General features: G+C 38.7%; 98 protein-coding genes, 6 pseudogenes and 2 riboswitches. Of the genes and pseudogenes, 32 read left to right on the top strand and 72 right to left on the bottom strand.

The window, feature by feature from the left end; genetic code table 11:
- Positions 1 to 632: 632 nt before the first annotated feature.
- The 4 genes from M3221_RS16885 to M3221_RS16870 form a co-directional block, all read right to left on the bottom strand.
- Complete coding sequence (locus tag M3221_RS16885) at positions 633 to 1,583, bottom strand: DUF3221 domain-containing protein (RefSeq protein WP_251272893.1); 951 nt, start codon at positions 1,581 to 1,583, stop codon at positions 633 to 635.
- 167 nt (positions 1,584 to 1,750) lie between these two features.
- Complete coding sequence (locus tag M3221_RS16880) at positions 1,751 to 2,062, bottom strand: hypothetical protein (protein ID WP_251272892.1); 312 nt, start codon at positions 2,060 to 2,062, stop codon at positions 1,751 to 1,753.
- 52 nt (positions 2,063 to 2,114) lie between these two features.
- Positions 2,115 to 2,630: a hypothetical protein gene (locus M3221_RS16875; RefSeq protein WP_251272891.1), complete on the bottom strand. Its 516-nt coding sequence runs from the start codon at positions 2,628 to 2,630 to the stop codon at positions 2,115 to 2,117.
- Between the two features lie 133 nt (positions 2,631 to 2,763).
- A complete protein-coding gene (locus tag M3221_RS16870) occupies positions 2,764 to 3,198 on the bottom strand; it encodes an SMI1/KNR4 family protein (protein WP_251272890.1) in 435 nt (144 codons plus the stop codon).
- A gap of 142 nt (positions 3,199 to 3,340) precedes the next feature.
- On the opposite strand from M3221_RS16870, the gene M3221_RS16865 reads away from it, so the two are divergent.
- Positions 3,341 to 3,508, top strand: a complete 168-nt coding sequence (locus tag M3221_RS16865) for a hypothetical protein (protein ID WP_251272889.1) — start codon at positions 3,341 to 3,343, stop codon at positions 3,506 to 3,508.
- Positions 3,509 to 3,558: 50 nt separating this feature from the next.
- Entirely contained in the window at positions 3,559 to 3,969 is a 411-nt protein-coding gene (locus tag M3221_RS16860) for a hypothetical protein (RefSeq protein WP_251272888.1), read from the top strand.
- Between the two features lie 746 nt (positions 3,970 to 4,715).
- On the opposite strand, the gene M3221_RS16855 is transcribed toward M3221_RS16860, so the two are convergent.
- Entirely contained in the window at positions 4,716 to 4,976 is a 261-nt protein-coding gene (locus M3221_RS16855) for a hypothetical protein (protein WP_251272887.1), read from the bottom strand.
- A gap of 184 nt (positions 4,977 to 5,160) precedes the next feature.
- On the opposite strand from M3221_RS16855, the gene M3221_RS16850 reads away from it, so the two are divergent.
- On the top strand, positions 5,161 to 5,784 hold the full coding sequence (locus M3221_RS16850; protein WP_251272886.1) for a hypothetical protein: 624 nt from the start codon (positions 5,161 to 5,163) through the stop codon (positions 5,782 to 5,784).
- 500 nt (positions 5,785 to 6,284) lie between these two features.
- On the opposite strand, the gene M3221_RS16845 is transcribed toward M3221_RS16850, so the two are convergent.
- From M3221_RS16845 to pdxR, 3 genes are all read right to left on the bottom strand, one after another.
- The gene (locus M3221_RS16845; protein WP_251272885.1) at positions 6,285 to 6,851 is read right to left on the bottom strand and encodes a hypothetical protein; all 567 of its coding nucleotides are present in this window, start codon (positions 6,849 to 6,851) and stop codon (positions 6,285 to 6,287) included.
- Positions 6,852 to 7,281: 430 nt separating this feature from the next.
- On the bottom strand, positions 7,282 to 7,593 hold the full coding sequence (locus tag M3221_RS16840; protein ID WP_251272884.1) for a hypothetical protein: 312 nt from the start codon (positions 7,591 to 7,593) through the stop codon (positions 7,282 to 7,284).
- Positions 7,594 to 7,942: 349 nt separating this feature from the next.
- Complete coding sequence (gene pdxR, locus M3221_RS16835) at positions 7,943 to 9,334, bottom strand: MocR-like pyridoxine biosynthesis transcription factor PdxR (RefSeq protein ID WP_251272883.1); 1,392 nt, start codon at positions 9,332 to 9,334, stop codon at positions 7,943 to 7,945.
- A 172-nt stretch (positions 9,335 to 9,506) separates the two neighbouring features.
- Here pdxR and M3221_RS16830 point away from each other — a divergent pair, with 172 nt between their 5' ends.
- Positions 9,507 to 10,370 carry a DMT family transporter gene (locus M3221_RS16830; protein ID WP_251272882.1) on the top strand — a complete coding sequence of 288 codons (864 nt, stop codon included), beginning with the start codon at positions 9,507 to 9,509 and terminating at the stop codon, positions 10,368 to 10,370.
- A 450-nt stretch (positions 10,371 to 10,820) separates the two neighbouring features.
- Here the strand turns inward: M3221_RS16830 and M3221_RS16825 are convergent, their stop codons facing one another.
- From M3221_RS16825 to M3221_RS26870, 7 genes are all read right to left on the bottom strand, one after another.
- Positions 10,821 to 11,816: a type II asparaginase gene (locus M3221_RS16825; protein WP_251272881.1), complete on the bottom strand. Its 996-nt coding sequence runs from the start codon at positions 11,814 to 11,816 to the stop codon at positions 10,821 to 10,823.
- A 44-nt stretch (positions 11,817 to 11,860) separates the two neighbouring features.
- Positions 11,861 to 12,964, bottom strand: coding sequence for a threonine synthase (locus tag M3221_RS16820; protein WP_251272900.1), 1,104 nt, complete (start codon positions 12,962 to 12,964; stop codon positions 11,861 to 11,863).
- A gap of 73 nt (positions 12,965 to 13,037) precedes the next feature.
- Positions 13,038 to 13,412: a RidA family protein gene (locus tag M3221_RS16815; protein ID WP_251272880.1), complete on the bottom strand. Its 375-nt coding sequence runs from the start codon at positions 13,410 to 13,412 to the stop codon at positions 13,038 to 13,040.
- A gap of 10 nt (positions 13,413 to 13,422) precedes the next feature.
- The gene (locus M3221_RS16810; RefSeq protein ID WP_251272879.1) at positions 13,423 to 14,073 is read right to left on the bottom strand and encodes a helix-turn-helix transcriptional regulator; all 651 of its coding nucleotides are present in this window, start codon (positions 14,071 to 14,073) and stop codon (positions 13,423 to 13,425) included.
- A gap of 325 nt (positions 14,074 to 14,398) precedes the next feature.
- Positions 14,399 to 14,749 carry a hypothetical protein gene (locus M3221_RS16805; RefSeq protein WP_251272878.1) on the bottom strand — a complete coding sequence of 117 codons (351 nt, stop codon included), beginning with the start codon at positions 14,747 to 14,749 and terminating at the stop codon, positions 14,399 to 14,401.
- Positions 14,712 to 14,963 carry a Y-family DNA polymerase gene (locus M3221_RS16800; protein WP_251272877.1) on the bottom strand — a complete coding sequence of 84 codons (252 nt, stop codon included), beginning with the start codon at positions 14,961 to 14,963 and terminating at the stop codon, positions 14,712 to 14,714. The genes M3221_RS16805 and M3221_RS16800 overlap by 38 nt, the downstream gene beginning before the upstream one ends.
- Before the next feature lie 35 nt (positions 14,964 to 14,998).
- Positions 14,999 to 15,259 carry a Y-family DNA polymerase gene (locus tag M3221_RS26870; RefSeq protein ID WP_396120297.1) on the bottom strand — a complete coding sequence of 87 codons (261 nt, stop codon included), beginning with the start codon at positions 15,257 to 15,259 and terminating at the stop codon, positions 14,999 to 15,001.
- On the opposite strand from M3221_RS26870, the gene M3221_RS16795 reads away from it, so the two are divergent.
- From M3221_RS16795 to M3221_RS16785, 3 genes are all read left to right on the top strand, one after another.
- Complete coding sequence (locus M3221_RS16795) at positions 15,246 to 15,683, top strand: TetR/AcrR family transcriptional regulator (protein WP_251272876.1); 438 nt, start codon at positions 15,246 to 15,248, stop codon at positions 15,681 to 15,683. The two genes, M3221_RS26870 and M3221_RS16795, sit on opposite strands and share 14 nt — an antisense overlap.
- 272 nt (positions 15,684 to 15,955) lie before the next feature.
- The gene (locus M3221_RS16790; RefSeq protein WP_251272875.1) at positions 15,956 to 16,624 is read left to right on the top strand and encodes a hypothetical protein; all 669 of its coding nucleotides are present in this window, start codon (positions 15,956 to 15,958) and stop codon (positions 16,622 to 16,624) included.
- A gap of 49 nt (positions 16,625 to 16,673) precedes the next feature.
- The gene (locus M3221_RS16785; protein WP_251272874.1) at positions 16,674 to 18,179 is read left to right on the top strand and encodes a glycine betaine uptake BCCT transporter; all 1,506 of its coding nucleotides are present in this window, start codon (positions 16,674 to 16,676) and stop codon (positions 18,177 to 18,179) included.
- 83 nt (positions 18,180 to 18,262) lie between these two features.
- On the opposite strand, the gene M3221_RS16780 is transcribed toward M3221_RS16785, so the two are convergent.
- Together M3221_RS16780 and M3221_RS16775 are read right to left on the bottom strand one after the other, a co-directional pair.
- Positions 18,263 to 18,424: a hypothetical protein gene (locus tag M3221_RS16780; protein ID WP_251272873.1), complete on the bottom strand. Its 162-nt coding sequence runs from the start codon at positions 18,422 to 18,424 to the stop codon at positions 18,263 to 18,265.
- Positions 18,425 to 18,576: 152 nt separating this feature from the next.
- Positions 18,577 to 18,888 (bottom strand): hypothetical protein, encoded by a 312-nt coding sequence (locus M3221_RS16775; RefSeq protein WP_251272872.1) that lies wholly within the window; start codon positions 18,886 to 18,888, stop codon positions 18,577 to 18,579.
- A 492-nt stretch (positions 18,889 to 19,380) separates the two neighbouring features.
- On the opposite strand from M3221_RS16775, the pseudogene M3221_RS16770 reads away from it, so the two are divergent.
- Positions 19,381 to 19,473: pseudogene (locus tag M3221_RS16770) on the top strand (DUF2179 domain-containing protein); the annotation flags it as partial.
- 422 nt (positions 19,474 to 19,895) lie between these two features.
- Here M3221_RS16770 and M3221_RS16765 read toward each other — a convergent pair.
- Positions 19,896 to 19,991 (bottom strand): annotated as a pseudogene (locus tag M3221_RS16765) (YjcZ family sporulation protein); the annotation flags it as partial.
- A gap of 917 nt (positions 19,992 to 20,908) precedes the next feature.
- Here M3221_RS16765 and M3221_RS16760 point away from each other — a divergent pair.
- The gene (locus tag M3221_RS16760) at positions 20,909 to 21,781 is read left to right on the top strand and encodes a DUF1259 domain-containing protein (protein ID WP_251272898.1); all 873 of its coding nucleotides are present in this window, start codon (positions 20,909 to 20,911) and stop codon (positions 21,779 to 21,781) included.
- 202 nt (positions 21,782 to 21,983) lie between these two features.
- Here M3221_RS16760 and M3221_RS16755 read toward each other — a convergent pair whose 3' ends face one another.
- The 4 genes from M3221_RS16755 to M3221_RS16740 all read right to left on the bottom strand — a co-directional run bounded on the left by M3221_RS16755 (position 21,984) and on the right by M3221_RS16740 (position 28,415).
- Positions 21,984 to 23,885, bottom strand: coding sequence for a putative bifunctional diguanylate cyclase/phosphodiesterase (locus M3221_RS16755; RefSeq protein WP_251272871.1), 1,902 nt, complete (start codon positions 23,883 to 23,885; stop codon positions 21,984 to 21,986).
- A 259-nt stretch (positions 23,886 to 24,144) separates the two neighbouring features.
- A complete protein-coding gene (locus M3221_RS16750; protein WP_251272870.1) occupies positions 24,145 to 26,184 on the bottom strand; it encodes a PAS domain S-box protein in 2,040 nt (679 codons plus the stop codon).
- A gap of 592 nt (positions 26,185 to 26,776) precedes the next feature.
- A complete protein-coding gene (locus M3221_RS16745; protein ID WP_251272869.1) occupies positions 26,777 to 28,060 on the bottom strand; it encodes a Y-family DNA polymerase in 1,284 nt (427 codons plus the stop codon).
- The gene (locus tag M3221_RS16740; protein ID WP_251272868.1) at positions 28,044 to 28,415 is read right to left on the bottom strand and encodes a YolD-like family protein; all 372 of its coding nucleotides are present in this window, start codon (positions 28,413 to 28,415) and stop codon (positions 28,044 to 28,046) included. Before M3221_RS16740 ends, M3221_RS16745 begins: the two co-directional genes overlap by 17 nt.
- 403 nt (positions 28,416 to 28,818) lie before the next feature.
- Between M3221_RS16740 and M3221_RS16735 the strand changes: the two genes are divergently transcribed.
- Positions 28,819 to 29,067: a LexA family protein gene (locus tag M3221_RS16735; RefSeq protein ID WP_251272867.1), complete on the top strand. Its 249-nt coding sequence runs from the start codon at positions 28,819 to 28,821 to the stop codon at positions 29,065 to 29,067.
- A 736-nt stretch (positions 29,068 to 29,803) separates the two neighbouring features.
- Here the strand turns inward: M3221_RS16735 and M3221_RS16730 are convergent.
- The 18 genes from M3221_RS16730 to M3221_RS16645 all read right to left on the bottom strand — a co-directional run bounded on the left by M3221_RS16730 (position 29,804) and on the right by M3221_RS16645 (position 51,731).
- On the bottom strand, positions 29,804 to 31,108 hold the full coding sequence (locus M3221_RS16730; RefSeq protein ID WP_251272866.1) for a CitMHS family transporter: 1,305 nt from the start codon (positions 31,106 to 31,108) through the stop codon (positions 29,804 to 29,806).
- 66 nt (positions 31,109 to 31,174) lie between these two features.
- On the bottom strand, positions 31,175 to 32,128 hold the full coding sequence (locus M3221_RS16725) for a hydroxymethylglutaryl-CoA lyase (RefSeq protein ID WP_251272865.1): 954 nt from the start codon (positions 32,126 to 32,128) through the stop codon (positions 31,175 to 31,177).
- A gap of 1 nt (position 32,129) precedes the next feature.
- Positions 32,130 to 33,335, bottom strand: coding sequence for a CaiB/BaiF CoA transferase family protein (locus M3221_RS16720; RefSeq protein ID WP_251272864.1), 1,206 nt, complete (start codon positions 33,333 to 33,335; stop codon positions 32,130 to 32,132).
- 145 nt (positions 33,336 to 33,480) lie between these two features.
- Positions 33,481 to 34,185, bottom strand: coding sequence for a FadR/GntR family transcriptional regulator (locus M3221_RS16715; protein WP_251272863.1), 705 nt, complete (start codon positions 34,183 to 34,185; stop codon positions 33,481 to 33,483).
- 402 nt (positions 34,186 to 34,587) lie between these two features.
- The gene (locus M3221_RS16710; protein ID WP_251272862.1) at positions 34,588 to 35,322 is read right to left on the bottom strand and encodes a restriction endonuclease; all 735 of its coding nucleotides are present in this window, start codon (positions 35,320 to 35,322) and stop codon (positions 34,588 to 34,590) included.
- The gene (locus M3221_RS16705; protein WP_251272861.1) at positions 35,280 to 35,606 is read right to left on the bottom strand and encodes a hypothetical protein; all 327 of its coding nucleotides are present in this window, start codon (positions 35,604 to 35,606) and stop codon (positions 35,280 to 35,282) included. Before M3221_RS16705 ends, M3221_RS16710 begins: the two co-directional genes overlap by 43 nt.
- 119 nt (positions 35,607 to 35,725) lie before the next feature.
- Positions 35,726 to 36,349, bottom strand: a complete 624-nt coding sequence (locus M3221_RS16700; RefSeq protein WP_251272860.1) for a HutD/Ves family protein — start codon at positions 36,347 to 36,349, stop codon at positions 35,726 to 35,728.
- A 54-nt stretch (positions 36,350 to 36,403) separates the two neighbouring features.
- Positions 36,404 to 37,621 carry a M20 family metallo-hydrolase gene (locus tag M3221_RS16695; RefSeq protein ID WP_251272859.1) on the bottom strand — a complete coding sequence of 406 codons (1,218 nt, stop codon included), beginning with the start codon at positions 37,619 to 37,621 and terminating at the stop codon, positions 36,404 to 36,406.
- Positions 37,622 to 37,673: 52 nt separating this feature from the next.
- Positions 37,674 to 38,999 carry an amidohydrolase family protein gene (locus tag M3221_RS16690; protein ID WP_251272858.1) on the bottom strand — a complete coding sequence of 442 codons (1,326 nt, stop codon included), beginning with the start codon at positions 38,997 to 38,999 and terminating at the stop codon, positions 37,674 to 37,676.
- A 14-nt stretch (positions 39,000 to 39,013) separates the two neighbouring features.
- Positions 39,014 to 40,270, bottom strand: coding sequence for a Zn-dependent hydrolase (locus M3221_RS16685; protein ID WP_251272897.1), 1,257 nt, complete (start codon positions 40,268 to 40,270; stop codon positions 39,014 to 39,016).
- Positions 40,224 to 41,546 carry an imidazolonepropionase gene (gene hutI / locus M3221_RS16680; RefSeq protein ID WP_251272857.1) on the bottom strand — a complete coding sequence of 441 codons (1,323 nt, stop codon included), beginning with the start codon at positions 41,544 to 41,546 and terminating at the stop codon, positions 40,224 to 40,226. Before hutI ends, M3221_RS16685 begins: the two co-directional genes overlap by 47 nt.
- 14 nt (positions 41,547 to 41,560) lie before the next feature.
- Positions 41,561 to 43,222 carry a urocanate hydratase gene (hutU, locus tag M3221_RS16675; protein ID WP_251272856.1) on the bottom strand — a complete coding sequence of 554 codons (1,662 nt, stop codon included), beginning with the start codon at positions 43,220 to 43,222 and terminating at the stop codon, positions 41,561 to 41,563.
- 151 nt (positions 43,223 to 43,373) lie between these two features.
- Positions 43,374 to 44,843, bottom strand: a complete 1,470-nt coding sequence (locus M3221_RS16670; RefSeq protein ID WP_251272855.1) for a response regulator transcription factor — start codon at positions 44,841 to 44,843, stop codon at positions 43,374 to 43,376.
- A gap of 147 nt (positions 44,844 to 44,990) precedes the next feature.
- Positions 44,991 to 46,529 carry an HAL/PAL/TAL family ammonia-lyase gene (locus tag M3221_RS16665; RefSeq protein ID WP_251272854.1) on the bottom strand — a complete coding sequence of 513 codons (1,539 nt, stop codon included), beginning with the start codon at positions 46,527 to 46,529 and terminating at the stop codon, positions 44,991 to 44,993.
- Positions 46,530 to 46,541: 12 nt separating this feature from the next.
- Positions 46,542 to 48,134, bottom strand: a complete 1,593-nt coding sequence (locus M3221_RS16660) for a BCCT family transporter (protein WP_251272853.1) — start codon at positions 48,132 to 48,134, stop codon at positions 46,542 to 46,544.
- Positions 48,135 to 48,457: 323 nt separating this feature from the next.
- Complete coding sequence (locus tag M3221_RS16655; RefSeq protein WP_251272852.1) at positions 48,458 to 49,942, bottom strand: helix-turn-helix domain-containing protein; 1,485 nt, start codon at positions 49,940 to 49,942, stop codon at positions 48,458 to 48,460.
- A gap of 256 nt (positions 49,943 to 50,198) precedes the next feature.
- A complete protein-coding gene (locus tag M3221_RS16650; RefSeq protein ID WP_251272896.1) occupies positions 50,199 to 50,546 on the bottom strand; it encodes a hypothetical protein in 348 nt (115 codons plus the stop codon).
- A gap of 57 nt (positions 50,547 to 50,603) precedes the next feature.
- Positions 50,604 to 51,731 (bottom strand): tyrosine-type recombinase/integrase, encoded by a 1,128-nt coding sequence (locus tag M3221_RS16645; RefSeq protein ID WP_251272851.1) that lies wholly within the window; start codon positions 51,729 to 51,731, stop codon positions 50,604 to 50,606.
- A gap of 684 nt (positions 51,732 to 52,415) precedes the next feature.
- Here M3221_RS16645 and M3221_RS16640 point away from each other — a divergent pair.
- Positions 52,416 to 52,994, top strand: coding sequence for a hypothetical protein (locus M3221_RS16640; RefSeq protein ID WP_251272850.1), 579 nt, complete (start codon positions 52,416 to 52,418; stop codon positions 52,992 to 52,994).
- Positions 52,995 to 53,404: 410 nt separating this feature from the next.
- Here M3221_RS16640 and M3221_RS16635 read toward each other — a convergent pair whose 3' ends face one another.
- Entirely contained in the window at positions 53,405 to 53,824 is a 420-nt protein-coding gene (locus M3221_RS16635; protein WP_251272849.1) for a YxiG family protein, read from the bottom strand.
- 139 nt (positions 53,825 to 53,963) lie between these two features.
- Between M3221_RS16635 and M3221_RS16630 the strand changes: the two genes are divergently transcribed.
- Together M3221_RS16630 and M3221_RS16625 are read left to right on the top strand one after the other, a co-directional pair.
- A complete protein-coding gene (locus tag M3221_RS16630) occupies positions 53,964 to 54,398 on the top strand; it encodes a hypothetical protein (protein WP_251272848.1) in 435 nt (144 codons plus the stop codon).
- Positions 54,399 to 54,435: 37 nt separating this feature from the next.
- A complete protein-coding gene (locus M3221_RS16625) occupies positions 54,436 to 55,428 on the top strand; it encodes a helix-turn-helix domain-containing protein (protein ID WP_251272847.1) in 993 nt (330 codons plus the stop codon).
- Between the two features lie 161 nt (positions 55,429 to 55,589).
- Here M3221_RS16625 and M3221_RS16620 read toward each other — a convergent pair whose 3' ends face one another.
- A complete protein-coding gene (locus M3221_RS16620; RefSeq protein WP_251272846.1) occupies positions 55,590 to 56,426 on the bottom strand; it encodes an aldo/keto reductase in 837 nt (278 codons plus the stop codon).
- A gap of 368 nt (positions 56,427 to 56,794) precedes the next feature.
- Here M3221_RS16620 and M3221_RS16615 point away from each other — a divergent pair, with 368 nt between their 5' ends.
- Entirely contained in the window at positions 56,795 to 57,559 is a 765-nt protein-coding gene (locus tag M3221_RS16615; RefSeq protein ID WP_251272845.1) for an IclR family transcriptional regulator, read from the top strand.
- 337 nt (positions 57,560 to 57,896) lie between these two features.
- Here the strand turns inward: M3221_RS16615 and kdgT are convergent, their stop codons facing one another.
- From kdgT to M3221_RS16600, 4 genes and pseudogenes are all read right to left on the bottom strand, one after another.
- Entirely contained in the window at positions 57,897 to 58,904 is a 1,008-nt protein-coding gene (gene kdgT, locus M3221_RS16610) for a 2-keto-3-deoxygluconate transporter (RefSeq protein WP_251272844.1), read from the bottom strand.
- 86 nt (positions 58,905 to 58,990) lie between these two features.
- Positions 58,991 to 59,116 (bottom strand): annotated as a pseudogene (locus tag M3221_RS26350) (2-deoxy-D-gluconate 3-dehydrogenase); the annotation flags it as partial.
- Between the two features lie 45 nt (positions 59,117 to 59,161).
- A pseudogene (locus tag M3221_RS16605) lies at positions 59,162 to 59,942 on the bottom strand (5-dehydro-4-deoxy-D-glucuronate isomerase).
- 835 nt (positions 59,943 to 60,777) lie between these two features.
- Complete coding sequence (locus M3221_RS16600) at positions 60,778 to 61,188, bottom strand: YndM family protein (protein ID WP_251272843.1); 411 nt, start codon at positions 61,186 to 61,188, stop codon at positions 60,778 to 60,780.
- A 1,104-nt stretch (positions 61,189 to 62,292) separates the two neighbouring features.
- Between M3221_RS16600 and M3221_RS16595 the strand changes: the two genes are divergently transcribed.
- Positions 62,293 to 62,472 carry a hypothetical protein gene (locus tag M3221_RS16595; RefSeq protein ID WP_251272842.1) on the top strand — a complete coding sequence of 60 codons (180 nt, stop codon included), beginning with the start codon at positions 62,293 to 62,295 and terminating at the stop codon, positions 62,470 to 62,472.
- Positions 62,473 to 62,839: 367 nt separating this feature from the next.
- Here M3221_RS16595 and M3221_RS16590 read toward each other — a convergent pair whose 3' ends face one another.
- From M3221_RS16590 to xylE, 4 genes are all read right to left on the bottom strand, one after another.
- Entirely contained in the window at positions 62,840 to 63,370 is a 531-nt protein-coding gene (locus tag M3221_RS16590; RefSeq protein ID WP_251272841.1) for a histidine phosphatase family protein, read from the bottom strand.
- 464 nt (positions 63,371 to 63,834) lie between these two features.
- Positions 63,835 to 63,960 carry a hypothetical protein gene (locus M3221_RS26865; protein ID WP_396120300.1) on the bottom strand — a complete coding sequence of 42 codons (126 nt, stop codon included), beginning with the start codon at positions 63,958 to 63,960 and terminating at the stop codon, positions 63,835 to 63,837.
- Positions 63,961 to 64,054: 94 nt separating this feature from the next.
- Positions 64,055 to 64,294 (bottom strand): helix-turn-helix domain-containing protein, encoded by a 240-nt coding sequence (locus M3221_RS16585; protein WP_251272840.1) that lies wholly within the window; start codon positions 64,292 to 64,294, stop codon positions 64,055 to 64,057.
- A 130-nt stretch (positions 64,295 to 64,424) separates the two neighbouring features.
- Positions 64,425 to 65,831 (bottom strand): D-xylose transporter XylE, encoded by a 1,407-nt coding sequence (gene xylE / locus M3221_RS16580; protein WP_251272839.1) that lies wholly within the window; start codon positions 65,829 to 65,831, stop codon positions 64,425 to 64,427.
- 363 nt (positions 65,832 to 66,194) lie between these two features.
- Between xylE and M3221_RS16575 the strand changes: the two genes are divergently transcribed.
- The 3 genes from M3221_RS16575 (at position 66,195) to M3221_RS26860 (ending at position 67,430) form a co-directional block, all read left to right on the top strand.
- A complete protein-coding gene (locus M3221_RS16575) occupies positions 66,195 to 66,428 on the top strand; it encodes a hypothetical protein (RefSeq protein ID WP_251272838.1) in 234 nt (77 codons plus the stop codon).
- Between the two features lie 466 nt (positions 66,429 to 66,894).
- A complete protein-coding gene (locus M3221_RS16570; protein WP_396120296.1) occupies positions 66,895 to 67,251 on the top strand; it encodes an IS200/IS605 family accessory protein TnpB-related protein in 357 nt (118 codons plus the stop codon).
- Between the two features lie 20 nt (positions 67,252 to 67,271).
- A complete protein-coding gene (locus M3221_RS26860) occupies positions 67,272 to 67,430 on the top strand; it encodes a zinc ribbon domain-containing protein (RefSeq protein WP_396120299.1) in 159 nt (52 codons plus the stop codon).
- 240 nt (positions 67,431 to 67,670) lie between these two features.
- Here the strand turns inward: M3221_RS26860 and M3221_RS16565 are convergent, their stop codons facing one another.
- Positions 67,671 to 68,555 carry an SMP-30/gluconolactonase/LRE family protein gene (locus M3221_RS16565; RefSeq protein ID WP_251272837.1) on the bottom strand — a complete coding sequence of 295 codons (885 nt, stop codon included), beginning with the start codon at positions 68,553 to 68,555 and terminating at the stop codon, positions 67,671 to 67,673.
- A 186-nt stretch (positions 68,556 to 68,741) separates the two neighbouring features.
- Between M3221_RS16565 and M3221_RS16560 the strand changes: the two genes are divergently transcribed.
- From M3221_RS16560 to M3221_RS16550, 3 genes are all read left to right on the top strand, one after another.
- Positions 68,742 to 69,308, top strand: a complete 567-nt coding sequence (locus tag M3221_RS16560) for a helix-turn-helix domain-containing protein (RefSeq protein WP_251272836.1) — start codon at positions 68,742 to 68,744, stop codon at positions 69,306 to 69,308.
- Positions 69,309 to 69,595: 287 nt separating this feature from the next.
- Positions 69,596 to 71,029: a carbon starvation CstA family protein gene (locus M3221_RS16555; protein WP_251272835.1), complete on the top strand. Its 1,434-nt coding sequence runs from the start codon at positions 69,596 to 69,598 to the stop codon at positions 71,027 to 71,029.
- 181 nt (positions 71,030 to 71,210) lie between these two features.
- Positions 71,211 to 71,582, top strand: coding sequence for a hypothetical protein (locus M3221_RS16550; protein ID WP_251272834.1), 372 nt, complete (start codon positions 71,211 to 71,213; stop codon positions 71,580 to 71,582).
- Positions 71,583 to 71,840: 258 nt separating this feature from the next.
- Here M3221_RS16550 and M3221_RS16545 read toward each other — a convergent pair whose 3' ends face one another.
- From M3221_RS16545 to M3221_RS16520, 6 genes are all read right to left on the bottom strand, one after another.
- A complete protein-coding gene (locus M3221_RS16545; RefSeq protein WP_251272833.1) occupies positions 71,841 to 72,695 on the bottom strand; it encodes a MurR/RpiR family transcriptional regulator in 855 nt (284 codons plus the stop codon).
- A 70-nt stretch (positions 72,696 to 72,765) separates the two neighbouring features.
- On the bottom strand, positions 72,766 to 73,923 hold the full coding sequence (locus tag M3221_RS16540; protein ID WP_251272832.1) for an MFS transporter: 1,158 nt from the start codon (positions 73,921 to 73,923) through the stop codon (positions 72,766 to 72,768).
- Between the two features lie 80 nt (positions 73,924 to 74,003).
- The gene (locus tag M3221_RS16535; protein WP_251272831.1) at positions 74,004 to 74,279 is read right to left on the bottom strand and encodes a hypothetical protein; all 276 of its coding nucleotides are present in this window, start codon (positions 74,277 to 74,279) and stop codon (positions 74,004 to 74,006) included.
- Between the two features lie 19 nt (positions 74,280 to 74,298).
- Positions 74,299 to 75,651: a TRAP transporter large permease subunit gene (locus M3221_RS16530; protein ID WP_251272830.1), complete on the bottom strand. Its 1,353-nt coding sequence runs from the start codon at positions 75,649 to 75,651 to the stop codon at positions 74,299 to 74,301.
- Positions 75,652 to 75,731: 80 nt separating this feature from the next.
- Positions 75,732 to 76,610, bottom strand: coding sequence for a prephenate dehydrogenase/arogenate dehydrogenase family protein (locus M3221_RS16525; RefSeq protein ID WP_251272829.1), 879 nt, complete (start codon positions 76,608 to 76,610; stop codon positions 75,732 to 75,734).
- Between the two features lie 18 nt (positions 76,611 to 76,628).
- Positions 76,629 to 77,312 carry an RraA family protein gene (locus M3221_RS16520; protein ID WP_251272828.1) on the bottom strand — a complete coding sequence of 228 codons (684 nt, stop codon included), beginning with the start codon at positions 77,310 to 77,312 and terminating at the stop codon, positions 76,629 to 76,631.
- Between the two features lie 690 nt (positions 77,313 to 78,002).
- On the opposite strand from M3221_RS16520, the gene M3221_RS16515 reads away from it, so the two are divergent.
- From M3221_RS16515 to M3221_RS16505, 3 genes are all read left to right on the top strand, one after another.
- Positions 78,003 to 78,623, top strand: coding sequence for a hypothetical protein (locus M3221_RS16515; RefSeq protein ID WP_251272827.1), 621 nt, complete (start codon positions 78,003 to 78,005; stop codon positions 78,621 to 78,623).
- 120 nt (positions 78,624 to 78,743) lie between these two features.
- Positions 78,744 to 79,238 (top strand): hypothetical protein, encoded by a 495-nt coding sequence (locus tag M3221_RS16510; protein ID WP_251272826.1) that lies wholly within the window; start codon positions 78,744 to 78,746, stop codon positions 79,236 to 79,238.
- 147 nt (positions 79,239 to 79,385) lie between these two features.
- Entirely contained in the window at positions 79,386 to 79,574 is a 189-nt protein-coding gene (locus M3221_RS16505; RefSeq protein WP_251272825.1) for a hypothetical protein, read from the top strand.
- 533 nt (positions 79,575 to 80,107) lie between these two features.
- Here the strand turns inward: M3221_RS16505 and M3221_RS26855 are convergent.
- The 7 genes from M3221_RS26855 to M3221_RS16475 form a co-directional block, all read right to left on the bottom strand.
- Positions 80,108 to 80,236, bottom strand: coding sequence for an HPr family phosphocarrier protein (locus M3221_RS26855; RefSeq protein WP_396120298.1), 129 nt, complete (start codon positions 80,234 to 80,236; stop codon positions 80,108 to 80,110).
- Positions 80,237 to 80,296: 60 nt separating this feature from the next.
- On the bottom strand, positions 80,297 to 80,575 hold the full coding sequence (locus M3221_RS16500; RefSeq protein WP_251272824.1) for a YciI family protein: 279 nt from the start codon (positions 80,573 to 80,575) through the stop codon (positions 80,297 to 80,299).
- Positions 80,576 to 80,769: 194 nt separating this feature from the next.
- Positions 80,770 to 81,567 carry a fumarylacetoacetate hydrolase family protein gene (locus M3221_RS16495; RefSeq protein ID WP_251272823.1) on the bottom strand — a complete coding sequence of 266 codons (798 nt, stop codon included), beginning with the start codon at positions 81,565 to 81,567 and terminating at the stop codon, positions 80,770 to 80,772.
- Between the two features lie 100 nt (positions 81,568 to 81,667).
- Complete coding sequence (locus tag M3221_RS16490; protein WP_251272822.1) at positions 81,668 to 82,933, bottom strand: cation:dicarboxylate symporter family transporter; 1,266 nt, start codon at positions 82,931 to 82,933, stop codon at positions 81,668 to 81,670.
- 420 nt (positions 82,934 to 83,353) lie between these two features.
- A complete protein-coding gene (locus M3221_RS16485; RefSeq protein WP_251272821.1) occupies positions 83,354 to 83,914 on the bottom strand; it encodes a FumA C-terminus/TtdB family hydratase beta subunit in 561 nt (186 codons plus the stop codon).
- A gap of 24 nt (positions 83,915 to 83,938) precedes the next feature.
- A complete protein-coding gene (locus tag M3221_RS16480) occupies positions 83,939 to 84,817 on the bottom strand; it encodes a fumarate hydratase (RefSeq protein ID WP_285880945.1) in 879 nt (292 codons plus the stop codon).
- 244 nt (positions 84,818 to 85,061) lie between these two features.
- Positions 85,062 to 86,963: a sigma 54-interacting transcriptional regulator gene (locus tag M3221_RS16475; RefSeq protein ID WP_251272820.1), complete on the bottom strand. Its 1,902-nt coding sequence runs from the start codon at positions 86,961 to 86,963 to the stop codon at positions 85,062 to 85,064.
- An 843-nt stretch (positions 86,964 to 87,806) separates the two neighbouring features.
- On the opposite strand from M3221_RS16475, the gene M3221_RS16470 reads away from it, so the two are divergent.
- On the top strand, positions 87,807 to 87,974 hold the full coding sequence (locus tag M3221_RS16470; protein WP_251272819.1) for a hypothetical protein: 168 nt from the start codon (positions 87,807 to 87,809) through the stop codon (positions 87,972 to 87,974).
- 215 nt (positions 87,975 to 88,189) lie between these two features.
- Here M3221_RS16470 and ptsG read toward each other — a convergent pair whose 3' ends face one another.
- Positions 88,190 to 90,160, bottom strand: coding sequence for a glucose-specific PTS transporter subunit IIBC (gene ptsG, locus M3221_RS16465; RefSeq protein ID WP_251272818.1), 1,971 nt, complete (start codon positions 90,158 to 90,160; stop codon positions 88,190 to 88,192).
- A gap of 87 nt (positions 90,161 to 90,247) precedes the next feature.
- Positions 90,248 to 91,003, bottom strand: a complete 756-nt coding sequence (gene nagB, locus M3221_RS16460; RefSeq protein ID WP_251272817.1) for a glucosamine-6-phosphate deaminase — start codon at positions 91,001 to 91,003, stop codon at positions 90,248 to 90,250.
- A gap of 382 nt (positions 91,004 to 91,385) precedes the next feature.
- On the opposite strand from nagB, the gene M3221_RS16455 reads away from it, so the two are divergent.
- From M3221_RS16455 to M3221_RS16440, 4 genes are all read left to right on the top strand, one after another.
- The gene (locus tag M3221_RS16455; protein ID WP_251272816.1) at positions 91,386 to 92,111 is read left to right on the top strand and encodes a GntR family transcriptional regulator; all 726 of its coding nucleotides are present in this window, start codon (positions 91,386 to 91,388) and stop codon (positions 92,109 to 92,111) included.
- Between the two features lie 276 nt (positions 92,112 to 92,387).
- On the top strand, positions 92,388 to 92,558 hold the full coding sequence (locus M3221_RS16450; RefSeq protein WP_251272815.1) for a hypothetical protein: 171 nt from the start codon (positions 92,388 to 92,390) through the stop codon (positions 92,556 to 92,558).
- 30 nt (positions 92,559 to 92,588) lie between these two features.
- Complete coding sequence (locus M3221_RS16445; RefSeq protein ID WP_251272814.1) at positions 92,589 to 92,780, top strand: hypothetical protein; 192 nt, start codon at positions 92,589 to 92,591, stop codon at positions 92,778 to 92,780.
- 626 nt (positions 92,781 to 93,406) lie between these two features.
- A complete protein-coding gene (locus tag M3221_RS16440; protein WP_251272813.1) occupies positions 93,407 to 93,745 on the top strand; it encodes a hypothetical protein in 339 nt (112 codons plus the stop codon).
- A 220-nt stretch (positions 93,746 to 93,965) separates the two neighbouring features.
- Here the strand turns inward: M3221_RS16440 and M3221_RS16435 are convergent, their stop codons facing one another.
- A complete protein-coding gene (locus M3221_RS16435; RefSeq protein ID WP_251272812.1) occupies positions 93,966 to 94,199 on the bottom strand; it encodes a topoisomerase C-terminal repeat-containing protein in 234 nt (77 codons plus the stop codon).
- Between the two features lie 39 nt (positions 94,200 to 94,238).
- A pseudogene (locus M3221_RS16430) lies at positions 94,239 to 94,853 on the bottom strand (DNA topoisomerase); the annotation flags it as partial.
- 251 nt (positions 94,854 to 95,104) lie between these two features.
- On the opposite strand from M3221_RS16430, the gene M3221_RS16425 reads away from it, so the two are divergent.
- Complete coding sequence (locus M3221_RS16425) at positions 95,105 to 95,266, top strand: helix-turn-helix transcriptional regulator (protein WP_251272811.1); 162 nt, start codon at positions 95,105 to 95,107, stop codon at positions 95,264 to 95,266.
- A 46-nt stretch (positions 95,267 to 95,312) separates the two neighbouring features.
- Here the strand turns inward: M3221_RS16425 and M3221_RS16420 are convergent, their stop codons facing one another.
- The 3 genes from M3221_RS16420 to M3221_RS16410 all read right to left on the bottom strand — a co-directional run bounded on the left by M3221_RS16420 (position 95,313) and on the right by M3221_RS16410 (position 97,193).
- A complete protein-coding gene (locus M3221_RS16420; RefSeq protein ID WP_251272810.1) occupies positions 95,313 to 95,861 on the bottom strand; it encodes an MEDS domain-containing protein in 549 nt (182 codons plus the stop codon).
- Positions 95,862 to 96,160: 299 nt separating this feature from the next.
- Positions 96,161 to 96,307, bottom strand: coding sequence for a hypothetical protein (locus tag M3221_RS16415; RefSeq protein WP_251272809.1), 147 nt, complete (start codon positions 96,305 to 96,307; stop codon positions 96,161 to 96,163).
- 18 nt (positions 96,308 to 96,325) lie between these two features.
- Positions 96,326 to 96,411: riboswitch (cyclic di-GMP riboswitch) on the bottom strand.
- Between the two features lie 545 nt (positions 96,412 to 96,956).
- Entirely contained in the window at positions 96,957 to 97,193 is a 237-nt protein-coding gene (locus tag M3221_RS16410; protein WP_251272808.1) for a hypothetical protein, read from the bottom strand.
- 233 nt (positions 97,194 to 97,426) lie between these two features.
- On the opposite strand from M3221_RS16410, the gene M3221_RS16405 reads away from it, so the two are divergent.
- Positions 97,427 to 97,789 (top strand): hypothetical protein, encoded by a 363-nt coding sequence (locus tag M3221_RS16405; protein ID WP_251272807.1) that lies wholly within the window; start codon positions 97,427 to 97,429, stop codon positions 97,787 to 97,789.
- A gap of 501 nt (positions 97,790 to 98,290) precedes the next feature.
- A riboswitch (cyclic di-GMP riboswitch) is annotated at positions 98,291 to 98,373 on the top strand.
- 13 nt (positions 98,374 to 98,386) lie between these two features.
- Positions 98,387 to 98,878 (top strand): GGDEF domain-containing protein, encoded by a 492-nt coding sequence (locus tag M3221_RS16400; protein WP_251272806.1) that lies wholly within the window; start codon positions 98,387 to 98,389, stop codon positions 98,876 to 98,878.
- Between the two features lie 55 nt (positions 98,879 to 98,933).
- On the opposite strand, the pseudogene M3221_RS16395 reads toward M3221_RS16400, so the two are convergent.
- Positions 98,934 to 99,368, bottom strand: a pseudogene (locus M3221_RS16395) (RNA-guided endonuclease TnpB family protein); the annotation flags it as partial.

Here is a 99,368-nt window from a genome sequence, read left to right as displayed (position 1 = left end):
ATTTGCTTTTTAAACTCAGGCGTGAATGTGCGGCGTTCTCGCTTTGTCATAGTTGGAGCTCCTCATCTGTTTTAGGTCAAGTGTACGTGACCTTAATTTTTCTGTCCAGATAAGTGTAGACGCTCCACCTTTCTCGTCAGAATCGTAACACCCATATCAATAAATGAGAACTCAGTTATGAGAGAGATTTCTTTTTTAAATAACTATCACAAAAGCCGTATATTAATCCTGCCAAAGCAAACAAAATGATTGAGGTGCTTATATTTAAATGATATCCCTTTATAAAATAATCATTTTGGTAATCGTACAATTTGTTAAATGCCCAGATTCCACTGCCCCCCCCTGCAACAGCATAAATAATAATTCTGGTTATGAAGGAGCTTAGAAACCTGTTAAGAAAAATAGTTAAAAGCAAAAATGAGACAGGATAAAGAATAAAGACAAATAATACGGTAGAAATGACAAAAGCCAATCCTAAATTACGCAGCCCATAGTATTCTGTTGTGGTTATTTTATTTCCCTTGAATAACTCCAGAAAAAAAGCTGCAAGCGTGAATAAAAACGTAAAATATAACCACGTCATTAAGTATCGTCTGAAGATATTCAAAATGACACCCTCTTTTTGTTTTCAGTTACTCTTCTTCAATTTTTATCTCTAAGGCAGTGCCACTTAGCGGCGATGTAAGAAATATCCAGTCCATTGTTACCGTCACTTTTTGTCCAATGTGGAGTAATGATTTTGTTTTTTTATCGATTTTAACCAGGCTAATACTATACCCTTCGCTGTCATAATGTTTTCTTAAATATGCTTCTAGCCCTTCATGGTTTTTCCCTACGACTTCTTCTTTTGTAATTTTGTCCATAACCCTTATTGTATCTTCATCTTTCCTAACGATATAACCCTGCACCACAGCATTTCCTTCTTCGAAAAGCTCAATTTCAACTGCTGTTCCCTGCGCAGGATTAGAATACATTAAATCAGAATGATGGGTAACTTGTACTTTTTGTCCCGTTTTTAATGCAGAGGTTTTGTTTTTATCAATTGCTGTTATATCAAATACTGTGCCATTCTTCTTATCATCTGGCTCTGAAGAAATCCAGATAGACGTGGGGTTTTTACTTTGAATATATCCGGTGGTTTTAAATAAATCTTCATTTGATTCAGCTTCTTCTTTTAAAGCAGCTTGCTCTAATTTTTGTACTACCTCTGCTTTTTCAGCCTCTAAGGTAAGAATAGAAGGCAAAGTGGCAGCTTTTTCGGTATTCCACCAAACATTTACCTTCTCCCCTTTTTTTATTTCTTGAAAATAATTTTTATCATTGACGAACCAGACAATATTTTCATGGTTTTCATTTTTAGCTACGCTGTCATAACTTGCTTTTAAGGCATCCTCTTGTGTAATACCTTTTACAACTAAGACTTTTTCTCTTCCATCGTCCTGGGTCCCTTTTTCTACAACATAACCTTGAAATTGTCTTAATGATTCCTTAGCCGAATCGGTTAAGCGGATCACTTTTCCATCTGCACAACCTATCAATATTGAAATAATTGCTAGTATAGTGACAAGAAATTTACTTTTCAAATTACAGGCCTCTTTTCTAATGTTAAACAACATACCAAGTAACCCAAAAGGACTAAGCTTACAATTAATATGTTAACACTCAATGTAAAAAAAGGACCATTTAATTTTTGGTCCCTTGCTTTTTTCCTTATTAAATTAATACCTATTATTAATGTAACAGGCTTATTTTATTTAGTTTTGTCTCGGTATGTATACAATAACATATTAACCCAATCACGAAACAATTCATAGGCTTCTTTATCTGTTTTGACATTACCCAGGAATACTCCCATAAAGTCGTCATAATAGTATTCCTTATCCCCATATAACGCTTTTAATTCCTTATCATCCTTAAAGTCATCAAAAAATACATCCATTGTTTTATCTTGTCTTTCCCAAGCAATTGCTTCAATGAAAGGGGTAAACTGGTCTTTATAATTGTCTATATGTAGGTGCCTGCCAGTATAATTTACATTGTCAAAATATCCAGCTTCGTTCATTCTTGTGCCTCCTATAGTCTGTAGGCTTGTCTTATTGTATACATATGATTTATCAAGTAAGGAGTAATTTTTGAACGTGCTCTTTTGTGGAGAGTTTATCTGAATTGGTAGCTAATAAAAACTCATAGCCATGATTAATTGCTTCAATAAGTGTTTCATTATTACCTAATTCAAATAAAGGTTTTTGTGCTGTTATTTTTTTCTTTTCTAGATTAAATTCATAAGTTGTAAAGGTAATAGGATTGATTGAATCCGTAATAAAAAACTTGCCATTGATTAATTTCCATCCAACTTCATCAAGAATATGATTTAGTTCTTCTATTGAATGAATCGATTCGATTTTAAATTTATGCGCTTTATTATCATAATCTGAGTCGCTCATATCTTTTACAAGGGTGTGAACGACTTTCATTGGAAAATGATTATAATTTCTCAGAAAATCCGTTATATGACTTATAAAAAGATTTCCCTCAATGTCATACATATACTTTGATGTGTTTATACAACTACATTCCTCAAAATCAAGTCGATTATCGACAAATTCATTTCGTTCAGAAATTTGAATCATAACATTTCATTCTCCGTGCTTTTATTTTTTATGCCTCTATATTTTACTTATTATTTAACGCTTGTCTTCCTTAAAGAAAACAGCTATGTTCATTAAGAAAATCAACACCAATTTTTTTAACAGACCCTTTTATTTAAATGGTGATTTCTCCAGTAATCCAGCCTTTGATAAACTCTTCTAATGAAGCAGCAATCCATGTCCGGCTATCGTCCTTATGGCCCCACACATATATATCGCCTTTTTGGATATTTCCGTTTAATATTGCAAAGCCAAATAAATCACCATTCCCTGCACCAGAGAAAAATAATAAATGGTCAAATGGCATGTAAATATCCCTGTAATCCTCAAAATTTCTAAAAAACAAGTTATCTTCTACTATTTGTCCGGTTGACCAAATTAGAGGATAGCCATGCTCATCAAATACTCCATTCGTTTCGTTGTATAGGTTTAATAAATTTGGAGGCAACTCAACATTTAATTTTTCTTTAATCAGGGTTATTTCGGCATTAGTCGCTGGAGCTGTGAAATGGTATTCTTTTGATATTGTCTTTATATAATTTTTCCACATAATTAAATTCCAGTCCTTTATAAAGTTATCCGTAAATAATTCGCTGCTAGTCGTTTTTATCCTTTTTTATCCTTTTTATTTATATTAAACGGTTACTTTAGCGGAAATCTTTATCCAGCTACATAAAAAGGAGTTATCAATTTTGAAAGAGAAAATTACGTTTTTAACTGCTCTAGGTATCATCCTTCTCTGTAAATTTGTCTTTAAAGAATTTACAGATTATCTTGATTTAGCTTTTATTATCGTTTTGCTGCTGATGGCAAATTACTCATACCGCAGGAAGAAACGGAACAAAAACTATTTAAAGTAGCTAATCAACGAGAAATGGCCAGGCTATTAAAAACTGGGAGTGAAACAATAATGAAATTTGAAGAGGCAGAAAGTTATCTAAAAAACAAAATAGGTGAAAGTTCTACGGATATTGTACAGGTATGGGAAGAATTTAAAGCTTTTGGAAAAGAAGAAATAGATGAAGAAGATGAAGCGGCACTACTGTTCCAATGTGGTGTTCATAATTTTACAGGAGAAAAATTGTTTTACTATGACTTTGTTAGGCAGTTCACGAATGAAGAGGGTGAGGTGAAACATCTACATTGTGAATTTGTTCTTGAACCAACAAAAGAGCTAAAGAAGTTAAAGGCTGAAGAGTGGTACTTTGATTCTGAAGGTGACGTAGAAGATTTTTATAAAAAAGTTGAAAACCTCAAGGAATTCAAAATCCCATTAACACATAAAGTCCTGCGTTTTGAGTTATATCAAGAAGCAATATAATTCCTTTATACAATGGAGGGGATTGATATCCTGCTTAAGATAAGATTAAGAAATTATTTGATAGTTTCAATTGTTTATTCGGTGGCAACGCTTTTCTTTTTTGATGCTGATAAGGTTGACTATATTGAAGGATTGAGCATTTTCACCCTTGTCTACTGGATAGTCACTTACCGTGAGATAAAAAAGAGAAGAAGTGATAAAGTATGATTGATAGTACGGTTCTGACCATAATGGCTGTCTTTATTTATGGCATTTCTTGTTTCCTTTGGACTTCTCGAAGCAAAGAAGCAGCTAGAAAAAGAATCAAGAAATAAAAAAGGAATTTAAAGGTGAAGGAAAATACGGCATACTGATAATCTTTCTTTTATTTGTGCCAGTCCTCCTTTTTGTAGCAGTTTTTTGGTTGATAACAGAATAAATCACGTATAAAAGAAAAAACAATATTGTTACTTAACAGAGCCAATTTAAAAAAGGAATTATAAGCTTATGAAAAAGAAAAAAGTCTTACTTCGATGGGTTATTTTTTTATCAGCACTGTACACTTTAGGACATTTGTTATTTGGTTTTGATGAAACTCGATTGATGAGGGTCATTACCAGTTCAATTGAAGGAGCACTCTTTTTAAGTATCCTTCTTTATATGAATTTAAAAGAACAGAAAACAACGGAACAAAAGGATGTCAGAAAAAAGCTATTCATATTCATTAGATGGTTCCTTTATCTAACTGTTGGGATATTCCTTTGCGATTATTTGCTAGGGGTTCCGAAACTCGGCTTCTCTAATATCATCGTTTTTTGTTTAGGTGTATCGCTTATTTTTGCTTTTACTGACTTAGGAGGACCTGATTTAACAAGAAGCAAGAAATAAAAAAGATTTAATGTGATCTGCACCCCAAAAGTGAGGGGCAGATTATTTATTGAAGGGTCTAATGTATCTAATTCTTCATCGACAATTAAATAATTAGGGGCATTATCCCAAAGTGAAAAATCTGCATTAGTATACAGCAACTCTTGCCCCCTATAGTTTAAGTACTTTCCTTCACAAACTTAAAAGATTTTAGACAGAGCATAACTACAATTCAATTTTTTGTTTTTTAAAAAATGTCGAAATTATCATAAATACTTTTCATTCTCAATAAAATACAATTGATGTGTGTGGTTTAGGTTTCCATTATTTTTGGGGGTGTATTTATTGAAGCGATTCAGAGTAATGATGTTGACTGTTGTATTCATCCTGACTATGGCTCTGCCAGCAATGGCACAAGGTAATCAAAGAGATTCCCAAGTATCAAAAAGTTCAATTGAGAGTGCGATGTTTGATGGCATTCAAGGATCAGTAGAAACTTATACAACTCTTACTGCTGATCCAGAGAATAAAGACCAATATATTTTGTATTTAGAAAAGTACAATTTTGAGGCTGGTTTATATTATTATGGTAGTGCTGTTGTTCCAGCATCCGATGTGGTATTCAACACTACAAAAGGAACGGTAAAAGTAAATAAAACGGTCGCTTTAACTAAAGTAGAAGATGTGTATGATAAGAAAAACGATGTTTTTTACACTATAGAGACACCTGCTGGTGATGAATCTGTCGACCTTACTTGGACATTCAATCCTAGAAATTACTCAACTCATAAATACGTGGACAGAAATATAGAGATTGATTTTAATCAATATCTTCAATTATCCACGGCCACCATTATAGATTACAGTACCGTTACAGTTTCTGGAAAAATAGGCAATACAGGAACTGAAGAATTTGATCACTCTGGTGCGAGTGTTTTTACAGGAACTTCTTTTACATTAATTAAATAAAAATAAAATTTTTTAATCTATAAGCCTAAACCGCAACCCGTATATAAAAGGTCGCTTCTTTTTGCCGACCTTTTATTTTTCATTTGAAATGAACCTATTATTTACTGCTTATACCTGGTAGCAAGCATGCTACACTAACTTCAACAAACCTGCTTCGTTAGTTGAAGAAGAAAACCAACATTGCTCTTTAACAGAGCCATTATAAAAGAAAATAAAAAGCATCAAACCCTGATAAATCAAAGTTTGATGCTTTTTCGGGGAATGATACTACATCATGCCGCCTAACAAATAGAGGAAAACTAATTTAAAGTATGGCTTTAAATCAAGGTTTTCTGATTTTGTATTAAATAAAATTAAGCGGAAATAAAAAACTATGAGAAAAAGTATGAGTTTTTAAATAACAATAAGAAGGTTCATTGCTATTGAACTAATCTAAAACAACTGCAGCTCACACAAATTCGAAGTTGTCATACGGTATGAAATCTGCCTTGCACAGCAGGTTAATTAAATGCTGTTTTTAACAGATCAAGTATGTTTTGCTGATCTTTCTCCGATGAAAGCTGTTTCTTAATATCATTAGTCATCGGGATGGGTAATTCTTTTATATACACTGCTATTCCTTTTTGCTCAATCGGCTCAGCTAATTCTTTTGCCGCTTCTATTGTTGAAGCGGCTCCTAACACCAAGAGAAACTGTCCTTCTGAGGGAACGACTGTCGTTGGAACATTTTTAGGTTTGGCTTTTTCTGCAGCCTCTGCCGTTGAGAAAACACCTCCTTGAATGAGGGCGACTGTCACATCTTTTACATCGGTTGGCTTATTTTCCTGCACAGGTCTTTCATTCCCGTTAACGGCCTGTTGTTTTTGTGCCTTCTCTATATCCACAGCATTGATCATTATTACACTAAAAAACGTACCGATACCAATCGCTAAAGTCACAATACCCGTTACAATTGCTGGATGAATAAACGCTGTTTTTTTCTTTGCTGCAGGGATCGGCATTTCTTCTCCCGGTATTTGCCAATGGAGCACATTACTGTTTTTCTCATGCCATTTTGTAGCCCCCATTACATCACCTCAACTTTGTCTTTATATATAGATAAGATTCTTTTAACAAAAAAGAACTGGCTTATTTGATGGTGATCAACGTAAACGCCGTTAATGCTAAAAAGGGAATCATGACAAATCCAAACCAGTAAGTGTACCTTAACGAATAATTACTTTGTAAAATTCACGTTTAAACCGCATTTTACGCAAAGTTTGACTAAATTTGACTAATAAAAAAAGCACAGCTCATATACTGTGCTTTCTACTCTGCTATTTCTAAATCTTCATTGCTCTCTAGCTGTATGGGAGGTTTTTGAGCCGCTTCATCCCCAAACACGACCATCTTTCTGGTCCGTCCCATAATCTTTCTTAGAACCTTATAGTCATGATTAGTGTTAGCGGAAAGGTTGTAGCCATGCAAGAGAAATATGGGAGCCTGCCTTTTTATGTATTATGCTTTTTCGCTACTTGATTCCGCATTTTGACGCAAAGCTTTATTAACAGAGCCACGGTTCTTCCAGACAAACTGAACCATTTCTGTTAGTTCCAGCAGCTGTTCATCTGCATCGCAATAGGTACTGCCTTTGCCATGAATGGTCCACGCCTTTGTATCTTCACTTAACATCAGCGTCCACTGCCCATTTCTCTTCTTGTCTTCAAAAACAAAATAATGCTTGTTTCCCTGTTCATCATAAAAGGTAATATGAGGGAAATCAATAGAAAATTGTTCAATATCTTTTTTTGATTTTAACACTCTAGCCATAATTCAACTCTCCTTCACAGAAAACTTGAGAAATGCAAAAATATCTCGTTTTTTAGACAGCTATTTCCATTATTATATATAATTCGAGAAAGTAATGCACACAGCTCTTTTATTTTACGTTCTTCCTTCTTTGACTTTAACGCTACATCCTTGAACTACCGCCCACTTAGCAAGCTTGAAATGGGGGTGTTCTCGCCGAAGATGGTAAAACGAGCGAGAACCAAAAGATCTGGCTCCCCGATCTTTTGGTGTCCACTCTTAATTTTTTCAGTAGTTTTGTTTGATCGTACAACCGTCTTTTCCAAAAGAAAAGCAGATCATTTGCGTCTTATCAAAACTGAAAGCTGTCTTATATTTTCCAAGCAGTTTTCAGTTTTTTTATACCTTCTCGTATGTTATCTTCAGAAACCCCTGCGAATCCAATTAAGACAGTGGCTGTAGGAGGTTGTTTTTTATAAAAAAGAGATGCAGGATAAATTTTCACTCCCTGCTCTTTTGCTTTCTCAATGAGCTCTTTTTCACTAAGTGGCGAGTAAACGTCAAGCAGGATATGCAGTCCAGAGTTTTCTCCTCGAATCTTTACTTGTTTTCCTAATTCGTTTTGTAAGGCCTCTAACAAAATTGCTCTTTTCTTTTGATACAGCTTTCTCATTCTGTTGATATGTTTTTGCCAGTTGCCCTTTTTTATAAATTCAGCCAGCGCCAGTTGATTATGGGAGGACACCGTTTGCTTATACAAAGAAGTGATTTCACTGCCCTTTTCTAAAAGAGGCGAAGGAAGAATCATATAGCTGATACGCAGCGAAGGGAGCAGTGATTTTGAAAAAGTGCCCATATAAATAACGCGGTCATGGTGATCAAGCCCTTGCAAGGATGGGATGGGCTGTCCGCTGTATCTAAATTCACCATCATAATCATCCTCAATAATAAATGACTGATTTTCCGCTGCCCATTTAAGCAGCTGTATTCTTCTATTAATTGTCATAATGGTTCCTAGTGGAAATTGATGAGAAGGTGTTACATATAAAAGGCTTGGCCGCTCTTTTTGGATATTCTGTATACAGATTCCTTCATCATCGACTGGTATAGGAAGAATCTTCATATGATTGATTTCAAAAATCTTTCTAGACCTCGAAGAACCCGGATCCTCATACCCTATGGAAATGTTCGGGCCGAAGACTTGGCACAAGATATGCATTAGAACAGGGCTCCCAGCCCCTATGATGACCTGTTCAGGCTGACAATGGACGCCTCGCGATTGATACAGATATTCTGCAATGAGTGTTCTCAGCTCAAATTCTCCTAAAATATCTCCCGGACGATAAAGCTGTTGGCCATATTGATCTAAGCTACTGACCATGCTTTTTCGCCAAGCGGAAAAAGGGAAGTGGCCAGAATCCACATTGCCATAATGAAAATCAATCCATTGTTCACTATCTTGTGCTTTTGGCTTATTGGATGATGTGCCTGGCATTTTAACATGGACAAAATCAGAATCATTATAAGCAGCAAACCAGCCGCTTCTTGGCTTGCTCACAATATAGCCTTCAGCAGCAAGCTGATCATAAGCCCGTTCGACAGTCGTTTGGCTAATAGAAAGCTGTGTCGCGAGCAGCCTTTTTGAAGGGAGTTTCATTTCTTTTCGAATACGGCCTTCATGCATATTTTCCTTGAAAAACTGATAGAGCTGCTGATAAAGCGGAATATCTAGATCTCGATTTAAAAAAGGCATGATATCCATTTGTGGGATTTCTCCTAACTGGCCTGGTTTTATTTAAGAAAACTGGCTATTTATGAAAGGCCAATTCCAGTTTATAGTCATTGTATTCCAGGATGAAAGGTTTGATAAGACCGACCCATAAAAAATGGTTTAGTAACTTAATCAAGAGGAAAGGTGATTTGAAGTGATTGTAATGAATAAAGCAACAAATGGTTGGATAAATGGTTTTTTGGGCGTACTTATCTTTAGCGGCTCACTGCCTGCGACACGCTTGGCTGTAGCAGATTTCGATCCGTTATTTCTCACCGTCTGCCGTGCTGCGATTGCTGGCGTATTAGCGGGCGCTCTCCTTCTCATCTTCCGGCAGCAACGTCCTGTCAGAAGCGATATCGTTCCCCTATTGGTGGTGGCGTTTGGCGTGGTGGTTGGGTTCCCGCTGCTGACTGCATTGGCTCTTCAATATGTCACGTCCGCGCATGCCATTATCTTTATTGGGCTTCTTCCGCTCTCGACAGCGATCTTTGGGGTACTCCGGGGTGGTGAACGGCCTCGATCTGCCTTTTGGATCTTTTCAGCGGCAGGCAGCTTCCTGGTCGCAGGATTTGCTCTACTCCAAGACGGGGAATCATCACCGATCGGCGATGCATGTATGCTTGCTTCTATCATTGTATGTGGTCTTGGTTATGCAGAAGGAGCTCGGCTTTCACGCAGGCTGGGGAATTGGCAGGTAATCTCATGGGCGCTCGTTCTATCGCTTCCCCTTATGCTGCCGCTTTCGTTCTATTTTACACCGGACTCGTGGGCAGACATCGGCGATCCTGCTCTCTTCAGCCTTGCTTATGTATCTTTATTTAGTATGCTCATCGGCTTCGTGTTCTGGTATCGAGGTCTTGCGCAGGGCGGTATAGCTGCGGTTGGACAACTGCAGCTTCTTCAACCTTTCTTCGGACTGCTGCTTGCTTCTATAATTCTAAACGAGAAAGTGAGCCCAGCACTCATAGCAGTGAATATGGCCGTTGTGCTATGCGTGGCAGCCGCTCGGCGATTCGCAAGGTAACTTTATAAGAAAAGTTTTTGACGTAAGATTTTAACAGGCATACTTATATATAGGGTTCCTTAATCAACAATTTCGATCAATTGCTACTCAATCTGAAAATAACATTGCTTATTCATATGGGGTACTGACAACATTTCAAAAATTTTGTACGCTAAGAGAATTTCAACCTAAAAAAGTCGAATTCCCGTACGTTAAGGATTCGACTTTTTTAGATTGGCTTGTTGGACTAACGCCCCCGTTAGCTTAAGTACATTTTTTCACATACTTCAAATGAGGTAGTTCCCACAATCATTGTGACTACAAATTTTTCTCCCTTATAACGTAGGATTTCCCCTCTTTTATAAAACTGCAGTTGGTCTCTTGTAAACCAAACTTTTTATAATAATCCACCTTATTTTTTCTGGCATTATACCAAATTTTTTTCATTCTTCTAAGGAACACTCAAAAAAATTAGTATATATGAAAATACTGTTGAATCTCATTTTTATCATTTGTTAAGCTTAATGCTAGCATAAGAAGAATCCGTGCTTTTGGAGGATTTAATGATTCAGATACGATATATCCGTGTTGATTATCCATATCAGTACGGCTAACAATTCCCGTATTGAGTCGAGATGACCGTATGACGATAACCCCCTTGTTTAACGCATCATGAATTCCAGCCTCTGCTTGTTTAGAAATAGTATAGCCTCCAGCCGTAGCTACAACAATTCCTTTTGCACCTGCTTGTACCGCCGCGTCATATAAATACCGATCGTCTCCTTGATGCGCATATATAGTTGAAACCTTAGACAACTCGTTGATTAACCTTACGTCAAAGGCTGTTTCGGTAGTATGGCGATAGGTAATATCTTTATAAAAATAGTAAACCTCTCCTCCAACAATTGAGCCGATGTAACCTTGTTCCAGGGCTTTAAACGAATCTACCATTGTAGTATTCATTTTTGTCATATAACGTGCGGAGCCGATTCGATCATTGAGAACAACAAGCACACCTTTTCCATGCGATTTTTTATCACAAGCAACTTTCACACCATTATAGATATTTAACGGACCTTCTGCACTAATCGCTGTTGCTGGTCTGACTGCTCCAACAATTACGACTGGTTTATGGCTTTTAATCACTAAATGTAAAAAATAGTCAGTTTCTTCCAGTGTATCTGTACCATGTGTGATCACAACACCATCTACTTCTTCATGTAACAAAGTTTCATTTATATATTTACTTAACGCCAATAGCCGTTCTGTTGTCATATCCACACTATCAATATTAAACAACTGTTCAACCTTTATATTCGCAACATTTGCTAAATCCGGAACTTCTTTTAATAATTCATCAATAGACAAAGCGCCAGGTTGATAGCCCGTAGTCATTGTACTTGAAGTACCAGCCCCTGCAATTGTTCCACCAGTTGCAATAATTTTTATCGTTGACTTGTTTCTCATGTTAGCTCTCCTACATCTTTTTTCACCTAGCTGGCCTTCTGGGTTTATTTTGATTTAATACCTGCACCACAAAGAGGTATGATTATTTTTTCTTCTGGTTCCTTTTTATACTTGATGTAGCCAGCATAGTTTACTGCTGATGTCACTTCCACATAAAATCCTTTCTCGCTAAGTTTAGCTCGTGCACTCAGAATCTCATCTTCTTCAATATCAATAAACGTACCCTTGGTATTACGTACAGCTTCTAAAATTTGTTTGGAACGCGCTGGTGCAGCAATAGCTATCCCTTCCGCTAAAGTACCTCTATTCGTAACAGGTTGTGCTGATTCCTCCCCGGTTTGGTAAGCTTTCACAAGAGGCGCACAGTTCTCCGCTTGAATGGCAACGATTTTCGGTATTTTATCAATTAATCCATTTTCAAATAACTCTTTAAAGCCATAGTACGCACCTAGGAGAAGCGTACCGTTTCCAACCGGAATGATTAATGTATCAGGCGCACCATTTAATTGTTCATAAATTTCATAGGCATATGTTTTCGTTCCTTCATAAAAATAAGGATTATACACATGACTTGCGTAAAAAACTTTTTCTTCGTCTACTGCTTTTTGTGCCGCAGCTGCAATGTCCTCTCTTATACCATGAATCTCTTTAATCGTTGCTCCATGGGCTTTTATTTGAGCGATCTTTTTCGGTGAAGTTTCATCACTTAGATAAATATCACAGGCAATATTACAACGTGCTGCATAAGCTGCAATCGCCGTTCCTGCATTACCACTACTATCAGCAATTACTTTTGATACCCCTAATTCTTTTGCCTTTGTCATCAAAACAACGGCTCCTCGATCTTTAAAGGATAATGTAGGCATCATATAATCAACTTTTACATACGTATTTGGCTCCATAGGATCTAGAACGATTAAAGGTGATTGACCTTCACCCATTGTCACGGATTCCCATGTCTTAGAATCTTTTGCGAATGGCATGGTTTCAAAATAACGCCATAATGAGTTGGGATAGTTATTCCAAGCTGCCATATCAACTTTTGGGGTATCTTTTACTATGTTTAATACTCCGCCACATTCACATTTCCATAGAGTTGGTGTAATATCATGCTTTTTGCCACAACTGTTACAAATAAATTGTTCCATCATTTATCAATCCTCACGAATAATTTTTTATATAAATTAGACTTTTTTATATGAAACAGGTAAAAAAATATACCTAAATATAGGCAATGGCATCAATTTCAATTTTGAATCCAAAATGTAATTCATTAGTTGGTACAATGGTACGAGCTGGTTTATGTTCACCGAAAAATTCCTTATAAACAGCATCTACTTCGTCCCATAATTTCACATCCGGAATATATAATGTCATACGCAAAATTTGTTCTTTTTTACTTCCAGCTGCTTCTACAATCATTTCCACGTTCTTAAGTGCCTGTAATGTTTCTTCTTCAATGGTGCCAAATTTCTTTTCACAGGTTTCTGGATTAATGGCAAATTGCCCTGATACATAGACAGTGTTCTGATGAACTGTTGCTAATGCATAGTGTCCATTTGATTTTAAATTTCTTACTTCAAAGATGCTTTTCATTTGATTCTCCTTAACTTGATTTATTTTTGATTTCATCCAAATAACTATAAACTGTTACTTTGGAAATGCCTAACAAAGATGCGACCTTCTCAACAGATCCTTTCATTAAAAAAATGCCTTTTTCGTCCATAAATCTTATTAATTCAATCTTTTCATGGCGTTTCATGACTGGATGAACACTGTTTTGAATGATTTGTTGAATCAATTGATCCACTATTCCTTCAACATTTTCAATATCATCATCTGATTTTGTTTCATTCTCTTGAACTTCAACTTGTGTAGAAAGAAAAGTATTCATAAATTGTTGCATTTGATTCAGTGCTTCAACATCAAAATTTATGCAGAAAGCACCAATCACTTTTTGCTTGGAATCACGTATTAATGAAGTCGAAGAACGAATAGTACGCTTATCTTCTGTTACAAATGTATAACCTGCAAGATAATCTTCTTTAAAATCTTCTGATTGTAATACAGTCTTCACTAGGTGATCAAATGATTGACCGATTTCTCTTCCTGTAACATGGTTATTTACTGTAAACATTACAGATGCTTGAGGGTTCGTCAAATCATGAATAACGACTTCACAGTTTGGTCCAAACATTTTTGCAGTAGATTTTGCTATAGGGATAAAACTCTCTAATACTTTCTTAATTTCTTCCATGTCTAACTACCTCATTTTTTAAATTCCATTTAATTATAGATTTTTTTATATAAAAAAGCAATGTGTAGATTTTTTTATATAATTTTAAAAAGTTTATTAGCGAATCACCTAAAAATGAATGATTAGATAGGTTTTCTTTAACTAAACTGCACCTTTAGTTGAATAGACTCCTGTAAATAAAATACCATAATTTTCTTTTTAATTCATTCCTCATTTGTAAAAATCGCTGGGTATTGGTGTTGTGCTTCCTTGCATGCTTTGAGAAGTTGGTAGCATTAGACCAGGAACTGCAGATTGGGCATGGCAGCTCCCTGTCCACTTCCCATTATTTGACGGTAAATCGTTTTGTATTCCTCTTCATTTTCACTGTATGTTTGATAACAGGCTTTGTATTTATAGCAACTACATCTTCTTCTTTGGTGTGTTCATTTATGTATGCTGCAGGTTCTTTCGCCGCTTTTGGATTAACGGTGATTTCGCATTCTATCAGGAGATAAATGGCTTCACTCATAGAAAGTTCCAAGTCATCGCAATACTCTTTAAAGTCGTTGTAGAGGCTGTCTGGAAGGCGGGCAGTGAGGACCGTTGAAGGTTCTTTTCTTCTATTGTTTCTTGCGAATTGTTCCAAGCGGCTTATGTTATCGTCTCCCTTTTTGCTTTTTAAATACTGGTACATACATGTGACGACAGGTGTATATGATCGCCCAAACCTTCGTTGGGACATCTTCATATGACCAGTAAGAAATCCCATTCGGCGCGTTTTTCCCTTCATTATCAAGTACCAGCTTCGCAAGCAGAGGATTGTCGCCAATCCCTATGGTGACAACCAGGCGCAGCTCCTGCCAAACCGTACGCTGAATGGTACGGGCTATCGTGAATTTATCTGCCAAAGAGCCTTTTTGAGGCTGTTATATCAAGAAACGCTTCATCTATGGAATAGCAGTGCAGATCTTCTTCTGCTACAAAGCGCCGAAAAATATCCAGGATCATTATTTACTTTTAGATAAAGAGCCATAGAGGGTTCAACAATGATTAAACTTGGATCTTTCGGTATTTCATAATTCCGTGATCCTGTCTTAATGCCGAATTCTTTTTTTACTCGTGGTGAGGCAGCCAATACAACAGAACCAGACCGTTCTTTGTGGGCAATCACGATCACATAGGTTCCTTGGTTGACTGTTACCATTAATGATATTACGGAGCGAGCGGATGTGAATCGGGGGACTTTTTATCTGCATTATACGGATAAATATGCTCTGCTGGCTCAATGCATTGATGACCATTTAAGCGGAATGTTTAACTCTTCTGGTTTTTCTAAGTTCGTGGAGCAGGGTGTGGAGGAAAATTTCTCTTTGTTCTTTTCTTTGTTATCAAATCGAAGAACTCCTACATTCCGTGAACGGATGCTATTAGTTATTACGTCTGTTATACAGGATATGGTTGATATGGGCGGGGTCAACCAGAACATGGATAAGGCATTAATTGTCGATTTTATGGCGCTGGCTTTTGTTGGTACTGTGGAGAATTGGATAATTAACGAGATGCCGCAGTCTCCGCAGCTGATGGCAGATCAGATGTGGATATTATTGCAGCGGAATGGGATTAAATAAACGGCACGCTGTTCTCTGGTTACCTTCTATGTTAAGTTGTTGATAATAATCAGCGTTAGAAGGTTTATTTCGCTGCTTTTTCGGGTTATGTAAGTGTATTGTAATGAGCGTAAAATACTACAGCTCTCTCGGTTTTTCATAATGTATATACCTATTGCATTTATACCTCATAATTTTCTTGTATAAAGAGACCCTAATGATGATGGAGACTGTCCAATCCTCATGTTTTTATAATCCTGACTTAAGAAATAAGCTTGAAGGGAGAATTTTCCGTGAAACTTTATCAAATAAGAAAAGGACAGCTTGTATATCATAACAATGAGCTACACCGGATATACGGGGTTAAACAGATGTATAAGCAATCCGTTCATGCGATCAGACTGAGGGATTTAACACAGGTGTTAACGACGGCAGCGAGTGTAGAAAAATACAAACCAAAGGAACATGACAGCTTTGTATTCAATCGTCATGTTTATACGCTTAGCAAAAGGACTGCTGAGGAAGGCGATCATGTTTTAATACATAATCCGAAGCCCGATTCCTTGGACACATACTCGTTGAATGAAATTGATGTAGTGGAATCGTCAGATAAAAATGGGGTCACTACGAATAATTCCCACGGGCTCAAGCATTACGAATACCTTGTAATGGAACCTGGCCGTGCTGATGGCAGTAACCCTATAGATTACCAGAACATGGAAGGTGTGGATGCGGAGAACTTAGATGACAGCGCGCTCGGTCCTGTCATTACCACCAGCATTGAGCAGCTGCCAAGAGTAGGAAGCATTTATCGAAAGAAAGGCGACGATGAGTTATTGGAAGCGATGGTTATCGCAATCAAGGGCCAAACGATATATCTTGGAGGCGGTTTAGAAGTTCCGCTGGATGAGTTATCGGACGCAGATAAATGGGAAGTTGTTTATCATCTTCTCGATGTATGATTAATCTCACACGCTGAGATTAAGGCCTGTTAACTATTAGGAGGTTTCTATGGGCAGTAAAAAACAGACTGGTAATACTGTTTTTATTATTTCTTTATTAATCACGCTAATCTTTATTATTTGGGGCGTCTTTTTTAAAGACAGTCTCGCTGATGTAACTAATATCATCTATACTGGGGCAATTGACTACTTTGGATGGGTTTATCTTGGTGCGACTCTATTCTTTGTAATCTTCTCCATCTATATACTCTTCTCTAAATACGGCAGTATCCGTCTTGGTAAAAAAACAGACAAGCCGGATTTTAACACCGGATCTTGGCTTGCTATGCTGTTTGGAGCTGGAATGGGAGTTGGGATTGTTTACTGGAGTGTTGCCGAACCAGTAACCCATTATACAAATCCTCCCACTGGGGAAGGGTTTACAGCTGAAGCAGCCAATACCGCAATGAAATATACATTCTTCCACTGGGGTTTAGATCCATGGGCGATCTACACTGTAATTGGGTTGGCACTTGCCTTTTTCCAATACAACAAAAAGCTTCCAGCAGCGATTAGTTCCGCATTCTATCCTGTATTGGGTGACAGAATTTATGGACCGATCGGAAAAACAATTGATATCCTGTCCATTTTCGCAACGGTCTTCGGTATCGCAACCTCTTTAGGCCTTGGTGCCATGCAGATAACGGCCGGAATGCATCACATATTCGGAGTTCCGAATGAATTATTCGTGCAGCTGATTGTTATTGCTGTTGCAACGGTCATTTTTATCATTTCAATCAATACGGGGTTAGATAAAGGGATCCAATACTTATCTAATGGCGCTATGATCCTATCCTTTTTGATTATGCTGCTGGTTTTGATTGTCGGTCCTACCTTGACTATTGTTAAAGTCTTCTTTAATACAACTGGCCTTTATCTTAGTGATTTTCTGCATCTAAGCTTAAGACTAACACCATTTAGTGAAGGAGACGGCTGGATTGCCTCCTGGACATTATTCTACTGGGCATGGTGGATCGCCTGGGCACCATTCGTCGGTATGTTTATCGCACGCGTTTCAAGAGGACGCACCGTCAGGGAGTTTGTTATTGGCGTGTTGATTGTTCCAACCCTTGGAACATGCTTGTGGATGTCTATTTTTGGCGGCTCTGCGCTGGATCTTGTACAAGGAAACAATGACCTGGCAACATCCATCGCAAATAACGTAGATTTGTCTATCTTTACATTCTTTGACCAGCTTCCATTAGGTTCTCTGTTAAGCGTCATCGGTTTTACCGTTGTAGCCATTTACTATATAACAGTTGCCGATACTGCAACCTTTGTGTTGGGAATGCTGAGTGAAGGCGGCACATTGAACCCTTCCAACAGAATCAAAGTAACATGGGGCATTATTCAATCGGCTGTAGCAGCTGTATTGCTTTTCGCTGGCGGACTAAACGTCCTGCAATCTGCATCTCTCGCAGCCGCTCTCCCATTTGCTATTATCTTGATTCTCATGTCCTTCTCTCTGCTCAAAGGTTTAAAGAGCGAGTATGATACACAGAATAGCCGTAAGTGAAACAATGTACATTTTTAAAAGGTAAATGAAAAAATCTTCCTGACTTTTCGTGTAGGTCAGGAAGATTTTTTATTTCATATGAATTAGCGGTAATTTTGCGTTCTACCAGGAGATAAATAGCTTCGCTTATGAAGATTACCTTGCCCTTTAAAGTCTTCATATAGGCTGTCTGACAAGCGGGCAGTTAAAACGGTTGAAGGCTTCTTTCTTCTTTTGTTTCTTACGAATTGTTCCAAATAGCCCATGTTATCTCTCTCCATTCTTCTTTGTGTGCCTATTTATATACATACGAAAACAAACGAAGCTTGATGTATACAAACACAGTAAGGACGAATACAACAGAAGAAAAAAGCTAACACAAAGTTAAAAGGAATAATGAGGCATGCACCTCTATGTATTATGCTGTTTCACTATCGGATTCCGCTTTCTGACGCAAAGCTTTATTAACAGAGCCACGGTTCTTCCAGATAAACCGAACCATTTCTGCCGGTTCCAGCAGCTGTTCATCTGGATCGCAATAGGTTTCACCCTTTCCATGAATGGTCCATGCCTTCGTGTGTTGATTGAACATCAGCGTCCACTGTCCATTTCTCTGCTTGTCTTCAAAAACCAAGTAATGCTTGTTTCCTTGTTCATCGTAAAAAGCAATTTGAGGAAAACCCATTGAAAGTTGTTCAATATCTTTTTTCGATTTTAACACTCTAGCCATAATTCAACTCTCCTTCAAGGGAAATTTGAGAAATGCAAAAATATCTTGTTTTTAGACAGCTATTTTCAATATTATATATAATTCGAGAAAGTAATGCACACTGTCCTTGTAGTTTACGTTCTTAATTCTTTGACATGTCCGAAGGCATGCCCGGTTCGACCTCACTATCAGCCCACACCCGAAGGAGTGGGCTTTGCCGCTCGTAAGGTCTGTAAAATGATCAGCTTTCAACAAGCAGATATTTAGAAAAGTGTTCAGAACTTTTTTATACTAATAAGGAAGAAAGACCTCACTCCCTTATCTTTTTTTGCTACTCTTCTTTGCTTTCAAACAGCTAATCTCTCCTTCAAATAGAATATGCTGAACCTTTGATATGCGGATAGTTTATCGTCATGATTGCTAACAATCGTTACTTAACTGTTCATTTTCTATAATTATCACTTGCTTTGCTAAATTTCTTCTACGATTCATCAACTTCTTATTCTTTAAGGAATTGTGGAAGAGTTAGATCCAAACGCTTTTTTAGCAGTAGGAGATGTTACAGAGGTTCGTGGAGGACGCTTCAAAAAGAGAGATATTCATTAATAACGAGCCTTCTTAATAGATTATATGTTATTGATTGAATTTTAATTAAGAAAGCAGCGGCCGATCGGCCGTTGTTTTTCTTTTATCTTTAAGCAAACAGAAAATCATAAGATAATCCCATTGTCTTATGATAGTAAACCTCTCCACCTAATCAAAGGTTTTGATGTAGAAGTTCACTACAGGCTAATACCGCGACGGGCGCTACGCATAAAAAAGGCCGCGGAAGATCCGCAGCAAAGAGCAGATAGTATGTAGAATGAGTTGAAAGTGGCTGGCCTGCCAAGATTATTGTTATCCCTACTTTGGCGAGAAGTTAAAACAAATACATAAAAAAGTTACGGAAGCTGTCGCATGACAAGAGCGCCATTTTTAAGCGATTGAGAACTCCGGGAGATTGCTAAAATGGCGCCGGGTCATTTAAATCAGCACTCGCTGCCGTAGCCGCCTTTGAATGAAGCGCCAATGATGATTAAAAGAATGAACAACACTACAATCAGCGCAAATCCACCGCTGTAGCCGCCTCCGTAACCACCTCCGTAACCACCGCCATAACCGCCGAAAAATCCCATACTCTTTCACCTCTTTTACAAAAGGATAGCGAAACAATTATATAAATCAATATCTCAGAATTAATCTATAAAAATTGAATCTATGTTACAGGGGATGAGCAGAGAAACGTATTGGATTAAGCCTTTGCCTACACTGATAATCTTTTTTATAAAGAGAATAATAAGTTGTTTCGTCTCGTCAGCATCGAGAGAGTCCTGCTCCGAAACGTAAAAAGCCTTATTTGCGTAAATTGACGCAAATAAGGCTTAGTTCCGTATGCAGGATCTTATACATTCATTGGCCATCCGAGGGCACATTCGGCTGCACGCAGCTCAGCACGTTAGCCCATGCGAATACACGTAGAGTAATGTATTCATACCAACCGTTGAAGGTGCGTCCTGCCTGTTTTTTCGTTGGTCCCTCAATGTACTATAACATTATTTATGTTGTATAAGATTCCGCTTTTTTATCATCTTCGGCGAGAACACCCCCACTTCAAGCTTGCTAAGTGGGGGATGAATCGTTGCTCTTTCAGTCATTCTTTTTCCTTGAACGCTCTATTGCTAAAATGGTATAATTAGGTATAGAACAAACGTTCAGGGGGATGATAAAAACCAAAAAAGATGAAAAAAAGAACCTTCATTTTAAAGCCGGGACTGACCCCATAGAGTGAGACAAATAAAAAACACCTTTAAGTTGAAAAACGGGAATGTAATTACCTAAACAAATCAACTTGGAGGTGTTTTTATTTGAGCACGAGAGTGAGTTATCCAGCAGAAGTAAAAATGAAAGCAGTGGAAATACGATATATCCAGAACCCTCATGTACCTTGTTGAATAAAATGAACAGAAAATTGTACTTGGGAGATGGTTTGCAATTGGATAACATGGACAATATTCGCCCTGATGACCTTTGTGGGAAATTTGCGGAAATTCTAGGGGCAGCTCCCTCTGTCATTAACGGCGTTTGTACTGCAACAAGATCCCGGACAAATATTCACCCGGTTGTACTAGGCCGAAGAGCTAATTCTTTTATGTTTGTGCCTCAGGCATATTCTTTTGAAAACCTTGATGAAAACGGAAAGGCATTGTGTCTTGGTGAAACTGTCCTCCTACAGGAGGAAGCAAACCGATTTATGGCGAGGCTGCGTGAAGAGGGAATCATTGTAACCGCCCTTCACAATCACTGGTTGTTTGAAAATCCGCGATTGATGTATATGCATTTTGAATCTCTTGATGAACCTTTATCTTTTGCCAGAAAAGTAAGAAGAGCTCTCAACGTTTTAACTACTCGCAATATTGGAGGTTCCCGAGGAAAACAAAGAACATCGAATAGACGGGGAGAAGAACTTTGTGAGGAGTTCAATCGAATCTTAGATGGCAGCATGCATACATTTGAAAACGGGGCTTGTATTGTAATGAAATCTCGTACAAATATTATGCCTCAGGTTCTAGGAAGGCAAGGAACGTCATTTTTATTGATTCCACAAATGTTCGCCTTTGAATCGTTATCTTCAGATGGGAGGGCCCTTTGCAGTGGGGAAACGGTGATCCTGCAAGAAGAGCTTAACCCATTCATTAGTGAGCTTCTCGAACATGACATTATTGTGACAGGCTTTCATAATCATTGGTTGTTTGAGGATCCAAGGCTGATGTATATCCATTTTGAAAAAATTGAAAAACCAATCCGATTTGCGAAAGATGTAAAAGATGCTTTAGAAGTGTTGACTACAAAGAAGGTATCCTCCGATACTATATAATGAGGATATTTCTTGATCGTTTAAAGGCGTCCGTATATGTAACCTGGGAACAGGGAAAGCCGCAGACATTGAATGTATTGAAAAGAAACGCAATAATCCCAATGAAATTAAATGCTTAATAAATAAAAGGAGCAAGAGCAGTATGAAACTGTTCTTGCTCTTCTCTTTTAAACTTTTTAGATCCCAACAGTGAAATTGACATTCACATGAGAAGCTTCTTTGATTTGTAAAATTGCTCAAACGATTGGACAGACATCGGTTTGGCAAAAACGTATCCTTGTCCCAGCGTACAACCATTCTTCAAAAGAAAATCCGCTTGCCTCTGGGTTTCAATTCCTTCCGCTACAAGGCCAAATCCCAAACTTTCCCCCATATCAATAATCGTTTTGACAAGCGTTGAATAACCTGAGTGATCAGTGATTTCATCGATAAAGGATTTATCTATTTTAATGAAATCGATCGGCAGGGTTTTCAGCATGCTTAATGACGAATAACCCGTGCCAAAATCATCAACATAAGTGTGGATACCCATTTGCCGCAGTTCAAACAAAATAGGTGAAATAGTTTGTGTATTTTGAAGCATACTCTCTGTCAGTTCCACACCCAGTAAATGCGGCGAAAGTCTATGCTGTTCGAGTGTAAAGCGAAGGTGATTGAGAAAATCGGGATCCTCAAATTGAAGATTTGATACATTAATGGCAACCTTAATGGGTTTCCCTTCCTCTTCCCATTTTCCAGCCTGGTTGACAGCCTCCTGGACCACCCATTTTCCAATAGCAAGCATTTGGCCAGACTCCTCTGCAATAGGGATAAACTCTGCAGGAGACACGAAGCCAAGAGCAGGATGCTCCCATCGAAGTAAAGCCTCTACCCCCTCTACTTCTTTTGTTGATAAATCAATTTTAGGCTGATAATAAAGTTCAAACTCATCTGCATCAATCGCCCTTTTTAACGCCAATTCAATATAGAGTTTTCTTTTCACAAGCGCCTCGTCTTCCAGCTCATAAAACCGCACTCTATTTTTTCCCCGCTGCTTTGCCTGATGAAGGGCTACACTAGCTTTGGACATTAAGCTATTTAAAGTTGTACCGTGCTCTGGAAAAAGCACCATACCCGCACTTACCGTTACATCCACCTCTTGATTCTCCAGTTCAAATGGGAGCGCCAGCTGTGCCATCATATTGTGTACAAAAGTTTTTACGTTCGCTTTTTCGGTGTACGGCAGTGCTATAATAAATTCATCTCCGCCGTACCGGGCAATGTAATCAGATGGCTGGAGGATATCCTGAAGCCGCTTTGCGATAATTTGAAGAACAAGATCACCTGCTTTAAAGCCAAGCATATTATTAATCACTTTCAGCCGGTCAATGTTCACATAAAGAATAGCCATATTGTCTTTATCGGTTTGTGCTTTCAGCCATTCTTCCATTCGTTTATTAAAGGATAGCCGATTGGGCAGTCCTGTTAAAGAATCGGTAAAGGATACTTGGTGCAGCTGCTTTTCCATTTCAATGGCTTTCGTCAAATCATTTGCCACTCCTAGAAGCCGAACCACTTTCCCGTTCTCATTTTTTATGGGATGCCCCATCACCTTGATCCAAATGATGCTACCGTCCTTGTGATAAATGCGCCACTTGGCTTCCGAATGGGCACCACTCAAAAGGCGCTGGTAATGCTTATTTACAATTTCTATATCCTCCGGATAGGTCTTTTTTATCCAAAATTCGTAGTCCCTTTCAAACTCTTCCGCATCATATCCCAGCATTCTTTCAATACCCGTGGATACTTTCATCATCTGATTTTCTACATCTATTGACCAGATCCATGAGCTGTGATTGTAGAAAAGTGCATTTAAGTCTTCTTGCTGCTGTTTTAACTGGTCAAGATTTTCCTGAATTTCTGCTTGCCTTGCTTTATTTTCTACAAGAAGCTGTTTGTTTTTGCTGATCACAGCACCGATATAGCCGCCAATCAAAACCGCCGCGGTCGTTGCGGATATGATTGAATAGGGATGATGCAAATTAGTTAGTATATTATACAGGGCTGTAACCGCTCCCAGAATCAGACTGTATTTAAGGATCTCTGCATTTCGAACGAGCTGCATACACTTCCACCTCACTTTAGAAAATACCTTTTATTGCTATCTTTCCTTGTTACTATACTACCAAAATTAATTTGTAAAAGCTTATCGAATTTTTCCTTTGAAATGTTTTCATCAGTGCAAAAAATTCAAAATAATTACAGTGCGAGATGCAAAAAAAGTTAAGCCTTAAACTGATCTTCTAATTTGATCCCCGATGCTGCTATGAATTCTGTTTTGGTTATACCAGCCTTCTATAAACTAGAATATAGCCAGCCTTGGATTAATCAGCTAATATAAAGCCGTTTCTCCCTCCCTGTTTAGCCCTGTACATCGCTTCATCCGCCTGCTGGATCAGCTCTTCTACCGTTTGACCGTGCTGAGGATAAAAGGCAATTCCGATACTGGATGTTGTTGTGAATAGGTGACCTTTAACCTGATATGGCTGCCCAATCGCCTGGAGGAGCCTGCCGGCAACCTCTTCGGCAACAGTCCTATCCGTGTTAGGAAGAAGAATAGTAAACTCATCGCCTCCCATTCGCGCCAAAACATCCATTTTACGCAAGCTGCCTTTCAGCCGGTCTGTAAATTGCATGAGCAGTTCATCGCCTACATCGTGGCCAAGTGTATCGTTGATCAATTTAAATTTATCTAAGTCCAAATACATGACGCTCGCCTTCTGCCTGCTCCGTGCAGCTTCCTTTATAGCTTGATTAGCTAGTTTCTCGAATAAACGGCGGTTTGGCACGTCTGTCAGCGGGTCATAAAAAGCCATGTGCTCAAGTTTTTCTTCGTAATACTTTCGTTCATTAATGTTACGGGAAATGCCGACAAAGCCTTCTAACAGGCTTTGTTCATTCCATATCGGCATACAGACCGTTTCAAAATACAGCCACTCTCCTAAGCGGCCTTTTTTTCTGAATTCGACTGTATAAGGGCTCTGGTGCTTCACGGCTTTTGCAAACCGAGATACAATTTCCGGCTGATCCTCTCCATGGATAAGGGAAATAGCGGGCTGCCCCACATACTCTTCCGGCTTCACGCCTAAAACAGGCTGGTAAGAAGGCGATGCATATGTGATGATGCCTTCAAGATTAAACACGGCAATCAGATCATTCATATTTTCTGCAATTAAGCGGTACTGCTTTTCGCTTTCATGCAACGCTTTTTTTGCGTTTACTTCTTCCGTGACATCTTTGCCAATTCCATAAACCCCTATGATTTTTCCTTCTACATAAATCGGGACGTTTGTGAAGCTTAAATGAACAACTTCTTTATTCAAACGATACAGGGATACATTATATTCTGCGCTTTTGCCCTGCTTGGCTTCTTCGTAGCGTTGAAGAACGTCTTCAAAAGGGGTAACAAACTCTTCTTCAAAATCTCTTAAGTTCGGTTTTTTTGCAATCTCTAGCCTTCTTCCAATTGTTTTTTCAAAAGCAGGATTTACGCTTGTAAAATTTCCTTCTAAATCAAGGGACCAGACCGCATCTTGATTATGGTCAACTAACGAACGATACCGCTCCTCACTTTCACGCAGTTCTTTTTCAACACGTTTTTGCTCCGTAATGTCCTTCACAAATGCATAGAGTCCCTGTATTTCACCCTTAATGATAACGGGCACCTCTTTTACCTGCAGATCGATCTGGCAGCCGTCTTGTCGAAAAAAATAAGATTCATATTCCTGTGAGCGGCCTTGTAAAACAAGGCGCCGCAGGCTGTAGATTTTCTCCAGTTCTTTTGGTCCAAACATCTGAATCATCATCTCTCTTAGTTCGCGCATTTCCAGATCCGATGAGATCCCCAGCATATTTCGAAATACCTGGTTAACGCGAATTAATTCCCTCTCTTTGTTTATAAACAACACGCCATCAGTATTGTTTTCGATTAATGACTGCCAATGATGCTCTGCTTCTTGCAGCCGGTCATTTTTCCTTATCAGTTCTTCCTGCTGACGAACAAACTTGGTGATATCCCGGACGACGGCGACAATATGGGCAAGCTCTCCTCTTTCATTGAACAAAGGATCCAGCCGGGTTTCCGAATACACTGTCTCGCCGTCTGGTCCAGGAAACTGATCTCGGTACGTTACTGATTCTCTTTTTTCGATAATTCTTTTATATTGTTCCGAAATCAAAGCTTCCCTTTCTGGTTGATTATGAAAGACCTCTTCTATCGTTTTACCTGCTATTTGTTTAAGTGATAATCCTAATTGGTTACAACCCGTTTGGTTAGCAAAGACATAGCGAAAAACGGCTCTTTCTTCTATCTCCACAATGAACAACATATCAGACAGCTGATCTAACACCTTTTGAAAAAACAATTGAATGACTTCCTCCCCTCTGCCTGCAAATTGCTATAGAATAATAAATATCAATCCAAAAAATACCATCGGATACACTTATTATCGTACTGTTCCGTTTTATTTTTTACCCTATTTTAGATTTTTCTAATTGCTGTTTCATCTAATAATCTAAAAACCATCTTTCTTCCTTTGTGAACCCCTCCACCTAAATCAAAGATTTTGATGGAGCATCCCTTATTTTGAATACGGTACAACATCAGCTGACTGAGCTTCCTTCGGAAACCCCAAATGCATTTTTGAAAAGCCCGGATAAAATAACGGGCTCCGATATTATAAGAAAAGGATAAATCCACATGATAGACTTTGCTGGTTGAAAACGTGGCAAGATCTTTTTTCTGGTTCCGTTCCACTTTTCCGGAGCCGTCGAATGCCAAGGCGCTGGTGTTTCGCGGAGGTGGGAAGGAGGAAGGTTAAGGGCTGTCGTGTTTTTGATTTTCGATCTGTACAGGCCTTTTTGGAAAAAGGTTACGGAGGATTTCTATAGCAAATATAATTGTATGTAACGAACAAAAGAAGGTGCTAGCTAAAATGCTAGTACCCTTATGTAAAATTAGTAAGAAGTCCCTCTGTGCCCTCCAATATGACCGGCTCGTTGAAGATAAGTACCGCCTTTCATTAGGCTGTACGCATGAAAGATTGCTTTTTTACCAAAACGGTCACGTATTTGATCGATTGTTTCATCTAGAACATGACGTCTTTCATCCAGTTCAGGGGGCGTAAATAAATCTATTTGTTCATGTACTGCAGGCTGTAATCTACTGCACACTACATGAATCTGGCGTACCGGCTGTCCGTCCCAATACTTTTTAAACAGCCGAACAAAATGCTCACATAGTTCAGCTGTCTTATTTGTGCCTCTTGGAAGCAATATTTGATGCCGAAAGCCGCGGTCCTCAATATCGCGGCTGTAAGATATGCCAAGCGCAATCCCCGCTGCAGTATGCTGGCGCAGACGCATCGCAACATCCTCTGTCATTTCTTTTATAACGATGGTAACCTCATCTTCCTTATAATAATCCCTTAACAGAATCTGCCCTTTAGAATAGGATTTTTCACGAGGTCCTATCTTCTCGGATAGGATGCTATAATCAATTCCCCAAGCGTGGTAATACATTTGCTGTCCTAGCACGCCAAACTTTTGCTTTAGTTTCCACTTATCCGCGTGAGCAAGATCTTTTACCGATTCAATCCCTATATTGTAAAGAGCCCTGGCGTAGCCATGAGAAATTCCCCACATATCTGTGATAGGGTCAATCGCCCAAACCTTAGCTGGCACATCTTCATAGGACCAGTAAGAGATCCCATTAGGGGCGTTTTTCCCTTCGTTATCCAGTGACAGCTTAGCAAGCAGAGGATTGTCGCCAATCCCTATGGTGACAACCAGGCGCAGTTCCTGCCAAACCGTACGCTGAATGGTGCGGGCTATCGTGAATTTGTCGCCAAACAGCCTTTTTGAAGCCGTTACATCCAGAAACGCTTCATCTATGGAATAGGAATGGAGGTCTTCTTCTGCTACAAAGCGGCGGAAAATATCCAGGATCATCTTATTTACCTTTAGATAAAGCGCCATAGAGGGTTCGACAATAATTAAGCGCGGATCTTTCGGTATTTCATAATTCCGTGACCCTGTCTTAATACCGAATTCTTTTTTTACCCGTGGTGAGGCAGCCAGCACCACAGAACCGGCCCGTTCTTTATTGGCGATCACGATCACATAGGCATGCAGTGGATGCATCCTGCGGCGCACAGCCTCTACACTGGCAAAGAAGGATTTCACGTCAATGCAAAATACATCCCGGCGCGGCAGATGCTCATCCTCAATTGGTGTCACCATATTCATCGTCTCCCGCGGCAAATGAAATAGACACCATTTCATCTAATCGAAACTTGGAACTGTACCCTTTCAGCTTTATATATGGATACTGGCCGGGCAGCCGGCAAAATTCCGAGACAATCCCCTTTACCTGCAGCAGGTCATGATCACCGAAGGTATTCATCTTAAACATAACTTCTCTTTCAAGATGGAGTGAGCTTTGGATAATCCGGTCGAATTCCTCCAATTGCTGTTCATCAAATAAAATTTTCGTTTTTACCGGTTTGCTTTTGTCTCTTTCCATCATTTCAGCATGCTCGGCTAAGATGAGCCCCTGCCATTTCATCATTCCCCGATCGTTATACAATTTCTTCATCCAAGATAACTCCTTTCAAAGAGAATATATGTTCGTATATACTATATAATTCAGTATAAGAACAAATATTCCTGCTGACAATGAAAACTTTTTTTATTATGCCTCTTTTTAACGAAAATATGTTCGTTTTTTTATTGAATTATGAACATTTGTTCGGTATAATGAGATTGTGAAGAGGACGCTGTTAAAATGAATGGATTGTTTAACATATTGATGGAACAAAAAGAACCCATATCACTTATGTACATGGCCGATGATCATACAATCACGGATTGAAGTATCATTGTAAGGAAAATAGATGACATTCACATCCACGCTTACTGCTTGAAGAGACAACAAATGCGGAAATTTAAGCGGTCCAACATTTTAGCAGCAGGAAAAGCACAGCAAAGGAGAAAGGCTTATGCTTAAACAACTGTCTACACGCCAGGAAAAAATGCTTCAGTTTATAGATGACTATGTCAGTGCCAAAAACTATCCCCCGTCTATTCGTGAAATAGGTGACGCGGTTGAATTAAAGTCTTCTTCAACCGTAAAGGGCCATCTTGACCGTTTAAAGGCCTCTGGATACGTTACTTGGGAACAGGGAAAGCCGCGGACATTGAATGTGGTGAAAAGAAACGCCATAATCCCCATGAAATTAAATGCTTAATATACAAAAGGAGCAATAACAGCATGAAGACTGTTATTGCTCCTTCTTTTTTTAGACTTTTTAGATCCCCACAGTGAAATTGACAATCACTTATTCAGGAATTGATTCGATTAATTATAGAAAATAATTAAATAAGTGAGGAAGAGTGTTTATGGAAAGCGTCTGTCTTATTATGAATTTTTATATAAATATATATTAATATAAAAATTTATTTATATCAGTTTTAGACTTGAAAATCCTGACATAACAGGGTTTTCAAGCTTCTTCTTTATATAATCCATTGCCTTGAATGGATAGCCAAGCCAGTGATAAGTCGCCGCTATGTTACAAAGAAACTTGAGCACCTGAACATCTTCAAATTTCGTAACTCCATTGAGACACAAGTTATTGAACATAGAATAATGAACAGGATTTTGTTACAGAAAAAGCAATAAAAAAACGCCCTTTTGAGAACCGAACGGCTGTGTTCAGAAAAGGACGAGTTTCTGCACATAACAGGTGATTAACGAGACATAGATTTTGAGCAATGTTTTGAGACACAAAAATAATAGGATCTTAGCTAAAAGAAGCTGTTCATAAAAATATCCCAAAAACGATCGTTTTTGAAACGAGCAGACAAGCCGGACACTAAAAAACAGCTTTCAAATTTCTTGAAAGCTGCCTCTTGTCAAAAGAGTGTAAAATTTTCTAAAAAGGTGTGTGTTCTGCTTAGTTAACTTTATAAAACAGTATTCAATTAAATGGACAACGCACCTGTAATAATACCAACCACTATCATGACAAGAGCACTGCCAGCAGCGTATTTAGTAGAGAATTTAATATGATCACGGAAACTTACACCAACAAGTCCGATTAATACATAAACAGAGCCAACAAGCGGGCTTAACAAATGAAGAGGCTGTCCAAGAAGTGATGCTTGTGCAATTTCCAGCTTATCGATTCCAACTTGTGAAGCAGTTTCAGCCAGAATAGGAACAATACCAAAATAGTAAGGGTCATTTGCCATAAAGAAAGTGAATGGCATGCTCGTTAAACCCACAATTAATGGAAGCTGCGGAGCAAGGAAATCAGGAATCACTTTGACCATAGAGGTTGCCATGGCATCTACCATTCCAGTACCTTCTAATATACCGGCGAATGCTCCTCCAGCAAATATAAGTGAAACAACAGTCAAAACATTTCCTGCGTGTGCTTCTATTCTTGCTTTTTGATCGCTTAAATTTGGATAATTGACAATGGTCACGATAACGTATCCAAGCATGAATAAAGCAGGTAATGGAAGAACAGCTGTTAATAACCCTACAACCAATAAAATGGTGATAAACAAATTAAACCAAAATAGCTTAGGTCTTTTTAATGATTCAGCTGACACCGTCACAGTTGTTGCTGCCATTTCATCTTCTACCTCATGATCGACAGGAATCTTTTGAATGCCCAGTCTTTTTCTTTCTTTCAAGCCAAAGAAAACACCCAGACCTAATACATAAAGAGCCGCTGCGATAATGGAAGGAATCAGCGGAGCAAGAACTGTCATTGCTTCATAATTAAAAACAGACATAACACGTGCAGTCGGACCGCCCCAAGGAAGAACATTCATAATCCCCATCGACATTGCAGGTAAACAAGCGAGGATCAGTTTATTCATGCCTAAACGTTCATAGAGGGGTAAAAATGCTGTGACAACAATTAGATACGTAATCGTTCCATCTCCATCTAAACCGACCAGCAAAGAAAGAATAGCCGTTCCAACCGTTATTTTTAGAGGGTCACCTTTTGAAATTTTAACCACTTTGTTAACTAATGGATCAAACATTCCTGCATCAATCAACGTTCCAAAATACAATATAGCGAAAGTCACCATGATGGCAGTTGAAGCTACCGTTTCAGCTCCACTTATAATCATGTCGCCTACATCTGTGAAACCTGCAAAAAGAGCAAATACAGCTGGAATTAATATAAGCGCATGCAGAGCGTTCATTTTATTACTCATAATTAAATACATAAAAACTACGATCATTAAAAACCCTAAAAATGTTAGCATTTGCTTCACTCCTTTTTAGATAGCGCTTTCATTGAGTGGATAAGAAAAGGCTCTCTAAACCTTTTCTTATCCCAGTTTTTCTTGTCCTGCTGGTTTACAGTGGAGCTGTGAATTTGGACCAGCTTTCAACAGAAAGCTTCCTCCGTCATGTCCAATTGTTTTCTTTACCTCTTTTGCCGCCTCAAGCAATTTATCTAAATCAATTCTCGTCTCAATACCCATTTCATGAAAGGCATGAACGAGATCTTCAGAGGCAATATTGCCTGCCGCATTTGGTGCATATGGGCAGCCTCCAAGACCTGCTGCTGAACTATCAAAAATGGTAACACCCTGCTGGAGTGCTGCTACTGCATTCGCAAATGCCATCCCCCTTGTATTATGAAGATGCATAGAAAATATGAATTCTGGAAACTCCTGTTTCATTACACCTAAAACATCGTAAATAAGTTTCGGATCGCCTGTACCGCTTGTATCCGCTAAAGAAATCTCAGTTACCCCCATTTTGCGGTAGTCTTCAAGGATTGACAACAATCGTTCCACAGGCACTTTTCCTTCAAAAGGACATCCGAAAGCAACTGAGATTGATCCGCTGATTTCAACATTGCTTTTATGGGCCAAATCAACAATTGGAAGAAGTTTTGCCTGCGCGTCTTTTACCGTGGCATTAGAATTTGCCAAGCTGTGAGAATCCGTCGCAGAAAGTAACAATTTCAGTTTTTTCACACCCGCACCAATGGCTCGTTCTGCTCCCCTCACATTCGGAATTAAGGCACGAAATTTTACATCTGTTAAATCTTGAACGCTCTTTACAACCTCTTCTGCATCCTTCAGCTGTGGAATGGCTTTTGGATGAACAAACGAAGTAACTTCAATATGCTTAATCCCTGTATCAACAAAACGATGAATAAGGCGAATCTTTTCTTCCGTTGGAATCCATTTACGTTCCATTTGAAACCCATCTCGCGGGCACACTTCCCAAATTGTCGCTTTTTTAGGAAGCATCAATGTATTTTCTATCATGTTAGATGACTCCTTTTTCATATAATTGTTCAATTTGTTCTTCCGTTAACCCAATTTCATTTCTAAGAATTTCTTCGTTATGTTCACCAAGATCAGGCGCGCGGTGTCTAATTTTGCCCGGAGTAGCAGAAAACTTTGGCACGATGCCAGGCACTTTTACAGATCCAAGACGGGGATGTTCCACTTCTAAAATGTTTTCCCGCGCTTTGTACTGTGGATTATTGAAAATATCTTCAATACTTAGAATTGGGGAAACTGGCACGCCGTCAGTATCCATTTTTTCAAGAAGCTCATCATTATTAAGACTCCCGATAAACTCTTTCACAATCTTTTGCAAATCTTCATCATTTTGCATCCGTTCCATATTTGTTTTATAACGTGGATCATCAATTAAATCTGCTCTTCCCATCGATTCTGCCAACCTAGTCCATGTTTTTTCTGTACTGCAGACAAGAACCACCCATTTGCCATCTTTGGTCTGATACGTACCTGCCGGACTCGAATGCCCTGCTAACATCGGGCTTCTTTCTCTTACTTTCCCCAATTGATCATGCTCAGCAATGAGGAACTCCATCATTCGGAACATCGCTTCGTATAACCCTAATTCAACGACTTGTCCTTCTGCATTATTTTTATCCCTATGGTAGAGAGCGCTTACAGTACCAAAAGCCACAAAAATTCCCGAAACATAATCCAACAACGAAAAAGCGGGGCTTACAGGAGGCCTGTCTGAAAACCCCTGTAAATAGGTATAACCTGAAAAAGCAGTACACGGAGTTCCAAAACCTGCTTTCTCTGCATAAGGACCTGTCTGACCATATCCAGATTGTCTTGTTAAAACGATATTAGGGTTTACTTCTTTCAGGACTTCGTATCCCAGACCCCATTTTTCCAATGTACCTGGACGAAAATTTTCGATAACTGCATCTGCTGTTCTGACTAGTTCTTTAAAAATTTCTTTTCCTTCTTCTGTACGAATATCAAGTGTTAAAGAACGTTTGTTTCTTGAAAGGCCGGGCCATCTTAACGATTCTTCACCTTTCCAAGGCCCGAGTCCTCTTGTAGCATCTCCTTTGCCAGGGAGCTCAACCTTTATCACTTCAGCTCCCAGATCTCCAAGCAGGCAGGCAGCAAAAGGTGCAGCAATAACGCTGGAGACATCAATAATTTTCAAGCCTGTTAACGGCCCAAAGTTTTTTTGTGCCATATTTATCCCTCCGTCTAAATTGGTCTTATGGTTTGCTGGTCAGACCGGTTTGGTTAATTGCAATTATGCACCACTTTTTTGAAAGCGTCAACATATTTTTCAAAATTAAAACCCTATCTTTAAACGATAGGGTCAAAGAAATAGATTACTGATTGTTTAAAATGCTCTCTCGTAATCGTTTTAAATGTGCAGCCATTGCTTCTGATGCTTCTTTTGGTTTCCGTCTTTTCACTGCATCAAAAATAGCCCTGTGTTCTGCAGTTGAACGTTCAAGCCTGTCAGGTGATAACAATGTTTTCAGCCGTATCTGCTGAAGCATATTTAAATTTGTTTCAAGTGTAGTTACAAGCACGAAATTATGAGTGGCTTCTGCCAGCGCTAAATGAAACATGCTGTCCCGTACCAGCTTTTCATCAATATCTTTTCGTTCTGCTTCTACTTTCAACAATGCTTTTTCCATTTTTAATATATCTTCTTCAGTAGCTCGCTCACAAGCCAGCGCGGCAATGTTAGGCTCAATCATTTCACGGACTTCTAAAAAATAAATAATGGATGTTGTTTTCATGAGATCTACAGGATCAAAGCTGTATTCCATTACAAGACGCTGGTCGACATTTTGTACATAACGCCCACCGCCTGGTTTTGCAATCACAACTCCTTCAGCTTCTAATACGCGAAGGGCTTCTCTTAAGGAAGTTCTACTGCATCCAAGCATAGAAGAAAGATCCCGCTCGCCAGGCAGCCTCTCACCGGGAAGTATCTTTCCTTCTTGAATCAGTTCTCTAATTTGCTCCACAATTTGTTCATATACTCTTGCGTATTTAATATTAGTAAATAAGTTATTTTCCACAGTACACCACCCTTCATTCCACAGCAGCAATCAATTCATATTTAAAATCACTATACCATACTTTTGAGAAAGAATTGTCATTGCTTACATGTTGAATCACTGAAAATACAGATTCTGCAATTTTCATTACTGTGTGAAGACGGATTTGACAAAAAATCCTTCTTGTAAATCGGTTCAAGACAATTTAAGGCTAAATCAGTGCTTGTTTAGAAATTCTATTCGTCAAAAAAATGAAGCAGCTACATTAGATTGGGCTGCTCCATTCCAGTAAGGTGTTTAGCGTTCAAAATGAATTTCGCGTAAAAGTGTGCTTTAACGCATAATCACTTTGTAAAAATGAAGTAAGTCACCTTATGTGCATGTGAAAAAGGATGAGTACCATGATGTGCTCACCCCTTTTTATTAGGCTTTATCATTTTCACCAACGGTTGGAGTTATGGCTTTTGGAGACATAACTTTTTCTAGTTTCTTATTTTTATGTCTTACTATAAAGTTAATCAGCTGGTCCCGATCAATCAGTCTTACCTGAATCTTTTCAGCAAAGTTACAGGCGTTTTTGGTAAACGAGTTATTTGTTACCACCCATGCTTCATTCGTTTTATAAAACCCTTTTGCCCCACTCGCTTCCTGGACTGCCTTAACACCCACAGTGCTGCTATAACGCTTCGCTTGAACAGCGATGGTTCTGTTCCCTTTAGTGAGCAGCAAATCTGCTCCATAATCGCCAGAAGCAGGTGTGAATTTGACCATGTATCCCATTTCTTCAAACAGTGCCCCTAAATATTGCTCGAAATCCAACCCATTCATTGCATCGATTTCTTCAATATCCTTTTCCAAGACCTCGTTCCTCTTCGTTTCATGGCTCTTTGAACGTAAAAGCGCATAAATAAAGATTGCATAGAAGCAAATCGCCACAATAATTTCCCAGTAAGGCAGAATAACAAAATAAAATAGCAATAGTAAAGCTGCAGCTTGCATGAAACGCTTATTAAACAGCAAATCAATCCCTTGTACAGACCTCTTTTTTGCCATAGCTGCACACCTCGAATTGTTTTTGCCGTTTATTTCCAACAATGAGGTGAATTCAATTCGCGTCATCTGCTTTTTCTTTTGGCCAGGCTTATGTGTTGAACCCAATTCTCCATCTCTTCTGGATTGACTTCAACACACTTCACTTTTCGTGCAATCCGGGATGAATGGTATTTTTCAGCTCCACACATCAATTCTTCACCGTTTTGGTTATTGCTAGAATCAACAGTAGCTTCTAATGCATTTTCTACAACTTCCTTATGCGAAAAGTGAAAGGAGGAAAAGGAGTTAATATATTGATCATCTTCAACTACTTCAGGTGTAGCTTCTTTTGTTTCTTTTCCAGTTTTATCACCGGATTTATTTGCATTGTAAGGAAGCTGTTGAAACATTAAAAGCATCAAATGAAATTGGTACAGAAGCTAGCCGTGCTCAAATTATCGAGACATTATTACAGAACGCTCGCTCAGGAGATGCAAATATCAACAGAATTACTTAACAGAGCCTGACATTAAATAAATATTTCACCTTTAATTATTGTCAATTTTTCATTGCTGTTATTATAAAAATCAATATACAATCTTTCTTTTATTTGTCTATTTATTAGCAATAAATCTCCTTCCTGCAGGGTTAATAATTTTGTTTTGGAAACTTTGATTACAACTTCCCTTTGCAAACAATAAATAAAGTCTGTTACTGTATTAAAAGAAGATTTATTTTCAGCATAAAAAATCCTGTGTGTACCCGCTTCAAGCGTAATGCTTTCTACCTCCGCTTCACAATTATTTTTTAACATTATATTAAAATCCTTTACTTTCCCTTTACTCCGAGTGATCCATTCCCCAGCATAAGCATCCTGCTCAAAAGTTTTTAAAAATTTATTATAATGTCCATCATGCTCCAAATACATTTCACCATCTGTTATCAAGGTGATTCTATGCACACCTGGCAAAGAAGTAAATAAGGATTCTTCTTGGTCAATTGTTGCAACACTTAGTCTCCACGAGAAATTTTGTTTATAATAATCTGCGTTTTCAGGAAAAATTGCTAATTCAGTTGTTGTCCCCCCGGCCCATGTTTTTACAGAAGTATCTTCTCTTTTTATGATTCTAAATGAGCAAGATATAATTATCACCCTCTATTAACTGATCAACCTTTAACTTAATTAATTGATAACTATGTATTTTTATTATTCCGAAGCATTTAAAACCATCTCCAACAAAAATTCTGCTCCTAGAAATACATCCTCCCAGTGCACATTTTCTTCTGGACAGTGACTCAATCCGTTAATACTTGGTATAAAAAACAAAGCTGAATCTGTAATAGTTGTCATTACTTGAGCGTCATGACAAGCTCCGCTTGAAAGGACTTTATATGGATAGTTTTTCTTTTCGCAAATCTCTTTTCCTAAATCAAGAAGTCTACTTGAAAAAAAAGCAGGTAATTCATTCTCAACCTCTTCCAAGAAGTAAGAGAATTCCCCCGAAATATTGCTAATAGTATTGCTAATGACCTCTATTCCCCGATTTAACTTATCTGAAGATATGTCTCGTATATCAATAAAGAATTCAACGTTACCAGGCACAGTATTAATGCTATTAGGGAAAACATTTAATTTTCCTACAGTGGCAACAAAATGACCGCCCATTTTTAAAGATATCTGCTGAATTTCTGTAATGAGTTTTGAAGCCTCTACGAGAGCATCTTTTCTTTGTGTCATTTTTATTGCTCCAGCATGATCCGGTCTTCCGAATATTGTGCATTTCAATACTACCTGGCCAGCTGCAGAATTCACTAAACCTATTCTTTTATGCTCTTTTTCTAGTTCAATTCCTTGTTCAATATGAATTTCAAGAAAATGCTTGTATTTATTTTCAAACGCTCTAGCTTCATAAACTTTATCAGGGTTTAGATCCATCTCTTGAACTGCTTGATAAAATGAAATCCCGTTATTGTCTTCTATTTGCAATTCCTCTTGAGAGAAACTTCCACAAATAGCTCTGCTCCCTGTTAAACCATTGTTAAATCTAGATCCTTCTTCATTCGCAAATATTATTACTTCTAAGGGATAATTCACATTTAATTTATTTTCAATAATCGTTTGCGCTACTTCTAATGCGCTAATAACACCCAAAGCTCCATCAAACATTCCACCGTTTGGTACAGTATCGATATGGGAACCCATAGCGATAACTGGACTATTTGTAGGGTTCCCATAACTTCCAATAATGTTCCCGGCGTTGTCACATGTGATTTTAAGGCCCATTTCTCTCATGTAACCTTTAACAAGGCCTCTGGCTAATTTGTCTTCCTTGGTAAATGCTAACCTCGTCCATCCATCTGTGGCATTCCCGCCAATTTGCGCTAACTCAAGTAATCTTTCTCTTAAACGATCTTTATTAATCATTCTTTAAACTCAGCCCTTTTCTTTATTAGAACAATAATGCAGAAAGAAGGAATTAGTTGGTTACGCTTTTCCACTTTTCCATTAAGCTGTCAACCCGAGTTACGATACTTTTCTCGGGGATAGTTGTTATCTTTCGGTTTTCTACAATCAGCTTTCCATCTACAATTACGTCTACAATGGCATTGGGCTGAAGGGAATACACCACATTTGCAAACAATTCTGATTTAGGTGAAAGGGAAAGGTCATTTAAATCTAGCGTCACAAAGTCTGCTTTCATTCCTTCTCGAATTTCTCCAGTAGGAAGCTGCAGTAACTCAGAACCTATTTTTGTACCCATATCATACACCTGCTTGGCATTTATGCATGTACCGTCCAAACGAGTTACTTTTTGGAGAAGTGAGCACATTCTCATTTCTTCAAAAATACTGATTCGGTTATTACTGCATGCCCCATCTGATCCTAATGAAACACGTACGCCTGCTTGAAGCAAATCAGGAATACGAGTAACACCATCTGATAAAAACATATTACTTGATGGACAATAAGCTAAAGAAGCTTTCTTACGTCCCAATAGTTCGATTTCGCTGTCGTCCAGCCAAACAAGATGGATAGCAATCATGCTTTCATCAACTACGCCCAGTGAATCTAAATAGTGAACAGGTCGCAGTCCATACTTTTCAAGTGTTTCATCCACTTCAAATGTTTCTTCGGCTACATGAATGTGGAATGGTGTACCTAATTCTTTTGCTAAGCGATGGCCAGCTTGAATCATTTCTGGTGATGCTGCATGCGGACTGTGCGGTGCAGGCTGAATGGATACCATAGGATCTCCCTGATATTTAATCGCTAATTGCCTTGTTCTACTTACTGCCTCACTGACAGTCTCACGGTAGCTGGCAGGAGCGCCTTCCCAGTCATACATTGTACGCGCAAACACGAGGCGAATTCCTAAATCCTTAGCAGCCTGAATAACAGCTTCATCTGTAGCTATTCCACCATTATGAACATAAAAGAAGTCACTTACTGTTGTTACTCCATACTTTAACATTTCCCCAAATGCAAATAATGCTCCTGTGTAAATAGCTTCCTCATCCAAGAATGGTGTATAACGATAAAGCGCCTGGTCACGCCACTCTAAAAAAGGGCGGTCAACGGCGATCCCTCTTAATAAGCTTTGAAAAGAATGATTATGGGCATTAACTGTACCCGGTAAAAGGGCTTTTCCTTTCCAGTCAACGGTTTGGATCCCTTTATATTTTTCCAGTAATTTGTATTTTGATCCTATTTCTTTAATAACTCCATCCATTACATAGATGCCCTGGTCTTTTTTAAACTGATTATTTACATACATACAATCAGCAGTATATAAAACACTCATGTTCTTATCCCCTTTTATACATCAAGTTTTTGATCCAGTGAAAGAATCGTATGCAATAAAACATTTGCGACTTTTTCTATATCTTCTAATCTGCTTTCTTCTTCCGGACAGTGACTTTTACCATCTAAACTCGGAACAAACAACATCCCACTTTTGGTTAGCGATGCCATGTGAGTAGCATCGTGCCCTGCCATACTTCCAAGCGAATAAGAGGGATAGTTTAGCGACTCCGCACAGTCTTGAATAGTTTTAACTACCAATTCATTCATAGGTGCAGGGGTTTGATCTAAAATGACTTTTCGCTTTATTTGGACGGGTCGGCTTTCTCTAATTTTTATTAAATCCGTATCAAATTTCTTTAACACCTCATATATCTCAGAAGACGATTTTCCTCTAATTTCTAATATCATTTCGATTTTCTCCGGTATTATGTTCGGTGCATTAGGAGAAACATCAACTTTTCCAATTGTTCCAACTACTTCATTAGAGGGATGTGCACTGCTGACGCGTTCTAAGGATAAAATAATTTCTGAAGCTGCTGTTAATGCATCTTTCCTATCTTCCATGAGTGTCGTACCAGCATGATTTGCTTCTCCATATACTGATATTTTTTCTCGGTAAATTCCTGTAATAGCAGTTACCACACCAACTGGAATAGAACGGTTTAATAGTCTTTTCCCTTGTTCAATATGCACTTCTAAAAATGCGCTTAATTCAGCTGGATTACGTACTGCTTTTTCAAAATTCTCCGGATCACCACCCGCACTTCTTAGGGCATCAACTAGCCTTGTTCCTTCAGAGTCAGTTACATTTGTTATATCGCTTTTTTTTAACTTCCCGCTGATTGCTCGGCTGCCAAAAGTAGACAACCCAAAAGGATTTGGCTCTTCTGCGCTAAAAGAAACTAATTCTAATGGATGCCGTGTTGAAATATGACTTTCTTCTAACACTCTCATTACTTCAAGTGCGATGAGAACTCCCAACGCTCCATCATATTTCCCTCCATTGGGAACGGTATCAATATGTGATCCGAAAGAAATACTGGGAAGAGTTGCTTCCTGACCTGGGCGCTTGGCCCATATGTTTGCTGCTTGATCTATTCTTATTGCCAGCTTTAACTTATGAAGACGTTCTTTAAGCCATTCTCTTGCTTCTAATTCAGAAGGAGTAAAGGTGGTCCTATCAAGGCCACCTTTAGCATTCTTCCCGAATTTTCCGAGTTCTTCAATGTCTGTTTTCAGCCGAGCTATATTGATGCAAAGATTCTTCACTTTCAACAATAGCACCACCTTTTACGACTACTTTTCCATTTTTAAATACTGTGTCAACAAGATTAACGGCATAATTGTACTGGAGTGTTTGATAATTAGGAGCATCAAACAAGACAAAGTCTGCTTTCTTGTCCACTTCAATACTTCCAATTTCGCTCGCTCTATTAATGGCATGCGCAGCATTAATTGTACAAGCTGTTAATACTTCTTCCGGCGTCATTTTCATGGTGAGACATGCTAAATTCATAATAAACGGCAATGACTCGGTAGGTGATGAGCCTGGATTACGATCCGTTGAAAGAGCGACAGGAACACCCAATTCAATCATTTTTCTAGCATTAGCTGGTTCCGCCATAAGGAAGAATGCTGTCCCAGGCAATAAGACCGCTATAACACCCTGCTCTGCCATTTGCTTAATCCCATTTTCTGATGCCCTTAATAAATGATCTGCAGAAATAGCCCCTATCTTTGCCGCTAACTCAGCACCGCCAAATTGAACAATCTCATCCGCATGGATTTTTGGAATTAAGCCCCACTTTTTTCCCTCCTGAAGGATGTATTCAGACTGTTCAATCGTAAATACGCCTTCTTCACAGAATACATCACAAAATTCTGCTAATTTTTCCTGTGCAACTTGTGGCAGCATTTCCTCTACTACAAGTTTTACAAATTCCTCAGGACTTTCCTTATATTCAGCCGGCACTGCATGAGCTCCCATAAAAGTGGAAATAAGATCAATAGGATGCTGCTTATTTAATTTCTTTGCAACTCTAAGTTGTTTTAATTCGTCTTCTACTGTTAATCCATATCCGCTTTTTGCTTCAATCGTTGTTACACCATACTGTAGAAAACGATTTAACCGTTTAAGTGTTTCCTCAATCAAATGTTCTTCAGAAGCTTTTCTTGTATCAGTGGTGGTACTTAAAATACCACCACCAGCTTTTAGAATATCTATATATTTTGCACCCTTTAAGCGCATTTCTAATTCTTTTTCACGGCTTCCTGCGAAAACAATATGTGTGTGAGGATCAATCAATCCTGGGGTTAAGATTTTTCCTTCAGCATTGATAACAGTTACTGGTTCGCTTAAAGTATTTACATATTTTTCAGCTTCTCTATCAGAGCCGACAAAACGAATTTGATTTCCTTCTACTATTACACTGCCATTTTCAATTACACCGATTTCAGACATTTCCTGTCCTGTTTTTGGCTTCTGGCTGCCTCCACTGACTGTAATAACTTGGGAAGCTCTTTTGATATATAAAATTTCCGTCATTTTATCTCAACCTTTTACTTTAGAGTTGGAATATTCATGCCTTTTTCTTTCGCAGTTTGAATTGCTAAATCATAACCTGCATCCACATGGCGAACGACACCCATACCAGGGTCGGTTGTTAAAACCCGCTCAAGGCGCTGAGCCGCCTCCTCCGTACCATCAGCGACAACAACCATTCCTGCATGAAGTGAATAGCCCATTCCTACACCACCGCCATGGTGAACAGATACCCAGCTTGCGCCAGCAGCTGTATTCACTAATGCATTTAGTATAGGCCAGTCTCCTACTGCATCACTGCCATCTTTCATGGCTTCTGTTTCACGATTTGGTGAAGCAACAGAACCAGCATCTAAATGATCCCGTCCAATAACAATTGGAGCTGAGAGTTCACCAGAAGCTACCATTTCATTAATGATTTTTCCAAAACGTGCGCGTTCTCCATAGCCTAACCAGCAAATACGAGCTGGAAGGCCTTGAAACTCAATTTTTTCTCTCGCCATCTTTATCCAATTGCACAAGTGTTCATTATAAGCAAACTCTCTTAAAATCACTTCGTCGGTCTTATATATATCTTCTGGATCACCTGAGAGGGCTACCCAGCGAAACGGCCCTTTTCCTTCGCAAAATTGTGGGCGGATGTAGGCTGGAACAAATCCCGGAAAATTAAAAGCATTTTCTACCCCTTCATCAAAGGCAACCTGTCGAATATTATTTCCATAATCAAATGCAACCGCACCTTGTTTTTGCATCTGTAGCATTGATTGAACATGTACGGCCATGCTTTTTTTTGATTGTTTTACATACTCTTCTGGATCTTCTGTGCGGAGTTTTTCGCCTTCTGACATAGACATTCCGATAGGAAGATACCCATTTAATGGATCGTGAGCAGATGTTTGGTCTGTCACAATGTCGGGAATAAAGCCTCGTTTAATCATGTCAGGAAGCACTTCAGCTGCATTGCCAAGCAGTCCAATCGAAAGAGCTTTACCTGCTTGTTTTGCTTCTTCTGCTAACGCAATCGCTTCATCCAACGTTTCAGAAAGTACATCGCAGTACCGGGTTTCAATGCGTTTTTCGATCCGGCTTCGATCTACATCAATTCCGATCACAACACCACCTGCCATGGTTACTGCTAAAGGCTGTGCGCCTCCCATGCCGCCAAGTCCAGCTGTTACGGTAATTGTACCTTCTAGTGTCCCATTGAAGTGCTGCTTCGCACATTCTGCAAATGTCTCATAAGTGCCTTGTACAATTCCTTGGCTGCCAATATAAATCCAGCTTCCAGCTGTCATTTGGCCATACATCATTAGTCCTTTTTTATCAAGTTCATGGAATGTGTCCCAATTTGCCCACGCAGGCACAATGTTAGAGTTGGCTAATAGTACGCGTGGTGCTGCTTCGTGAGTTTTAAAGATGGCTACCGGTTTCCCTGATTGAATCAGCAATGTTTCATTTTTTTCTAACTCTTTTAATGATGCTACGATTTGATCAAAAGATTCCCAGTTTCTTGCGGCTTTTCCTATTCCCCCATATACAACTAACTTTTCTGGATGTTCGGCAACTTCTGGATCTAAGTTGTTCATTAGCATTCTAAGAACCGCTTCTTGTTCCCAACCTTTCGTATTAAGTGTTGTTCCTCGATAACGTACTACTTTTTCTTCTGCTGTGGTTTTCATGTAACTTTCCCTCCTATGTTTTGTATGTAGTAATTTTATTACACTTCACTTAATATTCAGATTATAATATAATGATCTTTTTATAATTTATTGCATAATTTTTCTGTTTTTTTGCCTATTTTATAATTTATCTCACTTTTCTGATTTCTCATTATAATTTTTGTCGATAAACTAACGGGGTACAGCCTTCTAGCAATTTGAATTTAGAATTAAAATAAGTTTGGTGAGAATAACCTGTTAATCGTGCAATTTCTTCCAAGGGTAAATCTGTTTCTTGTAATAGTTTTTTAGCCTCTCCTATACGCATCTGATGTAACGTATCACGAAACGATTGGCTAGATTCAGTTGCAAAACGACGGCTGAGAGTACTTTTATTAACACGAAGTGCATTAGCACATGCTGTTAAATTCCACTGAGCATCCCAATAGTTACTCTCAATCAACTCTCTTGCTTTTTCAACAAGGGAGCGTGGCTCTTCATTTAAATGTGTATTGTTTTGTTGGAGTAACCGGGTCGTGAATACCAGCAATTCCTGAACAATTTGATAAATGACAGGATTCTGTACAATGTACTGAAAAACCTTGTGATAGATTGCTTCCCAGGATGTGCTCTGAAGATCATATGATTTTATGTAGCGGCGAATCTGTGCCAGCACGCTCGTCAGCCGAATTCGAATGATTTCTGGATCTGGATAAGGGGGCTGAAAGGTTAGGAATTCATTTTCTATCCAACTTCGGATTGCATTTATGTCTCTTTTTTCAAGCATTTCAATCCATTGACGCTGTTCCAAAGGAGTAAGGAAAGGATCTATTTCTCTATAGTAAACTTCTTCTTCTTCCGCTAAAATAATGTCATATCCTTCAAAAAAAATTCTCCTTGTTAATTGACGTGTTTGCTCATATATATCCTTTAATGAGTGACCTGCCGGTGCAATCTTAATAACAATTGCAAGCGGCTCATCAATATGTTCTTTCCAGCGCGTCAGAAATGTCTGGTACTCTTCTTTAATTAGAGCTTCTTCCTTAGTTTCCTGAACACATAAAATAAAATCAGAAAAAACAAGTATACGTTTGTTCCCCGTAAATGAGTGACGTTGCAATGCATCGTGCACTAAATAAAGTGTTTCTGAAGAAGGCGTTAAAAATGCGATCATTGATATTGAATTTGTATGCCTTTTATCTTTTAAAAAAAGATCTGGGTAATCAATATCGAATACCTCGGCTTCTCTAGTTATACTATTTGAATAAGAAAGCTTTTTATTTCTCATTTGATAGCGTAACTGTTGAATAAGTTTAATTAAATCTGTTGGTAGAAAAGGACGAAATAAAACATCTTCTGCACGAAAACGAAGCGCGCTATACGCGGTTTGAAATATTCTTTCTGACGAAATACCTATCCACTTAATTCCAAGTCTTTTTCTAATTGAGTTGAATTTTTCATTTTCATGCTGCCACCCATCCATATCTAAGATGACGAGGTCTGGCTGCTGTTTTTGTACACCCTCCTCAAATGTTTCTATCGTGTCCCATATATGCAATTGAATTCCCGTAAAATGTGACTCTAGTACCCATCTAATCCCGTTGGCTTCTAGTTGATTTTTTGCCACTAAATGTATTTCCACTTTATTTCCTCTTTCTTGTGACTTTTTCATAACATCTAATTTATTCGAATACTTTTAAAAAAGTAAATCCTAACTCACTTGATTAATTAAGTTAGGATTTTTGGAAGTAACATTTTATTTTGTAATAGTATGGCTCTTAAATGTATATCATTGGAGCTTTCCTATTACATTCTCTATACATTTTATAATTTCACCAGAATGTATAAATTCTTTTAGCGCTTCTATATGAGGATGTAGATACATATCATCTTCCATGTTCGGTACAAATTGAGAAATAAAATTTAAAACAGCACTTGAGGCAGAACCGGGCAACAAGTCACTTTCTATAAATTGATGGGCGGAATAAACAGACAGCAACTCAATCGCTAAAACATACTCAAGTTTTTTAGCTATTTCTCGTGCCTTTTTGGCTGCGTTATATCCCATCGCTACATAATCTTCCTGATCAGCGGAGGTCGGAATAGCGTCTACTGTTGCAGGATGAGACAATATTTTCATCTCGTTTAAAAGGCCAGCCTGTGTGTATTGAGGGATCATCAAGCCAGAATTTATCCCTCCTTTTTGAATAAGAAAGGATGGATATTCAGAAAGTTGACCATTGATAAGACGATTATTTCTTCGCTCTGACATTTTGCCAATTGCGGTTGCAGCAATACACATAGAATCTAATTCAATTCCAACATATGATGAATCACAATTACACCCTGAAAGTGCCCCAGCGTTTTCTTCATCCGGCCAAAGAATTGGATTATCTGTACAAGCATTAATCTCTACTTCAAAGGTCTTTAAAGCATCTTTTAGTGTTTTTTTTGCGGCTCCGTGCAGTTGGGGAATTGCACGGAGAGATAATGCATCTTGTAAACGATAATTTATAAATTTCTTTGCAATCATCGAGTCATCTAATATTCTTCTCACATTACTTGCTGTATCTCTTTGTTCTTGATGCGGACGAACACTCATTAAGCGGTCATCAAAAGCATGGGTGGTCCCCTTCAGTACTTCTACGGTCATTGCGCCAATTATATCTGCTGCTGTTGCGGCCTTTAGCATATCAAATAATGCCAAGGCTCCAATGCCTGTTGGAGTTGTTGTTCCACTAATAAGTGCCAGTCCTTCTTTAGCAGAAAGAACAATAGGTGCTAGTCCGGCTTTTTCTAAAGCCTTTCTTGCTGGCATAAGTTGTCCATTTATATATGCTTTTCCTTCACCAATCAATACAAGAGCCATATGAGCTTCCGGGCTTAAATAGCCGACTGACCCTTCACCTGGAGCCCAGGGAATTAAACCAAGATTTAAAAATTGACGATACATCTCCAGCGTTTCAAGCTGGACTCCTGAATATCCTTGTCCCAGATTTTGCAATATCATAAGCATGGTGGCACGTACGTCTTCTTCTGCTAACGGTTCTCCTACTGAGGTAGCATGAGATAAAAGAATGTTCTTTTGTAATTGAGCCGTTTCTTCTGAAGATATTATTTCTTTGGAAAGAGCACCAAAGCCAGTATTAACCCCATACATTACTCTGCCTTCTTCTATCCATTTTCCAACAAGTTGTTGGGATTTTTCCACTCGTTTACAGTAATCCTCAGAAAATTCGACATAAGCGCCAAAACGGACTACCTCTATAAATTCTTCAAGAGTTATAGTATTACCAAGGGTTACTTTTTTCGTGTGATTCATCAGCATTTATTTTCTCCTTTATTCGCCCTCTTCTATTTTATCGATAAAGAACATCTTGATAGCAGAAATAACCTGTAGCACAAAAACAAACAGAACAGCCGATCCGCCTAGTGCTGCCAGATATTTAACACCTTCAACACCTTGTTCTCCGCCAGCGAATGCAACCATAACGAATGCAATAATTCCAATAGAAAGTGCCCAAATCAATTTTTTCCAACTTGCAGGCTCTTCATCATGGCTAATATTTGAAGTGCATAATACTGAAATTGTACGAACCATCGAGTCAGCAGCAGTTGAAAATGAAAGAATTAATGTCAACATTACAATTGGAATAATAATTATTCCTAAAGGTAGATTGCCTAAGAATGTCCATAATCCTGCTACGGCTCCACTATTTGTAATGGTGTCTGCTAGATCAACAATATTGTTTTGTTGCCAATGTAGGGCTGTTCCTCCCCAAACACCGAACCAGATGATACTGAATACAGAAGGCATAATCCAGTTAACAATCATAAACTGACGAAGTGTACGTCCATAAGAAATGACAGCTAGAAAAACACCCATTAATGGTGCATAAGCAATCCAAATGGCCCAATCATATAACGTCCACCACATTACTAGCGCTTCTCCGCCTATATCAATTGGATCGAGACCCCATTGCCAGAAGTTTTGCAACCAGTAACCTAGACCTGCCGTGGATGTACGTAAAATATATAAGGTTGGTCCGATCACTATTAGTAGAGCAAGAAGAACATAAAAAACTTTTGCATTAGCATCTGCCATTATACGAATCCCTTTATCTAGTCCTTTTAAAGAGGAAACAGTAAAGACGACCGTAATTAGAATGGTCAATGCCAGCCAGACAAGGGGGCCTTGTTGAATTCCGTAAGTTGCTTCAATTCCTGATCCGACAAGTGCAAGTCCAGCTCCTAAAGAAGATGCCAATCCAAGAGCAATTGCCAATACAGATAAAACATCGATTATGTTTGCCCAAACGCCTTTTGTTATTCTATCTCCAAACAATGGAGTTAGCGTTGCGGTTACAGACAGTGATTTTTTGCGATTAAAATACATATAAGCAACAACTAAACCGCTCAATGAATACATAGCGTAAGGGATAAATGACCAGTTGTAAAAAGAGCGGCCCATCGCGAAAATTGCTGCAAGAGGTGTCCCTGGCTCAACTCCTGTTTGTTCCATTTCTCCATAAATATTGTTAAAATAAATAATCGGTTCATTTACTCCATAAGTGATTACACCCGTTGCAATTCCGCCAGTCAATGCCATTGCGAACCATGTTCCAAATGAATATTTTGCTTCGGCTTTCTGACCGCCTAAACGTATATTTCCTAACTTTGAGAACGTAACAATGGCTACAATTATTAACGCTACAATAGATATAATTTGATAAAGCCATCCAAGTCCCCTTAATGATCCTACAAATCCATTCATAGAAATTTCAGTTAACAATTGATTATTAACTATTCCAAGAGCTGCACCGCCCCCTACAACAAGAAAAGCCGGCCAGAATACACCTTTCCGTGTTTTCTGCTTCATATCTGTCAGTGTTTGTGTTTCTGTAGAATTCTCCTTTTTTGTAGCTAATGACATCAGTACCCCTCCCCTTTGTATATTAAAAAACGATAAAGAAAAGTGATTCATAAAATCAGAACAATTCATAATAATCCGAATATAAGATGCTGGATTTTAACATCAAGCATCTTTGAATCAAATTATTGTTTTTCTGCTTTTGTACTTTTCTTTAATTAAGGAAAAGTATATAATATTCATTTTTTTTAAAATAGACATATTCTTTTCAGAAATTACTAAATATTTTTGAATTTTGTGATATTTTCTTACATAAAAAAACGAAATATTTATCTTTTCTTTAGGTTTCTATACTTTTTTTAGCTTTCTAAAGATATTTCAATTGTTTAATCCTGCTTCTTCCATCGGTATTCGCGAGGGGGCATTCCAGTGGATTCTTTGAATATGCGTGAAAAATAATTTGGATTATGAAAACCTACTTGATGTGAAATTTCTTTAATTGATAATTCTGTAGCAGTTAGCAGTCTCTTTGCCTCTTTTATTCTTGTATTCGTCACCAATTGACTAAAAGGTATTCCATATTTTTTCATTAATAAATGACTGTAATACGCTGGATTTCTCTTAACAACCTTGGCGACTTTTTCAAGGGTTAAATCGTGATCCGAATAATAAGATTCAACATAGCTGACTCCCTTTTCAATAATATCTTTTTTTGCTAATTGTTCTGACTGTATCGCCCGATCGATCAATTCGTATAGAAACAGCAGCATTTCCTGTACAATTCTGTATAATACTCGGTTATATAAGATATCAGTAAAAATTTCTTTATAATAGTTTTCTGTTTCCCTTTGATCTAATTGATTCGTTTTCATAAATCTTCTAATTTGGGCCAGAATGCTTGTTAATCTCGTTCGTAACTTCTCCGGATTAGGAAAGGGTGTTTCAACATCTAAAAACTCATTATGCATCCATTCTTTAAGTTTTTGTTTATCAAATTGCTCTAACATTTCAATCCATTCCTGCTGCTCCTTTGGAGATAAAAAAGGATCTATTTCCTGCCAGTGTTCATAGTTAGGTTTAGGCAGAATGATTTGACGGTAACCAATAAAAAATGTTACTTCTAATAGTTTTTTTGCAGTTTGATACATATCATGTACGGTTTTATTGTTTGTATCGTTATATACAATAACTGCCGCCATTGGCTCAATATTTTCAACTTCCCATTCTCGTAATATTTTTGATGCTTCTTCTTTAACATGCTGAAGTGGAGACTGAAAAAGACAGACAACCCCGTCTATTAGCGGCAAAATAATCGGTTGTCTTCTAAAAGAATAGTACTCTAGAAATCTAATGAGTTCTGGCAATTTCTGAATGTCTTCTGTTTGAAGCAGCATCAATCCAATATTTATGGCAGGCTGCTCTTCTTGTAAAAATAAAGAATGATAAGAATAACTCTCATTAGCGTGAGTGAGAGGCTTAGTAATAGTCCTTTGGTTACGGGCAAATGAAAGAGCTGTTTGTAAGCAATGTTTAATTTTCAGAGGATCTAGCGGCTTTACTAACAATTCTATACTTCGCCATTCAATCGCTTGTTTAGCCCTTTCAAAGGTTGCTTCTGCTGTAACAGCTATCACATTTGGGTTAAAACGATTTATGTATTTTCCAATCGTTGGTCGGTCTTCATTCCGAATCATATCTAACTCTATATATAAAATATCAGGTATTTCTTTTTCTAATAAATTAATTGTTTCCCGCAAATTATTTGCAGTGAATACTGTATTTATCGGAAGGGAATAGACAGAAATAAGCCACTCGATCGCCGTTTTCTCATTATTATCACGTTCTACTATTAATAACTTCAAGTTATTCACCAGCCTCGTTCTATAAATTGATTTTCATCTGAAATTTAAAAGGTTTCTACTGTCCTCTTTATTTTGATGAATAAAAATTATGTTTTAAATATTATTGAAAAACCTATTCTTATCCCCTTTTTTGTTTGGAGATGATAATTGTTTCTTCTATTATATATACCTTCCTAGTGCATCGTCTTCCATTGATGAACAACGTGCTATTCCCGCTCCATAATCTTCTGCAAATAGATCATCGTTGTCTGGATTAAGTTGAAGTCTATCTGCGATCGAATCTAGCGTACATTCTTGCTGATGATGAAGGTGAAAACTTGATTTTGTATTTTCCTGCAAGCTCTTTCTTTGCTTTCTCCATCAATTTCATCCCCTGCTTATTATGTTCATCCTCAAGCGCAATTCCATTTGGAGCTAAATTATCAGTGTCCCAATCAATCCAGCTTCCATAGTTAACCATCCATTGAGACAGCTCTTCTTTTAACTCAACTGAAAGCGATATTTCATCTAAATCCAGATTACAGCCACAACGACTGCACCAGATAGGATCGCCACCCATGTCACCTTCAATTTTTAACTCGTCCGTACTATTTTGTTTGCAGCAGCATTCCATCACCTTTTACCACCCTTTTACTTAAATATGATTGCTGTTTTTGCCGAGTTTCTTCTATTATATATACCTTCCCAGCGCATCATCTTTCCATTGATGAACGACATGCTGTTCCCGCTCCATGATCTTCTGTAAATAGATCATCGTTGTTTCGATTTTTTCATGGCCTAAAGCACGCATGATGGCATACACATCACTGTTGTTCATATAGCTGATAATCGCAAAGCTGTGTCTGAACTCGTGTGGCGTAATTCTCTTTTTTCGTGCCTGGATTGATAAGATCGGCACCTTCTCGATTTCATCTCCCAACATCGTCGCAAAGTAAGACGGGCGGAACGCTTTCCACCGGCTGTTCGGAAACAGCGGTTCATCACTATTGCTTGGGAAGTCTGCCGGCAGAAGCCGAATTTTCCGGTATAGCACAATGCTGTCCATTACCTTATCACGAAGCGGAATATCCCGCTGTTTATTCCCCTTCCCGATCACATGCAGATAAAAGCCACCCAGGATGGGGTCAAACCGGACATCCGACACTTTTAACCGGCACAGCTCATCATTCCGCATGCCGGTTCCCACCAGCACATGAATCAAAGTAAACATAATAGGATTACTGTCCCTATAATAATCCAGCAGCTGAATCACTTCCCTCGGTCCTAGGTCGCGGTTTGGCCGATCATCCTTCCGGACGGTTGCCGGACGCAATCCTTGGTGAATTGGCTGCTTGAGATAGCGATTCTCGTGCAAAAAACGAAAGAAACTCTTAAGGATGGTCGTTTTACGCGCAAGAGTCGCCGGTGAATAAGGACCTTTTGTTTTTACATATGGGCTTTCCTCGGCAAGCCAGGTCTGATAACGCCGCAGATGTCTTGGTGCCAGGCTCTTGAATAACGATCCCTCTTCAATTTGCTTTATATCGAGACCGATTTCATGCGGAAACTGCAACAAATTTTGTATCAGTTGGGACAGCTCCCTCTCATACTCTTTTATGGTCCGGTCTGACCGCTCCGCGTCTTTATTCAAATTGATACTGCGATACAGGTAGTAATGAAGCACGTCTCTATCGTTAAAATAAAAAAACGGATCTTCCTTTTCTTTTTCTGCCTGTTCGATTCGTTCTAACAGCTGGCCAGCTGCTTCCACTTTATTAGCCGGAAAAAGCGGCTGGTTATTTTTCGTCAGTTCAAACATGTTACTTCCCCTCCCTGCCCTCATTTTATGTATTTCTTCTTTTTAGTCTTTTCTAAACTCTGCAGTGTCTTTTAACGTACTTATTTACATTTTCATTTAAATCAATACTATTCAATAATATATATATATAAATATTATTTTAGAAATTTAAATTTTATTTTTAATATCTTATCTTTTATTTAATTATATCATTTTTAATTATATCATTTTTTTATTTTTGCTATCTTAGTGAAAAAAATAGTCTCTTTGTTTTAATTATTATAATTAATTAAATTTATATATGATAAATATTTAATTTAAAATAATTAAATTGTATGTAATTAACTAAAATGATAAAATTATATTAATTATTAAAATGTAGTATAAAAAATATATAATTAATTTTTAAAATAAGAAAATATAAAAATCAATATATACATGTCACAAAATAAAAAGAATAAAACAAGAAGCGAACTAAAAGACGGAGTGGACTCTTTCTTGGATGATCCATTATAAGGAAGAGGAAAAGGATGAAGCAGCCTCTAGTCGTCAAATTGATCTCTTCGGAGAGCCGCAGGCTGTTTGCGTATTTTTCCTAAAGGATGTGTTCGTGAATTGATTTGAGAAGAAACAACACTTAATGATCAAGGAAGTTTTACTGGAAATGATCAGTGATGTGGATTACCGCATGTTGTTTGCTTATTAATGAAAGATAATGAAAATATAAAAGAGGAGCGGTTTACCACGATTAAAATTGAAGATCGTACAGCTTTTGAAGATAATCAATTGGATTTTTGGGAATGCGAGTGTAAAGAGGAACCTGCGTATATGTATAATGTGGACGGTGAATACAGGAAAACACTCGTTGAATTTTGGAATCACTACAATCAGTTCCCCTTAAAAGTGGTTCATACACGTGTGTGGAACATGGATGACAACCAGGATTACGACAAGGTGTACAAACTTAGAATTGACGTTATTCAGTCTATACAAGAATTGAACCAGATGATGGATGAGGTTGGGTGGAAGCTGGTGGATGAGACCTTTTTTATTACCAATTCATCGAAACCTATACAGTTAAAAACGTATCCCGTTGTGTGGTCAAGAAAGTTAATGGGAGAAAAACCTTTGTTTGAGCTAGGTCCGGGAGACACCCTCACAGAGGTCATTTTACATGGAAATTCTTTTCTAATTGGCACACAGGATCACAGCCTGTCTACCAAGAAACAGGTTGAGGAAATGATCCTTCAAGGAAAAGAAAAAAACAGCCAGGCGGGGACCTGACTGCAGAAATGGTTTCGTTGTAGGAGTTGGAATTTTAAGTAGTAAGTACGAAACAATAACAGTATGAACCCATGAAGAAGGTATTATGCAATCCCAAAAAAATAAAAAAAGCCGAAGAAACAGCGCTCTTCGGACAAATGATGAGATGTGTTTTTTATCTACCCGGAAAAAAGAAAGCCAAACCTAAGTGTAAACTTAAGCTGATATAAAATGATGAATCGATTGTAAGGAGGGATATAGAGAGTCGGTAAGAAAGCTGTATGCAGTGATGTATCATGCTGCTAAAGCGGTTGGATATAAACGGGTAAGCACATTTATCATAGCGGAAGAATTTCTAATTTTCATTTAGCTAACAGGATCAATGCCATGTTAATCATCAGTATATCCATACTGTTGATTAACATTTGATTCTATTGTTCGGGGTACTCCACGTCAAAAACTGAATGGTTAATTACTACTCGTTTGGCTTCCACAAACAGTATGGAACTCCAAATTTCCAAGGAAAAATTAGAGTTTGAACTATATTGTTCTGCCCATTCTTCCGTCTCTGACTGAATTGAAATTGATCCGATACCTTCTGGATAATAGTAAATGGAGGTTAATTCTAAGTAACTGTCTTCTTCTGTTTCTAATACGCGAAATCTCTCCTTGCCAGCACCTTCAAGGAAGTAAAATGATGATACCTGCTCAAACCTTAATTGATGATTTCGAATCGTTTCATGCTCAATTTCCTTTGTCTGAAACGTAATTGTATGATTGAAAACATCTATATCCATTTTTTGAATTACATTTGCCCATAAGTCATTTAAACAATCTTGCAAACAAGTCACTCTTTCACCTTCTGTCATTTTTCCTTTATTAAAGCACATTAGCATAAACATTACTTTTTAAAGGAATTACATAGCGAAAGTTACTCAGCAGTTCGTCCATATAGAAAGATTGTTAAATAAAGAAATAGGAAGTGTGCCCATGATTCAATATTTAAAAGGTGTTTCAAGTTCGATCATTACTGCCATGATTGCTCTCTATGTATACGAAGCAGTGATTAGTGGTATAGATTTCAGTTTTACCCATTTCATCATTCTTTTTATGTCTGTCTCAGCTTTTGCTTATATACTTGGCTTACTCGGCATATCCTGCTGGTACTTTATTAAGGAACTAAAATGGAACATGATCAAGAGCTGCTTATTGTTTCTTGCATTGGGACTGGTATGTGGCTTCTTCCTGGAAATGAAACTGTTTGAAGGTGACTTAATTCCGGCGATTACGATTTCTACAACTCTTGGTTCACTGGCTTTCTTGGTCTGCCAACAAATTAAGAACAGAGCAATTTCTTATACCCTTTCCGCTCTGCCTTTTCTTATTATCGGTTTAGATACATTGTACACACATCTCACTACATAAACTCTTTCATCATTTGAAGTAAAGGAGAAAAACATCTATGCAGCATTCAGAGTATTACTCAACCAAAGAAGTCGCGGAACAAATTAACCGCTCTGTTTCCACAGTCCATGCTTATGTCCAAGAGGGGAAACTAAAACCTGTGGAGGATCCGTGGGGTGGTCATCAAGGGCTCCTTTTTTCTAAGGAAGAAATTGAGCGCCTTATAGAAACCATGCCTAAAACGCCGGAAGGCTTAACATTGAACCAAGCGGCAGAGTACCTGCAGACAAACCGGAATTTCATTGCCGCTTATATTAAAGAAGGACTTCTTCCCGCTTCTGAAGGACAAGTGAAAGGGCGCACCATTCCCCTTATTACAGAAAGCGACCTAAAAGAATTCAGTGAGCTGTATGAAAAGAGGATTTGGGAAGACCGGCTTTCCCAGCGGCAATACTACAATAAAAAAGCAAAAGAAGCCGTGTACCAGCGCTTTTCTTCTCCTTCCATTCCAGAAGCAAGACTTATGCGCAAAGGTTTAGGGGACTGGTACTTCATAGTGCCAGGAACCGACGATACTTTCAGCTACATGGAAGGCATCTATACACACAGGTTAACACCTGACTACTCCATTGAAATGGGCAAGCGCAGTACAAAGCCCGGATACGCGGTACTTAATCTTCCGGCCGTCTATTCCCTCACTTATCAAGTAATGGATCTGCTTTATCAGCAGGTGCCGGTGGCCAATCTGTATATGGAACGGTTAAAAGACCGGTGGATCATTCATATGAAAGATGCACGGTTTAATGGTGTTTCGGTTGAGTTAGCGGACTTTATTAAACGTTCGGCTAAACAGGGACGTGTGCGTTATGTTCCGGAGTATGAAGGGATTAGTATTGAATCACAGGAGGAATTGCTGTCGGTTTCACTGTCAGTCGATATTAAAGATTGGCTGCGAAAAAAAGGCGAACAGACAGGCAAGAGTATGCAGGATATTGCTGCCGAGATCCTTGAAGAAGTGCACAAACGTGAACAAGGCCAAAGTAATCATTAATAGTCCAAATTAATATTGTTTTTCATGAATGGAGCAAAAAAGAAGTAATTCTTGCCGTACCCCGAGCAGAGAGGGACGCGAAATGGAAGTAGAGCGAACTCAAAAAACCATGGTGAGTTTTTACTCATCATGGTTTTTTGTAGTTATTAGTGACAGGTACCCTAAAATCCTACTCTCATGGTATCCGGATGTGATCCCGCACGGCTGTCTTGGTTGAGAGCATCGATTTTTTCCATGTCTTCCTGAGTTAGTTCGAAGTCAAAGATGTCTGCGTTTTCGATGATGCGGTGTTCTTTGATTGATTTTGGGATGGTGACGACTTCATGCTGCAGATCCCAGCGCAAGATGACTTGAGCAACAGATTTGTTATGTTTATGAGCAATGTCTGTGAGAACAAGTTCGTTTAACAGCTGACCTTGCTTTAATGGTGACCATGCTTCCATTTGAATTCCTTCATTTTTACAAAACGCTAATAGCTCTTTTTGCGTTAAATGAGGATGGAACTCTACCTGATTAACCATCGGTTTGATTTCACAATCACTCATTAATTCTTGTAAATGATGAATTTGAAAGTTACTCACGCCAATTGCACGAACACGACCGTCCTTGTATAATTTTTCAAGTGCTTTCCATGTGTCTTTATATTTATCAACGCCAGGCCAGTGAATTAAATAAAGATCCAAGTAATCCAGGCCTATCTTGTTCAGACTCGTTTCAAAGGCTTGCAAGGTAGTTTCATATCCTTGGTCGGAATTCCAAACTTTGCTCGTAACAAACAAGTCTTCGCGAGGAACACCGGATTCCCGAATCCCCTGGCCAACACCTTCTTCATTTTTATAAATTGCAGCGGTATCAATGCTGATATAACCATTGCGGATAGCAGCTTTTACGGATTCAACCACTTCTTCACCTTCTGTAACTTTAAAAACGCCTAACCCCATCCATGGCATTTTCACACCATTATGTAATGTAACTGTGTCTTTTAAACTTGCTAGCATTTTAATAGCCTCCTTTTAGTTTACCGGCTGCAAAAACTCTCTTGCGGCGCGGGCTTTCTCCATATATTATAAAGCATAGTTTTCAATTTCCTAAATTCCACCCTTAACACATGCTTCAGAAACCTTAACAGCCTCTTCTTTTGAATCTGCTCTTACAGCAGCCAGCAGCCACAACACCGCACCCTCTAGTTTTTGAAGGTATGTTAACCTTTTTGATTTATATCCCTTTTCCTCATTATTAATTTTAAAATTTTTATCCCTTGAACAAGTAAATGGATATTCATTTTACAAAGGTTTTAAGCTGCAGTATCATATAGTAGAACACTGTTTCATCATATCCAAGATCCTACTAAAAGAGGTAAATGACCATGTCAAATGTTCAATCACTAGAACGAGCCCTTACCATATTAAACAAACTGTCTGAATATCCCGACGGAATCCAGATTGTTAGACTATCAGAGAAACTTGGACTAACGAAAAGTACCGTTCATCGGCTGTTAGCCACTTTATCGAGTATGAATTACGTTGTAAAAGATGAAGGAACAGACAAGTATAAGCTCGGATTACAAGTTCTGTTTCTTTCACGGAATCTCTTAAATAACAACGATATTGTTGCTACGGCAAAGCCATATTTGGAAAAATTATGTGCTGAAGCCAATGAAACCGTGCATTTATGCATTGAAAACAACGGAGAAGTCATTTACATTGATAAGATTGAAAGCACACAAACCATCCGAATGTATTCAAGAGTTGGCAGCCGTGCACCTATGCATAGTACTGGCGTTGGTAAAATATTGCTTTCTGGTAAAACCCAAGATGAATTCAACAAATTAATTGAAAATATCAACTTCGTGAAGAAAACTCCTAATACCATCACTTCAAAAGAAGAACTTATAAAAGAAATTGATAATGCCAAGCAGCTAGGTTATGCCTTAGATAATGCCGAAAATGAAGAAGTATTAAGATGTATTGCAGCGCCAATCTTTGACCACAAAGGAAAGATCATTGCCAGCTTTAGTATATCTGGTCCAATCAACCGCGTGACTATGGAAGCTATTAAAGAAACCTTGATTGATAAAATGAAACAGTATAGTATTGCCATCTCAAGGAATCTGGGTTACACCGGTTCTTGATTTCTAAAAGAGTATTCTCCTGTTGAGTGATACCCTTCTTTTTAGACCAAGAGCGCTTCTTTTAGAGCCAGAACGTTCATAATTTCTTTTGACACTCCCATGGCTGAAGCCGCAAGCCCTTCACCTTGCGGTGAGGCGGGTGGAATTCTGAAGTGCGAACGCGTTCACTGCCCACTTCTGTTTAGAACTCACCTTCAGTTAAGGGCGGTGTCATCAGCCCTTCCTGCTCCGTCACCAAAAGTGCCACTGGTTCTCCAACAGTAAGTTCAACTCATACCCGTCCCCCCCCTTTAATAAGAGGGAGATACATATCGTTTTATGTCTCTCCTTGCTAAGACTATAATGCAGTTTCTTTACTTCTTTCTTTACTTCTTTCCGGGACTACAGATCCCTTCTTTTTCTTTTCCATATATTTAGACCAATAAGCGGTCAAGATTGGTACTAAAATCGAAGTAACGATAACCGATGCTGCGACTAGTGCCGTAGCGGATTGAGCAACAGGAAGAAATTCTGGTTTCATTTCAGCAATAATCATCGGGTTCGCAACCGCGGCACCAGCCGTACTAGAAGCAGCAAGACCTGCAGTACCATTTCCTCCACCGATGAATTTATCAGCTAACATTAACGGAATACCAGTAACAACGATTACAAGAAGGCCAAGAAGAATTCCAGCCATACCTGTTTTAAGAATAACGGATAGGTCAATTGAATTTCCTAAAGCAAAACCGAAGAACGGAATCATCGTATGTGTTGCTTTACTGAAGAAATTACGTAATTCAGGATCCAAGTTACCTAATACAAAACCTACTAAGAATGGTAACACAGCACCAACAAAGGCCTGTGGATGAAACGCAGCTAATCCTGTGCTGCCTAAAATCAACATGGTTACTAGCGGACCAGATTCAAGTGACATAAGCACAAAGGCTCCTGCTTCTTCCTTTGAACCATACTGCTGCATGATAGAGGCATATAACCCTCCATTTGTCATATCCATTGCCGCAATAAGTGCTAGTACAGAAAATCCTGCAAATAAACCAGATTGCACTCCGCTGTCCGGAAGGAATAATGAGGCAACAACAGCTACACCCCATGCAACCAAAATCTTAGTTAAAACGAGTGTTCCTGATTTTCTTAAAACGGTACCAGTTGCTTTAATATTGATCCCGGCGCCCATACAGAAGAACCATACTGCTAAGATCGGTACTGTACCGGTCATCAATCCGTTCGTAAAAGAACCAAAATACTCACCAGATTCAGGAGCAAAGGTATGGATAATTGCCCCTAAAAATAACGGAACCAGCATAAGGCCGCCAGGGATCTTTTCCATTGATTTCATTATCTTCATAGTTGTCCACCTAACCTTTCAGATTAATAGGAATAATTAAAGCGTTTTCAAAAAATAGAAAGTTTAACATGCTGTTTTTGTTCCAATAAGTCGGCTCCTGCTTTTGGCAGCGCTACTGCATATCCTTGGCCAGGACCAGTATTACCGCCAGTTACGATCGCTGTCTTTCCCTCTAAGTTAAAAAAAACTAGTGAAAAATCATGTAAACTCAATGTTCTACATCTCATCTGTTTTTATAATTTCTAGTAATCTGTTAATTATCTCAATTGGTCCATTGTTACGGCATCCATATCGTTATAGGTTTTGTTTTCTCCAGCCATCGCTCAAATGAAGGTATAATTGCTGGTTGCACTGCCGCAATGAATGGACCAGGGTGGAGAGATGAAAGCCTGCTCGTTTTTCATCACCAAATGACGGGTTTCTGTCGGCTCACCCATTAGGTGAAACATCCTTGCATTTTCATCCAAGTCGATGTAGAGATAAACTTCAGAACGGCGGTTGTGAGTATGTGTCGGCATCGAGTTCTAAAGACTTCCTTTATTTAATTGCGTTAACCCCATAACAACCTGACAACTTTGAATTCCTTCCAGATAAATCATCCGGGGGATGACGCGGTCATTGGCATTCTCAAGGGATCCTAATCGATCTCCTTCAATATCCCTAAACACGCTTGGCTGGTTTTTCTGCTGAATTGCTTGAGAATAGGAGCTCTTGCTTCCCTTGTCCGATGTACAGACAGTCCTTATTTCCCATCATATACTGCTCACCATCAACAGTGATTTTGCCATTGCCGCCGACATTAAAAATCCTCTCTTCTCTACGTTCTAAAAAGTAATTAGCCTTGATTTCGTCGTAACCCTTTAATGAACTGGACTCTTCTTTCGGAGTAATCCCGCCAACAATCGTGTGGTCTTCCATTGTATATGTAAGCTTAATTTCTCCTGGTACAAATAACTCTTCAATCAGGTAATGCTTGCGAAGATCTTCCGTTGTAAACGTTTTAACTTAGTCTTGGTAGGGTGAATATCTAATTTCCACTATCAACATCTCCTTCTTTTTTAAAAATAAAGCATACGGTGTGTTTCATGATGAAGGCGGTTACAATTAATTCAGTCTGGTCGAATGTAAATTTGTTTCAATGTAACCACACTGTACGGCATATTCGTCCCGCATTGTGGAACGCTGTTCCATATTTTTATTATAACGCTTTCATATGACAATTACTAGTAAAAAAATATTAAAAAATCAGGAATACATTATTTTGGTTCTCACGCATTACATACTTTTTTATTAGATAGTTTGTAATATTAAGTGCCAAACATAGGAATAAAAAAACGCCTCTGACGCTTCGTGTAAAATGTAAGTTCTTACACAAACATCACGGAGGACTGTAACAAACTACTAATATCTTAGCCATTCAGTTAATGCACATACATCAAGGCCTTCTATTTGCACATACCGCCCTTAGCACAAAGCTACATGCTGAAAAAAGCACCCAGGCAGAAGCCTGAGTGCGATAGTTCAAATTAGATGTGGGTTATTGGAAAATCAGCTGTTTTTGGTGCTGTGTACGGAATGCTTTTTCTACGTCGTATATCTTCTACATAAATCTGGTGCCAGATCATAAACACAAGAATGGTCCATATTTTGCGGCTGTTATCTTTTGGATTTAAGTCAATAATTTGGACGCAGAAAAGTTAAGTCTTAGCAGTTCTTCTAGTCTGACCCTCAAGACCAGAGAAAAAGCCCGTCGAAGGTTTCGAACGGGCTACTTCGTTGCTCTATTTAGTTTTTTATTCATTAGATTGTAAAATAAAAGAATTTAATCTCTTATGATAATGCGTGCTGCCATAAGAATCCCCTGCTTTACATGTTATTTGACACGAGAGTGAGCATGTTTTTCATCAAATACATGTCTATCGAGATATTTATGGAAGAACCATTCACCAAATGCTATAGCAATTGCTGAGATAAAAGAAGCTGCTAGAACATCTCCATCATTGATAAATAGTGATTTACCCATAAGCCAAATGACAAAGAAAGCTAATACTGCATCTAATACAGTCGCAATACCATTTCTCTTAGAGTGATCTGCATTTCGCTCGCGATCGTCACCTGCTTTGCGGAATACGAGTAAGTCCCCAATTACATAAGCGAGAATTGTAAGAACAGCACTGATAAGGAGCGTATCACTGAACTCTCCATCGTACATTCCAGTAAGTACAATCCCAAGTACGACTGCGACCATCACAAATTTAATAATAAGTGCTTTTACATGATCCATGTTCATTTCCTCCTTTTTTTTTGATGCTCAATTAATACCCCAAATAGAAATAATAAACACCTGCTTTGTTTTTTTACATCCATGGTATAGGAAAATCTTTTAAGATTAACCTGCCATTTTTCTTTACTATTCTTTACACACAATAAGCCGCATGTGTCCAACCCTTCGAAACTATCTTACACAAGTATGAGCGGAGCTTTTTTATCCTTTTCTTGCTGGAAGTGCTTACGTGGTTCCCAACGGTAAGTTGCATACGGGCCAAACCAACGAGTTCCGCAATTTCTGAATGATTTTAATGTCATTCATCTAGCGGCGGTACCTGCGAAGGCTGTTTGCTGCGCTCTTTCTTACGTTTTGTCTTCATTTGATACCACTGTTAATTTAAACCTGTCTAGTTTCGATGTTTATATGTCGGCATAAATTTTTTCTTTTTGTGGTTTATCTTCTCAGGGCAGCGGGTAAAGAAATAATGTAGAAACCACACCACCTCCTGATGACTTTTTGCTTGCTACATACTGATTAGTAGTTGCTCTTTGCTGCGGATGACATACCACTGCTTTTTTATATATGGTTTGATTTACTGACAGAACGAGTAACAGACAAACCATGTAACTAAGGGACACCTCATCAGCCCTAAAAATTCACATAACTCCATGCCATTTGCCACGGATTTGCTTCCGTGGCTCTTTATGCTGTCAACTATAACTCCTCAAATATACGGTAACTATCTTCGTAAACAAATCGATCCAGCCTGTTATTCAGCACGCCATTGTAGAATCGGCCAAGTTACGAACACGCTTCGTTTTTGTATGTATAACAGTCGTGGATAAAGCGGTTATAACGATATCACATAGGATAAACACCAGACTATTCCATTGAAATGGGCAAGCGCAGTACCAAGCCTGGATAAGCGGTGCTTAATCTGCCGGTAGTTTATTCCCTCACCTATCAAGTAATGGATCTGCTTTATCAGCAGGTTCCAGTGGCCAATATGTATATGGAACGCTTGAAGAATCGATGGATCATTCACATGAAAGATGCTCGGTTAAATGGTGTTTCGGTTGAGTTAGCTGATTTTATTAAACGTTCGGCTAAACAAGGCGTGTGCGGTATGTTCCGGAATATGATGCACTTAGCATTGAATCGCAGGAGGAATTGCTGTCGGTTTCGCTGTCAGTCGATATTAAAGACTGGCTGCGAAAAAAAGGAGAACAGGCAGGCAAGAGTATGCAAGATATTGCCGCAGAGATTTTAGAAGGAGTATATCAACGAGAAATGCAATGAGCCTATTACATTGGTTAAAGAAATATGGAGCTAATCTGAAAAGATCAGCTCCATATATTCTTTAAACACACAGTTAACTAAATATAGAAGTGATTACTAATTTACATAGCGATAATAATAAATTCAATTGTTTTGCTAATATCGGGTTCTTACGCGTGCACCCCAATAAATTACAATATCCTGTAAGTAAGGGGTATCGCCAACATTTCGGAAATTTTGTACCTGATCAAATATCAACATAAAAAAGTCAATTTCTTATACGTGAAATGCATCCCTTAGAATAGACGTTAAAAGCCCTCAGGTTTGAACATTACTATTTTTGGGATGCACTTTAAAAGATATCAGGGGGTTATTTTTTGACAATTTTTTAGCCCCAGATTCTCCTTACGTAATATGTATTCTTTTTTACTTTCACTTCGTAGACATCCGGGTGCGACAATCCGGCCCATTCTGTGAGCCCCTTCATGCCATCAATTCGCATCAATAAAAGCCCCATCACATTGCGATGAGTAGCCAGCACGGTGCCGTCGGTTGCTGCTTCAAGCACTTCCATTCCCCTTTTTGCTACTTCGCGGCTCGATTCTCCGCCTTCCATTTTCAGGTCCATATCCCGAACGGAATCTTCGAGGCGTTCCAGCCAGTCTTTTAGGTTTTTCGAAATCAGCTTGTGCTCATTAAGCCGGTTGTCAATTTCCACCAGCAGGCCCAGGTTGTCTGCTGTTGGCTGGATGGATTGAATCGCCCGTGTGAACGGGCTGGAAATGATGCGCTTAATATTCCGCTTTTCAAAAAAGCGCATAAGCTCTTTCGCCTGTTCTTTTCCCTCTTCAGTCAATTCTGCATCCAACTCTTGCCCTGTAGCTTGGCAATGCCTGACCAGATATATTGTTTTATCCATTTGTTTCGCTCCTAATTTCTTTTACTCACAACGTCATTATTTTTCGTTTTCACTATAAGTTTTAACAAAAAATCCTTCAGATTCAGACCACTCTGCATATAGAATATCTTGAACAGTTGAGTATCCTTCCTTTTCCAGCTCATCATAGCCATTTTTTGATTTGCCTACGTCGTTAAGGATTCCTTGGTTATCCTCTCCTTCGTCAATTATATCAATACCTTTTCCCCCTATATCTGACTCTTTTTAAGGGTCCTGCCGTATCCCCATTAATCTAAGTTAAAATCATAATCCAAACAAAAAACGCTATGCTTATCGTAAGCAGTTTAGGGACTGACTCCTATTTTTGAGACAGGGATCAAATCACCTTTTAAACAGCCTGTGCTTTCGGTATCCTGGTTCAGTAAGGCAGTGATTTTACGGTAGCCATGTCCAAAATTATTATCCCGGCACAGTGTACCCATTTTTCATTCGATTGCCTGCCTTGACGCTTCTATTTGATTCTGTTTATTCCAACGATAATAGGTGGATATAGGGATGCCAAGATGCCTGCACATTTTACTAATGCACATCCCTGTTTTTAATTCTTCCACTAAGTCTACTGCTGTTTCCCATACCACTTCCTTTCCAATTCTTCGTATTTTTTTAAGACTTCAATCTGCTGTTTCAGATACCGGTTTTCTGCCTTCAGCTTCTCCGTTTCACTTTCATATTCAGCCCCTTTTCCGAAGGAATACTGCTTGCCCACTGGCTGGGCTGTTTAAACCGATGAAGTTCGCCTGCTTTGTACAATTTCATCCATGTTTTAAGCTGCGTCTTGTTTCGGATATTTAATTCCTTCAAGACTTCTTTGACGGGCACCCCAGCTAATCTCATTTTTACAGCCTTCATTTTTACTTCCGATTGATAACTGATTCTTGTACCCATAGAAAAAACACCTCCAAGTTGGCTTTTTAGGTACTTACATACCCGTTTTTCAACTTAAAGGTGTTTTTATTTGTCTCGCTTTATGGGATCAGTCCCGTCAGTCCCATAAAGAAGCGGGTTTTTCATGTTTTTAAGCCGTTTTATGTTTCTTTTTCAGCCAGACGCTTTCCATTTGTTCAAGCGTTTTTCCTTTTGTTTCAGGGACGAACTTCCAGACAAAGAGAGCGGAAAGAACGCTCATCAGCCCATAGAAGCCATATGTTAAGCCGCCGCTGTACTCCATCATCATCGGATAAGTGGAAGAGATAAAGTAGTTGGCGGCCCATTGGGCGGCTACGGCCAGAGCGACGGCCTGGCCGCGGATTTTGTTCGGGAAAATTTCGGAAATCAACACCCAGCAGATCGGTCCCCACGACATCATGAAAGATGCCGTATAAATGATGATAAAAAAGAGTGTGCTGATACCGATTACATTTGCGAACGCCAGCCCTGACACACCGAACATGCCGACTGCCATGCCGATCGAACCGAGAATTAACAGCGGCTTCCGTCCCCATTTGTCGACGGTCAAAATGGCAATCATGGTAAAGATAACGTTTACAAGACCCATTACAATGGTCTGCAGCATAGATGCATCCTTGGCCGCACCCATGCTTTCAAAAATACGGGGCGCGTAATACAGCGCAACGTTAATGCCGACAAACTGCTGGAAGACGGACAGCATAATACCGATCACAATTAGCAGTTTCCCGTAGGCAAATAATTTTTCTGAGGCAGCGTGCGCAGTAATTGTCTGCTTAATCTCAGACATAATGGCGCTCGCTTCTCTGGCACCATTAATTTTCGTTAGGATAGACAGCGCTTTCTCATCCTGGTTTTGAAGAGCCAGATAGCGCGGTGTTTCCGGAACGAGAAACAATAAAACACCAAACAAGAGGGCTGGAACTGCTTCTGAAGCAAACATGTAGCGCCAGCCGATGTCGTTAATCCATTCGGCTGTTTGTCCGTTCGCAATGCCCCAGTTAATAAAGTACACAACCAGCATCCCAAAAATAATCATAAACTGATTAAAGGAAACGAGCCGTCCCCGGATTTCAGCGGGCACAATTTCACTGATATACATCGGAACAACCGCTGACGCCAGGCCGACACCAATTCCACCAATAATCCGGTATACGTTAAACATCATGAGTAAAGCGAAAGACGGTTCTCCTTTTGTAAAAAATAAAAATTCCGGGTAAGCAGAACCAAGCGCAGAAACAAGAAACAGGACGGCTGCGATAATAAGAGAATATTTCCGTCCGAATTTTGACGCAAAGTAGCCGGAGATCAGGCCGCCGATAATGCAGCCGATTAAGGCGCTTGAAATAGTGGCGCCATGCGCAAGAGACCCGAGGCCAAGCGGCTTCACCAGATACTCTTCAATGGACTTGTCCGCTCCGGATATAACCGCTGTGTCATAACCGAAAAGCAGGCCGCCAATTGCTGCAACAAGCGTAATCGAAAAAATATAAAATAAATTTCGGTTTTGATTCATATGGGCCAAGACAAATTTGGATCATCGAAAGAAAAACTATTAAAAACGCTTCCAAATTACTTATGTAAAAATCAAATCAATCAAGAAAGCTGAAGAGAAATTTCTTTTCGCATGATCAGCTGCAATTTGTCTTTTCCTCCTTTCTGTTTAACAGTGGTGTTGTAGTAAACGGAGTTAAGATCGTTAGTCCGTTTACAAGAAAAGTGTATCAGCTTCTCATTAGTTTGTCTATCAGATAAACTAAGTTTTTTGAAAGCGAAGAAAAATACTAGCTTAATATCCATAGAAAACGAATTTGACAGCAGTTCTTTTGCCCATTCAATTCGAAGTGCGGAACATACCGTACAGGCTCTTGTTAACAGAATGCTTAATAAAGCCGGTCTATCGTTTGATATGGTACGGTTAAATGGCGTTCCGGTTGAGCTAGCCGACTTTATTAAGCGGTCGGCTAAAACAAAACAAGGGCGTTTGCGGTATGTTCCTAAATATGAGGCACTCAGCATTGAATCGGAGGAGGAATTGCTGTCCGTTTCCCTGTCCGTGGATATTAAGGACTGGCTTCGAAAAAAAGGGGAACAGACAGGAAAAAGTATGTAGGATATTGCAGCGGAGATCCTTGAGGAAGTATATAAACGCGAGCAAGGTCAAAGCGGGGATAGTATCAACCATTTTCAAACATTTAATTAAAATTGAGCCGGATTCGCCTAAGCCAATTCTTTATTTTTACATCTCACGTTTGTAATTATCTACTTCCAGTTTCTTTATTAAATAAGTGAAAAATCTTTAACGAAAGCTATGTGGTTTCATCTGTATAGATTTTTATTAATTAAGCGCTCTATATATTTAACTCAAGATTTCTACAGAAAAGCTATGTTCTGCATAATCGTCGACTGTAAACACATGCTAGAATAGTTTTTAATAAAATATGTATTTGAATTTAACACATAGTGTAGATAGAAAAATTATACTCATAAATGAAGATTAATGAGACACTGAATTTGGGCAATATTTTCAGACACAAAATACAAAAAAGCAGCCCTCAAACTTATTGAAGGCTGCCTCGGTGGGTACGAAAACGCTCTTCTTTCGCGGAAACGAGCCTGCTTTCATTCGAAGAACATTTTCTTCAAGAAGAAAAAAGTTAGGAAAATTAAAGCTTCTCTCCGTTATTAAAAAATCCAAAAACAAAGAATCACAGTGGATGAAAGATCTAAATCATAAAATGAGCCGGCAAATCGTTCATTTCGCTGCAGAGAACGGTCTTCGCTGCGTTCGAATGGAAGATTTGACGAGTATTCGCTACAAAGCAAAAGCAAAAAAAGAAGCTGGAAGAAATCTGCACTCCTGGTCTCACTATCAGCTTCAGCAATTTATTGAATACAAAGCAAAAATGGCGGGTATTCAAGTCAAAAGTGCGTGAATCCACATTACACTTCCCAAATGTGTAAATGTGGTCATATTGATAAAAAGAATCGAAAAAGACACACGTTTTCGTGTGCCAAATGCCAATATACACTTCACGCTGATGCCAACGCATCCATTAATATTTCGAAAGCCATCAGCGGCCTTTCAAAAAATAAAAACAAGCAAGCAGCTTAACCTAGTCCCGTGTTAACAGCAGGACATGCTGATGACACCGCCCTTAACTGAAGGCGAGTTCTAAACAGAAAAGGACAGTGAACGGTTTCGCACTTCAGAATCCCACCCGTCTCACCGCAAGGTGAAGGGCTTGCGGTTTCAGCCGTGGGAGTGTCAAGGGAGACATAATTCATAATACTAAGTTAGTTTAAGAATACACAACATATTTCCTGTCAAACATGCATTTTCTGTTGTTATTTATCAACGTTTGTATTTGTATTTTCTTGAAACTGCGCCTGCTACGTTTAACCTGTATGAGAAAAGCGAGCCTGCAAGCGGTTCGCGCTTACGTTGTTCCTCTGAAAGGCCCTCACTTGCTGTTGTTATATATAACGTTTTAAAATCATGGTCGCCAAATGTGCAACTTGTAACGTTAGTGACCGGCAAAGAAATTTGATCGACAACTTTTTTCTTCTGTGGATCAATACATACGACACGGCCGCCTCCCCAAAGGGCCACCCACAGATGATCATTTTCATCAATAGTCATACCATCTGGTGAACCTATTGTATCCGTGAAGTCAAAAACTACTTCCCCGCCTTTTAGCACCTCTGTTTTTCCGGAAAATGGATACGACATGATCTTTTTGGAGGGAGTATCAATGGTGTACATCATTGTCCCTTCTTTATTCCAGGCAAGCCCATTTGAAATCGTTATCCCTTTTTTGCTTTCGGTCACTTTTCCATTGTGATCAATTAAATATAGAGACGCCTCTCCTCGATTATCATCTTCGCTCATTGTCCCCAACCAAAATCGACCATACGGATCGACTTTTCCATCATTAAAACGCATAGAGGGTTTCATATTTTCAAGGTATACAAGCGGTTTAACAAATTTGCCTGCTTTATCGAATAGTCCCCATTTATCTCTTAAAGATAAAAAGATCGAATGGTCTTGATCAAGAATGACACTTGTGACATTTGCTTCTAATATTACTTCTTCTGTACTTTGTTTCTCAACATCATAAGCGATCAACTTATTGTTTAAAATATCGACACAAAGCAGGCACATTTGTTCTTCATCCCAAAAAGGGCCTTCAAGCAGCGCAGCTCCTTGAACCTTTTCAACTTTAAGATTTTTTTCCATAACAGCCCATCCTTATTATAGATTAACTTACCTGCAAAACCATAAGCGCCCGCGGCTATATACATGTATCTATCCTACAACAATTTTAACACCTGCTTCCATAGATACCTATATAGTTCTAGCTTTTCATCACAGAAAAACGAATCAATTCATTATTTTATTATTAGATAAGAATATGTTATTGCCGTGCAAACAAACCAAGAGAAATACTATTCAACAAAGGAAGTCGCCGAAATGATTGGCCGCTCTGTTTCTACGGTTCATGCGTATGTCCAAGAAGGTAAGCTAAAACCTGTGGAAGATCCGTGGGGCGGACATCAAGGACTTCTTTTTTCTAAGGAAGAGATTGAACGGCTTATGGAAACCATGCCTAAAACGCTGGAAGGCTTAACGTTGAACCAAGCGGCGGAGTTCCTGCAGACGAACCGGAATTTCATTGCGGCTTATATTAAAGAAGGGATTCTTCCCGCTTTTGAAGGACAAGTAAGAGGAAGAACAATCCCTCTTATTCAAGAAAGCGACTTAAAAGAATTCAGTGAGCTGCACGAAAAGAAAATTTGGGAAGACCGGCTTTCACAGCGGCAATACTACAATAAAAAAGCCAAAGAAGCCGTGTATCTTCGCTTTTCTTCTATTTTGGCAGCAAGACTTATGCGCAAAGGTTTAGGGGGCTGGTACTTCATCGTGCCGGGGACCGATGATACTTTCAGCTATATGGAAGACATCTACACACATCGGTTAACACCTGACTAACCGGAATTAAAATTAGCGACGAGGCCATTATATCCTCAATAGCGCTGGTGAATGAGGATGTACCAGCAGGAGTATTTGACGGCAACAAAACAGTGATCGTAAAACTTTCATCAGTGGTTTGCTGAAACAGGTTTTATAATTGCTATTGTAAAATAAAATGCAGAAATAATTTTCTAAATAAAAAAATCAGTATAAATAAACAGATTATTTTAAAAAAAGGTTGTATTTTAATTTTTCAAAATATAGAATAATGAAATAGTTCTTGTTTACATCAGGAGGTTTCATCAATGATTACATTTTTATCATCTATTGTTCTACTTTTATGCGGGTATCTTTTTTATGCAAAATTCGTTGAGCGTGTGTTTGTGATTAACGATGCACAGCAAACGCCAGCTTATGAAAAAACGGATGGTCTTGATTACGTTCCAATGGCATGGTGGAAAGGCTGGTTTATTCAGCTGTTAAATATCGCCGGACTCGGACCCATTTTCGGTGCAATATCAGGCGCATTATATGGCCCGGTCGCTTTTATCTGGATCGTAGCCGGATGTATTTTTGCAGGGGCCGTACACGATTACTTTTCAGGTATGCTGTCATTACGCCATGGTGGTGCTCAATTTCCAGCTTTAGTAGCAAAATATTTGGGCAATGCTGTAAAATCAGCAGTCAACGTCATCTCTCTCATTTTAATGATTTTAGTAGCGGCTGCTTTTACAGCAGGACCGGCACAGCTGCTAACACAATTAACGCCGCTTAGTTTTATGACCGCTCTTATTCTTGTTTTTACGTACTTTTTATTGGCTGCTGTTCTGCCTGTTAATCAAATCATCGGAAAGATTTATCCGATTTTTGGGGTTATTTTAGTTGTCATGGCTGTAGCGATTGGTGTAGCGCTTCTTTTTGGCAGCAAACCGATTCCTGAGCTGACTCTTGCAAACCTTCATCCAGCTGAGCTGCCTATTTGGCCGCTGATTATGGTGACCATCTCATGCGGTGCAATTTCTGGATTCCATTCTACCCAAAGTCCAATTGTTTCACGGACATTGAAAAAGGAGTCGGAAGGGCGCAAAGTGTTTTATGGAGCCATGATTGGAGAAGGTGTGATTGCCCTAATTTGGGCGGCGGCCGGCATGACATTCTTTGGCAGTACAGCGGGTCTTCAAGAAGCATTAGCTGCGGGTGGCCCTGCCGGGGTTGTAAATGAAATTTCCGTTTCACTGCTTGGCATATTTGGCGGCATTCTAGCGATTCTTGGTGTTATTATTCTGCCTATTACAACAGGTGACACGGCACTTCGTTCATCCCGTATGATTTTATCTGACTGGCTTTCTGGTTTTGTCAATATGGACCGGAAAGGAATGGTACTGATTATGACGATTGTGGTTAGCGTGCCTACTTTTTACTTATCAACAATTGACTATTCGTTCTTATGGCGGTATGTCGGTTGGAGCAATCAAGTTGTGGCAGCCGTGATGCTTTGGACGGCGGTTTCGTATTTGCTGAAAGAAGGGAAAAACCATTGGATTGCCGGAGTGCCCGCTGTATTTATGACCGGGGTTGTCTGCACATATATTTTTTACGCGCCAGAAGGATTTGGTTTGGCATATGGAATTTCAATGGCTATCGGTTTTACGCTTACTGCAATCGTGATTGCTTTGTATGTAAGACAGATTTTGCGATATAAACGAATGGAACCCGATTTGCACATTTCAGCTTCATAAAATGGGAAAGCATTCTGCATCTGCAGAATGCTTTTTTGTTATTTTTTATAACAGCCTTTGATGAATGGACCGGCAGCTAATTGGAACTGACCTCCATTTTTGAGATGGGATCTAAACACAGAGGTTAACACCTGACTATTCCATTGAAATGGGCAAGCGCAGCACAAAGCCCGGATAGGCGGTGCTTAATCTGCCGGCAGCCTATTCCCTCACCTATCAAGTGATGGATTTGCTTTATCAGCAGGTTCCAGTAGCTAATATGTATATGGAACGGTTAAAGGATCGATGGGTCATTCATATGAAAGATGCCCGCTTAAACGGTGTTTCGGTTGAGTTAGCCGACTTTATTATACGTTCGGCTAAACAAGGGCGTGTGCGGTATGTTCCGGAATATGGGGCACTCAGCATTGAATCGGAAGAGGAACTGTTGTCGGTTTCATTTTCGGTCGATATTAAGGATTGGCTACGCAATAAAGGTGAACAGACAGGCAAAAGTATGCAGAACATTGCTGCGGAGATCCTTGAAGAAGTATATCAACGAGGTAAACAATGAATCAACAACGTTGGTTAATGAGACATTGATTTTGGACAATATTTTGAGACACAAAAATCATAGGATCTTGGCTAAAATACCCTGTTTACTAAAAAGACTCAAAAACAATTGTTTTTGAGACAAACAGGACAGGAAAGAAATCTTCTAAATCACTGTAGCTTGAAGAGCTTTTACATTCTTAGAGATACACTTGATAAAAATAAAAATGCGATATTACTTTGTTTTAAAAATCAAGTAATATCACATCTTAATTAAGGATTATTCATGTAAAGAATGATAATTCATATTTGTTAAAATCTCATTTACTTTATCAAGACGTTCCTTTGTTTTTTCGGGGTAGTTGATAGCAATGGCGCTGATTAAATAATCGGCAACAAACATGGATGATACTGCTGAATTATGAAAAGCGATACTGCTAGAATTGCAAGGTAAAATTAAGTCAGAATGCTTCATGAGAGGGGACGAGTAGCTATCCGTGATAGAAATAACCTGTACCTCGTTCCTTTTCGCCGTTTCCGTAAAATCAATAATTCTTCTCGCGTACCTTGGAAAGCTAATGGCGATAACCAAGTCATTTGATGTCATATTCACAATGCTGTCTACCCAATCACTTACATCAGCGAGGATTAGTTGTGTATTTCCCAAAAGCCTGTTAAGTCCATGTGTTAAGTACTGTGCTACAGGCAATCCGCTTCTAACGCTTGTGCAGATAATACGTTCAGCAGAGACGATTTTGTCCATGGTCTGCTCGAGCACTTCAGGCGTTATCATGTTCATTGTATCCTGAATACTGCTGATTTGGCTTTCCGCATACCGACCCCATAAATTATTTTCGCCCATCCCTTTTATATTAGCTTCAAGTCTCGTTTGAGGGGCAGCACGATTACGTAATATCTCCTGGAGTCCCTTTTGAAATTCTGTGTACCCCGAATAACCGACACTAAAAGTTAAGCGCATAATTGTTGTTGTACTTGTGCCAACAATGCCTGCTAGTTGATCCACTGTCAAAAAAGCAACATCAAGCGGATGTTTAATAATATAGTCTGCTACTCTCTTTTGTGTTTCCGTTAACTCTGAAATTTTTTCCTGCAGTTTAATGATTGGATTCTCCATTTTATCTCTCCAAATAGACATCAGATGTCGTAAATTTTCCGCCTATTACCTTAAAAGAAATATTATCACCTTATTCTTTTTTTGTAAAAATTACTTTTTTAAAATTAATAGAACCAGTCAAAATAATAGTTCCACTTATATAGAATACACCAGACATTCCAACGAAACCCGAAACCGCACCTAGGGAAAGCGGCGCGATTATTTGAATCAATTTGTTAAATGTCAGCCGCAATCCCAGACCTTCTGCTACACGATTTTTAGGCAGTGCAATGATTGTAGCAAAGATAGAAAGCGGCTGTGCAATTCCAGTACAAAATCCTAAAAGAAGAGACAAAATACTGAGCCATACAATATGGTCTGCAACGGGATGTAAAAGATAAGAAAGGCCCGCCAAAAGGATCGAGAGAGTAACGACAACATCCCGCTTTAAATGTTGAGAAATCCATGGCAAAAAGCCCCGTATCAGCATGCCGGCTCCTGCGTTTAACGATACAATAATGCCAATAACAAAAGCTGAGAGCCCATTTTCAGATGCAAGCAATGGAAAAAAAGCAATATATGTATCTTTTGAAAGCAGAACGATGGAACTGACAAGCACCGCCTTTCTCAAGTCAGAGATTCGAAGCAGACCAAAAGCATTTCCCGTTCTTTTTCTAGGTGATTTCTCGATTGATTTTTTACCGTCAAATACAAAAGACAATGGAAGCATAAGGATTAATAGAATTCCTAGTAGTAAAAATGCATGATTATAGCTAAGGGAATCGGATGAAAAACCTGCTATTAATGGGCCAATAAAACTGCCCGTTGCTACAGCAATACTAAAAACCGAGATGTAGTATTCACGAAGTCTGCTTTTTGAAAACTGACCCGAATATGCCTGCATAGACAAAACAAATACTAACTGAGAAAGTCCAGAAAATATTTGTGATAGATAAAGCCCTGCTATATCGCCAAATAAAGGAAGTATTATCAGAGACACACTTCCAGACACAACGCTTGCTATCAAAGGTTTCTTAATGCCAATACGGTCGATCACTTTTCCAAATTGAATAGACACAAAAAGCGGTAAAAAAGAAAATAAGGAAACTAAAATACCAACTTCCATATGACTGGCTTCTAAATTACTGGCATATAAGGGAATAAGAGGTCTGCTGCCTGCGATACTTACCATATATAGTGTTGTGCATGTAAAGAGTATATACGAATTAAACTGCCTTCTTTTTTTCATTCTTTCCTGTCTCCTTTCTAACATACAGGAAAAAGAAAAAGCAGACGTGTCCAATTGGACTGTCTGCCTAAATCTATTTATCAGCGTACGTTTTCTACTTCCTCACTAAACTCATCTGAAGAGTACAAATCAACTTCTTCTGTTTTTTCTTTAGGGAAATACCCTAAAATAAAGCCGAGTACGCCACCAATAGCGCTAATCGTAAAAGTTGGATTAGCAAAAATAGCCCACGTTTTGATAACCATATCGCCATTTTGCAGAAGCAGCCCGCCTATTTGTCCAAAAACGAGACATGTACCGCCAAGTAGAAATAATACGAGGCACGTTTTAAATAAAGCAGCAATTATATTTTTCATCATTTTCGCTCCTTTCTTTTTACATTGGAACCGGAAGAATACCCATAGCTATTAAATAACCAATTAATAATATTGGAACGACATAATATACAACTAGCGGCACAAATGTTTTTTCAGCTTGCGCTCCTGCTAAAGATGCCGCAATAAAAATAGAACCGGATGCCGGTGGAGAAGCACCTTCTGTTGAAGCAAATACTAGAATGGCGACCACTGCAAGTAACGGGTCAACTCCAGCAGAAACCATTCCTGCAAAAGCAACCATTCCAATAGCCGTTAAAGTAGCAGTTGAAGATAATGGTCCAGCTACAAGTGCTACCAGCAACCCAACAAATAGAACCATTAACCACTTAGAGATCTCTATTGATCCCATCAGGGTCGATAAATCTTCTGCAAGCCCTAAATCCGTTAATACTTGACTTGATGCATATGCAAAAACAAGAAGAGCTCCTATTGTTGAAAAGCGGGGAATTGAATTGTTTAAAAACTTAGACCAGTCGGTTTTATTTTTAGGAAGGTGCGCCCAGCCGACCATAAAACTAATAATGATAATTAAAATGGGAATCCACGTAATAAGTGAAATGCTTTCAAGGGCGCTTTCTCCTATAGATGGATTTGCTGCAAAGCTCTCAGCAAGCGGTCCGATAGTCGCTACAATCGGAATTAAAGCACCTAAAAAAATTAATGTTGATTTCCAGCCCGTACGTAAGGATTCTTTAAGGGGCTGTATAAAATCAGGTGAAATAGCTTTAATATTATCTCTTTTCACGAAATACATAATTAAAAAGATTCGATAAACTACCTGATAAACACCTGAAATAAATAAGGCGACGTACAAATCTCCTTCAGAAACTACTGCCGCAACCGGTGCGAAGCCGAGCATGATAAACATCGACGCACTTGGCGGAAGTGCAGCACCGAGACCGCCATTACCTGCAACAACTGTCGCAGACAGTTCTTTGCTAAAATTAGACCTTACCATCCATGGGGCTGTGATAGATCCCGTTGTCGCCGTGTTTCCTGAATTAGAACCAGCCAGCGTACCCATCACAGCTGATGCGATGGTATCAACATAAGCTGCTCCTCCAGGAAGACGGCCAAGAAGGGAGTTGAGAATTTTTATAAGACTGGCAATAACCGCTGTTTGATCAATAACATAGGCCATAAATACAAAGGCTACTGAAGCATATAACACATCATTAGTGGCTGCGAAAACTAATCCGTTCCACATTAATTCAGGTGCTCTCACTCCACCGAATAAAGCGGTTACAATAAAGCCCGCAAGCATTGCTTCAGCAATATTTCTTTTTAAAACGAGATTGAAGAACACAATGATTCCGATAAATACAAGTAATGCCCAAATACCAATACCCATAAGGCACCTCTTTTCTAATAATGTTTATTAAAACACACGGCACCGGCACCGCCGAATGCCGCAACCTTTACCTTATATGCTTAGCTTGTTACTTTAAAAGCTTCAATTACTTGAAGCCAGTGTTCTGGTTTTTCGCCCTTAAATTTATCTTTTAAATTTAAAGAAGCAAGCTTTTCAATTTTTTCCTTTGCTGCTTTTGACATAGAGGAATCAATATTTGCAGAATCGAGCATCGCAATTGTGCCACCAAGTTCTACAGAACGTCTGACTGCGTGGAGAGCTGTGCCAGTAACAAGTCGATTCATCGTTTCTTCAAATGTCCGGCCATTGATTGTTTCACTGAGAGAATCAATAACTAGTGTCTCAACATTGAACTCGTGTGCTGCTTCAAGAAGTTCAATATAAAGGCCTGCAATACCCTTCATATATATGCTGCGAATTAATTTAACGGCTGTTGCTTCTCCCGGTACCTCACTGACTTTAGTGATGTTCATGCCAAAAGCCTGCATAGTTTCTTTAAAGACATCTGTTCCATCACCGCTTGCTAAAATAGGAACTTTATGTTTATATACCGGGAGTGGGCCCATCATTGCAGCGTCAACAAATTTTCCGCCTTTTTCTTGAACGTTTTTAGCAATTCCCTTCTTCACATCAGGATTAGAGGCGGATACATCTATATATAAAGTATCATTTTTTAAATGTGGTTTTAACTGACTGCTTACTCCCAATGCCTTATCAGCGGGTACCGCAACGACTACAGCATTTACCTGTTGTAAAACTTCCTCTGGCGTTTGAACAATTGTTACACCTGCTGTTTTTGCTCGATTTAGTATCAATTCGTTATATGCTGGCACATTCCAAAGGGGATCATACGCCGTCATCTTTTCAAGTCCTTGCTGTTTTAATCCTGATGCCAATTCAAATGCTGCTTCTCCAAATCCAACAAATCCCAAATACATAGTTCTTCTCCTTTCCTTTTAAAACCCAAATTCCTTTATTTTATCTTCCAGCCATGGTGGTGCAATGCTTACCCCATCTGCATTTCCCTGCTTACGTTTCTCTTCGTAATTCGCAATAGTTTGAAGTCGCTTTTCTTCATATTCAAATTTGTTTTCTGCCTTATGCAGAACTTCCTCAATTTTGTCTCTAGGAACGACAACGACGCCGTCTTCATCGCCAATAATTAAATCTCCTGGATGAACGACTACCCCAGCGCAAGAAATAGGAGTGTTAATGGCTCCAGGTCCGTCTTTAAAAGGGCCATTTGGAATAAACCCTTTTGCAAAAATTGGTAAGCCAATTTCACTAAGCATTTCTTTATCTCGAACAAAGCCGTCGATTATAATTCCTTCAAGACCAATTGCTTTGGCCGCTCCAGCCATTAGTTCTCCAAGATACGCATTTTCAGTGTGTCCCTTACCATCTGCCACAAGAACATAGCCTTCACTGCCACAGTAAATACCCTGGTGCAAGAAAAGGTTATCACCGGCTCTCAGGTCTACTGTTAAAGCAGTTCCAACTACTTTCATACCAGGAGCTACTGGTTTTACCGTATAGTGCATGGACCCAGTACACCCCATTGCATCTGAGATCAATGTGGTATTTAATCTTCTTGCTCGATCGATGACTTTCTGTGATAAAAGCGGTGCTGTATAACTCAATTGCAAACTCTCCTTCCGAATCATTTCAAATTGTTGATAGCGGTTCCAAAGAAAATCAAAAAAATAAATATTATGTTTGTAGTAAAAATAACTAACAAATTTGATTTAGTAATATTTATTACTACTTGTAGCGCTATCGTAACATCTATAACAGACAAAGTAAATATTTTTTCTAACTTTTTTTATTTTTGTAATAAAAAATTCTTTCTAAACAATAGACCGAATTTATGTGTAGACAAACCCCATTTTCGAAAGAAACTTTTACGAAAATGGGGTTTTTCCTTTTTGTTTTAACTTATTTAGTTGCTTTCTGATTAAAATAGTCCAATGTCTTGATTGCTCATTCAGCATTAAAAATAGCTGTCGACTTTGTCGACAGCCTAATTCGTTCTAAATAATAGACCGAATTTTTCCTTAGTTTAATTTTTGATAACATGGTAAATTTTCAAATATCTAAAGCACGATCTATAGCAGCAATCATTAGCTGGTTCAAATCCTCTTTTTTTCAATGGAAGATTTATCCTGTCACACCATTCATCAAATAAAATCCTTTTTTAAAACGACTGAAGTGAGCTGCACGAAAAGAAAATTTGGGAAGACCGGCTTTCACAACGCCAGTATTACAATAAAAAAGCGAAAGAAGCGGTGTACCAGCACTTTTCTTCTCCTTCCATTCCCGAAGCAAGACTTATGCGTAAAGGTTTAGGTGACTGGTACTTTATTGTGCCGGGAACGGATGATACTTTTAGCTATATGGAAGGTATTTATACACACAGGTTAACACCTGACTATTCTATTGAAATGGACAAGCGCAGCACAAAACCTGGATACGCGGTGCTCAATCTGCTGTCCGTCTATTCCCTCACCTATCAAGTGATGGATCTGCTTTATCAGCAGGTGCCAGTGGCCAATCTATACATGGAACGGTTAAAGGATCGATGGATCATTCATATGAAAGACGCACGTTTGAGTGGTGTTTCAGTGGAATTAGCTGACTTTATTAAACGATCTGCCAAACAAGGGCGTGTGCGGTATGTTCCGGAATATGATGCACTCAGTATCGAATCGGAGGAGGAATTGCTGTCGGTTTCCCTATCGGTTGATATTAAGGACTGGCTGCGAAAAAAAGGTGAACAGACAGGGAAAAGTATGCTGTATATTGCCGCAGAGATCTTTGAGGAAGTATATCAGCATGAGCAAGACAAAGCGGGGAAATATCAATCGTTTTCAATTAATTACATAGAAGGAATTTATACACGAAGGTTAACACCTGACTACTATATTGAACTGAGCAAGCGGGGCACCGGGTAATTCTAGCAAAGAATAGACAAAGGATTTCAATATTCTAGATAATTTCATATAAGTAACACCAAGTCTTTGAAGTGCATAATTTATATAGGGATATGTCTAAATAACGGTGGAGGTATGAGTATGGTTAGCTTTAAATCCTTCCATGGCACCGTTACCATGATTACTGATTTTATGATAAGCCAAAATGGTGAAGGAGCAGGTTGTTATAAATTAATGTCTGTAGAAGACGGATATGGAGCCTTAGTAAATTTTGTAGTGTCACCCACCACTTACTTTGTAGACCACATAATGATAGCAGCAGGAGATAGGATAACAGGATATTATGATGGAGATGCACCAGTCCCTCTTATTTTCCCGCCACAATATCAGGCACTTGTTATGGCAAAAGACAATCCATATCAAAATGTAAAAGTAGACTACTTTAACAGCCAGCTGGAAAGCAGTGATGGCCAATTAAAATTGAATCTTTCACCATCTACCCAAATAGTATTGAGAAATGATCAAGCCTTTACAGGAAACCCTGCAAACCGAAACTTAATTGTTGTCTATGGACCTACAACCAGAAGTATTCCCGCCCAAACCACCCCCTACAAAATTATAGTTTGGTGTTCGTGATTATGGAAAAATATTTTGTGAATTTAAATCAATAAAGCTTATAGGCCTCTATTCATACCAAATTTCTGCGCGAGATGTTTAATTCATTTCGTGCAATTATTTTTGCATACAAGCTCAGCTTCACATTTACATATAAGTTCGGCCCGCATGAATGAATGGCTCTCCAAGCAGCAATACTACAATAAAAAAGCCAAAGAAGCCGTATACCAGCGCTTTTCTTCCCCTTCCATTCCGGAAGCAAGACTTATGCGCAAAGGTTTATGGGACTGGTACTTTATTGTGCCGGGAACGGATGATACCTTCAGCTACATGGAAGGGATCTATACACAGAGGTAACATCTGATTATTCGATTGAAATGGGCAAGCGCAGCACAAAGCCTGGATATGCGGTGCTCAATTTGCCGCTAGCCTATTCCCTTACTAATCCTCGTCGACTGCAACCATATTGGTATATCTCTTGATAATATATGTATTTGAATTTATTACATCGTAAATAAAACAATATATAGAATACAAGTACATATATATGTGAGTTAAATTATGATGCTGTTTATAGCGTCTCACTTTCGACTATGAGTTATGATCCCGCTTTAACCTTGTTTCTTCTAGAAATTATTAAGAGTAGCAAAGCTAGAAGTTATAAACATGTATCAAATTAGAATATGTTCAAAACTCTTAAGTTTTGATACTGTTCATTCGCCGAAATAAAAAAGCCGATTCTCTAACTAGAGAATCAGCTCTTAAAATTTTTCTTCAACTAAGGCTATCCGTTAATTTAAGTAAAATACTTCACAAACTGTACAAATTCATACTTTATAAAAGAGAAGTATTCTATAATTAACAAAACCCTTCCTTCATATTTTATTGTTTCATAACATTCCTTTTTTGATAATGATCTTTTTTTTAATAAATATGATTTCACTGTTAAAAGAAGACGCTGACTCCACAAATTGAGCTGCAATTCTTGCCTGAAGCCCTTTCGTGAGGCAAACAACAATCTATTTTTCTATCATTATTAATGCTCCCCACTTTTCATGAACAACCTATGTATTTTCACATTAATAGGGTAAAACTGCGTCGCTGACCATTTCCCATTCGTGAATTTCACACCCTCTTGCTCCTTGAATAACATAAGGATCTTTTTTTGCGATTTGTTCCACTTCTTCCAATGAGCCAACTCGATAAATAACTAATCCTCCAGCATCGTCAGTAAATCGGCCATTGGCAAATATCTTGCCTTCCTTGTGTTTCTGCTCTAAATAGTTAAGATGCTGCGCGCGGTATTCTTGACTCTTCTCCTGATTTAACATTGGCAAAAAAACAGCGAAGTATTTCACTTAATAATCTTCCTCTCCATTGTTAGTCGGTTACAATTTTCCGGCCGTTCGAACTGCTTAAAGCAATTAGAATAACTGATTTGTGGTAGATCGTGCATTTTTGTACGTATCATAATAGCAGCACAGCATTTTGTTAAAAAGGTCGCTTCGATGTTTCAGCATCGAAGCGACTAATATTATTTTTACATCATCTTCTATTGCACATAATTACAAAGCTTACCGATCCGTTCTACTTCAACAACTACAACATCTCCTGACTTCAAGGGACAACTGCCAGAAGGTGAACCTGTTGCCAAAATATCACCAGGCTCTAGTGTCATGACTTGCGATATCCAACTTATAAGGTACGGAATAGTAAGGGTCATTTGATTTGTGTTCCCATCTTGTACAACGTTACCGTTTAAAGTTGTGACGATTCGCAAATTTGAAGGATCTAGACCAGTAACGATGCACGGTCCTAAAGGTCCAAAAGTATCAAAACCTTTGCCTCGCGTAAACTGAGGATCACTTTTTGTAAGGTCTCTCGCTGTAACATCATTTAATATAGTACAGCCAAAAACGTAATCCAGCGCATCCTCTTCTTTAATGTTTTTTCCGCGCTTCCCAATCACAAGGGCCACTTCCCCTTCAAGTTCTACCTGGTTGGTTAAATGACTGGGTGGAAGAGAAATTTCCCCCTTGTCTGGAATGAGCGAAGATAAAGGCTTTAAGAACATAACTGGTTCTACAAGATTGGACTTTCCCCCTGTTTCCTTCGCATGGTCTGCATAGGTCCAGCCGAAATTAATCACTTTAGAAGGTTTTACAGGCTCTAAGATTTTCACGTCACTATATTTCACCTTTACCCCATCATATTTTATTTCCTTGTTGACAAGTTCATGAAAATTACTCGACAGTTGTAATATTATCCCATCCTTAACAATACCATAGTGTATTTCTCCGTGATGGTTCTGATAGCGAACTATTTTTTGTGTTTTTTGTAGCACCTGCATGATGAACAAACTCCTTTAATCAGTAAGATATACAGAACTTAAATAACGCAAAATTCAGATTTCTTCATAATCACAACCTTATGAAGTGACCTTTTCTTTTTTAAACTGCAGTACTCCTGTGAGCAATATAAGCTTTATTTTTTTCCGTATCAAATTGGCCTTCCCATTTCGTAATAACCACTGTTGCTAAAGCGTTTCCAAATACGTTAAGAGCAGCTCGGCCCATATTTAAGAGAAAGTCAATTCCCGCGATAAAAGCTAAACCTTCAAGTGGCAGACCTGCAGCTGCTAAAGAAGAGAGAAGTACGACTAATGCTCCGCCAGCTACTCCAGAAATCCCTTTGGAAGTAACTGCAAGAATTAACACTAGCGTGATTTGTGCACTTAGTGACATATCAATTCCATAAAGCTGGGCAATAAAAAGGGAGCTAAGAGCCAAATATATACACGATCCGTCTGTATTGAAAGAATATCCAATTGGAACAACAAATGAAACGACAGGTTTAGGACACCCATATTTCTCTAGCTTACTCATCACTTGAGGCAAAGCAGATTCCGCACTCGACGTAGAGAACACAAGAAGCAATTCATCCTTTAAAAGTTTAACAAATTCGATAAAATTGATTTTAAATAATTTGGCTACTAATCCAAAGCAAACAATAAAAAATACCAGGTATGCTCCATAAGCTGTAACGATTAATTTTCCTAATGGAATCAGAGAGACTGCACCAAACTTGGAAATAGTTACACCAATCAGTCCAAAAACTCCGAATGGTGCGACTTTAAGGACAAATGAAACCATATGAAACATAGCGCCTGATAAAGTTTTGAAAAAATTCAGCAGAGGTTCTCCCTTTTCTCCCATAGCAGCAACACTCAGACCTAAAAGAACAGCGAAGAAAATAACAGCTAAAAGGTCCCCTTTGGCCATCGAGTCAACTATATTCGTTGGAACAATATTAGTAATAAACTCTAAATGGCTCTCTTTTTCCATCTCCTGTTCAGTCGCCATGTAATTGGATATGTCCCCTTGTGAAAGCGCATTCATATCAACCCCTGCACCAGGCTTGAATACGTTTGCGAAAAGGATTCCGATTACAATTGCTACAGTAGTAGCTATTTCGAAATATAGAATGGTTCTAAACCCTAATTTCCCAAGCTTTTTGGCACTGCCTAATCCAGCAATGCCAACTACAATACTTGAAAAAACGATAGGAACTACAACCATTTTAATTAAATGCATAAAGATGTCGCCTATTGGTTTTAGGTAGGTCTCGACACCAGGATGTTTGTAAAATATCAACCCAACAATGATACCAGATATTAATCCCAATAAGATTTGGATAGGAAGTCCCAGCTTTTTCATTAATGTTACCCTCCCGTTTGTTTTATTCTTTAATACATTTTCGAAAGAAGTCTCCCTCTTCAAGCCTGTGAAGGGCTTAGCTTGGTGGTAAAGAGGAATTAAATGTCGGTTAGGATTAAGTGATCATCTAAAGACTTTTATTTCCCCACTAATTTGGTGCATTTATAGAAATCTTGTGAGGGGCCTTTGACAACTAAACATATAAGGTTACGGAAGATCGTGTGTTGCCACATAAAATGTTTTCAGTGTTTTTGGGCGATAGACAAAATCAAGCTACTATGACAAATCCAACGTACCATCTTTTTCAGGATCTTTGGAACAAAGGAGTTAACCCGGTCAACTTCTCTTGGGTGGAAGAGGCCTCCCGAGAAACTCCCACTTCAAGCAAGGCTAAATAGTAGATAGCCCTCAATTGTTATATTATCGTGCTATTGTTCGATACTTAGCAATCTCCTGTTCATAAAGGTCTTTTCCATGTGCATCATAAACAACTAAAACAGGGAAATCCTTAACAACAAGTTCACGGATCGCCTCCGGACCCAGATCTTCATAGGCGACCACCTCCGCAGCTTGTACCTTTTCGCTTAGAAGGGCAGATAACCCGCCAATGGCAGAAAAGCATATAGCTTTATCATTTTTACACGCGTCTTTCACAGATTGACTGCGTGGCCCTTTTCCAATCACACCCTTAACCCCGTATTCAAACATAGCTGGAGTATAAGGATCCATACGGGAAGCTGTTGTAGGGGCGATAGAGCCAATAACCTGTCCAGGCTTAGGTGGTGTTGGTCCAGCATAAAAGATGATTTGGTTACGTAAATCGATCGGCAGTTGTTCATTGTTTTCAAACCGCTCCAAAAACCGCTTATGCGCAGCGTCCCTCGCTACATAAATCACTCCATTTAAAAAGACTTCATCCCCTGCATGTAAACTTAAAACATCTTTACTAGTAAGTGGTGTTTCTATATATACTTTAGCCATTATTTAGCACCTTCTTTTCTGAATTTAAATGACGCAGGATTTTTTCCGCGCTGCATGACATTGAATATTTACCGCAACGGGTAGAGCTGTGATATGACATCCGTATGTTTCAGCAGACACCCATAAGGATGTATTTGTTCCGCCTAGCCCCTGTGGACCAATACCCGTCTTGTTAATTTCTTCAAGCAATTCTTTTTCTAGCTGTGCAATATGTGGTTCGGGATGGTACTGGCCAATATCACGCAGGACCGCCTTCTTAGCTATTTCTGTTACTTTGTCAAAGCTTCCACCGATCCCAACACCAACCACAATCGGCGGACACGCTCTTCCACCTGCTGCTATAATTGTGTCTAGCACAAACTTCTTCACTCCTTCTACTCCCTCTCCCGGAAGCAGAAATTTCATGGCGCTCATATTTTCACTTCCGCCACCTTTTGGCAAAACCGTTAATTTAATTTGGTTTCCAGCAACGAGTTTGGTGTGTATCACACCCGGCGTATTATCGTTTGTATTTTTTCGGAGCAACGGATCTCCAACAATAGAGTTGCGCAAATAGCCTTCTTTATAGCCTTTGCGAATCCCTTCGTGGATCGCCTCTTCAAAATTTCCTCCGTCAATGTACACATCCTGCCCCACTTCAGCGAAAACAACCGTCAGTCCTGTATCATGGCAGTACGGCCGATCTTCTGTTGCGGCTAATGAAGCGTTTTCAATGAGCTGGTCAATAATGGATCGTCCTAACGGCGACTGCTCTGATTCTCTCGCTCTATGAAATCCTTCTACAATGTCCTCTGGCAGTTTGTAACAAGCCTCCCAGCAAAGTGTTGCTACTGTGTCACGAATTTGGTCAACGGAAATTTTTCTCACTGTGCTGCGGATTTGGTCAACTGAAACTTCACTCATGCTTTCTCCACCTTTATGTTTTTTGTCTTTCATTATCGTAAGATGCATGTTTCGTGCCAACATTGCCAATACCTAAAATTCTCTCTCGAAAAATACAAAAATTCAGTTGTTTACAGCGTTTTGCCTAGAACGAACATCTTTTAAGAAAGAAAATTATACTTTGATACAATTTATGTTTTTTCATATTCGAAAATTGCATTTCATTTTTGAAACAAAAAAAGAAGGCTAATTCGCCTTCTCTTTTTTACTCTCCTATTTGTTCGTTATTATCGATTTGTAATTTCCTCCATAAAGTTGTTTTACTAATATTGTATACCTGGCATAAGCGCTCTTTGTTTCCATCATATTGGTTTAACAACTTTCTCCAAATGTCCGTCTCCATTTTTCTGAAATCCGTTGAAATCTCTACTTCGAGTTTTTGTGCTGTTTTTTGCTTCTTTTTTATCGATTGAATAATTTGCGAAACAAGATCCTGTGTAATCGTTCCTTCTGGCGTGCAAATAACTAAACGATGAATCGCATTTTGAAGTTCCCTTGCGTTCCCGAGCCACTGATGATCAAGTAAAGGAAGAAAAACGTCTGTATTTTCCCAAACCAATACTCGATTTTCCCGTTGCATTTCTGCTTTTAAAAATGAAACGGCTAAAGGAATGACATCTTCTTTTCGATCACGAAGTGGGATTAAACTCAGCTCCAACACGCTAAGTCGGTAATATAAATCTTCTCGAAACGACCCTTCCTGCGTTAAATCAAATAACGGCTTGTTCGTTGCACATATTACGCGAACATCAATCGGAATAATCCGGTCTCCTCCAATTCTTCTTACTTCTTTTTCCTGCAGCACACGCAGCAATTTCGCTTGAAAAGGAAGAGAGATTTCCCCGATTTCATCTAAAAACAGCGAACCGCCGTGTGCTAATTCAAACAGGCCGGGCCTGCCGCCTTTAATCGCACCGGTAAACGCCCCTTCCACATACCCAAACAATTCGCTTTCCAATAAATTCTCGCTTAGTGCAGCACAATTAACCGAAACAAACGGTCCTTTGTTTCTTTTGCTTGCATTATGAATACTTTGTGCAAATAATTCTTTTCCCGTTCCCGTTTCTCCATAGACTAATATCGTCGCTTCAGACTGAGCATATGATCTAGCTTCGGTAACCACCTGCTTCATTTCAGTGTTAGTGGTGACAAAGTCATCAAACGTGTTTTTTGCCGTCAACCCTCGATCATTCAGCCGCTTTCGTATATTCAACTCCATGTTTTGGATTTTACTTATTTCCTGGTAGATTCCTACTGATCCTTGGAAAATAGAATCAATATAAATAGGAATATGATGAATGACGATCTTTTTCCCATTTGCTAACGTATGAAGCATTTGATGCTCTTCCTTTTTCTCCTTAATGATGTTCAGCAAAACGGGATCTGTAAAACAGTCCGAATATTTTCGACCGGCAATATCCTGGGGAAACCCAAATATCCTTTTAGCTGCGTCATTATATACTTTAATAATACCGTCTGGATCAATTGTAAGTACTCCCTCATGGATGACATCCAGAATTGACTGCATTTCCTTTGTTTTCGTTCGTTCACTTGTCTGAGCCCGAAGAACATTCATGGCTGTCTCCAATGCTGTGAGCACTGATTCTTCACTAGACTTTAGCAAATGGCTATGAACGTGATGCTGAAGCGCAATTTGCGCAGAAACTCTATCTCCGATAATGGCTTCGACTTTTTCATCTTGAATTAATCTTTTTACAACATCTTCAATGTTTCCGTCCGCATCTGTAGCGAATATTAACTGCAGTTGATCGGACAATTCCATCACGCGGCTTGGTTTGGATAAAATATTCGCTGGGGTAATGATGGCAATTTTTTTGTAACCGCTACGGGCCACGGCACTAATTGATTTCAAAATATCCGCCGGGGTAACCGGTACATCAATTACCGGTAACTCCTGCATTTTTCGAAGAGATTTGGCCATGCCTCCTCTTGAAATAATCACTCTCGTTGCCGGGTTAATTTGTTGCTGCCAGGGATTTTTAGGATCACCTGATATTAGCGAGAACGGAATATCTGTTTTTTCACAAAGCTGCATTGCATCTTTTGCAAGCTCCGGATACGGAGCAATAATTAAAATATCTTCCAATCTCTTCACCTTCTGTCCAATGTTCATTGTATACCCACACTCTAATCCAACTACGAAAATTGGTCAAATTATCAAAAAACATTACTTTTCGTAACAGATTTCCTATTGCAAAGCCGAACAACACTATTAACCGAATAAGGTTGTTCCAATCTTTGTCTTCTACAAAATTAGGGATAACTCCCTCTAGGTACCTGCCATCACCTTATAATGATTTTTCTTGTAAAGTTGTATTTATGTGGAATATTGCCTTATAAGTAAAGGTTTAGGTACTGGTACTTTATTGTGTCGGGAAGCAACGATTCTTTCAGCTACCTCGAAGGGACCTATACACATTATAAACCTGCTTTAAAAACTATGTGGAAGGAACCACATAGCTTCAACCACTCCATATCTTCCTAAATTTTCTACATAAAGATATACTTTGATTCCTCGTCGACTGCAAATTACGTTGATTATCTTTTTATAATATACATATTTGAATTTAGCATATAATTATAAAAACCAACATGACGAAGACCAGTGTATACATATGTGTAATAAATAATGCTACTGTTAACAGCAGCCCGCTTTTGTCTCTGAGTTATAATCTAGCTTTAACCTTGACAGGGTATAAAAGAATACCTTAACCTTTTGCATATCTCTATAGTTAAAATAGTTTTTGCTGGTCAAAGAAAAAGGGAATAGGTTCAATGAAGGAAAAGGGTCTACATACATAGGTTAACACCTAATTATTCCCTTGGAAGGGACAGGCGCAGTACGAAGCCTGGATATGTGGTGCTTAATCTGCCAGCCGTCTATTCATTTACCTATTAAGTAATAGATCTGCTTTATCAGCAGGTTCCAGTGGCCAATCTGTATATGGAACGCTTAAAAGACCGGTGGGTTATTCGTATGAAAGATACCCGCTTAAACGGTGTTTCGGTTTCGTTATCCGTGGATATTAAGGATTGGCTGCGAAAAAAGGAGAACAGACCGGCAAAAGTATGCAGGACATTGCGGCAGAAATACTGAAAGAAGTATATCGAAGAGAACACTTCCATAAATAGTGCTGATTTTGTACGGGTTTGACTTTGAATGGATTACTTGCATATATACAAAACGAAGATGCCCAGAAAAAAGAGTTTTTTTCTGGGCATCTTCTTTAAATATAATCATTATACAAGATTCTTTTAAATGCTAATTTGAACGTTCCCTTGTCTGTAGGAATAAATTTAATAACTGAGGGTTTAACCAGCTGAACTTTGGTCATTTTTAAAAGTGATTTTTCCTAGCAAGTTAATTCCTGCCTGCACTTCTGTATTCCGATCAATGATCAGTTCCCGGTCCTCTGTTAAATTGGTGAAAATAACCGGCGTTATGGCAGAAGGCGCGTGTTGCTCGATATACTCAAGGTCGATTTTCAGCAGTTCCTGGCCGGCTTTGACTTTTTCGCCATCTGAAACAAGCACTTCAAATCCTTTTCCTTTTAAATGAACAGTGTCAATTCCAATATGAATTAAAACTTCAGTTCCCGCAGCGCTTTGGAAAGAGATCGCATGCTTTGTTGGAAAAATAGAGACGACTGTGCCGTCCATTGGAGCGACTACTGTGCTTCCCGAGGGTGCAATAGCAAATCCTTGTCCCATCATGCCGCTTGAAAATACTTCATCCGGAACTTGCGACAGCGGAATAATTTGTCCTGTTAACGGTGCAGTTAGCTGTTCGACTTCATTACTTGGAGCGAGTTGGGCTTGCGGCAAACTTTTTTCTTTGTTTTTCTTCGGCGTGTAGCCGGTCGCAATTAATGCATGGATTTCATCTTTTAGTGCGTCTGACTTTGTACCGAAGATCGCCTGGAAGTTGTTGCCCATCTCCATAACGCCGACTGCGCCCAATTCCTTTAAACGGTTTTTCTTTACTTGCTTGGCATCTTTGACTGTTACACGCAAACGCGTAATACAAGCATCTAAGTTGTCAAGATTTTCTTTTCCGCCTAATGCATGCAGGACATTGGCGGCAAGTTCTTCTTTATTGCCATGCTGCGCACTTTCTTCTGAATTGATGTCCTCATCATCTTCTCTGCCGGGCGTTTTTAAATCCCATTTTCGAATAACAAATTTGAAAAGGAAGTAATAAATTAAGCCAAATACAATCCCTACCGGAATGGCTACCCATCCGTTTGTTGAAAGACCGTAATTTAAAATGTAGTCAATGCCCCCGCCTGAGAACGTATAGCCATGACGCACGCCAAACAAATCCATCACAACAAACATCACGCCGGCTAAAATAGCGTTGATCAAATATAAAAACGGTGCAACAAATAAAAACGCAAATTCTACTGGTTCAGTAATACCTGTCAGCATCGATGTCAGCGCTGCTGAAATTAAAATCCCGGACACAAGCTTTCTTTTTTCAGGCTTGGCCATATGAATCATCGCAAGAGCCGCTGCTGGCAAACAAAAAATCATATACGGGAAGTCACCCATCATAAACCGGCCTGCCGTCGGATCTCCGGCAAAAAAGCGGGTCATGTCACCTGTTACCACTTCTCCTGTGGACGGGTCGGTATACTCGCCCATCATAAAGTAAAACGGTGTGTAAAAAATGTGATGCAAACCAAACGGAATTAAAAGCCGGTAAATCGTTCCGTAGAAAAACAATCCAACAGTTGAATCAGCAATCAAGCCGCTCAGCGCATTAATACCGCTTTGAATGGTCGGCCAAATATACGAAAACACAACCCCAGTCAGCAGTGCACCTACGGACGTGATAATCGGCACAAACCGTTTACCGGAGAAAAAGCCGAGTACCGGATGCAGCTCGATATTGGAAAATCGTTTATACAGAAAAGCAGTTAAAAGACCGATAACAATCCCGCCGAATACGCCCATATCAATTAAATGGGCTGCTCCTTCATACGGCGGCTCGAGCCCATGAATAATCCCCATGTTATCCAGCGTTTTTGTTAAAATTAAATATCCAATCATGGCGGCTAAGCCTGCAACACCAGCGCCATTTGTTAAACCGATGGCAACCCCAACCGCAAAAATCATCGGCAAGTTGGAAAAAATAACGTCGCCGGCATCATGCAGCACCGGCATGTCCAATAAATCTGTATCACCGAACCGGAGCAGCAGGCCTGCAGCCGGAAGCACAGCGACCGGCGTCATTAAAGCACGGCCTAATTGTTGAAGAATCTGAAAGGCTTTTTTAAACAATTTTAGCACCTCTTTCTTATATTCATTTTTAGAATTTTAATATGTAAGAAGGAAATACAATGTAGATTTTCTTACTTATTTGAATACTTATAGACCAGCAATTAAATCGCTTTTAGGAAGTTTTTTAGCAGCATCTTTATCGGCTATAACGGTTACATTTCGATGGTGCTGTAAGAATGTTGCAGGAACATCTTCAGAGACTTCTCCATAAACCATTTGATACAAAGCACCTGCTTTTTTCTCTCCGCTGGCTAAAAGGAGTACATGTTTACTGGAATCTAGAATAGTTTTGAGACCCATAGATATAGCAAGCCTCGGCACTAATTCTTTGTCACCAAAAAAACGAGCATTGGCTTCCACTGTACTTTCTGACAGCTTAACCAAAGATGTACATCCATTAGGATCAGACCCTGGTTCATTAAAACCAATGTGCCCGTTTTCGCCAATTCCAAGAACTTGGATATCAATCTGTCCAACTGATTCGATTTTCTCTTCATATTGGGCGCATTCTTCTTCTAACTCTGGATTGTCTCCTTTTGGAATATGTATATTTTCTTGAGAAATATTCACATGGTTAAAGAAGTTATCATACATGAATTTGTGGTAGCTTTGGGGATGGCCGGGGGAAAGGCCAACGTATTCATCTAAGTTAAATGTTGTTACATGGCTAAAGTCAACTTGCTTGTTTATATATAAAGAAATTAGTTCTTGATATAAACCAACAGGGGTGCTCCCTGTGGCTAATCCTAATACGGTTGTTTGTTTTTGGTTAATTGTATCCGCAACCATTTTTGCGCTTGCGACGCTTAACGCTTTATAATCATCTGTTATTATAAGTTTCACTCTCTAAAGCCTCCATTACTAGTTAAATAAGTTACAACTTTAAATAGGAATATTCAGAAATTTGTTCGCATCACCTCCGGTTGCGATCAGCAATAATTGAGAGCCAGCTTAAGCCGGTAAACAAAAAAATACATATAAAAAATTGTAGTAACATATATAAATTTGTATTTATATAATATTATTTGTTACAACAAATCTAACATTGGTTGTATTTGTTGTCAATTCTATATTTTTAAATTATTTATTGTTAAAATCTATGTTTCCACAAGGATTTAAAAGGAATTGTTATTGTTAATCATGGAGATGTTATAACAAATAAGGTATGATAATTAAAAAGATGGCAAAAGGAGTTTATTCATTTCTATTAAAAGGAGGCACATCTATGGTAGAAAACAAAGAGCGTATAGCTCTGTACACCGTTATCAAACTTAAAATCATTGAGTTAATCAAAACAGGTAAATACAAAGCAGATGACCAATTGCCGACTGAGATAGAATTCTGTGAAAAATATAATGTCAGCAGGACAACCGTCCGTTTAGCACTTCAGCAGTTGGAGTTAGAAGGGTTTGTGAAGAAAATCCAGGGAAAGGGTACCTTTGTTTCTTCCGAAAAAATTCAAACGCCCATTACACAGAAAATACAAAGTTTTTCTGAACAGATGAAAGGCAGAAATGCGGAGTCTAAAGTAATCGAATTTGAATTGATTCCTGCGGATGAAGCTATTGCCCATATTTTAAACATTGAAGAAAATGATCCTGTTATTAAACTTGTCAGAATTCGTTTTGCAGAAAAAGAACCTCTTCAATACCACACTTCTTATATACCTTGGAAAATTGCCCCCGGTCTTTCTAAAGAAGAATGCACAGGATCAGGATCACTATTTGAATTATTGAACACTAAATATAATGTGGATATTTCAGAAGGTATCGAATCTATAGAACTCACCTTAACTGACGAAGCAGTAAGTAATTATTTAAATGTTCCATTAAATTCCCCTGCTTTTTTATCAGAATCGAAAACCTTTGATAAAAAAAATAATATTATTGAATATGCTCAAATTATTACTAGGGGAGACCGAACTAAATTTATGATTAAACAGACTTATTAATATAACGCCATGAGTTAAACTACGATTCGGGGTATTAAGTATGGTTTTATGAATTATTTATACAAACTGAATCATTCAAAATGTAAACGCTAATATAAAAATTTTATGAACAAGTTATTCGGCAACAAGTGAGTTCGGCGAACTGGTAATATAGTAAACTTATACATTTGATTCAATCGAAAAAGGCATGGCTAAGTTGTTATGGCGCAAAGACGAATCAATTGAAGAGAAAGGAAAGTTGGAGGAATTAGGGTATTTAAAAAGAGTAGACGAAAATTGTTAAAGAACAAATTTATGGTCCTGGGAACCGACGATACATTCAGCTACATGGAAGGGATCTATATACATAGTTTAACACCTGACTATTCCATTGAAATGGGCAAGCGCAGCATCAAGCCAGGATATGCGGCGCTCAATCTGCCGGCAGTCTATTCCCTTACCTACTAAACGATGGATATGCTTTATCAGCAAGTTCCGGTGGCCAACTTGTATATGGAGCGGCTGAATGACTATTGGATGATTCATATGAAAGATGCCCGGTTAAATGGTGTTTCGGTTGAGTTAGCCGATTTTATAAAATGTTCGGCCAAACAAGGGCGTGTGCGGTATGTTTCGGAATATGAGGCACTCAGCATAGAATCAATTAAAGAACCATTTTTGTATAGTTAGTTCATTCCACATAGAAAAGCCAGTCACTAAAATAGCGGCAATTAATTGCAAGGTTTATTAGCCCATTCATTGAGGACCTGTCAATTAAAGGAGTAGCCCAAGGGTTTTATGTAACATAATGAAGAGAGGAAAAAAATCCTCGAAGCGACGTAAGCAGTATAGCAGCAGATAGCATCTGCAACAGGTAAGGAGGTAGCCGCCTTCTTACCTGTTTTTATTTTACCACGATCTGAAAGAAGAGACCCAAAACCATTACTAGAAAAAGGGCAGCATGAAATAATCCAGAAAGAAAAAATTGCAAAAACCTTGATAAATCAAGGTTTTTATCGACTACATGTAGTCGATGGATCATACCTTTTTTTACAAAATTTTTATTTAATGGTAATTAATGTGTTGACATTGAATTACCCTATTTGGCAATACCTGATTTCAGAACTCCTTTAATTGGTTAGTTTGGCGACCGGTCAGTTAAAGGAGTAGCGCAGGGATTTTACTAGGACATAAAAATAAAAAGGTTTGAAAGGCTTAAAAAAGCCTTCTAGTGTTTGTGAGGGTGCTTTAATTGCCATGAAATGATAGAATTAACTGAGATGTACAAATTGAAAGAGTTGAAAGAAGGAATGATATTGTCAGATTTCATCATAAATAAAGCTGGTGCCAAAATTTATAAAGATACTGAAAAACATAAAATGCTTGAACTGCCCGTGCTATCCAACATTGAAGAACAAGGTGCTATTCATGAAGTTCTTTCTGTAGGATTTTTAGGTGGTCAATTAGGTGATAAAAGAGAGATCATAGCGAATATCAAGGCGTTGAGCGGATATTCTGTAGCATATCGTTTACCAGAAAGTTTGCGTGGATGGGCTGAAAAATCCATGATAATGAAGCTACAAGGCATTGATCTTTTTCCTGACAAAGTTGAATTTGGCATATTAAATAACAAACCATTTGCAGATATCATATAAAAAGCTGAGGAATTGTAGCCCTGACCTTTTGTAGTCAACTAACTACATGTAGTCAGTTCCAAAGCGCAATAAAGAACAAAAAGACAAGTCCAGTAAGATATAATAATATCGTGTCAATCATAGTTAAGCCCCCTTTAGAGCTTTTTCCAAACTATACACTAACTGGAATATTTGTAAACGTCAACACAAAAAGAAGTGCAGCCATGAGCCGCACATCTTTTTATTTGTTGCTAAAAGCAAACCCGATTTTCTTATCCTCGATTTTCAATTTTGCTTCAAATGATTTCTTTGTTTTAGATGATTTAAAGCCTTTTATAACGGGTGTTATCCCTTTTTCTAGCAAGCCTTTAATGTTTTTATCCGTTAATTTCTTGGAAGCAATGGTTTTTCCGATAGAAAAAGTACAGCCATTTGAATATTCGGAGCAGCCAATAAGCGTTTTTCGATCTACCATACGCCCTTTTTTACAAACCGGACATACACCATAACTAGATTATGTTTGCTGCTGTTCCACAGCCTTTTGAATAGTCGAGCCATCCATTTTGCCGGGCATTGTTTCAATCAAATTCTGTACGAATTTTTTAATGTTCTGGATAAATGTTTCGGATGAACCAGAGCCTTCCCCGATCTTTCTTAAATAGGATTCCCATTTTGCCGTCATAGAAGGACTGGATAACAAAGTCCCTTTAATCGCTTCACATAAAATTTCGGCTTTTTTTGTACTGAATATAATGTTTTTCTTAACGTCCAGATAGCCGTTCTTTTTAACCGTTTCGATAATTCCAGAGCGAGTTGCTTCAGTGCCGATCCCCTCTACCTCTTTTAAAATCTCACTATCCGCTTCGTCATCGACCATTTTTCCTGCCGTTTTCATGAGATTGATTAGACCGCCTTCTGTAAACGGCTTGGGAGGGCTTGTCTTTCCTTCTTTGCTGTTTAGGACTGCTGTTACATTTTCATCTTTAGAAACGCTTGGCAGCACATTATTTGAAGCCGTTTTTTCTTCTTCATCCTCTTTTTGGTGAGAAAACAGCTCTTTCCATCCTTTTTCAAGCTCTACTTTTCCGATTGTCTCAAATTCAATGCCTTTTACTGCCGTTGTAATTTTCGTTTGCTCATACGGAAGGAATACCGGAAATGATCAGTGAAGTAGATGGATGGTGTTTGTGTAAATCTGTGTGGAAGTTCGCAAAACATAAAAAAACAGCCAGGCGGGCAGCCTGACTGAAAAAATATTTCGTCATAGGGGCTAGGATATTGATGCGGAACAGTAATAATATGAACCCTGCTATACCCACAACACACGGAATCGTGTAAGGATACATACATAGATATTTTATTAAAGGATGGATAAAATCCATGCAAACAAACCAGCAGAAATATTATTCAACAAAGGAAGTCATAAAGCTGATTGGCCGTTCTGTTTCTACGGTCCATGCTTATGTCCAAGAAGGAAAGCTAAAACCTGTAGAGGATCCGTGGGGAGATCATCAAGGGCTGCTTTTTCTAGTCTTTCTTTAGCCATATTTACACTGAAGAAAAACAAAGTAATGTATGCTGCTCTTTTTTAAAGCTTCACCAATTCATCATCGGTCATAAAAAATCCGTGACATAGCAGCAAGGCCTTTTTAAATTCTTCTGGCATCCGGTCTGCATTATATGCACAGACAGAAGTAAGGTTTTTTAAAGTTATTAATTCATTTCTATTATTTTCGTATTGGACTATTTCACGTTGAGCATCCTGCATGCTGCCCCATTCTATATGGCCCCACGTTCGAATGGAGATGTTATTATCGATATAAGACTCTAAAAATTGAACACAATGATTGAACACAATTACAGGATTAAATGTTCCTTTTGAAAAATAGAAATCAAAGTTATTTTTAAAATGTACGTTGGATAACTGCTCTTTATTTAGAACAGCCTTTAGCTTTTGCTGGATGGCCGGAAGCAATTTTGTATTTTCAATCAACAAAATATGGCTCCCCTGCTTAATGCCTGAAACTGTGTATTCAACAACATTATCTATATATTTGTCCAGGTCTTGAAATGTATAAAAAATATGACCTTGGGCAGTTTGCAAACTGCTTTTTAACTGTGATGATTTTTCTATCAAAATTACCCCCCACAGACTTTATGTATTTTTACTTACAGAAAGAACTATTCTGGAGCTTAATCAACCATATCATCATTAATCCCCATATACCGGAGAGTAACCGATGGGGCTGAATGGCCAAAGATTTGCTGCAGTATCAGTACATCTCGCGCATGCATACGTTCCAATTGCTGCCTGAATCCGAATCTCGTGCAATACCATTAACGGTCCTCCAGGCTGTTTCTCGTCCGATTGAACCTTTACCCTTACGAAAAGGGAATTATTATGGAAGCTTTTTATTAAAACAAATTCCGTTTTGTTTAGTATGAAAGCAACTGAACAGCCTCTTTTAAAAGGGTAATGTCTTTAACGATTTCTTTTTTTATCTTAGGATCTTCACAGCGTTCACACTCACCATATAAGCGAGTGAGCTCTTGCTTAAAAATTGGCCTTTCTTTATCACTCATGGCGGTGTAGCCTTCCATTTCTATAGCCCGGCTATCATGGCTCTAAAAGCTTTAGACCCGTAGCTTTGCGTCCTACTCTTTCGAATAGTTTGCCTTTAACTATTTGTAATGATTTTACTATGAATGTTAAAAAAAAACATTAAAAACTTCATAATTACATAGCGATTTAAGAGAGATAAAAAAACCATGTTACAGCTCAAGTGAACGATCTATTTAGTTTCTGTTTCTTTATTAAATTAGTGAAAAACCTTATTCACAAGCTATGCGGTAACTTTTTAGTCATTAAGCGATCTGTATTTAAACTAAATTTTCTACAGAAAGGCTTGTACTCTGAATCCTCATTGATTGCAAACTATATTAATACATTTTTTGATGAATATATGTTTGAATTTAGCACATAACAATAAAAACCAACATAGAGAGACGAATGCATATATATGAAATAACTTATGATGCTGTTAATAGTATCTCATTTTTAGCTACGAGTTATAATCACGCTTTAACCTTGACTTTGTTACAAATTATAAAGAGTAGCAAAGTCAGAAGGTTATATAAATATGCACAAAATTAGATTTTGTTCAAAGCTTTTAAGTTATGAACCTTAAGGAGATAAAAAAAGACCGTCTATTGACAGTCCTATTCATGACATCTATTGCTTGCTTGTATGTATATATAACGACTGTTTCACAGTAGAAGATAAAGCAATTTCTTCAAACGAAATGGTTCCTGTATCATTTCCTTTTTCATCAATAAGAAAATCTCCGTATAATCGGTAAACTTCTTTATACATACTCTCAAGGTTTTTAGCAATAACTACAATTTGGACTGTTTCACCGTTCCGTTCAAGTTTAATAATATATCTCTTTCTTGGTTGTACAGGGCTCATTTTTCATTACTCCTCTTAACCAGATTTAGTTCATATACCCATGTGGCCTGTGAGACGAAACCAAGTTGTAAGAGGTATCTATTCTATTCTGAAGCTTTTCAGTTATGACTATTATTAATCAATAACACTTTGACCAAATGTATCCAAAACAAGGAAGGACTTCTTCTCACTTTAAAAGGGCGGAAGATTCTCCTTATTAAAAGAGAGCGACCTAAAAGAATTCAGTGGGCTGCATGGGAAGGCCTGCTCTCATAGCGGCAATACTACCACAAAAAGGCCAAAGAAGCCGTATACCAGCGCTTTTCTTCTCCCTCCATTCCCGAAGCGGGACTGATGCGCAAAGATTTGGAGACTGGTGCTTTATCATACCCGGATCTGACGATACATTCAGCTACATGGAAGGGATCTATACACATAATTTAACACCGGACTATTCCATTGAAATGGGCAAGCGCAGCACGAAGCCTGGATACGCGGTGCTTAATCTTCCGGCTATCTATTCCCTCACCTATCAAGCAATGGATCTGCTTTATCAGCAGGTTCCAGTGGCCAATCTGTATATGGAACGGTTAAAGACCGATGGATCATTCATATGAAAGATGCGCAATTAAACGGTGTTTCGGTTGAGTTAGCCGACTTTATTATACGTTCGGCTAAACAAGGGCGTGTGCGGTATGTTCCGAAATACGAAGCACTCAGCATTGAATCGGAGGAGGAATTGCTGTCGGTTTCTTTGTCCGTATATATTAAGGCTGGCTGCGAAAAAAAGGAGAACAGAACGGCAAGAGTATGCAGGATATTGCTGCGGAGATCCTTAAAGAAATGTATCAATGGGAAATTAATTGAAATAGGAATAATGAAAACAAGCATACACCCCCTATGATTTAAGCTTGACTACTTGAGAATATCTGCTTTCAGGCTTTTTTATGCAACCTCGATTTCCTTTTGTTTCATAAACCACGCTATCGGCCTTCATTTGCTTTTATTCTGCTTTTTAGCTGCAAACAGCACCCATTCGCATATTATTGCTTCAACATAAACTGTGACTAATTTCCTAAACACAAAAAACAATGTATAATATTAAAGTGAATTATCTACTACGATAAAGGCAAACCTGCCGAAAGGCAGGGGCGCAAAGCCACAGATCTAAGGTATTTACTAAGATGGCTGGGTTACCGAAGGAGACTATAACATTGAAAAGAAAATATATCTATCCGTTAGTCATTCTGCTGTTTACAATTTTACCGATTATAATTGATTTTTCTATTTCTCACGAAAGACATTATCCATTTATATGGTCGGTTTTTCTCATACCGTCTATTCTTATCATGTTCTCGTATCCAAACTGGAAAATAATCATTGGAACAGGACTATTTTATACCGCGTTGAAATATACAGCAGAACTTTCACAGAATCTCCAGCTTGATTTTAAAGATGATGCTATCTTACTTTGGAGTTCCCTTGTTAATTGGGCGATTCTTTTACTCGTTGGATACTTAAGAATACAAAATGAAAAATTATTAAACAAAATACATTGTTTGGCATTGATTGACCCTCTTACAGACACCTATAACCGCAGGTACTTCGACTTGTACATTCAGGAAACCGTTATTGATATTTCAAAAACAGGGAAGCAGCTTTTAATTATCGCTTTAGATATAGACCATGTGAACCTCTCCACCTAAATCAAAGATTTTGATGGAGCATCCCTTATCTTGAATACGGTACAACATCAGCGGATTAAGCTTCCTTCGGAAGCCCGAGTGCATGATGGAGACTAATGAACGAAGACAAGGTCTGAGATGTCCTTATTGCCAGCTCAGGAACTTTTGCCTGAAGAGACAACCATTTCGTTTCCGAAGTGGATTTTTGAAAAGTACGAATGAAGTAGCGGGCTCCGATATTATAAGAAGCGGACAAATCCGCATGATAGACTTTGCCGGTCGAAAATACGGCAAGGTCTTTTTTCGGGTTCCGTTTCACTTTTCCGGAACCATCGAACGCCAAGGCGCTGGTATTTCGCGGATTGATCCTAGAAATCCGCACATCCAGGCAGTGAGCCATTTCTTCCACTTTGTTCTGAATGCCTATTTTCCGCCATCCGTGAAGCTTAAAACGAAGTTTCCTGGCTCCATAGAACCCCTTTGGGGTTTTCATTCTGCCCAGGTATTCGAA

This window comes from Domibacillus indicus (assembly GCF_023715895.1).
In the GTDB taxonomy this organism is placed as follows: Bacteria; Bacillota; Bacilli; order Bacillales; family Domibacillaceae; genus Domibacillus; species Domibacillus indicus_A.
The sequence above is the reverse complement of the archived record's forward strand: the minus strand, read 5'-3'. Positions and strand labels throughout refer to the sequence as shown.

Coding starts and splice junctions, on each gene's coding strand:
- M3221_RS16845 (WP_251272885.1), bottom strand. CDS start 6,851: ATGGGGGCTACAAAATGGCATGAGAAAAACAGTAATGTGCTCCATTGG.
- M3221_RS16705 (WP_251272861.1), bottom strand. CDS start 35,606: ATGTTTCAACAGCTTCCTTACAATGCAAATAAATCCGGTGATAAAACT.
- M3221_RS16880 (WP_251272892.1), bottom strand. CDS start 2,062: ATGAACGAAGCTGGATATTTTGACAATGTAAATTATACTGGCAGGCAC.
- M3221_RS16640 (WP_251272850.1), top strand. CDS start 52,416: ATGAAAGATAATGAAAATATAAAAGAGGAGCGGTTTACCACGATTAAA.
- hutI (WP_251272857.1), bottom strand. CDS start 41,546: ATGACGGAAATTTTATATATCAAAAGAGCTTCCCAAGTTATTACAGTC.
- M3221_RS16535 (WP_251272831.1), bottom strand. CDS start 74,279: ATGAAAAATATAATTGCTGCTTTATTTAAAACGTGCCTCGTATTATTT.
- M3221_RS16615 (WP_251272845.1), top strand. CDS start 56,795: ATGTCAAATGTTCAATCACTAGAACGAGCCCTTACCATATTAAACAAA.
- M3221_RS16540 (WP_251272832.1), bottom strand. CDS start 73,923: ATGAAAAAAAGAAGGCAGTTTAATTCGTATATACTCTTTACATGCACA.
- M3221_RS16620 (WP_251272846.1), bottom strand. CDS start 56,426: ATGCTAGCAAGTTTAAAAGACACAGTTACATTACATAATGGTGTGAAA.
- M3221_RS16495 (WP_251272823.1), bottom strand. CDS start 81,567: ATGCAGGTGCTACAAAAAACACAAAAAATAGTTCGCTATCAGAACCAT.
- M3221_RS16565 (WP_251272837.1), bottom strand. CDS start 68,555: ATGGAAAAAAATCTTAAAGTTGAAAAGGTTCAAGGAGCTGCGCTGCTT.
- M3221_RS16830 (WP_251272882.1), top strand. CDS start 9,507: ATGAATAAAGCAACAAATGGTTGGATAAATGGTTTTTTGGGCGTACTT.
- M3221_RS16760 (WP_251272898.1), top strand. CDS start 20,909: ATGGACAATATTCGCCCTGATGACCTTTGTGGGAAATTTGCGGAAATT.
- M3221_RS16425 (WP_251272811.1), top strand. CDS start 95,105: ATGCAAACAAACCAGCAGAAATATTATTCAACAAAGGAAGTCATAAAG.
- M3221_RS26870 (WP_396120297.1), bottom strand. CDS start 15,259: ATGGTAACAGTCAACCAAGGAACCTATGTGATCGTGATTGCCCACAAA.
- M3221_RS16590 (WP_251272841.1), bottom strand. CDS start 63,370: ATGGATAAAACAATATATCTGGTCAGGCATTGCCAAGCTACAGGGCAA.
- M3221_RS16780 (WP_251272873.1), bottom strand. CDS start 18,424: ATGGGCTATTTGGAACAATTCGTAAGAAACAAAAGAAGAAAGAAGCCT.
- M3221_RS16810 (WP_251272879.1), bottom strand. CDS start 14,073: ATGGAAGAAATTAAGAAAGTATTAGAGAGTTTTATCCCTATAGCAAAA.
- M3221_RS16720 (WP_251272864.1), bottom strand. CDS start 33,335: ATGGCACAAAAAAACTTTGGGCCGTTAACAGGCTTGAAAATTATTGAT.
- M3221_RS16545 (WP_251272833.1), bottom strand. CDS start 72,695: ATGGAGAATCCAATCATTAAACTGCAGGAAAAAATTTCAGAGTTAACG.
- M3221_RS16825 (WP_251272881.1), bottom strand. CDS start 11,816: ATGAGAAACAAGTCAACGATAAAAATTATTGCAACTGGTGGAACAATT.
- M3221_RS16785 (WP_251272874.1), top strand. CDS start 16,674: ATGGGCAGTAAAAAACAGACTGGTAATACTGTTTTTATTATTTCTTTA.
- M3221_RS16625 (WP_251272847.1), top strand. CDS start 54,436: ATGCAGCATTCAGAGTATTACTCAACCAAAGAAGTCGCGGAACAAATT.
- M3221_RS16860 (WP_251272888.1), top strand. CDS start 3,559: ATGAAATTTGAAGAGGCAGAAAGTTATCTAAAAAACAAAATAGGTGAA.
- M3221_RS16870 (WP_251272890.1), bottom strand. CDS start 3,198: ATGTGGAAAAATTATATAAAGACAATATCAAAAGAATACCATTTCACA.
- M3221_RS16645 (WP_251272851.1), bottom strand. CDS start 51,731: ATGTTTGAACTGACGAAAAATAACCAGCCGCTTTTTCCGGCTAATAAA.
- M3221_RS16415 (WP_251272809.1), bottom strand. CDS start 96,307: ATGAGTGATAAAGAAAGGCCAATTTTTAAGCAAGAGCTCACTCGCTTA.
- kdgT (WP_251272844.1), bottom strand. CDS start 58,904: ATGAAGATAATGAAATCAATGGAAAAGATCCCTGGCGGCCTTATGCTG.
- M3221_RS16665 (WP_251272854.1), bottom strand. CDS start 46,529: ATGCTGATGAATCACACGAAAAAAGTAACCCTTGGTAATACTATAACT.
- M3221_RS16485 (WP_251272821.1), bottom strand. CDS start 83,914: ATGGCTAAAGTATATATAGAAACACCACTTACTAGTAAAGATGTTTTA.
- M3221_RS16405 (WP_251272807.1), top strand. CDS start 97,427: ATGGGAAGGCCTGCTCTCATAGCGGCAATACTACCACAAAAAGGCCAA.
- M3221_RS16755 (WP_251272871.1), bottom strand. CDS start 23,885: ATGCAGCTCGTTCGAAATGCAGAGATCCTTAAATACAGTCTGATTCTG.
- M3221_RS16510 (WP_251272826.1), top strand. CDS start 78,744: ATGGTTAGCTTTAAATCCTTCCATGGCACCGTTACCATGATTACTGAT.
- M3221_RS16455 (WP_251272816.1), top strand. CDS start 91,386: ATGGTAGAAAACAAAGAGCGTATAGCTCTGTACACCGTTATCAAACTT.
- M3221_RS16725 (WP_251272865.1), bottom strand. CDS start 32,128: ATGATAGAAAATACATTGATGCTTCCTAAAAAAGCGACAATTTGGGAA.
- M3221_RS26860 (WP_396120299.1), top strand. CDS start 67,272: ATGTGTAAATGTGGTCATATTGATAAAAAGAATCGAAAAAGACACACG.
- M3221_RS16815 (WP_251272880.1), bottom strand. CDS start 13,412: ATGAAAAGCATCTTTGAAGTAAGAAATTTAAAATCAAATGGACACTAT.
- M3221_RS16690 (WP_251272858.1), bottom strand. CDS start 38,999: ATGAGTGTTTTATATACTGCTGATTGTATGTATGTAAATAATCAGTTT.
- M3221_RS16840 (WP_251272884.1), bottom strand. CDS start 7,593: ATGGCTAGAGTGTTAAAATCAAAAAAAGATATTGAACAATTTTCTATT.
- M3221_RS16515 (WP_251272827.1), top strand. CDS start 78,003: ATGCGTAAAGGTTTAGGTGACTGGTACTTTATTGTGCCGGGAACGGAT.
- M3221_RS16575 (WP_251272838.1), top strand. CDS start 66,195: ATGCTTAATAAAGCCGGTCTATCGTTTGATATGGTACGGTTAAATGGC.
- M3221_RS16660 (WP_251272853.1), bottom strand. CDS start 48,134: ATGTCATTAGCTACAAAAAAGGAGAATTCTACAGAAACACAAACACTG.
- M3221_RS16650 (WP_251272896.1), bottom strand. CDS start 50,546: ATGGAATGCTGCTGCAAACAAAATAGTACGGACGAGTTAAAAATTGAA.
- M3221_RS16435 (WP_251272812.1), bottom strand. CDS start 94,199: ATGGTAGATCGAAAAACGCTTATTGGCTGCTCCGAATATTCAAATGGC.
- pdxR (WP_251272883.1), bottom strand. CDS start 9,334: ATGGATATCATGCCTTTTTTAAATCGAGATCTAGATATTCCGCTTTAT.
- M3221_RS16695 (WP_251272859.1), bottom strand. CDS start 37,621: ATGATTAATAAAGATCGTTTAAGAGAAAGATTACTTGAGTTAGCGCAA.
- M3221_RS16740 (WP_251272868.1), bottom strand. CDS start 28,415: ATGAAGAAATTGTATAACGATCGGGGAATGATGAAATGGCAGGGGCTC.
- M3221_RS16505 (WP_251272825.1), top strand. CDS start 79,386: ATGAATGAATGGCTCTCCAAGCAGCAATACTACAATAAAAAAGCCAAA.
- M3221_RS16730 (WP_251272866.1), bottom strand. CDS start 31,108: ATGCTAACATTTTTAGGGTTTTTAATGATCGTAGTTTTTATGTATTTA.
- M3221_RS16875 (WP_251272891.1), bottom strand. CDS start 2,630: ATGATTCAAATTTCTGAACGAAATGAATTTGTCGATAATCGACTTGAT.
- M3221_RS16820 (WP_251272900.1), bottom strand. CDS start 12,964: ATGGAACAATTTATTTGTAACAGTTGTGGCAAAAAGCATGATATTACA.
- M3221_RS16525 (WP_251272829.1), bottom strand. CDS start 76,610: ATGTATTTGGGATTTGTTGGATTTGGAGAAGCAGCATTTGAATTGGCA.
- hutU (WP_251272856.1), bottom strand. CDS start 43,222: ATGAAAACCACAGCAGAAGAAAAAGTAGTACGTTATCGAGGAACAACA.
- xylE (WP_251272839.1), bottom strand. CDS start 65,831: ATGAATCAAAACCGAAATTTATTTTATATTTTTTCGATTACGCTTGTT.
- M3221_RS16480 (WP_285880945.1), bottom strand. CDS start 84,817: ATGAGTGAAGTTTCAGTTGACCAAATCCGCAGCACAGTGAGAAAAATT.
- M3221_RS16585 (WP_251272840.1), bottom strand. CDS start 64,294: ATGGGTACAAGAATCAGTTATCAATCGGAAGTAAAAATGAAGGCTGTA.
- M3221_RS16555 (WP_251272835.1), top strand. CDS start 69,596: ATGATTACATTTTTATCATCTATTGTTCTACTTTTATGCGGGTATCTT.
- M3221_RS16490 (WP_251272822.1), bottom strand. CDS start 82,933: ATGAAAAAGCTGGGACTTCCTATCCAAATCTTATTGGGATTAATATCT.
- M3221_RS16775 (WP_251272872.1), bottom strand. CDS start 18,888: ATGGCTAGAGTGTTAAAATCGAAAAAAGATATTGAACAACTTTCAATG.
- M3221_RS16530 (WP_251272830.1), bottom strand. CDS start 75,651: ATGGGTATTGGTATTTGGGCATTACTTGTATTTATCGGAATCATTGTG.
- M3221_RS16805 (WP_251272878.1), bottom strand. CDS start 14,749: ATGTACCAGTATTTAAAAAGCAAAAAGGGAGACGATAACATAAGCCGC.
- M3221_RS16410 (WP_251272808.1), bottom strand. CDS start 97,193: ATGAGCCCTGTACAACCAAGAAAGAGATATATTATTAAACTTGAACGG.
- M3221_RS16745 (WP_251272869.1), bottom strand. CDS start 28,060: ATGGTGACACCAATTGAGGATGAGCATCTGCCGCGCCGGGATGTATTT.
- M3221_RS16735 (WP_251272867.1), top strand. CDS start 28,819: ATGCTTAAACAACTGTCTACACGCCAGGAAAAAATGCTTCAGTTTATA.
- M3221_RS16630 (WP_251272848.1), top strand. CDS start 53,964: ATGATTCAATATTTAAAAGGTGTTTCAAGTTCGATCATTACTGCCATG.
- M3221_RS16600 (WP_251272843.1), bottom strand. CDS start 61,188: ATGGATCATGTAAAAGCACTTATTATTAAATTTGTGATGGTCGCAGTC.